Source organism: Armatimonadota bacterium (genome assembly GCA_028871815.1).
Lineage (GTDB): Bacteria > Armatimonadota > Chthonomonadetes > Chthonomonadales > Chthonomonadaceae > REEB205.
This window is the reverse complement of sequence record JAGWMJ010000001.1, coordinates 57030-172372: the sequence shown is the minus strand read 5'-3', so window position 1 is coordinate 172372 and position 115343 is coordinate 57030. Positions and strand designations below refer to the sequence as shown.

At 62.3% G+C, this 115343-nt stretch carries 84 protein-coding genes and 3 tRNA genes (1 of these 87 only partly in view); 52 read left to right on the top strand and 35 right to left on the bottom strand.

What is annotated here, in order from left to right; translation table 11 throughout:
• A protein-coding gene (locus tag KGJ62_00690; protein MDE2125090.1) for a hypothetical protein crosses the window boundary here: on the top strand, positions 1-925 show its 3' portion. The gene continues 548 nt to the left of window position 1, outside the view; only the last 925 of its 1473 coding nucleotides appear in the window; its start codon lies beyond the left edge, outside the window; its stop codon occupies positions 923-925.
• A 168-nt stretch (positions 926-1093) separates the two neighbouring features.
• Here KGJ62_00690 and KGJ62_00685 read toward each other — a convergent pair whose 3' ends face one another.
• A complete protein-coding gene (locus KGJ62_00685) occupies positions 1094-1261 on the bottom strand; it encodes a hypothetical protein (protein ID MDE2125089.1) in 168 nt (55 codons plus the stop codon).
• A 1068-nt stretch (positions 1262-2329) separates the two neighbouring features.
• Positions 2330-3391, bottom strand: coding sequence for an Mrp/NBP35 family ATP-binding protein (locus tag KGJ62_00680; protein MDE2125088.1), 1062 nt, complete (start codon positions 3389-3391; stop codon positions 2330-2332).
• A gap of 173 nt (positions 3392-3564) precedes the next feature.
• Between KGJ62_00680 and KGJ62_00675 the strand changes: the two genes are divergently transcribed.
• The 3 genes from KGJ62_00675 to KGJ62_00665 are packed head-to-tail and all read left to right on the top strand — an operon-like array spanning position 3565 to position 6717.
• Complete coding sequence (locus tag KGJ62_00675) at positions 3565-4638, top strand: Gfo/Idh/MocA family oxidoreductase (GenBank protein ID MDE2125087.1); 1074 nt, start codon at positions 3565-3567, stop codon at positions 4636-4638.
• Positions 4635-5870 (top strand): hypothetical protein, encoded by a 1236-nt coding sequence (locus tag KGJ62_00670; GenBank protein ID MDE2125086.1) that lies wholly within the window; start codon positions 4635-4637, stop codon positions 5868-5870. The genes KGJ62_00675 and KGJ62_00670 overlap by 4 nt, the downstream gene beginning before the upstream one ends.
• A gap of 19 nt (positions 5871-5889) precedes the next feature.
• Positions 5890-6717, top strand: a complete 828-nt coding sequence (locus tag KGJ62_00665; GenBank protein ID MDE2125085.1) for a hypothetical protein — start codon at positions 5890-5892, stop codon at positions 6715-6717.
• 7 nt (positions 6718-6724) lie between these two features.
• Here KGJ62_00665 and KGJ62_00660 read toward each other — a convergent pair whose 3' ends face one another.
• Positions 6725-7630 carry a LysR family transcriptional regulator gene (locus KGJ62_00660; GenBank protein ID MDE2125084.1) on the bottom strand — a complete coding sequence of 302 codons (906 nt, stop codon included), beginning with the start codon at positions 7628-7630 and terminating at the stop codon, positions 6725-6727.
• A 113-nt stretch (positions 7631-7743) separates the two neighbouring features.
• Between KGJ62_00660 and KGJ62_00655 the strand changes: the two genes are divergently transcribed.
• From KGJ62_00655 to KGJ62_00645, 3 genes are read left to right on the top strand one after another with little or no spacing between them, the layout of a single operon-like run.
• Positions 7744-8616, top strand: coding sequence for a succinate dehydrogenase (locus KGJ62_00655; GenBank protein ID MDE2125083.1), 873 nt, complete (start codon positions 7744-7746; stop codon positions 8614-8616).
• Between the two features lie 5 nt (positions 8617-8621).
• Positions 8622-10436 (top strand): fumarate reductase/succinate dehydrogenase flavoprotein subunit, encoded by a 1815-nt coding sequence (locus KGJ62_00650; protein ID MDE2125082.1) that lies wholly within the window; start codon positions 8622-8624, stop codon positions 10434-10436.
• Positions 10437-10464: 28 nt separating this feature from the next.
• A complete protein-coding gene (locus KGJ62_00645) occupies positions 10465-11280 on the top strand; it encodes a succinate dehydrogenase/fumarate reductase iron-sulfur subunit (GenBank protein MDE2125081.1) in 816 nt (271 codons plus the stop codon).
• Positions 11281-11543: 263 nt separating this feature from the next.
• Here the strand turns inward: KGJ62_00645 and KGJ62_00640 are convergent, their stop codons facing one another.
• Both KGJ62_00640 and KGJ62_00635 read right to left on the bottom strand, forming a co-directional pair.
• On the bottom strand, positions 11544-12524 hold the full coding sequence (locus KGJ62_00640; GenBank protein ID MDE2125080.1) for a zf-HC2 domain-containing protein: 981 nt from the start codon (positions 12522-12524) through the stop codon (positions 11544-11546).
• Positions 12521-13114 (bottom strand): sigma-70 family RNA polymerase sigma factor, encoded by a 594-nt coding sequence (locus KGJ62_00635; GenBank protein MDE2125079.1) that lies wholly within the window; start codon positions 13112-13114, stop codon positions 12521-12523. Before KGJ62_00635 ends, KGJ62_00640 begins: the two co-directional genes overlap by 4 nt.
• A gap of 407 nt (positions 13115-13521) precedes the next feature.
• Between KGJ62_00635 and KGJ62_00630 the strand changes: the two genes are divergently transcribed.
• Complete coding sequence (locus KGJ62_00630; GenBank protein ID MDE2125078.1) at positions 13522-14034, top strand: hypothetical protein; 513 nt, start codon at positions 13522-13524, stop codon at positions 14032-14034.
• Positions 14035-14041: 7 nt separating this feature from the next.
• The gene (locus tag KGJ62_00625; protein MDE2125077.1) at positions 14042-14899 is read left to right on the top strand and encodes a histidinol-phosphatase; all 858 of its coding nucleotides are present in this window, start codon (positions 14042-14044) and stop codon (positions 14897-14899) included.
• Between the two features lie 54 nt (positions 14900-14953).
• Here the strand turns inward: KGJ62_00625 and KGJ62_00620 are convergent, their stop codons facing one another.
• From KGJ62_00620 to KGJ62_00600, 5 genes are all read right to left on the bottom strand, one after another.
• Complete coding sequence (locus KGJ62_00620) at positions 14954-15829, bottom strand: metallophosphoesterase (protein ID MDE2125076.1); 876 nt, start codon at positions 15827-15829, stop codon at positions 14954-14956.
• 198 nt (positions 15830-16027) lie between these two features.
• Positions 16028-18565 (bottom strand): hypothetical protein, encoded by a 2538-nt coding sequence (locus KGJ62_00615; protein MDE2125075.1) that lies wholly within the window; start codon positions 18563-18565, stop codon positions 16028-16030.
• A gap of 136 nt (positions 18566-18701) precedes the next feature.
• A complete protein-coding gene (locus KGJ62_00610) occupies positions 18702-20483 on the bottom strand; it encodes a M1 family metallopeptidase (protein ID MDE2125074.1) in 1782 nt (593 codons plus the stop codon).
• 7 nt (positions 20484-20490) lie between these two features.
• Positions 20491-21648 (bottom strand): TlpA family protein disulfide reductase, encoded by a 1158-nt coding sequence (locus KGJ62_00605; protein ID MDE2125073.1) that lies wholly within the window; start codon positions 21646-21648, stop codon positions 20491-20493.
• A 23-nt stretch (positions 21649-21671) separates the two neighbouring features.
• The gene (locus KGJ62_00600) at positions 21672-22769 is read right to left on the bottom strand and encodes a redoxin family protein (protein MDE2125072.1); all 1098 of its coding nucleotides are present in this window, start codon (positions 22767-22769) and stop codon (positions 21672-21674) included.
• A 207-nt stretch (positions 22770-22976) separates the two neighbouring features.
• Here KGJ62_00600 and pgl point away from each other — a divergent pair, with 207 nt between their 5' ends.
• From pgl to KGJ62_00585, 3 genes are all read left to right on the top strand, one after another.
• Complete coding sequence (gene pgl, locus KGJ62_00595) at positions 22977-23726, top strand: 6-phosphogluconolactonase (GenBank protein ID MDE2125071.1); 750 nt, start codon at positions 22977-22979, stop codon at positions 23724-23726.
• Positions 23727-23783: 57 nt separating this feature from the next.
• Positions 23784-23857: transfer RNA gene (locus KGJ62_00590), tRNA-Asp, on the top strand.
• A 405-nt stretch (positions 23858-24262) separates the two neighbouring features.
• Positions 24263-25102, top strand: coding sequence for a prepilin-type N-terminal cleavage/methylation domain-containing protein (locus tag KGJ62_00585; GenBank protein MDE2125070.1), 840 nt, complete (start codon positions 24263-24265; stop codon positions 25100-25102).
• Between the two features lie 239 nt (positions 25103-25341).
• On the opposite strand, the gene KGJ62_00580 is transcribed toward KGJ62_00585, so the two are convergent.
• On the bottom strand, positions 25342-26517 hold the full coding sequence (locus KGJ62_00580) for an exo-alpha-sialidase (GenBank protein ID MDE2125069.1): 1176 nt from the start codon (positions 26515-26517) through the stop codon (positions 25342-25344).
• Between the two features lie 61 nt (positions 26518-26578).
• Here KGJ62_00580 and KGJ62_00575 point away from each other — a divergent pair, with 61 nt between their 5' ends.
• The 3 genes from KGJ62_00575 to KGJ62_00565 are packed head-to-tail and all read left to right on the top strand — an operon-like array spanning position 26579 to position 29949.
• The gene (locus tag KGJ62_00575) at positions 26579-26953 is read left to right on the top strand and encodes a DUF1801 domain-containing protein (GenBank protein MDE2125068.1); all 375 of its coding nucleotides are present in this window, start codon (positions 26579-26581) and stop codon (positions 26951-26953) included.
• Entirely contained in the window at positions 26950-29724 is a 2775-nt protein-coding gene (locus KGJ62_00570; GenBank protein MDE2125067.1) for a family 78 glycoside hydrolase catalytic domain, read from the top strand. The genes KGJ62_00575 and KGJ62_00570 overlap by 4 nt, the downstream gene beginning before the upstream one ends.
• Before the next feature lie 48 nt (positions 29725-29772).
• Complete coding sequence (locus KGJ62_00565) at positions 29773-29949, top strand: hypothetical protein (GenBank protein ID MDE2125066.1); 177 nt, start codon at positions 29773-29775, stop codon at positions 29947-29949.
• Positions 29950-30392: 443 nt separating this feature from the next.
• Here the strand turns inward: KGJ62_00565 and metF are convergent, their stop codons facing one another.
• Positions 30393-31319: a methylenetetrahydrofolate reductase [NAD(P)H] gene (gene metF, locus KGJ62_00560; protein MDE2125065.1), complete on the bottom strand. Its 927-nt coding sequence runs from the start codon at positions 31317-31319 to the stop codon at positions 30393-30395.
• Between the two features lie 103 nt (positions 31320-31422).
• Between metF and KGJ62_00555 the strand changes: the two genes are divergently transcribed.
• The 9 genes from KGJ62_00555 to KGJ62_00515 all read left to right on the top strand — a co-directional run bounded on the left by KGJ62_00555 (position 31423) and on the right by KGJ62_00515 (position 44050).
• Positions 31423-32829, top strand: coding sequence for an MFS transporter (locus KGJ62_00555; protein ID MDE2125064.1), 1407 nt, complete (start codon positions 31423-31425; stop codon positions 32827-32829).
• A gap of 29 nt (positions 32830-32858) precedes the next feature.
• Entirely contained in the window at positions 32859-34109 is a 1251-nt protein-coding gene (locus KGJ62_00550; GenBank protein MDE2125063.1) for a competence/damage-inducible protein A, read from the top strand.
• Positions 34110-34228: 119 nt separating this feature from the next.
• Positions 34229-35269: a recombinase RecA gene (gene recA / locus KGJ62_00545; protein ID MDE2125062.1), complete on the top strand. Its 1041-nt coding sequence runs from the start codon at positions 34229-34231 to the stop codon at positions 35267-35269.
• Positions 35266-36471, top strand: coding sequence for a cofactor-independent phosphoglycerate mutase (locus tag KGJ62_00540; protein MDE2125061.1), 1206 nt, complete (start codon positions 35266-35268; stop codon positions 36469-36471). The genes recA and KGJ62_00540 overlap by 4 nt, the downstream gene beginning before the upstream one ends.
• Entirely contained in the window at positions 36471-37637 is a 1167-nt protein-coding gene (hisC, locus tag KGJ62_00535; GenBank protein ID MDE2125060.1) for a histidinol-phosphate transaminase, read from the top strand. The genes KGJ62_00540 and hisC overlap by 1 nt, the downstream gene beginning before the upstream one ends.
• Before the next feature lie 24 nt (positions 37638-37661).
• Entirely contained in the window at positions 37662-38063 is a 402-nt protein-coding gene (locus KGJ62_00530; protein MDE2125059.1) for a hypothetical protein, read from the top strand.
• Positions 38064-38227: 164 nt separating this feature from the next.
• A complete protein-coding gene (locus KGJ62_00525) occupies positions 38228-39355 on the top strand; it encodes a trypsin-like peptidase domain-containing protein (protein MDE2125058.1) in 1128 nt (375 codons plus the stop codon).
• Positions 39356-39504: 149 nt separating this feature from the next.
• Positions 39505-40944, top strand: a complete 1440-nt coding sequence (locus KGJ62_00520) for an efflux RND transporter periplasmic adaptor subunit (GenBank protein MDE2125057.1) — start codon at positions 39505-39507, stop codon at positions 40942-40944.
• 34 nt (positions 40945-40978) lie between these two features.
• Positions 40979-44050 (top strand): efflux RND transporter permease subunit, encoded by a 3072-nt coding sequence (locus tag KGJ62_00515; protein MDE2125056.1) that lies wholly within the window; start codon positions 40979-40981, stop codon positions 44048-44050.
• 28 nt (positions 44051-44078) lie between these two features.
• On the opposite strand, the gene KGJ62_00510 is transcribed toward KGJ62_00515, so the two are convergent.
• Entirely contained in the window at positions 44079-44627 is a 549-nt protein-coding gene (locus tag KGJ62_00510; protein ID MDE2125055.1) for a peroxiredoxin, read from the bottom strand.
• 46 nt (positions 44628-44673) lie between these two features.
• On the bottom strand, positions 44674-45159 hold the full coding sequence (moaC, locus tag KGJ62_00505) for a cyclic pyranopterin monophosphate synthase MoaC (protein MDE2125054.1): 486 nt from the start codon (positions 45157-45159) through the stop codon (positions 44674-44676).
• Positions 45160-45380: 221 nt separating this feature from the next.
• Between moaC and KGJ62_00500 the strand changes: the two genes are divergently transcribed.
• The 14 genes from KGJ62_00500 to KGJ62_00435 all read left to right on the top strand — a co-directional run bounded on the left by KGJ62_00500 (position 45381) and on the right by KGJ62_00435 (position 69635).
• On the top strand, positions 45381-48338 hold the full coding sequence (locus tag KGJ62_00500; protein MDE2125053.1) for a hypothetical protein: 2958 nt from the start codon (positions 45381-45383) through the stop codon (positions 48336-48338).
• Between the two features lie 52 nt (positions 48339-48390).
• A complete protein-coding gene (locus tag KGJ62_00495; GenBank protein ID MDE2125052.1) occupies positions 48391-51363 on the top strand; it encodes a VCBS repeat-containing protein in 2973 nt (990 codons plus the stop codon).
• On the top strand, positions 51360-53576 hold the full coding sequence (locus KGJ62_00490) for a DNA polymerase (protein ID MDE2125051.1): 2217 nt from the start codon (positions 51360-51362) through the stop codon (positions 53574-53576). Before KGJ62_00495 ends, KGJ62_00490 begins: the two co-directional genes overlap by 4 nt.
• Before the next feature lie 241 nt (positions 53577-53817).
• On the top strand, positions 53818-57279 hold the full coding sequence (locus KGJ62_00485) for a hypothetical protein (protein ID MDE2125050.1): 3462 nt from the start codon (positions 53818-53820) through the stop codon (positions 57277-57279).
• An 18-nt stretch (positions 57280-57297) separates the two neighbouring features.
• The gene (locus KGJ62_00480) at positions 57298-60408 is read left to right on the top strand and encodes a hypothetical protein (GenBank protein MDE2125049.1); all 3111 of its coding nucleotides are present in this window, start codon (positions 57298-57300) and stop codon (positions 60406-60408) included.
• A 148-nt stretch (positions 60409-60556) separates the two neighbouring features.
• Positions 60557-61072 carry an HIT domain-containing protein gene (locus tag KGJ62_00475; protein MDE2125048.1) on the top strand — a complete coding sequence of 172 codons (516 nt, stop codon included), beginning with the start codon at positions 60557-60559 and terminating at the stop codon, positions 61070-61072.
• Between the two features lie 65 nt (positions 61073-61137).
• A complete protein-coding gene (locus KGJ62_00470) occupies positions 61138-61845 on the top strand; it encodes a uracil-DNA glycosylase (protein MDE2125047.1) in 708 nt (235 codons plus the stop codon).
• A 95-nt stretch (positions 61846-61940) separates the two neighbouring features.
• Positions 61941-63614, top strand: a complete 1674-nt coding sequence (locus KGJ62_00465) for a peptide ABC transporter substrate-binding protein (protein ID MDE2125046.1) — start codon at positions 61941-61943, stop codon at positions 63612-63614.
• Positions 63615-63617: 3 nt separating this feature from the next.
• Positions 63618-65246, top strand: coding sequence for a peptide ABC transporter substrate-binding protein (locus KGJ62_00460; GenBank protein MDE2125045.1), 1629 nt, complete (start codon positions 63618-63620; stop codon positions 65244-65246).
• Positions 65247-65313: 67 nt separating this feature from the next.
• Positions 65314-65574: a hypothetical protein gene (locus KGJ62_00455; GenBank protein ID MDE2125044.1), complete on the top strand. Its 261-nt coding sequence runs from the start codon at positions 65314-65316 to the stop codon at positions 65572-65574.
• Positions 65575-65615: 41 nt separating this feature from the next.
• Complete coding sequence (locus tag KGJ62_00450; protein MDE2125043.1) at positions 65616-66113, top strand: hypothetical protein; 498 nt, start codon at positions 65616-65618, stop codon at positions 66111-66113.
• 141 nt (positions 66114-66254) lie between these two features.
• Complete coding sequence (locus tag KGJ62_00445) at positions 66255-67742, top strand: peptide ABC transporter substrate-binding protein (GenBank protein ID MDE2125042.1); 1488 nt, start codon at positions 66255-66257, stop codon at positions 67740-67742.
• A 12-nt stretch (positions 67743-67754) separates the two neighbouring features.
• A complete protein-coding gene (locus tag KGJ62_00440) occupies positions 67755-68684 on the top strand; it encodes an ABC transporter permease (GenBank protein MDE2125041.1) in 930 nt (309 codons plus the stop codon).
• Positions 68685-68690: 6 nt separating this feature from the next.
• Entirely contained in the window at positions 68691-69635 is a 945-nt protein-coding gene (locus KGJ62_00435; protein ID MDE2125040.1) for an ABC transporter permease, read from the top strand.
• A 300-nt stretch (positions 69636-69935) separates the two neighbouring features.
• On the opposite strand, the gene KGJ62_00430 is transcribed toward KGJ62_00435, so the two are convergent.
• The 10 genes from KGJ62_00430 to KGJ62_00385 form a co-directional block, all read right to left on the bottom strand.
• Positions 69936-70796, bottom strand: coding sequence for a type II secretion system F family protein (locus tag KGJ62_00430; GenBank protein ID MDE2125039.1), 861 nt, complete (start codon positions 70794-70796; stop codon positions 69936-69938).
• An 837-nt stretch (positions 70797-71633) separates the two neighbouring features.
• Positions 71634-72764 carry an RHS repeat-associated core domain-containing protein gene (locus KGJ62_00425; GenBank protein ID MDE2125038.1) on the bottom strand — a complete coding sequence of 377 codons (1131 nt, stop codon included), beginning with the start codon at positions 72762-72764 and terminating at the stop codon, positions 71634-71636.
• Between the two features lie 435 nt (positions 72765-73199).
• Positions 73200-74561, bottom strand: a complete 1362-nt coding sequence (locus KGJ62_00420; GenBank protein ID MDE2125037.1) for an RHS repeat-associated core domain-containing protein — start codon at positions 74559-74561, stop codon at positions 73200-73202.
• 68 nt (positions 74562-74629) lie between these two features.
• Complete coding sequence (locus KGJ62_00415; protein MDE2125036.1) at positions 74630-75235, bottom strand: SIS domain-containing protein; 606 nt, start codon at positions 75233-75235, stop codon at positions 74630-74632.
• 6 nt (positions 75236-75241) lie between these two features.
• Entirely contained in the window at positions 75242-76390 is a 1149-nt protein-coding gene (locus tag KGJ62_00410) for a glycosyltransferase family 9 protein (protein MDE2125035.1), read from the bottom strand.
• A gap of 3 nt (positions 76391-76393) precedes the next feature.
• A complete protein-coding gene (locus KGJ62_00405; GenBank protein ID MDE2125034.1) occupies positions 76394-77386 on the bottom strand; it encodes a D-glycero-beta-D-manno-heptose-7-phosphate kinase in 993 nt (330 codons plus the stop codon).
• Between the two features lie 49 nt (positions 77387-77435).
• Positions 77436-79454, bottom strand: a complete 2019-nt coding sequence (locus KGJ62_00400; GenBank protein MDE2125033.1) for a S9 family peptidase — start codon at positions 79452-79454, stop codon at positions 77436-77438.
• A gap of 49 nt (positions 79455-79503) precedes the next feature.
• Positions 79504-80130 (bottom strand): Holliday junction branch migration protein RuvA, encoded by a 627-nt coding sequence (ruvA, locus tag KGJ62_00395; GenBank protein MDE2125032.1) that lies wholly within the window; start codon positions 80128-80130, stop codon positions 79504-79506.
• Between the two features lie 26 nt (positions 80131-80156).
• Positions 80157-81107: an ATP phosphoribosyltransferase gene (locus KGJ62_00390; protein MDE2125031.1), complete on the bottom strand. Its 951-nt coding sequence runs from the start codon at positions 81105-81107 to the stop codon at positions 80157-80159.
• Between the two features lie 158 nt (positions 81108-81265).
• A complete protein-coding gene (locus KGJ62_00385) occupies positions 81266-82234 on the bottom strand; it encodes a sigma-70 family RNA polymerase sigma factor (protein ID MDE2125030.1) in 969 nt (322 codons plus the stop codon).
• Positions 82235-82946: 712 nt separating this feature from the next.
• On the opposite strand from KGJ62_00385, the gene KGJ62_00380 reads away from it, so the two are divergent.
• Genes KGJ62_00380 through KGJ62_00365 form a run of 4 tightly spaced genes read left to right on the top strand, consistent with a single transcriptional unit; the run spans position 82947 to position 87539 of the window.
• Positions 82947-84779, top strand: coding sequence for a glutamate mutase L (locus KGJ62_00380; protein ID MDE2125029.1), 1833 nt, complete (start codon positions 82947-82949; stop codon positions 84777-84779).
• Positions 84776-85648: a methyltransferase domain-containing protein gene (locus tag KGJ62_00375; protein ID MDE2125028.1), complete on the top strand. Its 873-nt coding sequence runs from the start codon at positions 84776-84778 to the stop codon at positions 85646-85648. The genes KGJ62_00380 and KGJ62_00375 overlap by 4 nt, the downstream gene beginning before the upstream one ends.
• Before the next feature lie 41 nt (positions 85649-85689).
• Positions 85690-86361 carry a hypothetical protein gene (locus tag KGJ62_00370; protein ID MDE2125027.1) on the top strand — a complete coding sequence of 224 codons (672 nt, stop codon included), beginning with the start codon at positions 85690-85692 and terminating at the stop codon, positions 86359-86361.
• Between the two features lie 23 nt (positions 86362-86384).
• Complete coding sequence (locus tag KGJ62_00365) at positions 86385-87539, top strand: hypothetical protein (GenBank protein ID MDE2125026.1); 1155 nt, start codon at positions 86385-86387, stop codon at positions 87537-87539.
• Here KGJ62_00365 and KGJ62_00360 read toward each other — a convergent pair.
• The 7 genes from KGJ62_00360 to KGJ62_00330 form a co-directional block, all read right to left on the bottom strand.
• Positions 87536-88834, bottom strand: coding sequence for an alpha-L-fucosidase (locus KGJ62_00360; protein MDE2125025.1), 1299 nt, complete (start codon positions 88832-88834; stop codon positions 87536-87538). The two genes, KGJ62_00365 and KGJ62_00360, sit on opposite strands and share 4 nt — an antisense overlap.
• 62 nt (positions 88835-88896) lie before the next feature.
• A complete protein-coding gene (locus tag KGJ62_00355) occupies positions 88897-90702 on the bottom strand; it encodes an L-fucose isomerase (protein ID MDE2125024.1) in 1806 nt (601 codons plus the stop codon).
• Positions 90703-90845: 143 nt separating this feature from the next.
• Positions 90846-93248, bottom strand: a complete 2403-nt coding sequence (locus tag KGJ62_00350; protein ID MDE2125023.1) for a hypothetical protein — start codon at positions 93246-93248, stop codon at positions 90846-90848.
• Positions 93249-94145 carry a phytanoyl-CoA dioxygenase family protein gene (locus KGJ62_00345; GenBank protein ID MDE2125022.1) on the bottom strand — a complete coding sequence of 299 codons (897 nt, stop codon included), beginning with the start codon at positions 94143-94145 and terminating at the stop codon, positions 93249-93251.
• 67 nt (positions 94146-94212) lie between these two features.
• Positions 94213-95007 (bottom strand): phytanoyl-CoA dioxygenase family protein, encoded by a 795-nt coding sequence (locus KGJ62_00340; protein MDE2125021.1) that lies wholly within the window; start codon positions 95005-95007, stop codon positions 94213-94215.
• Positions 95004-97061, bottom strand: coding sequence for a right-handed parallel beta-helix repeat-containing protein (locus KGJ62_00335; protein MDE2125020.1), 2058 nt, complete (start codon positions 97059-97061; stop codon positions 95004-95006). The genes KGJ62_00340 and KGJ62_00335 overlap by 4 nt, the downstream gene beginning before the upstream one ends.
• Positions 97062-97114: 53 nt before the next feature.
• The gene (locus KGJ62_00330; GenBank protein ID MDE2125019.1) at positions 97115-97999 is read right to left on the bottom strand and encodes a sigma-70 family RNA polymerase sigma factor; all 885 of its coding nucleotides are present in this window, start codon (positions 97997-97999) and stop codon (positions 97115-97117) included.
• Positions 98000-98628: 629 nt separating this feature from the next.
• On the opposite strand from KGJ62_00330, the gene KGJ62_00325 reads away from it, so the two are divergent.
• The 3 genes from KGJ62_00325 (at position 98629) to KGJ62_00315 (ending at position 100035) form a co-directional block, all read left to right on the top strand.
• Positions 98629-99771 carry a hypothetical protein gene (locus tag KGJ62_00325; protein ID MDE2125018.1) on the top strand — a complete coding sequence of 381 codons (1143 nt, stop codon included), beginning with the start codon at positions 98629-98631 and terminating at the stop codon, positions 99769-99771.
• A gap of 88 nt (positions 99772-99859) precedes the next feature.
• A tRNA-Leu gene (locus KGJ62_00320) sits at positions 99860-99940 on the top strand.
• 23 nt (positions 99941-99963) lie between these two features.
• Positions 99964-100035, top strand: a tRNA-Gly gene (locus tag KGJ62_00315).
• Positions 100036-100039: 4 nt separating this feature from the next.
• Here the strand turns inward: KGJ62_00315 and KGJ62_00310 are convergent.
• Positions 100040-100990: a S1/P1 nuclease gene (locus tag KGJ62_00310; protein MDE2125017.1), complete on the bottom strand. Its 951-nt coding sequence runs from the start codon at positions 100988-100990 to the stop codon at positions 100040-100042.
• Positions 100991-101342: 352 nt separating this feature from the next.
• Here KGJ62_00310 and KGJ62_00305 point away from each other — a divergent pair, with 352 nt between their 5' ends.
• Genes KGJ62_00305 through KGJ62_00290 form a run of 4 tightly spaced genes read left to right on the top strand, consistent with a single transcriptional unit; the run spans position 101343 to position 106128 of the window.
• The gene (locus tag KGJ62_00305; protein MDE2125016.1) at positions 101343-103052 is read left to right on the top strand and encodes an AAA family ATPase; all 1710 of its coding nucleotides are present in this window, start codon (positions 101343-101345) and stop codon (positions 103050-103052) included.
• 35 nt (positions 103053-103087) lie between these two features.
• Positions 103088-103747: a dTMP kinase gene (locus tag KGJ62_00300; protein ID MDE2125015.1), complete on the top strand. Its 660-nt coding sequence runs from the start codon at positions 103088-103090 to the stop codon at positions 103745-103747.
• Complete coding sequence (locus KGJ62_00295; GenBank protein ID MDE2125014.1) at positions 103744-104073, top strand: cyclic-di-AMP receptor; 330 nt, start codon at positions 103744-103746, stop codon at positions 104071-104073. The genes KGJ62_00300 and KGJ62_00295 overlap by 4 nt, the downstream gene beginning before the upstream one ends.
• A 3-nt stretch (positions 104074-104076) precedes the next feature.
• The gene (locus KGJ62_00290; protein MDE2125013.1) at positions 104077-106128 is read left to right on the top strand and encodes a hypothetical protein; all 2052 of its coding nucleotides are present in this window, start codon (positions 104077-104079) and stop codon (positions 106126-106128) included.
• A 329-nt stretch (positions 106129-106457) separates the two neighbouring features.
• Here the strand turns inward: KGJ62_00290 and KGJ62_00285 are convergent, their stop codons facing one another.
• The 3 genes from KGJ62_00285 to KGJ62_00275 form a co-directional block, all read right to left on the bottom strand.
• Entirely contained in the window at positions 106458-107552 is a 1095-nt protein-coding gene (locus KGJ62_00285) for a dipeptide epimerase (GenBank protein ID MDE2125012.1), read from the bottom strand.
• A gap of 27 nt (positions 107553-107579) precedes the next feature.
• A complete protein-coding gene (topA, locus tag KGJ62_00280) occupies positions 107580-109769 on the bottom strand; it encodes a type I DNA topoisomerase (protein ID MDE2125011.1) in 2190 nt (729 codons plus the stop codon).
• Between the two features lie 380 nt (positions 109770-110149).
• Positions 110150-111628, bottom strand: a complete 1479-nt coding sequence (locus tag KGJ62_00275; protein ID MDE2125010.1) for an FAD-binding protein — start codon at positions 111626-111628, stop codon at positions 110150-110152.
• Positions 111629-111794: 166 nt separating this feature from the next.
• Between KGJ62_00275 and KGJ62_00270 the strand changes: the two genes are divergently transcribed.
• The 3 genes from KGJ62_00270 (at position 111795) to KGJ62_00260 (ending at position 115256) form a co-directional block, all read left to right on the top strand.
• Positions 111795-112982: a hypothetical protein gene (locus KGJ62_00270; GenBank protein MDE2125009.1), complete on the top strand. Its 1188-nt coding sequence runs from the start codon at positions 111795-111797 to the stop codon at positions 112980-112982.
• 205 nt (positions 112983-113187) lie between these two features.
• The gene (locus tag KGJ62_00265; GenBank protein MDE2125008.1) at positions 113188-114078 is read left to right on the top strand and encodes a hypothetical protein; all 891 of its coding nucleotides are present in this window, start codon (positions 113188-113190) and stop codon (positions 114076-114078) included.
• Positions 114075-115256, top strand: coding sequence for a hypothetical protein (locus KGJ62_00260; protein MDE2125007.1), 1182 nt, complete (start codon positions 114075-114077; stop codon positions 115254-115256). Before KGJ62_00265 ends, KGJ62_00260 begins: the two co-directional genes overlap by 4 nt.
• Positions 115257-115343 lie beyond the last annotated feature (87 nt).

Sequence of the window (115343 nt, the reverse complement as noted above, 5' to 3'; positions counted from 1 at the left end):
CGTGCTTGCTGGCGCCACCCTGGCGCATCAGCGGCGGCTGCCGCTGAAGGGCCTCGCACTCTTCGCTGTGTGTGTGCTGCCATGGACGCTGTATGCCACCGCGTTTTTCGGTTCGCCGATGCCGGTTTCGGTGCATGCAAAACTTACCGTCTACGCATGGCATGCGGCATCCAGATTTCCATGGCTGGGTCGGTTTCTCTTCGAGATGCTTCACAACCCGCTCGATCTCGCAGTCGCGGCCGGCGTGGTCGCATGGGCCCTATTTGGTACAGGAGCCGTTATTCGCAGCCGGAGCTTCCGGGCCGAGCCGGAACTGTGGCCCGGCGTATGGCTGCTGCTCTACTACGGCGCCATGGCGCTCTCCAAGGTGTTCCTGTTCGGCTGGTACTTTGTGCCGCCCAGCCCGGTCTGGTACTGCCTGTCGGCGCTGGGCTATGCGCGGATGATCCAGCGGTTCAAGCCACCGGTGCGGATCCCAACCTGGGCGCCGGCGCCGCTATGCGCGCTGCTGCTTGGCGTAACCCTGCCGCGCGCAGCCGCCACGCTGATCGTGGCGCAGCGCGCCGAGCGCCAGGTGCGGATACCGATCGGCATCTGGCTGCGTGCGCACGCAGCGCCCGCCGATACCGTGATGCTGGAGCCGATCGGCTATATCGGCTGGTACAGCCACCTGCGCGTGCTGGACACCGTGGGAATCGTCTCGCCACAGGTACTTCCGTTCTACTCCGCGGCAAACCCCTCACCGTACCATTCGATCTGGCAGGCGTTCCATCCGGAGTGGATTCTGCTCCGGGCCGGCGAGCGCGCGCAACTCACGCGATACGAACTGGGTTTGCCGGCTTCGCAACGCCTTGCCTCGGCATACGTACGCGCGGCGCGGTTTCCCAGCCTGAGTCCACAGTTCTGGCTCTACCGGAGACGGTAAGCATCGCGCCGGGTTGCACGGCTGGCGGCCCGCAAACTGCGCCACCCGCACGGATCCACAGCCACCAACGTTAAGGAGCGGCGGTGAAATCTCACCGTCGCTCCTTTCAAATGGTCCGTGTGGGCATGGACCGCCTTTATCGTGAGGCCGGAGCCCCAATACCGCCGGTTATCGCAGGCTCACAAGCTCCGGTTCGTGCCGTTGCTCATAGCCCATCTCCGTCAGAATATCCTCCGGATCCATCTCCAGAAGTTCGGCCACAGCGGTTATGAAATCCCTCGAAGGCGCCGGGCCCTCCGGCTCCTCGATCCTCCGCTCGGGCTCTTTCAGCTCCATGGCAGCGTTCCTCTTATGGCACGGTGGCAGCGGCACATCAGTGTGCCGATACCGATTCTACGTCTGCCAGTGTACACCCGGTGCCTGGTGAAGTCAAGGCGCCGCGCTGCCGCCAGCCGGAACCATTCCACTGAGATTCTTCCACGATGCGCGGCGCGCCCCCGCTACTCCGCTTGCCCGCCACGTGTGCGCGAACCTATATGTCCTAGTTGTCACATTGGTCCCATGTGGTGAGCGCGCACCCCAACGCGGGACGCCTGCTGAATGCGATAAACAAGGCATATGCGAAAGCCGGAATCTGCGCCTGGCGCACAGCCGGAGGCCGCTACTCCGCTTACTAGCCACGTGTGCGCGAACCTATATGTCCTAGTTGTCGCATTGGTCCCATTTGGTGAGCGCGCACGCCACCGCGGGACGCTTGCTGAAATGCGACCAATGGGACGTATGAGACATATGCGGAAGCGGGAGCCTAGGCCTGGCGCACAGCCGGATGCCGCTGCTCCGCTTACTAGCCACGTGTGCGCGAACCTATATGTCCTAGTTGTCACATTGGTCCCATGTGGTGAGCGCGCACCCCACCGCGGGACGCCTGCTGAAATGCGATAAACAAGGCATATGCGGAAGCCGGAATCTGCGCCTGGCGCACAGCCGGAACCATCTCGCTCAGATTCATCCGCGGCGCGCGCCCGCTACTCCGCTTGCCGGCCACGTGTGCGCGAGCCTATATGTCCTAGTTGTCGCATTGGTCCCATGTGGTGAGCGCGCACCCTACCGCGGGACGCTTGCTGAAATGCGACCAATGGGACATATGAGACCTATGCGGCACCGGAATCTGCGCCTGGCGCACAGCCGGAACCATCCCGCTGAGATTCATCCGCGGCGCGCGCCCGCTACTCCGCTTACTAGCCACGTGTGCGCGAACCTATATGTCCTATCTGGTAGGCGCGTACCCAAGCGCCGATCGCGATGGCAGCGAGGGACACATGCTGAAATGCGACCAATGGGGCGTATGAGACATATGCGGAAGCGGGAGCCTAGGTCTGGCGCACACCTTGTGCGGCATTCCAGCTACTTCTCGCCGGCTTCAAACTGCACCATGCTCACGCGCGCCGCGAGCGCGCTGGCCACGTGCCGGTACGCGGCAGCAGCCGCCGAGTCGGGGCGCCGCAGTACAATCGGTTCACCGCTGTCGCTGGCTTCGCTGATCTCGGCATCCAGCGGAATCGCGCCAAGAAATGGCACTTCCAGCTGCTCTCCGGCTGCAGCGCCACCGCCTTCGCCAAACACTCCACCGCTCATATTCTCAATGATGCCGAGTATCGGTATCGGCCGGTTCAACGACTTCTCAAGCGTGCGAAACATGCGGACGCTCTTGTTCGCGATCTCAATCGCTACGCGCTGCGGCGTCATCACAATCGCCACGCCGCTCACGGGCGCCAGTTGCGCCAACGTCAGTGGCGCGTCGCCGGTGCCGGGCGGCAGATCGACAATCAGATAGTCGCGGTCGCCCCAGAGCACATCTCCAAGCAGTTGGCGAATCGCGCTGGCTACCATCGGGCCTCGCCAGATCACCGCCTTCTCATCCTCCAGTAAAAAGCCCAGCGACATCATCAGCACACCGTGCGCCATTATCGGCACAATCTTGGGTCCGGTGGGCGATTCCTGCATCAGAGGTCGCTTGCGTGTCCCCATCATCGTGGGCTGTGAGGGGCCGTAGATGTCGGCATCCAGCAGCCCCACAGTCGCTCCGGTCGCCGCCAGCTGTACGGCCAGGTTTGCGGCTACCGTGCTCTTGCCAACGCCTCCCTTGCCGCTGGCCACCGCGATCACGGTCCTCACGCCCGGCATCAGGTCGGCCACATCTGGGGGCCGCTCGCGCACGCGCGCCGTCATCTCGATTGTTACGGCCTCCACGCCTTCCAGCGCCGCGATCAGGTCGTGCGCCTGCTGCTTCATCTGGTCCCGAACGGGACATGCGGGCGTGGTGAGCTCAATGGTTACGGCAACCGCGCCACCACAGATTCGGGTCTCCTTGAGGAAGCCCAGCGTGATGATATCGCGCTGCAAATCGGGATCCACAACACCGCGGAGTGCGCTCTTTACCGCCTCCTCCGTCACTTCAACCGCCATGTTCGCGTCGCTCCCGGCTGCCGGCTTCGTGGCTCAGCATGCACCGCACGTCATTGTACCCAGCGCCTGGCCGCCGCGCCCTTGCGCCGTACCGCGGCCGGAGGGTATGCGGCGCGAATAGAAACCGCTGCGCGCCGCATTCTCCAACTGCGGTGTACACTGAAACGCCCATTATGTCCAGACCAATAAACATCGGAATCGTAGGAGGCGGATTCGCCCGTGAGTTCTCGTTTCACGAGCATCCCGATTGCGTCGTGGCGGCAATCGCCGAGCAGCGGGAGGACCGTCTCGCCCTCCTGCAGGCGCAGTTTCCCGGCGCCCGGCCGTTCCGGTCCATGGAAGCGCTGCTTGCAGATCGCGGCGTAGACGCCGTGGCAATCTTCACGCCCGCGCCGATGCATGGGCCGCACGCGGTTCAGGCGCTCAAGGCGGGCAAGCACGTGATGTGCGCTGTGCCGGCGGCCTTCAGTCTGGAGGAGTGCGAGGAGCTGGTAGACACCGTGCGCGAGACCGGCCTCACATACATGATGGCCGAGACGAGCTGCTATCGTCGTGAGGTGATTCTGGCCCGCGACTGGTACCGGGAGGGGAAGTTCGGCGAGATCTTCTACGTGGAAGGCGAGTACTGGCACGAAGGGCTGGAGCAGCAGTACATGTGGTCGCAAGGCGAACGCAGCTGGCGATATGGTCTCCCGCCGATGCACTATCCAACGCACTCAACAGCATTCCTGGTGTGCGTCACGGGTGAACGCCTGTCGCGCGTGCAGTGCATCGGTTGGGGCGATGACAGCCCAATACTGGCCGATAACGCCTACAACAACCCATTCTGGAATGAGGTGGCGCTGTTTGAAACCGATCGTGGACATGCCGCGCGGATGATCGTCGGCTGGCACCTGGGTCACCCGGAAGTGGAGCGCGCCACATGGTTTGGAGACCAGTTGTCGTTGTTAATGGCCTCACCAACCGGCCAGCCATCAACCTGCTGCGTTGGACGCGAGGCCTCTGCGGTGACGGTGCCGGATTTCTATGACCGGCTGCCGGCGCCGCTGCGACACGACAGCGGGCATGGCGGATCGCATCCACACCTCACGCACGAGTTCATCAGCGCGCTCATCGAGGGCCGCCGCCCACTGATCGACGTGTATGAGGCGGTGGCCTGCACGGCTCCCGGCATCGTGGCGCACCAATCGGCGCTGCGCGGAGGCGAATCGATGCCCGTTCCAGATTTCGGTTCGGCCGCGACGTGAACCCACGTCTGGCGACTACAGCCCTACTGCTGGCCGCTGCGCTTGCCATGCCATCTGCCGTTGTGGCGCAGCTCCCCGGCTCGGTGTCCCACTCGGACCTTGCTGGATTCGGCGCGGCAGCCCACGTGATTTCCGGCGCTTTCGGCGGGCTGCTGATCACCGATACGGGCTCGCCGCCGGCCTCGGATGCGCGGTACAGCCAGGTGTATCATGTTGCAATAGGCGTCTACGCTCCGCAGCCGGATTCGGGCGGTGGCGCGACTCAATCCTGGTCACGGCGGTTCGTGGTGCACGCACCCGATGCCTCCGGCGCCGCTATTGCCGACAGCGTCGCGCGGATGCTGCTGCTGCTCCACGCCGAGATTTACCGCCGCCTGCACATGGATCATCCAGATGACCAGCCGACGGTGAGCGTCTGGCTCACGGCCGCCGACGAGGTTGGCCTGGCTCAGGATACCGGTGGCGAGCAGTTCAAGGACCAGATCTACCTGTTCAACCTCTTCGCCCAGCGCTCGCCTACCGAGTGGGCGCGAGAGACCGCGCATGAGTACGGCCACTTTGCGCTGCCGGGCATTACCGGCTTCACATCGCCCGAGGCGTGGGCAAACGGATACCTCGGCCAGCGTCTGTTGCTGATGTGGGTAGCCCAGGACGCTGCAAGCGGAGCGCTGCCGGCTGACCAGATTCCGTTTGTTACTCCGGCACAACTGAACGGCTATCTCGAAAAGCAGGTGACGCCACTTTTGCGCGATGAAATGCGCACCGGACCGGACGAGCACACGCTGCAGCGGCGCGACGCGGCAGGGATGGATGCCTACACCGGGCTGGTCTGTTACATCGATGCGGTGTATGGCAGCCGGGTGCTGTTGAACGCTCTCGCCCTGACCGCGCCAACGCGAGAAGAAGCAGAGCCGCATGCCATCGACTTCCTGCGTGGCGCCAAACTCGCCGTTGCCGGCGCCAATGTGCTGCGCATCACGCCGCCCGCCACCATCGCGCCCGGCGCCCGGCTCAAGTTCAGTGTCTACGTGCCGGCCGGTCAGTTTGCGGTGCGTGAAGGGCCGGGTATCCGCCATTGGCAGCTGCCGGATGGCGTGAAGGGCCTCTACGTCAACAGCCAGACGTCGCTTGCCGTCGCAGTACCAGGCTGGCAGATGATCACCCTGGATGCCGGTAAGCACGCAGGGGGAGAGTGGCTGCAGCTCAACCGTGCCGGCTCGACGCCGCCATGAACGGCTATTCGGGCGGATCATGACGCAGCCGGAGAGGCGCAGCGGGCCGGCACAGCGGCATCACCTGGAAACCCGCGTTCTCAGCAACAGCGGCGAGCGCGGACACCACACGCTCTGGCTGGATGCGCCGGCGATAGCCGCAACCGCGCTGCCGGGTCAGTTTCTCGTCCTGCACCGCTTCGAACCTGACGGCAGCGCATACCGGCGGCCATTCAGTATTTTTGACAGCGACATATCGCGTGGATCGGTTGCCATTCGCTACGCGCCGCGAGGACCCTTTACAACGGCGCTGTCCACGGTGGAACAGGGCGCTTTGCTCACTGTGACCGGTCCACTTGGCCGCGCGTTCCAGATGCCGCCTGACGCCACGACGCGACTGATTCTTGTGGCCGGCGGCGCCGGCGCCGCGCCTCTACACTTTCTGGCTGCGCGTTCGGACCGCGCTGCGGACCGCATCGTCGTCATCAATGCGGCACGCTCGCTGGAAGCGCTGGTGGCAATGGAGGAATTCGGCAGCATGCCGGTGACGCTGCGTTCGGCAACCGACGACCTGTCGCAGAACGATCCGGCCCCGTGGCGGCGCGTGCTGGAAGAGGTGCTCGATGAGGGCTCGCCGGCTTCTGCCAGGATTGCCGCTTGTGGGCCTAACCGGATGCTGGCCGCCGTGGCGGAAGTAGCGGCGCGGCGCGCGGTTCCCTGCCAGGTCTCCGTAAGCGCGCCGATGCCGTGCGGCATCGGTTATTGCAACGCCTGTTCGGTGGCTTCCAGTTCCGGCGTGGCGCTCCGCGCCTGCTGGGATGGCCCGGTGATGGATGCCAAACAGGTCGATTGGCCGCGACTTCTGTAGGGCCGGGTCAATCCGGTAGAGCCGGCTGCTGCGAACAGACCTCCTTCAGAAAGGCCTGTACTGCACGGCTGCGAAAACGGGAGGCCAGCAGCAGCGCACCGGTCGGACGGGCAAAGCGATCGGTTTCCGCCAGCGGTACCAGGCACAGATCACCTGCGCGAACCTCGCGCCGCACCGTAACTTCCGGCAGGAGCGCCACTCCCGCGCCGATCTCAATGAGGTTCTTGATCGTCTCCACATTCTCCAGCTCCGCCACAACCTTCACAAGAACCCCCGCGGCGGCAAGCCGCTCATCCACCAGGCGCCTCGTGGGAATATCGGCGGCAAAGGCCACATAGGCCCGACCCCCGAGGTCCGAGAGCCCAACGTGGTGGCGATGCGAAAGCTCATGCTCCGGCGGGCAGACCAGCGCCATCTCTTCGAGGCCGAACGAGCGGATTTCCACGCCTTGTCGTGCCGACGGACACGCTACGATTCCCACGTCGGTGCTGCCGGCCAACACCGCTTCGTAAACCCGGTCCGTCCGGCTGTACTCCAGATGCAGCTTCAGATCGGGATTGCGCAGCAGAAACGGCTTGATGCGTGGAGGCAGAGCGTGCAGCCCAACGGAATAGACCGTGGCGACGCGAATCTGTGATGATCCCAGCGAGTCGCTCGACCTGAACCGTTCGAGAATCTGCTCGGCGCCGGCTACCACGTGCGATGCATCATCGTACAGCGCCTGCCCGGCGTCGGTGATGCCGACCGCCCCACGTCCACGACGCCGTATGAGCAGAGCCTGCTTCAGCTCCTCTTCCAACGCCTGGATTCGCTGGCTGACCGCCGACTGCGTGACGCAGCTGGCAGCGGCCGTTTTAGTAAACGACCGCGTCTCCACCAGCTTGCAAAAAAGTTTGAGATCGCGTAATTCCATTAGGCGCACTAATAACTGATATGACGAAATAGAATAGCATACCGCGCGTGCATAGAGTATTATGAGGCGCGCCCAAGCGCGCTGCGGCCGTGTTTGCTCGGCGAGGAGATGCTATGAGCGACGTTTCCGTACCGGATACCGCCTCCGCGGGCCCTGTCGATGCGCTCCAGCGGAAAGACAATTGGTGGGGCGGCACACTCTGGTTCTTCTGTGCATTCAGCTTATTCGGCGTGTGGACCACGTTCCGCGCCTTTCAGAATAATTTTTACGCCACCGGAACCCAGCCCTCGGATGGCCAGATGCAGGTGGCCTCTTACTCGCTCCGCCATGTGTTCGCCGGCTTTAGCCACTACCTTTCGCCGTTCTATTCGCCCACGATCCACCTGCCGTGGCACCTTGCCGGATTCGGCATCTCGCCCGCGCTGCTCATCCTCATCTTCCCGCTGTCGTTCCGGTTGAGCTGCTACTACTACCGGCGCTCGATCTACCGCGCCTACCTGCTCGATCCCGCCGGTTGCGCGATCTCCGAGCCCGAGCCGCTGAGAAAGCGCAGGTTCAAGCGGTACACCGGCGAGCGGTTCTTCCCGCTGATCGCCCAGAACTTTCACCGCTTCGCCTTCTACGCAGCCGTTGTTTTCATTGTGATCCTGTGGAAGGACGCCCTGGACGGCTTTATCTTCGCCGGCCCAAACGGCGGCCTGCACTTCGGCGTCGGGGTTGGCTCGCTGGTGCTCCTCGCCAACATCGTCCTCCTGAGCGGCTACACTTTCGGCTGCCACTCCTGGCGGCACCTCATCGGCGGAAACATCAACTGCTTCTCGTGCCAGCTCACCAACCACACACGGCACGGGCTGTGGAAGAAGGTGACTTTTCTCAATGAGCGCCACGGCCGATTTGCCATGTGGAGCCTGGTATCCGTAGGCGTGGCAGACCTGTACATCTGGCTGGTGTGCACGGGCCACATTATCGACATAAGGTTCTTCTAGCCAATATGGAACCATGCGAAGCGTTTGATTACGACATTCTGGTGGTGGGCGCCGGTGGCGCCGGGCTGCGAGCCGTCATCGCCGCGCGCGAGGCCGGTTGCCGGGTTGGTGTGGTTTGCAAATCGCTTTTGGGAAAAGCGCACACCGTGATGGCCGAAGGCGGAGTTGCCGCGGCGCTGGGCAACATGGTTTCCAGCGACGGGGAGTTGGAACCCGATGGATGGGAGACGCACTTCGTCGACACGATGAAGGGCGGCGCGTTCCTGAACAATTGGCGGATGGTGGAGATATTTGCCCATGAAGCCATCGACCGCGTCTTTGAGCTGGAGCAGTACGGCGCGGTATTCGATCGTACGCCGGAAGGCCGCATTGCGCAGCGTCCGTTCGGAGGACACAAGTACCGGCGCCTGAATCACGTAGGTGACCGCACCGGCCTTGAGTTGATTCGCACCGTGCAGGATAAAGCCGTCGGCGCGGGCATGGACGTCCACATGGAGGTGACGCTGGTTCGTCTGCTCACCGCCGGCGGGGTGGTTGTTGGCGCCCTCGGTTACCACCGCGAAACCGGGCGCTTTGTAACCTTTCGCGCTAAAGCAGTTGTGTTGGCTACCGGTGGATGGGGCCGGATGTTCCGCTTCACCAGTAACTCGTGGGAAGGTACCGGCGACGGAGTAACCCTGGCGTACGAGGCAGGGGCCGAACTCATCGACATGGAGATGATGCAGTTTCACCCCACCGGCATGATATGGCCGCCCGGCATGCGCGGCATCCTTGTCACCGAAGGCGTGCGGGGCGAGGGCGGCATTTTGCGCAACAGCCGCGGTGAGCGCTTTATGTTCAAGCCGGAGTATATGCCCGAGCTCTATCGCGGCCAGTTTGCCGAGAGTGAGCAGGAGGCGGCCGGGTGGCTCGACGATAAGAAACGGTTCCGTCGTCCGCCCGAGCTTCTACCCCGCGATGTGGTCTCACGCGCCATCTATCGAGAGGTGAAGGCGGGCAACGGCTGTGAACATGGTGGGGTCTTCCTGGATGTTTCGCAGCGCGGCGCCGAGTATATCAAGGCGAAGCTGCCCAGCATGTACGACCAGTTTCACGCGTTGGGTGACGTGGATATCACCGTGGAACCTATGGAAGTATATCCAACGGTCCACTACACCATGGGAGGCATTCGGGTCGATCCGGAAACCGCCGCTGCCACCGTTCCCGGGCTCTTCGCTGCCGGTGAGGTAGCCGGCGGCCTTCACGGCGCCAACCGCCTGGGCGGGAACTCGCTCTCCGACATACTGGTCTTTGGCCGGCGCGCGGGCGATGGAGCGGCTGCATGGGCCGCCGGAAAGAGTCTGGCGGAACTGGATCCCGCCCAGATCGCCGATGGACAGGAGCAGATGCTGAAGCCGCTCGGTAAGTCTGGAGGCGAAAGCCCGTACGCACTGCACGCGGAACTCCAGGAGACGATGCAGCAAAACGCTATGATCGCACGGGAGGAAGCCGGATTGAAGATCGCTCTGGACAAAGTCCGCGAGCTTCAGAAAAGAGCCGAGGGACTGGCTGCCCCCGGTGGCCGTGAGTACAACCCGGGGTGGCATGCCACCAGAGATCTGGTCTCGATGCTCACCGTCTCTGAGATCATCGTGCTCTGTGCGCTGGAGCGCAAAGAGAGCCGGGGCGCACAGTGGCGAATCGACTTCCCCGAACGCGACGACGCAGGATGGGGGACCAAAAACCTGGTCGTCCACCGGCGCGATGGTCAGCCCGCCGTTGTCGAGTCGCCGCTGCCTGCAATGCCGGAGCATCTGAAGGCGCTGTTTCAGGAACATTGAAACACCGGACCGTTTGAAAGGGATATTCATGGAATCGATAACCCTCCACGTGTTTCGCGGCGCGCACGGCGTCGGCAGCCTCACAGACTACGAGGTGCCGGTAACACCCGGCATGGTGGTGTTGGATGCGATACACTACATCCAGGCGCATACGGATGGCACGCTGGCATGCCGCTGGAACTGCAAAGCGGCAAAGTGCGGAAGCTGCAGCGCTGAGATCAACGGCGTGCCTGGGCTGCTGTGTAAAACACGCGTCGATCTTTTTCCGGAAGGCGACATCGCGGTCGGGCCGATGCGCACTTTTCCTCACGTGAGGGACCTTGTTACCGATGTAAGCTGGAACTATCGGGTAAACGCCCGCATCCCTCCGCTGCGGCCCGACCCGGCGCGAGGCGGTGCGCCGTTCGATCTGCAGCAGGAAGATGTGGAGCGCGTTCAGGAGTTTCGCAAGTGTATTGAGTGCTTCCTATGCCAGGATGTCTGCCATGTGCTGCGTGAACATCAGCGCACCGACGCCTTCTTTGGCCCTCGGCAGATGTGTCGTATCGCAGGGCTTGAAATGCACCCGATGGATACACTGGACCGCCGGCAGCAGCTGCACAACGAGGCGGGCGTGGCCTACTGCAACATCACAAAGTGCTGCACGGAGGTATGTCCCGAACATATCCACATTACCGACAACGCGATTATCCCGATGAAGGAGCGCGTGGTGGATAGCTATTTCGACCCGGTCGCCGGCATCCTGCGCAAAATCGGTGTGCTCCAGCGGCAGCCGCGGCAGAAAGCCGCCGGCGATGCCGCGCCGGCGACCACCATCCACAGTCCGCCCAAATCGGCGGACTGACGACTCACCGCACTTTGTTTTGCCGGCGCATCCGGTTCGCCTCAGCGCCGGCAGCTTTGCCTTAGGTCCCCTGCCCGCGGTCTCAACGCGATCGCGCTGCGTAGCCTTTCTACTTCCGCGCCGGTGAGGAGCTCGGTACATCGGCGCTGCGCAAGCAACAGAGCCAGGCTGCTACCTATGTACCCGGTCTGAAATGTTGCCGTGGCGGCCCGCATGCACCGGCCGCCTCCAATCGCGTGCCGGGATGCTCCATCCTGGCGCCGTTATTTGCCCGGCGCGACCGGCAAGCGAAGGATTACCAGGACCCGTATCGGCGGGCCCCCGCCCGCTCGCGGTGCAGCGGCTACAGCGGCCGCCTTTACGCTGTGTGGCGGCGGAATCTCCACGACGGCCGTGGGGGCCGGTCCCGGCGAAACCGGCGGACGGGATGCGCTGTCGGGCGCGGCCGCCGGTAACGTAAGCTGCCCCAGCAACTTCCGGAGTTGCGGCAGTCGCCGCGTGCTTGTGCGCATTAGAACCCGAATATCGGCCGGAGCACCAATGCCTCCGCTGTTCAATGCCGCCGGACGTGCCGGCTGGAAGTGGATGCTCTCAAGCCGCGCCCCACTTTGCGCTGCCCAGCCCAAGAGCGCGGCGCGAGCGTCGGAGCCGCTGGAGACCGGTACAGAAAAAGCGTAACGGTGAGGCGCGGGGCGACTTGCGGAGTTTGCCGCTTGCGCGGCTGCCTGCATACGCGCTCGGTACAGGCGCTCGGCTTCGCGGTTGACGGCGACCTCATCCGGACTGAGGGCCGTTGGCGTCTGCGGAACACGCGACGGGAGCGCAACCCGCACCGGCGGCAGCGGCGAGGTCGGCGCTGCGGTGCGGTGCGCAGGCAGGGTTCGCTGCGCCAGCCGATGGATTAAACCAGGCGCAGCGACAGCAGCGGCCGCTGCCAGCACAAGGCCGGCGCCCGCAAGCAGCGCGCGACGGCGCGGCTGCACGGCAAGCCGCTCAGCCGGGTGCGAGCGGGCGGCCGCAATAATGCGGGCTCGGAGCGCGGCGGAAGCGGTTTCGGTATCCGTACGGCGAAGCTCCACGGCAGCCATGCGCAACCACTGGTCCCAGCTGCGGCACGCCTCACATCGCTCAAGGTGCGCCTCGGCGCGGCGCTGCCGCCTGCCGTGCAGCTCTCCATCCGCAAGCGCCTTGATCTCAGCCGCCATTCCGTTCGGACAGCTGTCGCCAACCTGCGTGCGTGTCATCTTGACTCGTCTCCGTCGTCCGCGCAGTCCGCCAGAAGCGGGCGGAGCTTTTGAAAGGCATTCGCCAGGCGTGACTTTACGGTCCCTACCGGTATACCGAGCATCGCGGCCACCTCCTGGTATGTCAGCTCGTGCAGTTCATGCAGCAGGATCACCTGCTGGTGAAGCGGCGAAAGGTGCGTCAGCGCACGCTCGATACGCCTGCGCAGTTCCGATTTCTCCGCCAGTTGTTCCGGTCCCGCTTCGGTAGCCGCGGCTGAGAGCGCTACCTCCTCGAACAGCGGGAGCGTTTCGATTCGCCGCTTGCGGCGATACTCCAAACACTGGTTCATCGCAATCCGATAGATCCACGTTCCGGGTGTACTTCGGCCAAGGAACCGCGGGATACCGGTGTAAACAGCTATGAAAATGTCTTGCGACAGGTCTTCCGCCTCGGTCGCGTTCTGTGTGAACCGCCGGGTCAGGCGATAGATCTTGTCGGCATACCGATCCACCAACTCGCCGAACGCCCGCTGCTCGCCCTTCCGGATGCGATGGAAAAGCTGCTCGTCGGTAGCCGCCTGGCTCGGCGGCGCGGGCATGTCGGTCATACGCGAAGCATACCATCCGGCGTTTCCAGGCGTCACGCCGGCGCTGTCCGCTGATGGAAGCCGATTCGCACGCTGAACTTCCTGCGGCGCCGGTTGTCGCGCCGTCAGGCTAGGCAAATTCATGGTCCGCTTCTGCTCGATCCGGAGTTTACGTCGCTCTTTTGATGCGCTGTGCGCTCGCGATGTTCATTGCGCGATGACCGGGCAGGTGCTTCCGAAGCGTCGCGCGTGCCGCGCTGCCTGCCGTCAGACCGCAAAACCGTTTTGGCGCAAGGTCAGGTTCTTACATGGTGCAACGATTGCAGTTCGGTCACGTTTTGGCTGAGGCAACGCGTGCGCTTGACGCCCTGTGTCGCGGCGTGTAGAATCGCTGGCGATCCGTCCGGCTCGATCTTGAAGGGTAAGCGATGCGACGAAACTCCTGGCTCCTGTTGGCAGCCGCCGGCGTCATCTCGGTCATCCTTGGCGTGGGTTATAGCATTGCCGGCGCCGGCTCCGGCGGTACGCCGCAGCAGCAGGTCAGCGCTTTGCTGAGCCGCCTCAAAACCGCAGCCGAGCACAAGGATACCGGCGGCGTGATGAACGCCTTCGCAACGCAGTCGAACATGCGGGTAACCAGCATGAACCGCGATCAATTCGAGAGGCTGGTAGATCGCGGGATGAATGATGCCGGAACGCTGCAGATTGAAATGAACCACATCTCGATTGTGCCCAGCGGCCCGGAGATGATCGCAGAGTTTGACCTCGGCATCAACGAAAGCCGGAAGGAGTATCAGGCGCAGGACTATACCGGCCATATCGTGCTTCGGCTGCGCCGCGTCTCGGTTGCCACATGGTTTGGCCTGGTGCGGGTGCGAAGGTGGCGTATCGTGAGCGCCGATACCACCGGACCCGATCCGGCGAATTTCGGCGACTACTAACGGAAGGATGATAGGTAACTACACCGCTGTCGATTATCAGGTGCACAGCCGGTTCTCGCACGACGGCCGCGCCACCATCGATCAGCACTGCCGACGAGCTATCGAAATAGGCCTGGATGAGATCGGCTTTTCCGAGCATAAGGACTTCGATCCGCAAGATCCTGTTGTGGATTACTTCCAGTACCAGCTGTGGATGAAAGCGATCCAGAAGGCCAGGGAGAGATATGAGGGCCGGTTGACGATCCGGGCCGGTATCGAGATCGACTACCAACGCTGGTTTGAAGATGAGATCGGGATCTGGCTGCAGCAGCACGCGTTTGACTTTGTGATTGGCAGCGTGCACTACGTCGATCGAAAGATGCTGATGACGCCGGAGTACAACGCCGGCCGAACAGCCTACACGGCATGGCGCGACTATCTCGCCGCGGTGCGCGATTCGGTGGCGGCCGGCCTGTTCGATATCATTGGCCACATGGAGTATGCAAACCGTCGCGGAGTGGCCGTTTGGGGCCTGCCGGAAGCGGGCAGCCTGGAGGACGAAACCAACGACGTGCTGCGCCTCGCCGTGAAGAAGCGCTGCGCCCTCGAGATCAACTCTGCCGGCCTGCACCAGGGTATCGGCGTCACCTATCCGTGCGCCGATACGGTGCGCCGCTATGCGGACCTGGGCGGCACTCTGCTCTCAATCGGCTCCGACGCCCACCATCCCGACCAGCTCGGCTGGAAATACCAGACCGTGGCAGAGCTCGCCATAGATTGTGGCTTGACTACGGTGACCACCTGGTCGAACCGCAAGCGGCTTATCCGTCCACTGAGGCCATCGGGAGCGCGAGACTCACGCAAGGCGCCACCGGCGCCCGAGTGATTGCCGGCAGCGCACGTCCAACTCTCCGGTTTACGATTCGGCCGCCGCGGAGTGTCAGTAGCCGATGGTTCCGGGAGCGTGCAGCGTGAAGTCGTCGAGGACCGATCCGTCGAGCCGGTACGCTGTAACCACAATCACGTTTCCGCGCACCTTGCAGACCACGTAGTTGTGAACGCTCTCAGCCACGTCGCCCGTTATCTCTCCCTTGCCCGCATCCACCGGGTAAAGCGGCGCGCCGCCACCACCGGTGACCACATAGGTGATGCCGTTACGCACCGTGCGGTAGTAGATGTGGTCATGCCCCGAAAACACCGCCCGCACGTGGTACTTCTCAAAAAGAGGATCCAACCACTTCTGTGCGGGCAGGCTGTCGCCGTGGAGGCCAACCGACCAGGATGAGACGTGGAAGAAGACGAAGATGTGCTGCGAAGCCTTGTCGGCCGCAGCGAGATCGCTCTCCAGCCATTTGTATTGCGGACTGCCGGCGCCGTACTTTTCAAAACTGTCGAGCGATACAAAGTGGCAGTTGCCGTAGTCCAGCGAGTAGTGCAGCTTCGTGCCGGATGTAAACGGATCGGTGACGTGCTCTTCGTACCCATTGCCGCCCAGGTCGTGATTGCCCCTGGCTGGGTAGACGAGGATGTGGTTTTGATGCAGTGGCGCCACAATCTGATCGTAGATCCTCCAGAGCCGGGCGCTGCGGCCATCGGCAACCAGGTCGCCGGTCTGCAGTACCAGCACCGGGTGCAGCTTCACGATATCGGCAACAATTGCCCGATGCACGGCGTATCCGCCCCGAGTATCTCCGTAGACAACGAACGTAAAGTTGGTCTTGAGCTTCGCCTGCGGCCGCGGCGCGGCCGCGCCACGAGCCAAACCCACCGGCGCGCAGCAAGCAAGCAGCGCCAAAAAGCTCCATCCCCTGTTCATTTTGCGACCTCCCCGGCAAAGCAACGGTCCTGCGTCTCGCGGCAGAACGACTTCTATCTTATCACACCGCATGACCGACTCTGGCGTGGCTGCTGCGCTGCCCACGCAGCAGGCGCCGGGAACCGGTTGGCGAGTTGGCATGACGCCGGCTGGGCACAACTGCGCGCATCGGCGGGTGGGCAAACAGCCCAGCAGCCGCTACCGGGAAAGCGTGTCCAGAGCGGTCCGGGCCGAGTCCTTGACCGCTTGTACTGTGGTCTTCGCCGCTAAAGCACGAATCGCCGGCATTGCAGAACGCGCGCGCCGGATGCGCAGCGCGTCAATCACATTCACCTCGATATCGGGCGGCTCCGACCTCTTCAGCATCGAGACCAGCGCGGAGTTGATGCGCGTGTCGGTTTTGGGCAGGTGCGCCAGCGCGCTGATGGCGTTGGATCGCACGCTCACCGAGTGGAAGGCGCCCACGGCAGCGGGTATCAATATCGGAGCCTCGCGGTCGCTGTTGCTGTTCGAAAGAATGTTGACCACCGTGTTTGCCAGGGCATCGTACGGTGAGCGGACATTCACTTGATGCTGGAACACGTCCAGGTTGTTCAGCGCATCCCAGTTTCCCAGAGCATTGATGCCGGCCTCAACCACACCGTACGTTGCCGTATCGCTCATCGCTGCGGCGCGCTCTAACTTGATATCCTCCGGCGTTGGGCTCATCTTGCCTAGCGCCGCCAGCGCGGTCGCCTCCGTTTGAGGAGCACCGGTCTTGAGGGCTTCGGCGCGAAATACGGGCCGCATCCATGGCTGGACATTGTCTCCCAAGGTTACCAGGTAGATCGCCGCGGCGTGATCGCTCGTCTCGGTCTTAAGAGCCTCGGCCAACAGGTGCGCTACCGAATCTGGCAGTTTCGCTGATGCCGTGCCATCCTGGCTCGGGTTGGTGAGCTGCGTCTCGGCTTCGATGCGATCCACCACGCACGGCGCATGCAGCAGAATCGGCGCCAGTTCGTCGGCGCTCCAGCCATCCGACTTCATCTCCTTGAGCAGGTGGTGGTCCGGGTCCAGGAGCACAGCCGCCGGGCGCGTCGCCGTTGAGAATTCAAACGTCTGCCGCTTCCGATCCAGTGTCACGGTCTTGCGCAGGCATGTGGCGCCATCCAGCAGGCCAATGGTGAGGGGTACGTTGTAGATTGGTGTACCGTCATCGGTGTTTTGCAGTTGCTGTACATCAACCGACACGGTGTGCGCCGAATCGTCGTACGACCAATCGAACTGCAGCACCGGATGCCCCGGCTTAAAAACCCACTGGTCGAAAAACGGCGATACGTTGATGCCGCTGCTTACGGTAAGCGCCTTCTCCAGATCATGCGTATCCACGGGAGTGAACTGATTGGTACGCAGGTAGTAGCCAAGCCCGCGCCAGAATGGTCCGTTACCCATCCACAGCCGCAGCATGTTGAGAATGACACCGCCCTTGGGATAGGTGAACCCATCGAACATCATGTTCTTGTCGGAGTACATCAGATCGCGCAGCGGTCGCTGGTAGCGATGCGCAACCGCCAGATACTCGTTCACGTTGTTGTTGAGGTCGATATCGAAGGCGTCCTTGCCATCCAGGTGCCGGGTGTACGAGATTTGCATAAATGTGGCAAAGCTCTCGTTCAGCCAGATGTCGCCCCAGTCCTTGCACGTAACGGTATCGCCGAACCACTGATGCGCGATCTCGTGCGATGTCAGGCTCGACATTGCGTAGTGGCCGGAGCGCATGCCGCTGAGCGCGTTCGCTTCAAAAGTGATCGCGCTGACATTCTCCATGCCGCCGCCAAAATCGAGCATTGCATCGCAGGCGAGCTTCGGCCAGGGATACTTATATCCCAACGTGTCGCTGTAGAAGCTGAGAATATCGGGCACATTGCCAAAGCTGCCCGGAATCATCCAGCCCATTCCCTTCGGCACAACGTAGTAGAGCGGCACGCCACGCCAGACCGCATGCTGAATATCGAACTCGCCGCCAACCAGCGAAAGCAGATAGGTGGCATGCGGCAGCTTCATCTGCCAATGTACCGTGCGCGTGTGCGCGGCGGCGTTTACCGTATCACTGACGAGAGCTCCGTTTCCGATGCACTCGTAGTTCGCCGGTGTCGTCACAATCTCGTCGGAAGTCAATTTGTCGTTGGGATAGTCGTAAAGCGGAACCCACAGATGGTTGCCGTCGGTTTCACCCTGCGTCCAGAAGCCCGGAACGCGTGTGGGCTGCGAGGGATCCCGATCGATCCAATACCATCCAAAAAAGCCGCTCGGCCCGCCACGAACGCCCATTTTCGTCATGGTGTAGCGCACGCCTACCGTCACATACTGCGCACGCTGAAGAGCCGAGCCGTTGTCGATGATCAGCTGATTGTCTTGATGAACAAATGGCTTTGAAGCGCCGTTGATGGAGCACTTGAGGATATTCAGATCGTCGCCCGCGTCAATCTCCACCTTGCTTAGCCCGCCGCGCAGCGGCGCCAGCGTGTGCGTTACAACACCTGAGATGGAGTGCGAGGCCGGGTTCACCGTGAGAACGAGTTTCAGATGCTTGTCATGGTAATCACGGTTGCGAGCGTAGTGCAGATGCGCCAACGGCGGCTCCCATGGCTTCTGGCCACTTGGACCCATAAACTGGGCGGAAGCCGGCGCCGCCATGCCGGCAGCAAGCCACACGGCCCCAACACACAAGGCAGCTCTGGAAATGCGGTTGAACATAGCGGTACTTCCTTGAAGCAAGCAACCCTCAAGCCGGTTGCGGTTAACGAATGCGGCGGTACAAAGACGCGCGCTGATGCCACCGAGTTCGGCAAACGCGCGCCTATATCCTCCAACCGAGCCGCCCGAACCGGCATCAGCCGGCGGCGCCTTCTTTCGGCTGCTCCACTTCGCCCGGCAGGATGTGGTCCGGGTCCAGCCGTACCGCGGTTGGGTGCGCGCCTACCGGTAGCGACCAACTCTGGTTGTCCTGGTCAAAGGTCTCCGTGAATTCGGCGGTTTTGCCGCCAGCGGTATCGACGGCGATCTTCAGAGGCACGTTCCAGACTGCCGGACCGGATGCAATGCTGGTGCGCTGCTCCGCCGTTACAACCACGTGGCCGGTGGCAGCGTTCCATGTCCATTCGCCGGAAATGATTGGATGACCGGGCAGAAACACCCATTGGCGGAAGAATGTGCTGAGATCCATGCCCCCGCCCTGTGCCATTGCACGCTCGAAATCGCGCGAATTGGCATTGCCGAACCGGTAACGGGTCAAGTACAGTCGTATGGCGTGCCAGAATCTGGTGTCACCCATTGTGCGCCGCAGCAAGTCCAGAACCAGCGCGCCCTTCTGGTAGGAGCACGAGTCAAAGAGCATATCTCGCTGTCTGTAGGTCAGGCAGCTCAGCGGTCTCTCGTACCGGGTGGCTTCCGCGAGCACCGTCCTGAGGTCGTTTTCGCGTGCACCGTCAAATGCGGCCTTACCAAACGCGTGCCGGAAGTACTGCAGCTGCATAAAGGTGGCAAAACCCTCGTTCAGCCAGATATCGCCCCAATCCTTGCAGGTGACCAGGTCGCCAAACCACTGATGCGCGATTTCGTGCGACGTGAAGTACGAGGACGGGTAGTTGGCCGCGCCCGGCCTCGAGAGTATGGACGTGCCGTACGTGATGGCGCTTGCGTTTTCCATGCCGCCGTTGAACCCGGGGACAGCCGTCTGAGCCAGTTTTGGCCACGGAAACGCCACATGCAGCACGCCGGTGTAGAACGAGAGAATGTCGGGCGTGTTGCCGAAGGAGGCATCCAGCGCCGCGCCCTGGCCGGCCGGAACGGCGTAGGTCAACGGGATGCCATGCCACTCGGTGTGCTTCTCGTCCATCGCGCCGCCTGCCAGCGAGATCAAATATGTTGCGATAGGCTCCTTCAACTGCCAGTGGATGGTGTGCGTGCCCGCTCCGCGATGCGACACGTCGCTGACCAGACTGCCGTTCCCGATGCACGCCCAGCCGGCCGGCACGGTAACGATCTCATCCACGGTGGTCTTCACATTGGGATGGTCGACCATCGGCGCCCACAGGTGATTCCCGTTCGTTTCACCCTGAGTCCAGAACCCAACCGCGGCTACCCCCGATCGCAGCCCCGGCTCAACCCACTTCCAGCCGAGCGTACCGTTTGGCCCGGCGTTCGCAGGTCCGCCGGTGAGCGTCCACGCGATATGGAGCGTTACAGAGTGGCCGGCCGGAATCGGCCGTACCGGCTTGACAACGAGGCTCTCCTGCTGGTGAACAAACGGTACGGGGCGTCCATCAATCGCGCAGGATCGGATCTGTAGTTCGGCGCCGGCATCCAGCTGGATCCGCGAAAGCGGCGTCGCCAGCGCAGTAATGGTATGGCTGGCCGCGCCGGTGATCGTCTCGCCCGCTGGGTCGACGTCAATGCGAAGTGCGATGTGCTCGTCGTGGAACGTCGGGACGAATGGCGGGTGCAAGGTCGCGATTGGGGGCAGCCATTGCGACTCTCCGGGCGGTACGGTCTGCCGCGTTCCGGCCGACGCCGGTGCGCCACAGCCCTGAAGCGTCAACCCACAAGCCGGGGCGAGCAGTAGTGCGGCGAGGAGGCGCAGCCAGGCAGAGCCTCGATGGACGGGAGAAGTCATCGTTTCTTCACTTTCGCGATCGTGCGGCGGCAAGATAGAAGTTGAGCCGGTTGGTGAAGTGCTGCCGAATCTGTATGGCAAGGTCCTCAGCCTCAGACTTGCCGCTACCGCCGGACGGCTGGCCGACCACCTGGATGGCCCCGGCCCGATCCAGCGCCTCGCGCTCCGCCGCGGCTGCGCCTGCTGCGTCGCCGGCCTTGAACCGTGCCGCCGCCAGGTCATCCAGCATTACGCAGCTGGTGCGCCCACTCAACTGGTTCGCCTGGTCCTCAATCTCCACCGCAATCTTGTAGTTGGCATTCTTTACTCGCCGGCTTTTTACAATCGCGGTGCCAATCTGGTCCAGCGTGTTGGCGTCGGCCGCGTATTGGCTTTCCGCCAGCTTCAGGCCAAAGTTGCAGGCGTTCGGATCGCCTGCCATCAGCATCAGATGAAACTTCAGGAGGCCGAAACCAGGCGCCAGTGCGGGGTGCGCTGTGATTCCACGGTTCAGCGTCGCCAGCGCCGGACCGGGTTTGTTTGCACGTACCAGTACGGCTACAGCCGTCAGTACGCTCTGCTTTGCGGCGTCCTCTGCGTTCGCCGCGTTGCGCTGCCGGGCAAACGCCGCCAGGTTCCAGGTACCTGCGGCCATTGCCTGCACAACGGGCCCTACATTCATCGGAAAGCCGACCCATGCCAGCCTCCCACGCCCATCCACAACGAACGCCACCGGAATGGCGGTCTCACCGGAGCGCAGCAGCCACTGCCGCGCCATCGTGCGTTCTGGGCCATCGATCGCGATGGGGTATGGCATGCCGCCCGAAATGCCGGAGGCAAATCGCTTGACCAGCGCGGGCGCCGAAGCGCCGCCCGGCGTGACGCGCTCGAAGGAGTCGACGGCGACCACGGTGAGCTTGCCGTGGTACCGGGAAGCAAGAGCGGCGAGATAGGGAAACGTCTGCCTGCATGGCTCGCACCAGGTTGCCCAGAACTCGAGCACGTAGATGTGACCCGGCACATAACGCGTTACCGGCCCGCCATGCAGCCACGTAACGCCGCTGATCGCGGGCGCCTGCGAACCGATGTTCAGCGTGGGTGGCGCGGCAATGCGCGAGTGGGCGAGACCCATGCAAAGGGCGGGCGCCGATAGCAAAAGTGCCGCTGGCCCCGCCCTTCGCATCATTCTCATGCCACGTACCAGAGCCGTTACTTCGTGTGCGTCTTGGACGCGGCGTCCTGATACTGCTTCAGAGTTGCGGCGAACTGAGCCTTGTCATCCGCAGTCGCCTGTCCGGAAGCATCGAGCGCTTTGATTGCGTCCTGCTGCGCCGTTACGGCCTTGTCGTTCTGGCCCAGCTTGGAGTAGGTGGCAGCCAGCGTCATCAATACTCCCGGATTGCTGTGCGTGGTTAACCCATCCGCCTTTTGGATCAACTCCAGCGCCAGGTTGTAGTCTGGAGTCTTGAGCGAGGGGTCGGCAACGATGTTGGCCGCCAGCATATTCAATCCGCCGGCGCTATCCTTGTAAGTGCCCGCTTCCAGCTGGCGCGCAAATGCGTAGGCGCCTGCCTCGTTGGTGTGGAGCAGCAGCGAGTACTTGAATGGCGCCACCCGGTCGGCGTAGTCCGGGTGCTCCGCCAGCACCTTGTTCAGCGCGTCCAGCGCCTGCTGTGGCTGATTTGAACCCGCGAACTGGCCAACCGGCTTCATCGCGTCGGTAAACTCCTGCTCCTTCTGGTGCTCGGCCGTGCGCTGCGCGGCGAATGCCTTTGAATCGAACGTGCCGTCCAGGATCTTCGGCAGTACCGGGCCGAGATTCATCGGATGGCCGATCCAGGCAATCTTGCCGGTGCGTCCCACAACAAATGCTGTGGGTATGCCGTTCTCGCCGGCAGCTACCATCCAGTTCTTCCCCATGTAGCCATCCATGCCGTCTACGGCTACGTTGTAGTTCATCTTGGCGCCCATGCTGTCCACAAACTTGGTGACGGTGCTCAGCGTGGTTGCCTGATCCTTCAGGTGCTCAAACGAATCCACACCGGTGAAGGTCACCTTTCCCTTGTACTGTGCAGCCAGCTGCGTGATGTGCGGAATCGATTCCTTGCACGGCCCGCACCACGTGGCCCAAAACTCCACCACGTATACTTTGCCCGGCTGGAAACTGGTGAACGGAGTGCCCTTCACCCACTTGATCACCTTGAGCGGTGGGGCGATGTCGCCTACATTGAGCGTGTTGCTTGCCAGCGCTGCGGCCGAAGCGGCCAGCGCGGCGCAGGCAAACAGCGGGAAAAGCTTGAGTCGCATAAAAACGGTCCTTTCGACGTGTCACATCGCTGCCGTGCCCGCAGGCGTCGCCAGCCGAGATACAGACTGGCGCCGAGTGTACCCGGTATCGCGAATTGCGTTCGGAAATGCCGCACACGCGCGCCGTCACGCGCCCTGCAGGTAGTTTGGATGTTCGCGCACACCGATGGGTTCGCTCTCTGAGCGCCTCCGGGTATAGTCGCATTCATGAAACGGGTCGTTGTTTCGCCCACATTGCAAGAGGTCGCCGACTCCGCCGTCGAGCTGGTTGCCGAACTGGCTGCGGAAGCGATCGCCGCGCGTGGTAGCTTCCGCCTCGCACTATCCGGTGGTAATGCCCCGCGCGCCATGTATCGCACGCTGGCCAGGCCGGAGGTCGCATCGCAAATCGATTGGTCACGCACGCACATCTTCGTCAGTGATGAGCGGTGCGTGCCCATCAGTCAGCCGGAGAGCAATTGGGGCGCAGCAGCCGCGCTGTTTGTCAATAGCCTTCAGGTCCCACCCGAAAACCTGCATCCTGCCTGGGTACCGCAGCAGTCGCCGGAGCAACTTGCCGCTCGCTACGAACGTGAAATCGGTGAGGAGTTCGGCTTGCCGCCGGGACCCGCGCCATCGTTTGACCTCATTTTTCTCGGGTTGGGAGATGACGGCCACACCGCATCGCTCTTTCCAGGCAACCCATCGCTGAATGTCACCGACCGCTGGGTTGTGGCCTCTGCACCGGGAACACTGCCGCCGCCGGTTGATCGGATCACGTTCACCTATCCGCTCATCAACGCCGCAACCTGCGTAGTACTGTTGGTGACCGGCGCCGCTAAAGCGCGTATTGTCAACCAGGTGGTCAACGGGCCCTGTAACCCCGAGCTCCATCCGGCCTGCGGCGTGATGCCACAAGCGGGCGACCTGGTGTGGCTGGTGGATGAAGCAGCGTCAGCAGCATTTCGAACGCATTAGCAGATGCAGGCGTTGACCCTGCAGAACCGCTTCGCGGTATACTATCGCTCGCACTGTGGGGGTGTAGCTCAGCGGTTTAGAGTGCCTGCCTGTCACGCAGGAAGTCGCGGGTTCAAATCCCGTCATCCCCGCTTTTGTTCTCTACGGATCGATTGAGCCTGCCGGGTTGCAAGCGAGAGTCCGTACCGTTGTCGCCCGCTGTGTTGGTAGTCGGCCTGCAAACGGTCGTCCGGGTATTGCCGTAACGCGGGACCGTATACCAACGCACATGTCCTCCTGGCTCCCCAAGCCGGTATTCCGCGATTTCAAAACGCTGCGGTAGGCGGTAGAGCCGGCGCCGCGGCAGCCGGCATACCCTCCCAATGCGCAGCCATACCCCTCAGCGAGCCGCTCCCAGCGGCCGCGATGGATCGCCACAATACTTCGTCTCTGATGAAACGCTTCGGATGTGGTATCGTCCACACGGTTGCGGCGCGTAGTGCGCGGCAACCACGCACCGTGGTCGGCAGTACTATCGGCATTGAAAGGGCAAAACTATGGCTGCAGCGCAGCAGGTCATTTCTCCCCGCCGGCGTGCCGGCTTCACACTCATCGAATTACTAGTAGTTATAGCTATTATTGCTATATTAGCGGCAATCCTGTTTCCCGTGTTTGCACAAGCCCGAGAAAAGGCCCGACAGACTGTTTGCCTCTCCAACGAGAAGGAACTTGGACTTGCGTTTGGCCTGTATGTGGAAGACTACGACGAAACGTTCCCCATGGATCAGTACGACGCGTATATGACGGGCGGCGCGCCCGACGATACATCGCTGATCTTTTGGACCGATGTTCTCTATCCGTACATCAAGAATGGTGACCGGTACGGCAACTACACCTGGGGTGTCGACGGCGTCTACGTTTGCCCCTCCTACCCACAGCCGATCTATGGCGTGCCCTATGGTGGCAACTACGCCCTGATGCCCGACGGCCTTATGAGCTGGACTTTCGGCACGGCCCTTACGCCGCCCGGCCGTCTGGCCGATCTGCAGACGCCCTCGGATACCGTAGAGCTGGACGAGCAGGGCGTGAATGACGCCCAGTGGACGTACGGCATGTTCTATCCGGAAGAGGACCTATGGACCGATACCGTGGGCAACCCGCCGGGCTCCGTGAACGGCCAGCATTACGATCTGATTTACGGTGACTGTGACGCTACGCCGGCCCAAATCGCTATCGGTAACGGCACGTATGGCGGTTGCGGTACCTACCCGCGCTACCGGCACACCAACTCTTCCAACTTCACCTTCTGCGACGGGCACACCAAGTCGATGGCGCGAGGGCAGTTGAACTGGTACAAGAACATCTACGTGGCCGGGCTGATGCCCCCGCCGTACTGAAGCCGTGATAAGAACGCGCTGCATAGCAGCCGGGCTGCTTCTCTCAATCGCCCTTGCCTCCGGTTGTGGTGGCAAGGGCGGCACGGCTACGCCATCCACCGTAAGCGCTCGCCTCCAGAACATTCAAGGCTTAACTCCGCAAGGGCGTCAGCTGACGCTCCAGGCCGCGCAGAACCGACAGGCGGGCGGTCGGATGCGCGGTCAGTTGATGCACAGGATGCACGGCGGACACTAGCCGGTCACCAGAGCAGTCGGAAGCCGGAACTGCCGTCGTACCAGCCGGTCGCGATGCCCCACACCGGAAGGCCTGCAGCACTGCCTGCCGCGCCCAATGGCGTACCATCCGGTCGGTAAAGCTGCCAGCCCACGCTCCCGCCCTGTTCCCAGCCGGAACCCTGGGCCCACGCGAGCAGTATCGTGCCATCGGGTGCCGCCGCGAGTACCGGGTGCCTGGCAGAATCGGACGCTGGGCCCACCGGTGCATACGCAGCGCGACCATTTGCGCCTATTCGCGCCATGCGTACCTGCCCGTGCGTCTCCCACGCGGCAAACAGCCTTCCGGCGGACAGTAACAGGCTGTAGGTGCTCATCGGGCACGCGCTAATTCGCCAACGGTCCAGGATGTTGGCGCTGAAAGACGCGCCGTCATCGTGCGAAACCAGGAGCATCGTATCGCGTTCCACACCGGCGCGCGCCGTGCGATACAGCACAGCCAACAGGCCGTTTCCTCCCGCCAGCATTCGCATTCCGCAGCACCCGCAGGCGCCCAATTCGCCAGGATCGATCCTGTGTTCCGGTGAAAAGGTTATGCCGTCGTCGTGCGAATGCGCCAGCCAGACTCCGGCGCGAGCTTCGCTGCGGGCGCCAGCCAGCGCATGCCAGGCAACCCAAACGTTTCCACGCCCGTCGGCCGCTACCGAGCCGCCACCATCCAGCCCGCCGGCGCGAGATACCAGGTTCCGCTGCGGCAGGAAAGAGCTGCCCCCGGCAGGTATACGCGTAAACGCCTCGTACATTTCCGGATAGCCGGCCGCCGACTTCGGCCCAAGGCCGTTGAACGCCACGTAGACGGCTCCGCCTCGCCCAACCGCAATCTGTGCAGCGCGTACCGTCCCGGTGGCAAGGGCAGTGCCCGGTACGGAATTGACCCGGATTGGGCCGACCTGCACCGCGCCATCCTGCGCAAGGCGTTCATAATAGAGGTTGCCGGCCTGTGCCGGGCCGCGGTAAAACACCACATGAACGCGCCCGCTCGAATCCACGGCTGACTGCGGCTGGATGGCGCCGGACTGAAGACGCTGGCAGATCACCCGCGGCAAAGTCTGGCCGCCGGCAGGCGCGAGAAGCAGCGCAGTCAGCGCCACAAAGCCCCAACGCCGGCCAAAGCTGCGGAACTCGGCGAGGTAGTGATCCACAACCCATTGTAACCCAGGCCGACCGGTGCAAAGAGCCGGGACGAGGAGGCAGATCGAGACCATGGCGGCAGAAGGCAAACCTGAAACGGTGGACGAGTACATCAACTCCGGCCCCGCCGAAATGCAGGCTCTGGCGCGGGCCGTGCGCGGATTCATCCAGGAAGTCGTCCCGGATTGCACCGAAAAACTGAACCCGTGGTCGGTGCCCGAATACAACGCACACGGCCCGCTGTGCGGCTTTCAGATAGCAACCCGCCACATTACATTCCTGTTCGTACGCGGTAACTTCGTGCATGACCCGGCAGCGCTCCTCGAGGGTACCGGCAAGAGCTGCCGCCACGTAAAAGTGAAGTCGCAAGCCGATCTTCAGCGACCGGAAATGCGCGAGCTGCTATTGAACGCGGTAACCTACAACCGGAGCCTGACCGCCGAGTGACACGCAAATGGCCGGCACTCTTGATCGCCATGACTGCGGCTTTTTCCGTGGTGACGGCCGCGGTAGCAGCGCCTCAGCCGTGCACCGTCCGGCCCATTCACCTGCGAACCGAGTTTCTCTCTAACCCCGCTGCGCTCAATACACGCCACCCACGCTTTAGCTGGCAGCTGGCGCCTACGCGGGCAAACGCGCATAATCTGATCCAAACCGCGTGGCGGATCGATTGCGCGGACGCAGCCGCCGGCTTCCCCCGGAGCAGGGCGAAACTGTGGAGCAGTGGCTGGATACCGTCGGCCCAGCAGAATCAGTTGGTGTATTGCGGCCGTGCCCTGCATTCCCGCGAACGAGTTTGCTGGCGCGTTCAGGTGCGCGATCGCAGCGGCACGGTATCCCGGTGGTCGCCGGTTGCCATGTTTGGCGTGGGTCTGCTGCGGCGGGACCAATGGCACGCGCATTGGATTGAGCAGAGCGCCTCGGAAACCGGACCTCTGCCGCTTTTCCGCTACGCATTCCACCTGGCCGCACAACCGGTAAGGGCTACGCTGCGCATCTGCGGCCTCGGGCAGTTCGCCGCGTGGGTGAGCGGGCACAGCGCTGGGCGGAACCTCCTGCAGCCGGGATGGACGAACTACCGCAAGACCGATCTGTACCGGACCTTTGACGTGACGCGGCTTGTGCAGAGAGGCGCGAATTCGATCGCGGTGATGCTGGGTAACGGCATGTACAACGTTCAACCGGGCCGGTACTCAAAGTTTCTCGGGAGCTTCGGTCCGCCGAAGCTGATCGCCGAGCTCACTCTCCACATGCCGGATGGCGCAACACGCTACATTGGAACCAGCAAGGGATGGTTGGCCGCCCCAGGTCCCATTACGTTCTCCAGCATCTATGGTGGCGAGGATTACGACGCGCGGCTAACGCCGTCCGGATGGAAGCATCCAGGATACAAGCCGGATCAACGTTGGCATCCTGCCGTCCGGACACATGGCCCAGGCGGACGGCTGGAGGCCGAAATGACGCCACCTGAACGCGTCTATCGGGTTCTGACTCCTGTGAAGCCTCCGCAGCCGCTGCTCGGCCAAGCATCAAACGACGCCGCGGCGGATCGGCACCTCGACGGTTGGGTTTACGACTTCGGCCAGAACAGCTCGGCTGTGCCCTGGATCGAAGTGTCGGGTGCACCCGGCAGCGTCGTAAGGCTCACGCCGTCCGAACTGCTGAAGAATGGCCGGCCCGACCAGAGCCAGACAGGCGCCCCGGTCTACTACCAGGTCACACTGCGAGGGAAGCGGCCGGAGGTCTGGCGACCGCTGTTTGGCTACGGTGGCTTCCGCTATCTGCAGGTGACCGGCGCGGCGCCCGCAGGTCTGCAGAAGGATGGCGAGCCGGTGGTTCTCGGCGTCAGGGCCGAGGTACTCACGCCCGCGGCCCCACAAACCGGCTGGTTTCGCTGTTCCAGCACGCTGCTCAATCAGGTCCACCACCTGATCGTTTGGGCAATCCGCAGCAACATGAAGAGCATTCTCACCGACTGTCCGCACCGTGAACGGCTCGGCTGGCTGGAGCAGGATTGGCTGATGGGGCCGGGCGTGATGTTCAACTTTGGCTGTGCTCCACTGTACGAGAAGATTGAGCGAGATATGGCCGCGAGCCAGACGCCAGGCGGCCTGATTCCGGATATCGCACCGGAGTACGTGAAATTCGGAGATGGGTTCCGGGATTCGCCCGAGTGGGGCAGCGCGTGTATCTGTGGACCCTGGGAGGCGTGGCGGACGTATGGAGATCGGAGGATACTGGCCCGCAGTTACACCACCATGCGTCGGTATGCCAACTACCTATGGTCGCTTTCGCGGGGACGGGTACTGCGGTATGGCCTCGGCGACTGGGCAGATTGGGCGCCGCATAATACGCCTCTTGGCCTCACGGCCACAGCAACCTTCTGCCTGGACCTGCAGCTTATGGCGGCCATCGCCAGACTGGTGGGAAGGCCGGCCGACTCTGCGCAATATGCTGCCAGGTACCGCACGCTGAGGCGCGCATTCGATGCCACGTGGCTCGATGCCGCAAGCGGGACCATTGCCGAAGACAGCGATGCCGCTAACGCAATAGCCCTCTGCTGCCACTTGATCCCGCACAATCTGCGGGCCGGCATCCTTCACAAGCTGGTGGATGCCATCCAACAGCGCGGCTGGCACACCACGGCGGGTGATGTGGGCAATCGCTTTGTGTTGCGAGCACTGGCCGAAGGTGGTCGCTCCGATGTAGTCACGAAAATGGCGCTGCAGACTGCAAGCCCGAGTTACGGCTACCAGGTGACGCACGGCGCCACTACACTCACCGAGAATTGGGATGGGCCGACCAGCGGCGCTTCTCAAAACCACTTTATGATGGGCCACATCGAGGAGTGGTATGAGCGCTTTCTGGCAGGTATCTCACAGCCTGCGGGAACGTGCGGATACTGCCGTATCGTCATACAGCCATGGATAGCCCCGCAACTTCGGTATGTTGTGGCCCGCTTCAATAGCGCCTCGGGTGCGATTCGAAGTGGTTGGAAGCGCACGGGCAGCCGCGTTCGGCTCACTGTGCAGATTCCCGCCAACTGTACGGGGGATGTGGTCGTGCCCACGCGTGGCGTTCGCAATTGCCGCGCGAGGGCGCTGCCCGTGGGTGCGCGGAGCTTGCCCCGGTATCTGGGCAATCGCGCCGGTGAACCGGTTTACCGGGTCGCATCCGGTACCTGGAGTTTTAGCTTTACCCAGCAACCGGAGGGATGATCCGCGAATGCCGCTGCCTGTGAGCTGTCGGCATCAGGAGCGAACGATTTGCATTTATTTCAAACGCGTCGCTGCAAGAGTTGCGGCCACAAATTGACGCCTATTGTGGTCAACTGTGAGCGCTGCCGCGCTGCGGTGCCGGGGCGGCACTTTCAGTACTACCTCCTGCTCGTCCTTGGTGTCACAGCCGCCACCGTGCTGCTCGTCCACATGCTCAACCATTGACGGCCGGCTTGGAGCGCCAGACCGGTGCGGAGCGAACGCTCGACCGCTATGAGCCTGTGCGTCGTGCCGGCCGGAACGTTGTCGAGATCCGGCTTTGCACCGAACTTACTGCGTTTGGAGCTTTCCGGGCCGTCGCGCCACCCAAAGTCCCGGGCGACCGGTAGTTCCGGCTGGCGACTGTGATGGGTGCTTTTCCCCGGTACCGTCCGCGTCACAAAACCGCGGAGGCGCGCCATCTCAGCAATGCAATGCACGTTGTCGTAACTCACCAGAGTCGTTTGCCGCTACGTCCGCCTGAGGGCCGAGAAGTACCGATTAGACTGCAGCCACATGGCCGCGCAGCTCCACCAGCACAAGGCGCTCAACCGGCCCATGTCCGGCCAAAAGCCGGGGGCCTTCTGGAGTCCGCCAGCCCGGTACCGCTTTCGCGAGCCGGACAAGCCTCATCCTGCACGCGGCTCCAGCAACTGGCGCGAGTTCTGCACGCCGAGGCCGGCGTAGATTTCCGTGGTTGCGTGCGAGCGGTTCAGGGTGTAGAAGTGGATACCGCGTACTCCGCCATCCAGCAGATCGCGGCACTGCTCGGTTGCCCAGTGAACCCCGGCGCGGCGAATGCCGTCATCATCGGCGCACCGGTTGAGCAATCTGATCAACCGTGCCGGAAACCGACACCCCAGCGCGAGCTCGGCCATCCGCTTCAGCCCCTGCATCGAGGTGACCGGCATCAGACCGGCGATGATCGGTACGTTGATCCCGGCAAGTTGGCACCGCTCCCGGAAGTCAAAGAAATCGCGATTGTCGAAGAACAGCTGGGTCACGATGTAATCGGCGCCGGCATCCACCTTCGCCTTCAGGTAGTCCATCTCCAGCAGACGGTTCGGTGTTGCTGGGTGCCCCTCTGGAAAGCCGGCGACTCCGATACCAAAGCCGCGACGGTCCGGATGTACGCCGCTCTCGTTGAAGCGCCGTATATACGCCACCAGATCGGTGGCATAACGAAAGGCATCCTGCCCCCGGTCGTAACCGGCACGGTCCAACGGTACATCGCCGCCCAGCGCATGGAGATTCGATATGCCGTTTTCGGCATATCGCTGCAGCATCGCGCGAATATCCGCCTCACTGTGGCAGACGCAGGTAAGGTGTGGCACGGCATCGCACGATGTTTCGCGCTTGATGCGCACCACCAGATCCTGAGTCCTGCCACGCGTTGAGCCGCCGGCGCCGTACGTCACCGAAACGAAGCTGGGCTGCAGCCGCTCCAGACGCCGGATTGCTGCGAACAGGGCTCCCGCCGCATCGTCGGTTTTGGGAGGGCTGAACTCGAAGCTGAAGGTCGTGGTTTGAGCTGCAAATATATCGTGAATATGCATGGCTTGCGCCGTATGATACCTTCCCGGCTGGGTCGCCTCGCCCTCACGGAGCGCGTTGACGCAGGAACCCGCCCGTGCCATACTGACAGACCGGCCCTCACTCATGAAACGAACGCCCCTCCTTATCCTGTGCCTCACGCTGTTCCTGGATATGTTGGGGTTCGGATTCATCATGCCGCTGCTGCCGGTGTACATCACGCACTACGGCGGCGCGCCATGGGTGGGTGGGGCGCTGATGGCCACCTTCTCCCTGATGCAGTTCGTTTTCGCGCCGATCTGGGGCCGCCGGTCCGATTTCACGGGCCGCCGACCTGTGATCCTGGTGGGCCTGGGCGGCTCCGCGGTTTCGTACTTCTTCTTCGGCGCTGCGCCAAATCTGGCCGTGCTGTTTCTGGCGCGCGCCGCCTCCGGCATCCTTACCGCAGCCAGCCTTCCCACATCTCAGGCCTACGTCGCCGACGTTACTCCACCTGAGAAGCGCTCGAGCGGAATGGCCATGCTCGGAGCCAGCTTTGGACTGGGATTCGCTTTCGGTCCGCTCCTCGGCGGCGTGCTCGGACGGTACTCCCTATTCGGACTTCCCGCGCTGGCAACACCGGCTCTCGTTGCGGCCGGCCTTGCCGTGGGCAACTGGTTTCTGGCGTGGCGACTCTTACCGGAGAGCCATACCGACCGATCCGTCACCCAGGAGAAGCGCAGCGCGCTGGATGCGTTTCCGGCAATCGCTCGTGCCTTTCGCGATCCCACCGTCTCGCGGCTGCTGACGGTAAATGTATTCATCACATTTGCTTTTACTGCCGTGGAGTCCAGCTTCAGCTGGCTGGTAATCCTCCGCTTACATCCACAAATGGTCGTCAACGCGCAGCAGTTGTGGCGGGGCTTTGCGTCCATGCCGACCGCGCGCATTCCGGCAGATATCCGTGCTTTGGCCCCGGCACATGTCGACTGGGCCCTCTTTACGCGCTCACATTTCGCGGCTCTCGCGCCGAAACTGAGGAACGACTTGATCGAGCGAGCCGAGACCGCCGTCACCAGCCGGATATTCGCTATCGTGGGCGTCGCCCTCCTCATTACTCAGGGGTTCGTGATGCGCGGCCTCGCCCAGCGCGTTGGAGAGCACATTCTGGCCTCGTTCGGCGTTCTGGTACTTACGATTACGCTGATCGTATTGGGTTACACCGGAAACCTTGCGGTGCTCTATATAGCTTCTTGTGCAATCGCGGTCGGAATGGGCGTACTCGAGCCCTCCATGAGCGCGATGATCACGCATGCGGCCGGACCGAAGCGGCGTGGTCAGATATCCGGAACGCAGCGCGGCCTCGGCAGCCTGGCCCGCATGACCGCGCCACCGCTCAATAACTGGCTCGTTGCCGTTCATACCTGGATCCCGTTTTACGCATCGGCTGCGCTGATGGGAACGGGATTCATTCTGAGCCTGGGCATCAAGCCGATGTCTGCTATCGACGCCGAGGGCCAAGCCGAGTCTGCCGGAGCGCAGGCGGCGCCTTAGGCCGCGGCGCCGGCAATGGGAGGGACGGTGTGCGCGCTGAAATCGTGTCGGTTGGTACCGAGCTGCTGCTCGGCGACATCGTAGATACCAACGCCGCCTATCTCGCGAGAGCGCTCTCCGAGATTGGAGTATCGGTCTACCGGCGCGTCACGGTGGGCGATAATATGCCTCGCCTGGTCGCGGCTCTCAAGCAGGCCTATGCCGATGCCGACGTGGTGTTGACCATAGGTGGCTTGGGCCCCACGATGGACGACATCACGCGCGACGGTCTGGCTGAGGCCTTTGGCCAAACGCTGCACCAGGACGATGCTGCAGCCGACCGCATCAAAGCGTTCTTTGCTCAGCGAAAACTCGCGCTGCTGACGGGCAATCTGCGTCAGGCCCTGGCGCCGGAACGCGGCTGGCTGATCGATAATCCGAATGGCACAGCGCCGGGCGTGGTTTTTGAAAACCCCGGTAAGCTGGCCATCGCGCTTCCGGGACCTCCGTCGGAGTTCATTCCGATGGTGGACAATCACGTTCGCCCACTGCTGCAGGCGCGCGCTGGGCCCGGGCAGGTAATCCGTTCGCGAACGCTGAGAATCGCCGGCGTGGGCGAAAGTGCGGTTGAAGAGCGTGTTCGCGACCTGATGCTGGGCGACAACCCAACGGTAGCGCCGTATGCCAAGCCCGCCGAAGTTCATCTGCGCATCACGGCACGGGCGCCGGATATTACGGTGGCAAACGCCATGCTCGACGCGATGGCGCAAAAACTTCACGAACGCCTCGGCGAGGCGCTCTACGGTGAGGATGCCACCACGCTGGAAGAAGTTGTGGTGAAACTGCTTCTGAACGCGGGTACCACGGCGGCAACCGCCGAAAGCTGTACGGGTGGGCTGCTCGCCAAGCGCCTCACCGATATTCCAGGCAGTTCCGGTGCTTTTCCGGGCGGTGTAGTGGCGTACAGCAACCGTGCCAAACACGAGTTGTTGGAAGTTCCCGAAGAAACGCTACACCGCTTCGGCGCGGTCAGCCGCCAAACTGCAGAGTTGCTGGCCACGGCCGCCCGCGATCGCTTCCACACCGACTTCGGCATTGGAATTACGGGAGTCGCCGGCCCGGATGGCGGCACCGAGGCGAAGCCCGTCGGCCTGGTCTGGATCTCACTGGCCTGGTCCGGAGGCGGTCTCATCGAGGAGTGCCGGTTTATTGGCCAGCGCGATAGTATTCGTTGGCGCTCCTCGCAGACTGCGCTGAATCTGCTCCGCCTGGAGCTGTTACGACGCAAGGCGGGCGGTTAGTCAAGCGCCAGGATCGGCACGTCGGTAACTGCCCCCGTAGCGGGAAGGCAGCGTGCCTTTGAGGTAACCTGAGGGCCGAACCGAAACCACATAATGGGTCCACGAAAGGACATCCACTCATGAGCCTTGACCAGCCGGTGACCGCGGATTCGCGGAAGCTGAAAGCGCTCGAAATAGCCGTAACATCCATCGAAAAGCAGTTCGGCAAGGGAAGCATCGTGCGTCTCGGCCAAGCCGAACGGTTGAATGTAGACGCCATCTCCACAGGCTCAATCGCCCTCGATCTGGCGCTCGGCGTCGGTGGCGTACCCCGAGGCCGGATCACCGAAATCTACGGAGCCGAATCCTCTGGAAAAACCACCATTGCATTAACGGTCATTGCTCAGGCGCAGCGCCTCGGCGGAGTGTGCGCCTACGTGGATGTGGAGCACGCCATCGACCCGGAATATGCGCGCAAGCTGGGTGTGGATGTGGATAACCTCTACATATCGCAACCGGCCACCGGTGAGGAGGCGCTGGACATAATGGATGCGCTTATCCGCTCCAGCGCGGTGGATGTGTGCGTGTTGGACAGCGTGGCGGCGCTGGTACCCAAGGCCGAGCTCGAGGGTGACATGGGCGATAGCCACGTAGGGCTGCACGCGCGCTTGATGTCGCAGGCGCTCCGAAAGGTGGCCGGCAGCATCAACCGCACCAACACGGCGTGTATCTTTATCAACCAGATTCGCCAGAAGATCGGCGTAATGTTCGGCAACCCGGAGACTACAAGTGGCGGCCTCGCGCTGAAGTACTATGCTTCCGTCCGAATGGACGTTCGCCGAATTGAGACGGTGAAGAACGGAACCGATGCAGTAGGGGCACGCGTACGGGTCAAGATCGTCAAGAACAAAGTGGCGCCGCCATTCCGACAGGCGGAGTTCGACATTATGTTCGGCAAGGGCATTTCACGCTCCGGCAGCGTTCTCGACATGGGCGTGGATACCGGCATTATTACAAAAAGCGGCGCCTACTTCTCGTACGGCGACATCCGGCTGGGTCAGGGCCGCGAGAATGCGCGTCAGTATCTGGACGAGAATCCGGCCGTTATGGACGAACTCGATGGAAAGCTGCGCGGTGCTCCCACCGCGGCTGCGGTAACTGCGCCCGACGAAGAGGCATGAAGTACATCCTGCTCGTTCCGGATGGCGCGGCCGACGAGCCGTTGGAAGTCCTGGACGGCAAAACGCCCCTCCAGGCGGCTCGTACGCCCAATCTGAGCCGCATGGCAGAGCGTGGTTTTACCGGCTCAGTCCAGGTAACCCCGCTCGAAATGTACCCGGGCAGCGATGCTGCCAATATGGCGCTGCTGGGCTACAACCCGGCCGAGTACTACACGGGTCGCGGACCGATTGAAGCCGCCGCAATGCAGATACCAATGGAGCAGCGCGATGTGGCCTTCCGCTGCTCGCTTGTCTCTACCGATTGCGAGCGCCTCACCGACTACTCGTCCGGCCACATTACCACCGAAGAGGCACGCCCGCTGGTGGAGCTGGCGGATCAAAAACTGGGCGTCAGTTGGCGCCGTCTTTTCCCGGGAGTATCGTATCGGAACATCCTGCGGTGGTCCGATGGACCTACCGAACTGGAAACCTTCGCCCCTCACGAGTCCGTCGGTACGGCCCTCGATGACATCTGGCCGCGGGGCGACCAGGAGGATAAAGTCCGGTCATGGATCGAGGATTCCATCAATCTGCTGGATGGAGTTGCCTTCAACCGGAATCGGCGGTCCGAGGGCAAGCCGCCAGCAAATATGCTGTGGCCATGGAGCCCGGGACGGATGCCGCACCTGCCACCGTTCACTTCCCTCCGCGGCGTTACCGGCGCGGCGGTTTCCGGCGTGGACGTGGCGCGCGGTTTGGCTCGGTTGACAGGTCTCGAGGTGATTGATGTTCCGGGCGCCACCGGATACTTCGACACCGATTACGCAGCAAAGGGCCGCGCCGCCGCTCAAGCGCTCCAGCGCCATGACTTTGTCTGGATTCACGTTGAGAGCCCGGACGAAGCCGGCCACGCCGGCGACGTGGATGAAAAGATCCGCGCGATCGAGAACTTCGACCGGCTCACCATAGGCCTGCTGCTTGCCGGCATATCCGAAAGCGCCGATTATCGCATTCTGTGCGTGCCGGATCATCCCACACCGATAGCCACGCGCCGCCACGCGCGCGGCCCGGTCCCGTACCTGCTCTACGATTCACGCGAGATGCTGCGCGGCGCCGGCCGGGCGCCTTTTGATGAACGGGCGCTGGATGATGTTAGCCGCCTCCAGCCTGAGGGATGGCGGCTGATGGATGAGCTGTTCTCCGCGCCGCGAGGACCAGCGTGATGGTCACCGATGCGAACCGGAAAACCAACGAGGCGACCGCCGCAGCGGAGGCGTCGGCCGTCGCCGAGCGAATCCAGAGCCTCGCGATGTACAAACCGGGCAAATCTGTGGAGCAGGCGCAGCGTGAACTGGGGCTCGGCTCGTTCATAAAGCTTGCGAGCAACGAAAACGTACTGGGGCCTTCACCGCTTGCGGTTGACGCGATCCGCCGTAGCACAGCCGAGATGCATCTTTACCCGGACCCGGACGCCTTCAATCTCTCCAGTGCTTTGAGCCGGCGCCTTGAGCTGCCACGCGAGGCGATACTTCCCGGCAATGGTTCCGACGAGCTGATACATCTCCTTGGCGTAACGCTGCTGGAACCTGGCGATGAGGTGATAGCCGGTACACCGTCATTTGCCCGGTATCAAGCCGCAGCCGTTCTGAACAGGGCTGCGTTTCACGCGGTAGACCTGCTGCCGGACGGACGCTACGATGTGCCGGCGATGGCCCGGCGTGTTACAGCCCGCACGCGCCTCGTTTTTATTGCCAATCCCAACAATCCCACCGGCAGACATATCGATTCCGATGAGATGGAGCAGCTGCTCGCGGTGATGCCGCCGCGCGCTCTTCTGATTCTGGATGAAGCGTATGGAGAGTATGCCGCGGAGGCGCCCGGCTTTCCGGACAGCCGTGCCTGGATACGCCGCGGAGCTGGTGTTGTCGCGCTGCGAACCTTCTCCAAGGCGTATGGACTGGCCGGTTTGCGCGTCGGCTACGCATTGGGTCCGCCTACCGTGCTCTCGTGGCTGCGCCGAGTTCGCGAACCATTCAGCGTCAGTTTGCCGGCTCAGTCAGGCGCAATCGCCGCTCTTGAAGACGTTGAACATCTGCGGCGGACGCTCGAGATGAACCGGCGCGGAAAGCAGATTGTGGTCCAGTTGCTTGCCGCGCTCGGGCTGGAGTGCCCACCCTCCTCTGCCAACTTCGTTTGGTTCGATTGCGGAGAGTCGGCTGATGAAGTTGCCCGCCGGCTGCTTCAGCGTGGCGTGATTGTTCGCAGCGGCGCGCACTTCGGCGCGCCCCAACACCTGCGCGTGACGATCGGCGAGGAATCCCATATGCAGGTCTTTGGCGCTGCCCTTGCCGCTGCATTGGCAGCAGGGCGTGGAGCAGGCGCCCTGTAGAGCCTGCTGTGTTGGTACCCGGGCATGCCAAAGTACCCGCATCTCCTGTTGGTGTGCAGCGCCATCATCGTAACAACGGCAGCTGCAGCCGCCCCAATAGGTGCGCTCCGCCCTGCTTTGAGCGTTGGCGCGGTAGCAGCCGGTTCCGGCGCGCTGTTCGGCGCCTCGTTGGCGGCCGTTACCCGCACCCGGCAGCCGCTCGTCATCTACCTCCTCTTGCTGCTAGCCGGCTTGTGTCTGGTCCCGGTGCTGCTCGGGCTACCGCCAGCCGGAGAGTGGCAGATCCACCCCTGGCCGCACGCGCCGGCGCTCGTTTGGAACTACTTCGACATCGCTCGGCCGCTGCAGTTCTTTCTGGCGGTACCGTGGCCGTTTGCCGCGCTGGGCCATCATGCAGCCGACGTACCGGGCAATCGCCGGCAGTGACCCTCGGCTGCACCGCCGGTTGGCAACGGCTCTGGGCAGCCATTTCGTAAGGAGTAGGAGAGCCACCGGACGAAAGAATTGGCACGGGTTAGAACAATCACAGGCGACACCAAAGGCGTCGCCATATCGCCTGAAGTATGCTTTTGGAACAGGATGAGCGTGAAATGAACTCTGATACCTCGCGACAAGTTGGAGATCGGCGCAGCTGGCGCCTGGCTTTTACCGTAATGGCGGCCGTGTGCGTCGCTGCACTCCTTTTGTTCCCGAATCTGCGCGTCACCTGGCGCGAACCGGCAAGTCGGGCCGATCCGTTCAAGCCCGGAGCTCCACAACCCCTTGGCGCCAATGAGGTTTACGCGCGTGCTGCCAGGATCGCCAGCCCGTCGGTCGTCAATATCGATGCCCAGCAGGAGTACACGCCCACCGGCGCACAGCAGTTCTTCTATGGAACCACGCCGGAATACACGCAATCGCATGGCAGTGGCGTGGTCATCGACGGCACCGGCGATATTCTCACCAACGAACACGTGGTCGGTCGATCCAATCCGGGAAAGAGCATCCGCGTTACGCTCCCCAACGGCACCACCATACCAGGCACGATTGTGGGTTCCGATCACCTCACCGATGTGGCGCTGGTGCATGTGAGCGCCGCAAACCTCCCGGTTGCGAAAATGGGCACCGTGCGTGGATTGGTTCCCGGCCAGATGTGCGTTGCCATCGGCAATCCATTTGGCCTTGGCTTTACGGTAACGCATGGTGTGGTTAGCGCGTTGGGTCGCCCGGTTCAGGCCGAAGGACGAATGTATAAAAACCTGATCCAGACCGACTGCGCCATCAATCCCGGGAATTCGGGCGGACCGCTCGTGGATCTCTCCGGCCGCATTATCGGGATCAACACCATGATCCTGAAGGCCGCTAACAACATCGGCTTTGCCATTCCTATCGACACGGCGCTCGCCGTTGCTTCCGAGCTGAAGAAGTACGGCCGCATTCGGCGGCCCTGGATGGGGATGGTGGTCTTTACGAACACCGCAGAAACAGCCGCCTATTACGAGATCCCCGACATTGCGGGTGTGGTGGTCGATTCTGCGCCGGCAAACGGGCCCGCGGACCAATCGGGCTTTCAACCCGGCGACGTGATTACGCGAATCGATGGCGTGCGGATCCATGATGCCGAAGAGTACTCCGGCGAGGAAAGCAAGCTGAAGATCGGGCAGAAGGTAACGGTACAGGTCTACAGGGCCGGCTCGGTCGGCACCGGAACGATCACCGTGGGGGAGACACCAAGCTGAAGTCAGGAAGTAACCATTCGACTCGTTCGCACCGCGGCGCGGCCCTGGCGCTTATTGCGGCCGGTCTCGGCATTGCCGGCGCAGGCTGTGTCGGTCATCCCGCGGTAGATCCGCCAGCCTCGACACCCCCAGTTTCCGTAGACACCGTAATGGCCGTGGCCCGGCCCGTGCAGGATACGGTGGCGGCCCAGGGTCTGCTTGGACCCGTACAGGGCGGTGCGGCGCGTGTGGCGCCCGTGCTCTCCGGACGCATCCAAAGCGTGAACGTGCGAGAGGGTGAGCATGTAACTGCCGGCGAGATTGTTGCGGTGATGGATCACGCTACGCTGGACGCCCAAACCGCCAGTGCGGCCGCGGCCGCACAAACCGCCAGCATCCAGGCGCAGGAAGCAGCGCTCGCCGCAAAGGCCGGTGCGGCCGACCAGGCATCGTCGGTAAGGCTGGCCGGGCTCGCGCTGGATGCTGCGCGTAAAGATCGAGCCAATTCGGTGGCCCAGGCAAGGCTGACACTGGATACCGCCCAGACCGACCTTCACAAGACGGAGGCCGGCGCGCGACCACAGGAGATAGCGCAGGCAGAGCAGGTGGTGCTCCAGAACCAGGCGACGCGCGACCGTACTGCGTCGGAAGTAGTGCGCGTGCACTCACTGCTGACCAGCGGAATCGACTCTCAACGGCAGCTGGATGATGCGAAGACGGCCGAAACCATCGCCGGCGCCAACCTTGCCGCGTCGCGACAGGCGCTTGCACTGCTCCGCGCCGGTGCACGGCCCGAAGACCTCCAGGCGGCAAAGCTGCGGGTCAAGCAGGCCGAAGCCGCGCTGGCGGCCGCACAGGCAGATGGTAGCGCGCAGGTGGCAAAGGCGGCTGCAGCCCTGGTTCAGGCGCATCAAGCCGCTCTGCAGGTGCGTGTAAAGCAGCAGGACGTCATTGCGATGACCTCCGCTGCAGCGCAGAAGCAAGCAGATATGAGGGCCGCGACTGTGGCGGACTCATATTGCCAGGTGTGCGCGCCGCTCAGCGGCATTGTGGTAAAGCGATACCTCAATCCCGGCGATATGGCCGACAGCAGCACACCGATCCTCCAGATTGGCGCCGATACGGCACTCGATCTGCAGGCGAGCCTGCCGGCCGACGAAGCGTCGGTTGTGGCGCCCGGCCAAAAGGCAAGCGTTTCGATAGACGGAATCAAAAGCGCCGTCGCAGGGCTTGTAACTACTGTGGGACAGGTGGATGCCCAGACCGGGCTGCTGAGCGTAAGGATCCGCGTGGACAACCGCTCCGGCGTGCTGCGATCCGGCCAGTTTGCAACGGCTCGGATCGTGGTGAAGATCAACCCGCACGGAGTGCTGGTGCCGCGTAATGCGATCGTCAATTCGGGCGGACAGCCCGCCGTATTTGTTGTCGGCGCAGACAATACGGCGCACCACCGGGATGTACAGCTTGGGCCCGATCAAGGCAATGGCGTGGAGGTGAGGAGCGGAGTAAGCGCCGGTGAACAGGTTGTGACCACCGGCGCATGGGAACTGGATGAGGGCGTGAAGGTGCAGCCGCACGTTATCTCCAATCCGGAGCGCGCAGCCTCTTGACGGCGCCACGGCTTGCTTTTACAGGAGCGCGCGCATGAACATCAGCACCTTCGCCACACGGCACATCAAGGCGATCGTGTTCGCCACGCTGGTGCTCTGCTTTGTCGGCGCCGCCGCGACAACCACATTTCCGATCTCGATTCTGCCGGATGTGACCTTTCCGCGGATCATGGTGTTGGTGGACGTCGGCGAACAGCCCATCAGCGTGGTGGACGTGCAGGCGGCCCGGCCGCTGGAAGAGGCGATCGCAACGGTTCCGGGCGTCCGCCACATCCGTACCCGAATGGAGCGAGGCGGCGCCGAAATATCCGTCGATTTCAACTGGGGCACCGACATGGCCTCGGCGCTGCAGCTGGTCTATAACCAGATCAACATCGTGCGCGCGCACCTCCCAGCCGGAAGCAGCGTCTCCGCGGAGCGCATGAACCCAACGGTGTTTCCGATCCTCGGCCTCTCGCTGGAATCCAGGCGGGTATCGCCGGCCGAAATGTGGACCTACGCCAACTATACGCTGCGTCCGATTCTGGCGCGTGTTCCCGGCGTGGCCAGGGCCGTTGTCCAGGGCGGTGCAGTGCCCGAAATGGCCGTGGATGTCAATCCCGCTCGGGCCGCAGCCTTCGGCCTCTCGCTTCCAGAAATTGAGCAGGCGATTGCGGCCAGTAACCAGGTTCAGGCTGTCGGCCGGGTGAACCGGCAATACCAGCAGATGGATGCCCTGGTCTCCAGCCTCTCCACCACACCGGATCAACTCGGCAGGATCGTTGTGGCACAGCGAGGCGGCATCCCGATTTCTCTCTCCATGGTCGCCCACGTCTATCCATCGGTGCAGGATGCCACAACCATCGTAACGGCGAATGGCCACCGCGCGGTACTGATGAACATCGTTCGGCAGCCGGCCGCTAACACCGTGCAGGTGGCCGACGCGGTGCGTGCACAGTTGGCGCAGATGAAGTCGACACTTCCCGCCGGCACATCCGTTGGCGTGTTCTACGACCAGTCCAAGCTGGTGAACGAGGCAATCGGCAGCGTCCGCGACGCGGTTCTGATCGGCGCCGGCCTCGCCGTGATCGTGCTGCTGATGTTCCTTGGCAATATCCGTGCGACGTTGGTAACGGCGGCCATCATTCCGTCAACCGTACTGATCACGTTCCTGCTAATGCGTCTGGTCGGCCTGACACTCAACCTGATGACGCTTGGAGCGATGGCTGTGGGTACCGGGCTGGTGATCGATGACGCGATCGTGGTGGTTGAGAACGTCTTCCGGCATCTTGCCCACAATGAGCAGCGTGTCAAGGCTGTCCAAACCGCGGCCTCCGAAATTGCACCGGCAATGATATCCTCCACGCTTACAGTGGTCGTGGTCTTTCTGCCACTCGTGCTGCTAACCGGCATCGAAGGCGCCTTCTTCTCGGCGCTGGCCATCACGCTGGTGCTGGCGCTGATCACCTCCCTCTTCCTGGCGCTGCTCGTAAGTCCCAGCCTTTGCGCTGCGTTTCTTCACAGCCGATCCGGTGGCCACGAGCATGGACCGCTGTTCGAGAGACTGTTGACGCTGTATGAGCGCGTCCTCGATTTTGCCCTGCGGCGACGCTGGGTGGTAGCCGCGTTCTGCGGCGTGCTGCTTGCCTCCACCGTGTGGCTCTCGGGCCGGATGAAGACCGGGTTTATGCCCGAGATGGACGAGGGAGCATTCATCCTGGACTACGTAACGCCTCCAGGAACTTCACTTGCCGAGAGCAACCGCGTTCTGATGCAAATCGAGGCGATCTTGCGGCAAACTCCCGATGTGCAATCCTTTTCGCGGCGGACCGGTACCGAACTAGGCTTTGCCGTCACCGAGCCCAACAGTGGTGACTTTGCCGTAACGCTCAAGCAGGGCCACCGCAGGCCGATTGACGACGTGATCGCTTCAGTCCGTAAGCGCATCGCGGCGCAGGTGCCCGGCGTGGATGTGGACTTCAGCCAGGTATTGCAGGATTTGATCGGCGACCTGGCAGGCGCGCCGGCCCCTATGCAGGTCAAACTGTATGGCCCGGATCAGCAGCAGCTTGTGGCGCTGGCAAACCAGGTCGAGACCAAAATCAGGAAGATAGACGGTATAGCCGATGTAAAAACCAGCGCGCCGGCTGCCGGGCCGCAGTTGGTTTTCCATGTTAATCCCGATCGGGCCGGCCGCGTGGGCCTCACGCCGGATGCCGTGGCAGCACAGGTGAACGCCGCCATGTTCGGCGATGTAGCCACGCAAATCCTGAGCGATGACAAGCCGATGGACGTTCGCGTGCGCTATGCCGATCGCTACCGGAATCGGTTGGATCGCATCGAGGAGCTGCCGATCCGGACCCCTGGCGGCGAATGGCTGCCGCTCGCGGACCTCGCAACGGTGCGACTGGTTCCAGGCACAACCGAGCAAACCCGCGAAGATCAGCGTCGTCTGGTCTCCGTGGATGCGCAGCTGAGCGGCCGCGACCTCGGGAGCGTCTCGCGTGACGTAACCCGAATGATGAACTCCACGCCACTTCCGAATGGCGTTCGCTGGGAGTTGGGCGGTCAGTACAAGAGCCAGCAGCGCTCATTCAAAAGTCTCGCGATGGTGCTTGGACTGGCTATCGTGCTTGTATTCGCGGTGATGCTGTTCAAATTCGGGGAGTTCACGCTGCCGATCGTGATTCTGTCGGTTATGCCGCTCTGCCTCTTCGGCGTGATGATGGCGCTGTGGCTAACCGGGACGCCTTTCAACGTCTCCTCGTTTATGGGAGCTATCATGCTGGTCGGCATCGTGGTCAAGAACGGAATCCTGCTGTTGGACCAGGCCCAGCGGGCAGAGCGTGACGGCGCCTCGCCACGGGAAGCGATTGCACGCGCGGGACAGTTGCGCCTGCGCCCCATTCTGATGACCACGCTTGCCGACATCCTCGGCCTGGCGCCGCTGGCACTGGGCATCGGCGCCGGCGCTGAGATGCAGCAGCCGTTGGCTATCGCGGTCATCGGCGGACTATCTCTTTCAATGCTGCTCAACCTCGTGGTGGCGCCTACGCTCTATACAACCATGCGCGAGGTAGCAGCCGCGCTGTCGGCGAGGAGACAACCGGTCGTCGCAGCAGACTGAAGGCACGGGAACGGCGTCGATAGCCGTCCTACATGCCGACCATCGCGCTGCCGGGCTTCCAATCGGCCGGGCACAACCCTCCGGTTTGCAGCGCCTGAAGCACGCGAAGTGTCTCATCGGTGCTCCGACCAACGTTCAAGTTCGTGACGGCGGCATACTGCAGCACGCCCTCCGGATCAACGATGAAGAGCCCCCGTAACGCCACGCATGCCTCATCGCTCAAGATTCCGTAGTTGCTCGATACGCTTCGTGTCATGTCGCTGGCAAGCGGGTATTTGAGCGGGCCAACACCGCCCTGAAGCCGCGGCGTGCTCATCCAGGCAGCATGCGCATGCACCGAATCCACGGAGACACCGAGGACCTCCGCGCCAAGCTCCGAGAACTCCTCGATCCGGTCGCTCATCGAGATCAGCTCGGTGGGGCAAACGTCGGTGAAGTCGAGCGGGTAGAAGAAGAGGATCAGCCAGCGGCCCGAGAACTCGTTCAGCGTCATACGGCGTTTGCCGGGCGCCTCGCCGAAACATGCTATCGGCATCGAGAAATCAGGCGCCGACTTGCCAACCTGGGCCAGACACATGCTTATTGCTCCTGAACTCGCGGCGGCTGCTCGCCGAAAGCCACCGTTACTCGTCCGCGTCCGCGCCGCGAATGAAGATGCCGGAGACGCCGCCAGACTTTTCGTACAGCGCAATCTCGGTGATCTCGGCGCTCCGATCGATTGCCTTCACCATGTCGTACAGTGCAAGCGCAGCCAGCGACACGGCGGTAAGCGCTTCCATCTCCACTCCGGTCTTGGCGGTTGCCGCCACCTCCGCCTCAATCTGCGCGCCGATGTCGTCGAGCGCAATATCTACGCGGATCGAACTGATCGGCAGCGGATGGCACAACGGTATCAGGTCGGAGCATCGCTTCGCGCCCTGGATTCCCGCGACGCGGGCCACAGCGAACGCGTCGCCTTTCGGCAGCGTGTTGCTGCGCAGGCACGCTATCGTTTCGGCCCGCAGGCGCACGCGTCCGCGGGCGATGGCGCGACGCTCGGTAACCGCCTTGGGTCCAACATCCACGACGCGAGCGCTGCCACGATCATCAAGATGTGAAAGTTCGTGCATTCCGTTGCCTGATCCGCTGCACTGCGAACACTCTATGGTACCCGCGTACCCGCCAGCCGGTTTGACAACCGCTAACCAGTTTGATACAATGTGTAAGTTGGCCGGCAGGCGATATTGAATGTTAAACGGATGCGCTTGCCCATTCGAATGGGTCGTCGCCGGTTGATGCGGCAATGCCCTGCCCAGGCAGGTCGGCGATTTGGGACCGAGCGGAGATGAGTATGTGGTATCGGAACGCGTTCGTTTGCTCAAAGCGACTGGTTGCGTGCGTTGGCGTGGCATCGGCAACGCTCCTCTTCGGCCCGTTACGCGCAACCGCCCAGTCCGTTCTGACGCTGCATACCTTCCGCGCCGGCGATACGGACCCCTCCGGTACGGACGCCACTTTGACGCTGGGGTCGGATGGCAACTTTTACGGTATATCGGGCCTCGGCGGCGCTTATGGCCTCGGCTGCGTCTACAAGATTACGCCGGTCGGAGCCGTTTCCATCGTGCACTCCTTTAACGGCAATGATGGATATGGCTCAAATGTACCACTGGTTCAGGCGTCCGACACATCACTCTGGGGCGTGGCTCAACGCGGGCCGACGAGCGGCGGATTGCTGTTCCGGGTGACGTTGGCGGGCAGCTTCAGCCTCGTTCACGCATTCACACCGGCGGAGGGCTCTACGCCTACCGGAATCTGTTTGGCGCGCGATGGGAACTTCTATTGCACCCTGAACTTTGCGAATCAAGCGCAGGGCTCTATCGTTAAAGTCAGCGCTACGGGAGCTGCGCAGCTCCTGCATGCCTTTCGAGGCGCCCCGGACGGAGGTCGGCCACAAGGCGCTCCCGTGCAGGCAAGCGATGGCTCGCTGTACGGCATGGCTTCAACCGGTGGCGCCAACAGCGTAGGCGCGATCTACAAAATCGACACATCGCTGAACGAGACCGTTTTCTATTCATTTACGCGCGCGCATCCCGGCTCCCAGGTGGGTCTGACCTATGGACCCGGTAATGCGCTCAGTGGCGCGTCTCGAGGTGGCGAAGAACTCTTCACGATGCCGATCGGCGGTTCGTTCACGGTTCTCCATACACTTACGGCGGCGGAGGGCAGCATCGTCCACTCGCCGCTTCTGGTCAACGGAACGAGCCTTGTTGGAACAGCGGAAGGCTCGAGCACCGGAGGCGGGCAGCTCTTTTCAGTCACTACCTCGGGAGTTTTCAGTCTGATATCAAGCTTTGCCGCCAGTGCCGGCGTGTTTCCGTTTGCCGGAGTGACGCTCGGCGCCGATGGTTCTTACAACGGCGTAACCGCTCTCGGAGGCACAGACGCCGACGGTCTGTTCTGGACGGCCAGGAACGGTGGACCGGTTGTGGCCATCACACCGTTCGGCAATGGTAATGCCGAGGGCTATCCGCCCGCTGCCGGACTGCTGTCTGCCGGTGGGGCTAGCTTCTACGCCAGCATGCTGCAGGGTGGTGTGGCAGGATATGGTTCAGTAGATAGCATCGATCACTCTGGGGCTGTCACTGTGGTGCAAAGTCTGTTACCCGGCGACGGTGCTAACCCCAGCTATCCGCTCTTCCGAGCGCAGGACGGTTCGGTCTATGGCGTAACGCAGGCAAGCACTTCCACGCTGTTTCCTGTGGTATATCGCATCAGCCCCGCAGGCGTGTACTCTGTGCTCTATACGTTTCCCGCAGGCAACCAGCTCACGTCGGGCGTGATACTGGCGTCCGATGGCAACCTCTACGGATGCGGTTCGATTGTGGTTGGTGCCGGATCCACCGTTTCTGCGCTCTACCGGCTCACAACAGCGGGTGTTCTCTCGGTGGTGCACACTTTCAATCCCGGTGATCTCACGGGATACGAGCCATCCGGACAGGTGCTGCAGGCATCCGATCACAATCTGTACGGGTCCACCTATCTCGGCGGTCTGGACAATCTGGGTGTTGTTTATCGAATAACGCTGGCCGGCGCCATCACCACCGTACACTCCTTTGACGGAACGGATGGTGCGTACCCCAGCGGTGTGGTGGCGATAAACAGCGGTTCGATCAGCGGCGCCTGCACCACGGGTGGCGCTAACTTGAACGGCGTGCTCTTCCAAACCACAATCGGCAATTCGCCGCAGTTCTCAGTACTGCATAACTTCTCCGCGTTTGAAGGTTCTCCGCTCGGCTATGCCGTTTCCGCCTCCGACGGCGCGCTCTATGGCGTGACTCAAAACGGAGGAGCGAATTCGGTCGGCGCCGTATACCGATGTGATCTTTCGGGAGACTTCCGGCTGCTCCGCTCATTTTCACTCTTCGTCGATGGCGGCTCACCCGTCGGTCCGCTCAGTGAGCTTGGCGGCGACTTGTACGGACTCACGCAGTCCGGCGGCTCACCGGCTGTCGCCGGGGCCTCCGGCACCATGTTCCGCATCAACCTCAACCTCCACGACCACGACGTTACCGGCGATGCTCATCCCGACATCCTGTTTCAGAACACCGTTACCGGCGACGTGGTCTATTGGGCAATGAACGGCCTGGTCAAGACCGGCAGCGGAGTCATAACGAGTTCACTGGATCCATCGTGGCAACTGGTATGCAGCTACGATCTCACGCTTTCCGGCCATCCGGACCTCATCTTCCACAACACCAAAACCGGCGCTGTGGTCTACTGGTTGATGAACGGAACCACGATAACTGGAAGTGGAACCTTGACGCCGGGCGTGGGATTGGCGTGGAATCCCATCACCATTGCTGATATGGACGGTAATGGCAATCCATACCTCTTGTGGCAGAACGCCAGTACCGGCTCCGTGGTCTACTGGCACCTGAATGGCACAAAGGTCACCAACACGGGAACGCTGTTTCCATCGCTTCCAACCTCGCTGCGACTGGTGGGAGCGGCCGATCTGAACGGCGATGGATATCCAGACCTGGTGTTTCAAAACACTTCCACGGGTGACGTGACCTGCCTTTTTATGCAGAACCTCTCCGTGCTGGCATCCGGTTACCTGGCCACGGGTCTCGATGCCGATTGGTCGGCATGCGGATTGGCCGATTTCAATGGCGATTACCATCCCGATCTGCTCTGGCACAACACGGTTACCGGCGCTATGGTCTACTGGCTTCTGAGCGGCACGGAAACGATCGGCAGTGGAGAAATCGCGACACTATCCACGCAGTGGGCGCCCATTGAACGGTGATGGCTTTGCACAATCGGGCAGATGTTGATTTTGAGGTTTTCGGAGAGATGAAATGGTAAACCGCAGTCGCTGGCGCCGGTCAGGGTGGGTTCGCATCGTTCTAGCAGCAGTACTGCTGATCGGCAGCCATCCATCTGCCCGCGCTCAAGCGGAGTTGATCCTGCATACATTCCTCGCGGGTTCAACAGAGCCGCTGGATGCGCAGGCGCCGTTGACACTCGGACAAGATGGAAACTTCTATGGGGCGGCCACACGTGGCGGCGCCTACGGATACGGCTGTGTCTACCAGGTTACGCCGGCCGGCGTTGTCACCGTGATGCACTCGTTTGATAACATTAGCGGCGGATCGCCATACGGCCACGTTGCGCTCGCCGCAGACGGTTCCATCTGGGGGGCTGCCACCGGCGGCCCAATTGGCGCCGGCGTCATCTACCGCGTGACACCCAGCCAGACATTTCAGATTGTGCACAGCTTTACCTCAGGCGATGGGCAGACACCCAACGGGCTGATGCTGGCAGCGGATGGGAACTTCTACGGCACAACCCAGCGGGGCGGCGCGTTCGGCCTCGGCGCTCTCTACCAGCTGACTCCGAACGGAGCGTTCCGGCTGCTCTGGTCTTTTGGCGGCGTCACTGCCGACGGAAACACGCCGGTTGGCCGCCTGGTGCAGGGGCCGGATGGCACACTATATGGTGTTACATCCTACGGTACTGCAAATGGAGCCGGGGCCATCTTCACGGTGAGTTCCAGCTTCGTCGAACATGTCCTTTACAGCTTCACAGCCGACACCGGCTATCCTGCGGCCGGCGTGACCATTGGCGGAGATGGCTCGCTGTACGGGGCGCTCATCAGCCCCGGCATCATCTACAAGGTTACGTTGCCACAAGCGCTGTTCTCAACAGTCGCGACTCTTTCGTCCAGTGAGCAGCAGGTTCAGGGGGCGCTCACAGCGAGCGGAAACCTCCTCTACGCTTGCGCCTTCAGTGATGGGTTCCTGCCGGGCGAGGTCTTCTCGTGCAGTACCTCCGGGACTTTGCACAAAGTGCACGCGTTCACCGGCTCCGATGGTTATGCCCCGCTTGCGCCGGTTACCGTAGGTCCGTCCGGCGCCCTGTATGGCGTTACCAGCGGTGGCGGCGCGGAGGCGTCTGGTACCGTCTGGACCATCAGCAGTGCGTCGGTCTACTCCGTAATTCACAACTTTCAAAACGCCAATACCGGCGGCTCCAATCCTGCTGCCGCGCCAACACTGGGGAACGACGGCAAGCTCTACCTGCCGATGGGCATGTATGGCGCGGCTAACTGCGGCGCGATCGATCAGGTGGATCACTCCGGTTTCTCAACGGCTTTCACCACCTTCAACAATCCCGGCAATAATGCGCCGCAGTTCCCGCTTTTCAAAGCGGCGGATGGCTCCTTTTACGGGGTCACGCAGGCGGCGGTCTTCACTCCGGCGGTCCTCTACCACCTGAGCGCCACCGGAGTATCGACGACAGTCTTCTCCTATGATACGGTCGCGCCGGCTGGTTCCGGAGTGACGCTTGCAGCCGACGGGAACCTCTACGGCGTCAGCGGCAACCAGGTTTATGGCGCCCCGCCCGGCCAGGGCGGCCCCAATGTTCTGTACCAGGTCACGCCGGCTGGAGTGTATAAAGTTTTATACACGTTCGGACTCACAGCAGCAGATGGCGCGAACACGCAGGGCAGCCCTGTGCAGGCCGCTGACGGCAAGCTTTATGGTGAAACGGAGGCCGGAGGCGCGAATGGCTGTGGCGCCATCTACCGCATGGATTTGAGCGGTAACGAAACCGTGGTCTTCTCATTCAATGGACTCGATGGTGAGGAACCTGTTGGCGGACTGACCCTCGCCAGTAACGGCGACCTGTACGGCGTGACCGTTCTGGGTGGTGCGAACGGCGGTGGCACCGTTTTTGAAATCACGCCGGGCGCCGCGCCAACCGTGCGGGAAGTCTACGCCTTCGACCGGATTACCGCAGGCGCTCCAACGGGTCCGCCCATGTTGGCATCGGATGGCAACCTGTACGGCGCGACTCAAGGCGGTGGAAAGGCCGGCGCCGGCGCGATGTACCGGCTCACCCTGTCGGGCGCCTTCACGCTGCTGCATAGCTCACGCCCGCTGGTTGACGGTACCGGTATTACCTCGCCACCAGCCGAAATCGGCGGTGACCTCTATTATGTGGATGCAACCGGCGGGCCCGCCTCTACAATAAACGCCGATGGAACGTTGCTCCGCCTCAATCTGAACCTGCACGATCACGATATAAATGGTGATGCGCATCCCGACATCCTCTTCCAGAACTCCACCACCGGAGATATTGTCTACTGGACGATGAATGGCGTAACAAAAACTGGCAGCGGCACCATTACAACCTCGCTGAATCCGGACTGGCAGTTGGTCTGCAGCTATGATCTGAACCTGGACGGGCATCCCGACCTGATCCTGCATAACAAAACGACGGGAGCGCTCGTCTACTGGCTGATGAACGGCGCTTCCGTCATCGGCTCGGGCGTGCTGAGCAAGGGCTCCAGCGCGGCCTGGCAGCCGATCACTATTGCCGATATGGATGGCACCGGCAACCCGTACCTACTGTGGCAAAACTCCACAACAGGGGCCGTGGTCTACTGGCACCTTGACGGGACGGTGGTCACCAACACCGGAACGCTTTTTCCCTCCATACCGCCAACGCTCAAACTGGTGGCGGCAGCCGATATAAATGGTGACGGCTATCCGGACCTTATCTTCCAGAACAGCACTACCGGCGACGTGACCTGTCTCTATATGCAGAACCTCTCCGTGCTGGCCAGCGGTTACCTGGCCACCGGGCTGCTGCCGTCGTGGCAGTTGGTGGGAGCGGTAGACCTCAACGGCGACTTCTCTCCGGATCTACTCTGGCACAGCACAACCTCCGGTGACATGGTCTACTGGCTGATGCATGGGCCGGCAACGGTTCAGACGGGTGTGATTGCAAACCTTGCCCTTTCCTGGGCGCCCGTGGAGCGGTGACCGGCAGCGGCGGCCCACTGTTTACCTCGGAACCACAGTCATCCGTCACGGATCCGCGCCTGGATCCAGGGGCGATCCTCTTCGGCGCCGATCCCCTGGAGCGCGTTGTCGCCATTGAGTCCAACGGCGACGCCGGGATCCGTATCTATCGCCGCCGACCGGAAGGCGTAACCGTTGACGTACGCCCATTTGAGCCCTGGATACTCACCACAACTCAGCCTGCCGGTGGCCTGAGTGGCGCCACCTGGACGCGCCTGGAAGGTGAGGGCTTGTGCTGGCTCGCTGCCTTTCAAACCACCACGGCCTATCGCAGTGCGCTGTTTCAGCTGCGCGATCAACACGCTGAGCTGCTTACGTACGGGGCGTTGCCCAAACTGGCCATGACGCGCCTGGGCATAACGCCATTTAAGGGAATGGCGTTCGATGAGTTGGTTCGCATGCAGGTGGATATCGAGACCACGGGCCTGAACGCCGAAACCGACCGCCTGCTGCTTGTAGCCGTCACCGATAGCCTGGGACTGCAGGAGGTGCTCTCCGGAACCGAAGGAGAGATGCTGGAGGCGCTGACGTCGCTGGTGACCTCCCGCGATCCGGACGTTATTGAAGGCCATAATGTTTTTGGCTTTGACTTGCCGTTTCTTTTGACCCGAGCGAACGCTCTGGATATACCGATTGGTTGGGGACGCGATGGATCTCCACCGGTCATCGGTCGGCCGCGCAACACGGCTATTGGGGGTAACACCCGCCCGTTCACGCCGATCTCGATCTTCGGCAGAAGCGTTATCGATACCCTGCTGGTAGTGCAGCGTTACGATTGGGCGCGTGGCGAGCTGAGCGGATATGGGCTGAAGGAGTGCGCGCGCACCTTCGGTATCGCTCACGAGGACCGTATCGAGCTGCCGCGCGACCAGATGGAGCGGCTGTACGCGGAAGATCCGGCGCGCGTGAGGAAGTACGCCCTGCAAGACGCGGTAGAGACCGCTCGCCTGGCCGAGCTGATATCACCGGTAGATTTCTACCAGACACAGATGTCGCCGGATAACTATCAGCAGGTGGCGCTCGCGGGAGCCGGCGAAAAGATCAACGCGCTGATGGTCCGGGCCTACCTTCGGGCTGGAGCTGCGGTTCCACTCGCCCAGCCGTCACGCGCCTATGCCGGCGCCTACACGGAAGTGCGCCACGTCGGTCTGTTCGAGCACGTGGTGAAGGCCGACGTCGAGAGCCTCTATCCCAGCCTGATGCTCACCCACTCCATAGCGCCCCGGTCCGACCGTCTTGGTGTTTTCCTTCCTGCGCTGAAAAGCCTTACCGAGAGGCGGCTTTCCGCCAAGCGCCAGGCGTCGGAGGCTGAGCATCGGGGAGACTCCGCCGATGCCCGATATTGGGACGGTGTGCAGGGCTCGTTCAAGGTGCTCATTAACTCGTTCTACGGGTACCTGGGCGCGCCGATGAACTTCAACGATATGGGCGCTGCTGAACGCGTAACGGCGCTGGGGCGTGAAGTCGCCTTGAGCATCTGTCGCCGGTTTGAAGAGCTGGGAGCGACGGTTATTGAGGTGGATACCGACGGCGTGTACGTTTCTCCGCCACCGGGTACGGAAGGTGAGGAAGCCGAAAGGAGGATCGTGGAGACCGTCGGCAGCGTTCTGCCAACGGGGATCCGGCTGGCATTTGACGGACGATATCGCGCCATGTTGTCGCTTAAGATAAAGAACTACGTCCTGGAAACATACGATGGCAGACGGATTCTGAAAGGCGCGGCGCTGCGGTCGCGCGCAGATGAGCCTTTCGGCAGGGATTTTCTTGCGGGCGCAATCGACTGCCTGCTCCGTCGGGACGTTGAGGGAGTCGGGAGCCTGTACCAGGCGGCGGCGCGCCGCATCCTGGACCACCAGATGACGATTGCGCAGCTAGCGCGGCGTGAACGCGTGACGGGCAAGACCTTTAGCAGCAGCCTGAAACGGCGTGAGGCCGAAGCGGCAAAGGGCCTTAAGACCGGCGACTTCATGATGGTTTACCAGCGTGCTGATGGCGACCTGGCACGAGCCGAGCAGTTCAACCGCGATGAGGATACAGCCTACTACCTTGAGAAGCTGTATCGGTTTGCGGCAAGGCTGGAACCAGTCATTGGGGAGGACTTCCGAAGGATCATCCCGCCGCTGCGCCGAAAGGGCGAGGCCGATGAGCGACAGGGCGAACTGGATCTGTTTTGAACAGACTGGACGTTTTTTGCCGGTTTACGTCGAACCAGGAAGGTTATTGGTATACTGGCGCCGAATTGACTGTGGCGAAGAGCGTGAGCCGGATTTTGCTGTACCGGCAAAGCGCCGGCGTTTTGAATACGGATGCTGGGTGCGTGCGTGCCGCCGGACCGAATCCGGCGCATGGAATCCTACCAATTAAATGACTCGTGGTAACCAGCGCGAATCGTTCGGCCACTTAGGAGATTTGACGATGCTTGCGGATACCTCTCGCAGACTGCTCCGACTCGGCCGCCTGGCAGCCGTGATCGTTGGAGCTATGGCAGTGCTCGGGAATCCCGTAGCCGCACAGCGGCCCAGCAACGCGAAGGCAGCGCATGACTACTGGATGTCGCTTCGCACCTTCGGAAGCGCGGGCGTAAACTGGAACGATTATGGTCTGGCCGTGCAAGCTGCCAATCAGATGAACCGGCCCGGCGGCACACGCGCCGGCAACAGCCTGTCCGGCGTGCTGTGGCAGTTCCTTGGCCCGATCAACTACTCCAACCACTATCAGTGGGGATTTGGCGTCGGATCCATCTGCGGGCGCGTCAATGGCGTGGCATATTCCTCGCTGGTGCCCGGAACGATGTTTGCCGCCACAGCCGGCGGCGGGGTAATGAGAACCACAGACGGTGGGCTCACCTGGACGCCGCTGAGTGATAACTGGCCGACCCTTTACACCTCGTGCGTCACCGTTGATCCCAGCAATCCGAACATCGTCTGGGTAGGTACCGGTGACTTTGACGCCTACGGCGCCTATTCGGCCGGTGTTATGAAAAGCACCGATGGCGGTGATACGTGGGAACAACTGGGCGTCGGTGAATTCGACTCCTTTCCCATCAGCAGTATCTCGATCGATCCCGAGAACCATAATGCCGTCAACGTCGAGGGCGGTCGCGGCCCATCCGCGCTGGATGGTTCCGTTTGGCGCACCACTGATGGCGGTGTAAGCTGGAACCGCTACCTGGCGCAAACCGGCGACTTTACCGACCTGCAGTACAGTCGCAAGCTCAGCACCGGCCAGCGCTGGCTCTGGACCGTCGCAACCTACACATCCGCCACGGGCGGCACTACACTCGGCGGATTGTGGCGCTCGCTCAATAACGGCGCCACATGGCAGAAGGTCTATGTACCCAATCACTACCTTGGTGGCTCCGGCCGCTTGCGTATCGCCACCTCGGTGACCGATGCGAACACGCTCTATGTGGCATCAGGCCCCGCCAACGGTGGCCTGACGCGCGTAGCCGTAACCCATGACGCCGGAACCAACTGGGCCGACATTACCGGAAACCTGAACCCCGATACCTCGCAGCAGTGGTACGACTTCTACATGACCAACGTACCGCTGGTTACGCCGACCACGGTGAGCGACTTCCTCTACATGGGCCTCATCGATGTTGTCGGCGCGCCGCCCGGCGGATCGTGGTTCTCGGTTGATCAGGCATACACCGGCAACGATCTCTTTCACGTGGATCAGCATGGCATGGCGGTGGACCCGCAGATCGCCAACGAGTTCGCGGTCGCAAATGATGGAGGCGTCTGGTCGGTCAAGCTAAATCACTCAACAGGCGTTTACACGCCGACCAGCCTCAGCGGCCTGCTGCGTGACACGCAGATCTATCACGCCGACTGGGGTCCGACGGATCCGGACGATGTGATCTTTGGCGCTCAGGATAATGGCTCCGCGCAACTGCCAAGTTCCAGCGGCAGTTGGGATCTGGTTTCGGGCGGCGACGGCGGCGGCTGCGCTATCAACTGGCAGAACCCGTCCATCGTCTATTCGACTTCCCAATTTGGCGCTGTTTATCGAAACGGAGTCAACATCGGGCCGAGCAATCCAACCGGATCGTTCGGGTTTGTCACGCCAATCACAATCGATCCGGTCGAGCCGGACCTGGTCTACACGGCCTCCACGGTTCTCTATTTGTGGAACGACGTCACGTCTACGTGGACCGCCGATGCGCAGGCGATCGGCGGCGCACCGGCCACCTGCATCGCCGTTGCCTATCCCGATGACTATGTCATCTACACCGGCTCAGCCGACGGCCAGGTCTGGGTGACCTCCGATTCGGGCCTTACCTGGCGGCAGGTAAACGGCAGCGGGACCGCGCTTCCCGTGGCCGCGATCACCGCCATCAAGATCGACCCGGCAGATCCCTTCAGCATTACAGTGGGACTCTCCGGGTTCGGCTATGCGCACGTTTGGCGGTGCCTGGATACCACGGCTGCCACCCCGCTCTTCACACCTATCAGTGGCTCCGGAGCAGGCACCACCCTGCCGGATATCCCGGTAGATTGCCTGGCGCTCGACGTGGATCAGCCCCAGCAGGTGATCTACGCCGGTACCGATATCGGCATGTTCGTAACAACCGATGGCGGAAACACCTGGCAAAACGCTACCAACTCGCTCGGCTTGCCGAACGTGCAGGTCAACGAGCTCAAAGAGGTTCCGGGTACGCGCTACCTCAACGCCGCCACCTACGGTCGAGGTATCTGGCGCATCAAGATCCCGTACCAGGACTACCTGCGATACCTCACCATCAACCCCGCCGTGATTGCGGGCGATGAAGACGCAATTGGAACGGTAACGTTGTACGGGCAGGCGCGTCCAACCGGGGCAACCATAAGTCTCACCTCGTCCGAGCCGACTGTGCTTTCGGTACCGGCCACGGTGACGGTACCCGGCGGCCAGGAATCGGTCCAGTTCCCGGTGACCACCTCGTTCGTCACATCGGAGCAGACCGTCACAGTGACCGCCACCGGTCCAAACGCGGCGCCACAAAAGGTAGTGGTGAAGGTCGAGCCGTTCGTGGTCACTTCGCTTCTGCTCGCAAGTCCCACGGTGCAGGGCGGAAACCCGACTTCGGCATCCGTCACCATCAACTATCCGGCGCCGTCCGGTGGGTTGAAGATAGGTCTGGGCAGCACCAATGTGGCAGCCTCCGTGCCCACTTCCGTAACGATACCCGTTGGAACCACCAGCGCCACATTTACCATCGGCACGCAGGCCGTGACTTCCGATCAGGTCGCCACCATCTCGGCCACCTATACGGATGGCTCGTACTCATCGTCGAAGTCGCAGACCCTGGTTGTTGAGCCGGTCCGGCTCCTCGGACTGGCGTTCGCTTCAGGAACCGTGATATCCAACACCCAGGTGAAGGGCACAGTCAGCCTGAATGGTCCGGCGCCAAATGGCGGCGCAGTCGTCGCGCTGCAGAGTGGCAACTCCGGCGCTTTCCCCGTTCCCGCTACCGTTACCGTACCTGCAGGCAAGTCGCAAGTAACCTTCACGGTCACCGCGGGCCCGGTGCCGTTGGACCTTCCGGTTACGGTTACCGCAACCTACCTCGGCGCCAGTGCCCAGGCGGTGATCAATGTGGTGCCGCCGGCGCTGCAGTCGGTTGCCGTAACACCGAGCAGCATCGTCAGCACGCTATCCGGAACGGGAACGGTTACCCTCACGGCTCCGGCGCTTGCCGGTGGTGCGCTCGTGTACGTCAAGAGCAGCAATCCCGCAGTTCTGACGGTGCCCGGAGAGTTGAAGATTCCTTTCAACTCGGCCAGTCAAACGTTTGGAGTGACCACCACCTTGGTGTCGGTTCCCACACCGGTCACCATCACGGCAACTTACCTCGGCGTGTCGGTATCGTTCGTCGTGACGGTAGAGCCGTAATCGGGGAGAGATCGTACAATGCAATCCTTTAAGGTATCAGCTGCAAAATGGGTTCTCGGCTCCGCGTTGGCGCTTGGCGTTTCCGCCATTGGCGCCGGCGCGCAAACAGCGGCCCCACACTATCAGCCGCTCACAGCCCAAATGCTGCAAAACGCCGGCATCAGCGTTCCTTACAGCATCCTGCCCTGGATGCAGGAGTTTGACGGGCCGCGGAAGTATCCGTACGCCACGATCAACTGGAACGCTTATGTTCGCGCCGAACAGCATAAGGCGCTGATGCCGAAAACGCGCCCGCAGGACTTGGTGCCGCCGGTGCCCGTCCGCGGAGCGGTCTCCAGCCTGGCCGCCGGAACGCCCAGATTCGATGGAGTTGGGGCGCCCACCGGTGGCGGAGCCGCGCCAAAGTGGACCTACATCGGACCGAACAACTACATGCCGGCCGGCCTCTTCGGCAGTGGTCCCTACGCAATGGCTGGGCGCGTCAATGCCGTGGCGTTCGATCCCGTCAATCCCAGCATCTTCTACCTTGGCTCCGCTCAAGGCGGAGTTTGGAAGTCCACGAATGCTGGACAGAGCTGGACGCCATCAACCAATCCGGTGATGGGCGGTACCTCCATCAGCAGTCTGGCGATCGACCCCACCAACGACCAGGTTATCTATGCCGGCACAGGTGACTACGACGCAACGTTCCAGCTCGGCAGCGGGCTGATGAAGTCGACCGACGGCGGCGCAACGTGGAAGCGCATCGATCTCCAGGGCGGACTTCCGCTGTTTGGTGACGCGTGCATCAAGGCGCTTATCATCGATCCCAACGACCACAACCACATCATCGTGGGCACGGGTCGTGACCAGGTGCTGCTCGATTTCCTGATCCGGGGCTTCACTCCAAACTGGAACCCGGATGGCTTTATCTACTCGTCTCACGACGGCGGCGCCACATGGACACAGGATGCGAACTTCCCGGGATGGGTGGATAGGATTGTCGCGGGTAAGACCGCATCGGGCGCAACCGATTTCTATGCCGCCGTCGACTACATGGGCATCTTCAAATCGATGAACGGCGACAGTTGGCAGCAGCTGGGCAGTATTAATGCCGGCCTGCCGAATAACCCCAACCCGTTCGTCACATTCCGCATGGACGTCGCCACCTCACAGGTGCACCCAGATACCCTCTATGTGCTCAGCGAGGATGACGAAAAGATCTACAAGAGTACCGACGGTGGCGCCACCTTCGCCGATACCACCAACGGATTCCCGGGCACTTTCGGGCTGGATACCGCCGGCAGCTTTGGTCAGGCCTTCTATGACTTCTTTATCGGAACCTCAAGCGCCACGGTACTCGATCCCACAACCAACAAATACGTGGTAGATGACGCCATCTATGTGGGCCTGTTTGACGTGTTCCAGTCTGTGGACAACGGCTCTTCCTGGAGCACCATAACGTTCACGTACACCGGCAACGACCTGATTCACACCGATCAGCACGCAATTGCCGTGGATCCCCGCTCGCCAAACGACGTTCTCGTCGGCAACGATGGAGGCGTCTACCGGCTCGCGTACTCTCCAGTCAGCCAGGCATTCAAGTGGTCCGGTCTTAATACAAACCTGGGCATCGGCCAGGTCTTCGGCGCAGCCTATAATCCCTATAAGACTACCGACGTCGTATCCGGTGAACAGGATAACGGCCAGCCCTGGGCGGATGGCGACCTGAGCAACTGGCAGGAGCTGATCGGCGGCGACGGCAGTATGGCGGCAATCTGCCCGACCTTCCCGCAGACGCAATACTGCTCAATCATCTATGCCGACATCTTCCAGGATGACTTCGACTGGCAGCAGAGCCCGATCGATATCGGTCCCGGTTCCGGATATGCCGAATGGCAGACGCCAATGACCATATCGCAGCCGGATACATTCCAGCTCTTTATGGCCGATACCGTAGTGCACAAGTATCAGCATCAGCCGTTTGGGCCTATACATCAAACCGACAGCCCGTATCCTACGGCGGGAACCTGGACCGCGGAAGGCTCACCCAAAACGCTTGCCCTCAGTACTCCCGGCTTCACCTTCCCCGACGTATGCTACTCCGTGGCCGTATCGCAAACCAATCCCAATATCTTGGCGGCCGGGACGATGTATGGCGGTTTGTGGCTCTCCAGCGATAACGGCGGCACATTCACGGAGATCGACAACCAGGGTGGTCCCGGCGGACTCCCGGCCCGATCCGTGGTGGGTATCGTCTTCAGTCCTCGCGTCAACTACCGGATGTACGTGGCGCTGGGTGGCACCGGCACCGGACACGTGTACGAATGCCAGAACATCACGGAAGTACCGCAGCAGTGGGTGGATATCAGCGGTACAGGCGCTGGACGGCTGCCCGATAATCCGGCGACCTCTCTGGTAATGGTCCCGCGGGATGATGAGCAGGGTTTCTACGTATCGGACGATCTGGGTGTGTACTATACCAACAACGGCGGCGCATCCTGGTCCGACACCGGCAGCCTGGGCAACCTCCCACAGGTGATGATCACGCAGCTAACGCTGGATGTGAGCACCGGAAATCTGGAAGCCACTACGTATGGTCGCGGTATCTGGAGGCTTCAGAACGCTGGGAATAATGTGCCGTTCGCACTCTATCCCGTCATACCCATGTATCGGGGATCGCTATCCGCACTCCAGACAACCGTGCAGCTCTACCCATACAATCAACCGGTACTCGAGGATCCGCGCCTGCTGAACGCGTTTCAGCTCGACACGGCGCCCACGGAGCAGCGTACTCAGGCGCTTACTCCGGCTGGCTGGTTTACCACCAGTCTGACCAGCGATGAAACGTCGGACGTGTACATCACCATTCCCAAATGCCTGCGCAGGCGCGTGACCCGCGCCAACATTCCGGCGCACCAGTTGATCTCCACCTCCATGATCCTCGGCGATGTAAATCCTGTGAAGGATCCCACGACGCTGCAGATCGTACGGTATGGGGATAACGTCATCGATGCAAAGGACGTGGTTGCTGTATTGCTGCGAATGGGCCAATGGTACAGTGGGCCGGAGGACGTGGATGGTGACGGGCGCGTGACCAGCCGTGACCTCGCGATTGTGGAATCCAACCTGGGTAAGGCCGGGGACTGATTCCGCCGGTCATTGGTGAACGCTCTGGAGGGCCCCGCTCGGCATGCTTGAAGCGGGGCCTTCCGTGTCTCTGGTTTACGGGAGATTCGTGAGGTACTCAGGTACGTTCCAACACGCGCGTCTGCGTTAGCACAGGAAAGGTTGTGCCATGCCCGAGCCGCTCTGGGCGCCTTGGAGGCTGCAGTACATCGAAGCGGCGAACAAACCGGAGGGATGCATCTTCTGCGATTTGCCGTCCGCGGATCCCGCCTCGGATCGGGAGCATCTGCTGCTCCATCGCGGCGCCCATGCGTTCCTGATGCTCAATGCGTTTCCGTATGCAAACGGCCACCTGATGGTAGCGCCGTACCAGCACGCCAGCTCGCTGCAGGCGTACCCGGATCCGGTGCTGACCGAAGTGATGTCGCTGACACGGCTGGCAACCAGCCTGCTCACTATCGCGTGCGCGCCTGATGGCTTCAACTGCGGCATCAACGTTGGTCGCGCCGCGGGTGCCGGTATCGAGCAGCACTTGCACTGGCACATCGTTCCTCGATGGAGCGGTGACACGAACTTCATGCCCGTTCTCGCCGACGTTCGAGTCATCCCACAGAGCCTCGACGCCGCCTGGCAGCGGCTGAACACCTTGCTTCCGCAAGCTCTGAAGGGAAACGACGCGACATGAGACGCGGCGCCGGGCGTCGCAAGGATGAGGACGGCCGGGAGATGCCGCGGTTGGACTTCAGCGCGATGCAGCCCGCGGAGGTGTCGATTCCGTCGGAGCCCGTACCGCCGGCGAGCGCGGTTCATGAGGCTTCTGAACCATCTGTACCGGCCAAAGCGGTACAGCTCGCCACACTGGCCAAACAGGTCGCGGAGTGCCGGCGGTGCGCGCTTGCCGCGATGCGAACGCAAACCGTCTTCGGCGAAGGCAATCCGGAATCTCCATTGATGCTTGTCGGTGAGGGTCCCGGGCATGAGGAAGATGCCACTGGCCGCCCGTTTGTGGGTCGCGCCGGAAAACTGCTGGATGAGTGCCTGCAGGAGTGTGGCCTAAGTCGCCGCCACGTTTACATCTGCAATGTAGTGCGATGCCGCGCGTGTATTCGGGAATCCGGCAGTATTCGAAACCGGCCGCCAACTCCCGACGAGATATCCGCCTGCACATCGTGGCTGAGGCAGACCATTGAGATTGCGGCGCCAATGGTAATCCTCTGTCTCGGTGCGCCGTCGGCCGGGGTAATCATCCACAAGAACTTCCGGATGATGCAGGAGCGCGGCCGGTTTTTTGCCACTCCTTTTGCCCGCAGCGCAATCGCGGCCATGCACCCTGCATACGTTCTGCGGCAGCATGGCGCGGCGTACGAGGCTGCCCGAGGCTCATTGATAGAGGATATTGCAGCCGCGCGAGCGAAAGTGATAGAGTTGAAACGGCAGCCGGCCAGTGCGCTGCTATAGTGCGCCCGTGTGGGAAGCAACATTGCTGTTGGCTTCACGGGGTTTTTGGGTATGATGACGCTCGCAGCAAGTCACATGGGCGTAGAGAGGTCAGATTGACAAAACCGCGCTTCCAGCCCCGATCCGCTATTCGCCTTTCGCGGCGTCAGGTGCTCGCCGCGGCCGCAGCGGGTGCCGGCGCGGCCATCACGGGCTGTACCACCGGTCGTTCGGGACCTGGCGGCCCGATCCACCTTACAAAGAACACGCTTCACTACGCGATCAACAGCGATCCCACCAGCCTGGACCCGGCGACGGTGGAAGATGGCATGACCATCGACCTGCTGCAGCAGATCTTTGAGGGATTGGTGCGGTGGGATACGCACAATCAGATCGTTCCAAACCTGGCTGCGGGCTGGACCGTCAGCAAGGATCTCACGCGGTACACGTTTCACCTTCGGCCCGATATCAAGTTCTTTAATGGCCGCACCGTCACGGCCGAAGACTTCCGCTGGAGTATGGATCGCGCCTGCGATCCTGCCATCAAGTCTCCAACCGCTCCGACCTATCTCAAGGATGTTGTTGGCGCGCAGGATCGCATCGATGGAAAAGCCGATACCGTTACGGGCATCAAGGCCATCGACGACACCACACTCGAGATAACCATCGACGGTACCAAGCCCTACTGGATGGGCAACCTCACCTATCCGACGGCGTGGGTCGTATGCCGGGAAGCGATCGAAAGGACCAACGGAGCCGTGACGCGCGACTCGATGGTCGGCACCGGCCCGTTCAAACTCGCCGAGTTCCGAAACGGCTATCGCGTTGTGCTCGCCCGCAACGCAGCGTACCACGGCGGTCCGCCGAAGCTCGATTTCATCGAGCGGCCGGTGATCATGGATGGCGATACCCGGCTCAACCAGTATATCGCCGGCGACTGTGACTACCTGGAGATATCGCCCAGTGACCTCGATCGCATCGACACTTCGGCAGGGCTGAAGGCGCAGCTGCACACCTATCCGCGCGCGGAACTCTGGTACGTTGCGCTCAACCAGGCCGCTTCGGGGTCGCCGTTCGTCAATATGCGCGTCCGCCAGGCTATCGCATTGGCCATCAACAAGCAGGAAGTAGTCCGCATCGCGCTCCGGAATACGTGCGACGTCGCCAACAGCATCGTTCCGCCGGAGGTGCCCGGCTACGCTCCGCACATCAAGCCCATGAGCTTTGATCCTGCCGCTGCTCGCTCACTGCTTGCGCAGGCCGGGTTTGCCGGCGGAAAGGGCTTCCCAGCCCTGCCGTTTGCCTTTCGGCAGGATCAACCCGAAGTCGCCGATGTGGCCCAGGTTATTGCCGCGCAGCTCAAAACCAATCTCGGGATCACGCTGCAGCTGAAGCCGATGGAGTGGACGCAGCTGCTTCAGGAGCGGCTTCAGAAAACGCTCGCCATCTACATCATCCGATGGGCGGCAGACTACCTCGATCCACAGGATTTCCTTTCGGTACTGCTGCACACCAGTCACCTGGTCAACGGGCAGGAAGACCACCCCGAAAATGGGGTGGGGTACAGCAATCCGGTATTCGACAAACTGTGTGATGAGGCCGATACCTGCATCAACCCCAGGCAGCGCTTCGCATGGTACGCGCAGGCTGAGCAGATCGCGGTCAACGAAGCGCCGTGGGTCCCGCTCTATTTTCGCCGTGCCCTCGAGCTCGACAAGCCGCGCCTGCACGGCATCCGCGACAGCGTCTTTGGTCACCTGCCGCACACCACCACCTGGGTTTCGGGCTAGCCGATGGCAAAACGCGGTACCGCGTTAACCCGCCGTCAGGCGCTCGCACTCATAACCGCAGGTCCACTTGCAGCCGCAGGGTGCTCGTTCCGTAGAAGCGGTACAGGCTCCGCTGCCAGCGCCGATGTGCTGCGCGTTGCCTTGTTGGCCGAACCGGGAACCTTCGATCCGGCCAAGGTACCCGACCTGGTCACTGCTGAGATGCTCAGCCATGTTGCCGAGCCACTCATCCGGTACACGGCGGATAACAAGCCCGGCGCCTGCCTCGCACAGGGCTGGGAGATCAGCACCGATCGGCTCGTCTACACCTTCCATTTGCGGCAGGGCGCGCGATTCTCGAACGGTGACCCGCTGACGGCCAACGATGTGAAGGCATCGTGGGAGCGCGCGCTTTCTCCCAAGACAATCGCGCCTATTGCGCCAAACTATCTTGCGGGCGTGGTGGGTGTTTCCGATATCGTGGCCGGCAGATCCGCGCACCTCGCGGGTGTGGAGGCGCTCGACTCCAGCACCCTCCGCGTCACGCTCGATCATCCGCGCTCCTACTTCCTCGGCATGGTCTCATATCCGACCAACTTCGTGCTCAGCTCACGCAGTATGGCCGAAGCCGGGAACCGGATTGACCAGCACACACTTTGCGGTACCGGTCCCTACACGCTGCAATCTTACGAGCCCGGCGTTATGGTACGCCTGAAGGCGAATGCCGACTATTGGGGCGGCCCTCCACGACTCCGCGGAATCGATATGCCGGTGATGCTGAATCCCGACACGATCATCAACAACTTCCACGCCAACTCCATCGACATGTGGAATGTACAGATACCGTTTTCGCGATACGCACAGGATGAGGCCGCGCATAGGTATCCTGGTGAGTACCATCTCGAGCCCATGGCTAGCATCGACTATTTTGTGATGCATCCAAAGCTGCAGCCGGTGTTTGCCGATCCGCGCGTCCGCCGTGCATTTGCCGGCGCAATCGACGTGGATCAGATCCTCCGGGTAGCCTATCTGGGCGTGGCGCTCCCGCCTCACGGCATGGTTCCAGATGCCCTTGCAGGTGGCGCCACGCCGCCACCCGTCATTGCGTACGATCCGGTGGCAGCACGCCGATTGCTGGCACAAGCGGGATTCGCGGGCGGCAAGGGGTTTCCCCGGGTGGCTTTGGTTACGCTGGAAGACTCTCCGCCGTTTATACAGGCATGCCAGATCGCGGCCGCCGGCCTGCAGGCAAATCTGGGAATATCGGTCGACCTCCAGGTGCGCGAAGCGGCGCAGTTCTGGGCGGATCAGGACAACCAGACGATCCCGTTCTACTTCACAGGCTGGGTTGCGGACTACCCGGATTTGCAGGACTTCCTCTCCGCGCTCTTCGTATCGCATGCACCCATCAACCGCGTTGGGTACGCCAATTCCGCCTTTGACGCTCTGTGCCGTAAGGCCGACGGTGAGCCCGACGGGCCCAATCGCGTACGCCTCTACGCGCGGGCGAACGCGGTTCTGATGCAAGATGTCGGCGTTCTACCGGTTGCGCAGGAGCCCCGGATCGTTCTCGCTCGGAGTAACGTGCATGGTTGGCAGATCAACCTCTGCAACTACCTGCCCGACACCGCTACATACAAGACGTCGTCGTAACCTGTTTCATTTATGGTCTCATTCAGCGGTGGACAGGAGTCCGTTTCGCGCATGATGCTGCGCGTGTATTCGGGAATCCGGCAGTATTCGAAACCGGCCGCCAACTCCCGACGAGATTTCCTCCTGCACATCGTGGCTAAGGAAGACCATTGAGATTTCGGCGCCTATGGTAATCCTGTGTCTGGGTGCGCCGTCGGCCGGGGTAATCATCCACAAGAACTTCCGGATGATGCAGGAGCGCGGCCAGTTCTTTGCCACTCTTGTTGCTTGCAGCGCAATCGCGGCCATGCACCCTGCGTACGTTCTGCCGCAGCATGGCACGGCGTAGGAGGCTGCCCGAGGTTCTTTGATAGAGGATATTGCAGCCGCGTGAGCGAACTAGTCCCCATCGCGCTCCGGAACACGTGCGACGTCGCCAACAGCATCGTTCCGGCGGAGGTGCCCGGCTACGCTGCGCACATCAAGCCGATGAGCCTGGATCCTGTTGCATTTCGGCAGGACCAACCCGAAGTCGCCGATGTGGCCCAGGTGATCGCCGCGCAACTCAAAACCAATCTCGGGACCACGCTTCAGCTGAAACCGATGGAGTGGACGCAGTTGCTTCAGGAGCGGCTTCAGAAAACGCTCGCGATCTACATCATCCGATGGGCGGCGGACTACCTCGATCCACAGGATTTCCTTTCGGTGCTGCTGCACACCAATCGCCTCATAAACGGTCAGGAAGACCACCCCGAAGCTGTCAACGAACTTCCGTGGGTCCCGCTCTATTTTCGCCGTGCCCTCGAGCTCGACAAGCCGCGCCTGCACGGCATCCGCGACAGCGTCTTTGGTCACCTGCCGCATACCGCCACCTGGGTTTCGGGCTAGCCGATGGCAAGACGCGGTACCACGTTAACCCGCCGCCAGGTGCTCGCACTCATAGCCGCAGGGCCAGTGGCCGCCGCAGGCTGCTCGTTCCGTAGAAGCGGTACAGGCTCCGCTGCCAGCGCCGATGTGCTGCGCGTTGCCTTGACGACCGAACCGGGAACCTTCGATCCGGCCAAGGTATCCGACCAGGACACTGCTGAGATGCTCAGCCATGTTGCCGAGCCACTCATCCGGTACACACCGGATAACAAGCCCGGCGCCTGCCTCGCACAGGGCTGGGATATCAGTACCGATCGGCTCGTCTACACCTTCCATTTGCGGCAGGGCGCGCGATTCTCGAACGGTGACCCGCTGACGGCCGACGATGTGAAGGCGTCGTGGGAGCGCGCACTTTCTCCCAAAACAATCGCCTCCATTGCGCCAAACTATCTTGCGGGTGTCGTGGGTGTTTCCGATATCGTGGCCGGTAGATCCGCGCACCTTGCGGGTGTGGAGGCGCTCGACCCCGGCACCCTCCGCGTCACGCTCGATCGTCCGCGCTCCTACTTCCTCGGTATGCTCTCATATCCCACCAACTTCGTGCTCAGCTCACGCAGTATGGCCGAAGCCAATAACCGGATTGACCAGCACACACTTTGCGGTACCGGTCCCTATACGCTGCAATCTTACGAACCCGGTGTGATGGTACGCCTGAGGGCGAATGCCGACTATTGGGGCGGCCCGCCACGACTCCGCGGAATCGATATGCCGGTGATGCTGGATTCCGACACGATCATCAATAACTTCCAGGCCAACTCCATCGACATGTGGAAGGATGCAACGGGTTCGCGATACCTACAGGATGAGGCCGCGCACAGGTATCCCGGTGAGTACCATCTGGAGCCCCAGCCTAGCATCACCTACTTTGTGATGCATCCAAAGCTGCAGCCTGTGTTTGCCGATCAGCGCGTCCGCCGTGCATTTGCCGGCGCCATCGACATCGATCAGATTCTCCGGGTCGCCTATCTGGGCATTGCGCTCCCGCCTCACGGCATGGTTCCAGATGCCCTTGCAGGTGGCGCCACGCCGCCACCTGCCGCGGTGTACGATCCGGTGGCAGCACGCCGATTGCTGGCACAAGCCGGATTCGCGGGCGGCAAGGGGTTTCCCAGGGTGGCTTTGGTCACGCTGGAACACGAAGAGGGGTATATACTCGCATGCCAGATCGCGGCCGCCGGCCTGCAGGCAAATCTGGGAATATCCGTCGACCTCCAGGTGCGCGAAGCGGCGCAGTTCTGGGCTGATACGGGCAACCAGACGATACCATTCTGCTTCACAGGTTGGGTCGCCGACTACCCGGATTTGCAGGACTTCCTCTCCACGCTCTTCGTATCGAACGCACCCCTCAACCACGTTGGGTACGCCAATGCCGCCTTTGACGCTCTGTGCCGTAAGGCCGACCGTGAGCCCGAAGGGCCCACTCGGGTACGCCTCTACGCACGGGCGAACGCTGTTCTAATGCAGGATGTGGGCGTTCTACCGGTTGCGCAGACGCGCCGGATCGTTCTCGCGCGGAATAACGTGCATGGCTGGCAGATCAACCTCTGCAACTACCTGCCCGACACCGCTACGTACAAGACGTCGTCGTAACCTGTTTCATTTATGGTCTCATTCATCCTGCGGCGACTCGGGCTGGCAATCCCCACGCTCATAGCGGTCTCGTTTCTCGTCTTCGTTGCTGCTCGAATGGCGCCTTCCGATCCCATCGAGATCATGCTGGGCGAAAAGGCGACGCCCCAGGCGGTTGCCAGATTGAAGCACGAGTATGGAATGGATCGACCGTTTCTGGTGCAATACGTCGACTATGTGTGGGGCATCGCCACGCGCGGAGATTTCGGCCGCTCATTCAGCCGTGGACAGGAGCCTGTTTCGCGCATGATGCTGCGCGACTTTCCGGTAACCGCTCAACTCGCGATCTCCGCCTTCGCGTTTGCGCTGCTGCTCGGCCTGCCTGCCGGCGTTTTGGCCGCTCTGTATCATAACTCTTGGTTCGACCGGGCAGCCATGTCGGTGGTGGTCGCACTGGTCTCGGTGCCGAGCATCGTTCTTGGACCGCTGCTCGTCTACGCGTTTGCTGTGCATTTCCGCGTGCTGCCCGTCAGCGGATGGGATTCTCCAATCTATACGATCCTCCCCACCATCACCCTCGGCGCCCGCTCCGCGGCACTGTTCGCGCGTTTTATGCGCTCATCGCTTCTAGACGTGCTGCGGCAGGAGTACATCCGCACCGCGATGGCGAAGGGCCTCTCGCGGGGACGAACCGTTTGGCGGCACGGGCTCAAAAACGCCTTCATGCCGGTGCTCACCGTGCTGGGCACCAACTTCGGCGCGCTGCTCACCGGCTCGTTCGTGGTGGAGACCATCTTTCAGGTACCCGGCATCGGGTTCGAGTCGATCAACAGCATCACGCGCCGCGACTATCCGGTGGTGCAGGGCATGGCGCTTCTGGTGGCCGTGATCTATATTGGCGTCAACCTTCTTGTGGATGTTCTGTACGGAGTATTGGATCCGCGCGTGCGGGTTGAGGCGTAGCGGCCTATGACGGGAGGCACAGCACACGAACCTCCGACCGAAGTCCAGCCGTCGGCGACGCTTGCGGGCACGCCGGTACGAAGCAGCAGCCCGACGCGCGATGCATGGCGCCGGCTGCTGCATAACCCCGTTGCGGTTCTCTGCATGCTCTACATCGTTGGACTTGTGGTGCTGGCGGCAGCGGCGCCGCTTGTGGCGCACTACCGGTACGATACACAGGATTACAGCGCGCTTCTCTCGCCACCGGGCGGCAAGCACCCGCTTGGCACCGATAATCTCGGCGAGGATGTACTGAGCCGACTCGTTTACGGCGCGCGTGTGTCGCTCGGCGTCGCATTGATCGTTATCGCGATAGAGGTATCCATCGGCCTGCCCCTCGGACTGGTCGCCGGCTACCGTGGTGGCGCCACCGACCTGATACTGATGCGCGTCACCGACGCCATGTTCGCCTTTCCCGACATCCTGCTGGCCATCCTGCTGCAGGCCATAATCATGTCGGGCAACACGGCGCTGCCTCCGGCATTCAACTTTCTGACGCTGTTCGCCGCGTTGGGAATCGTTGCGTGGCCGGCGATGGCGCGCCTGGTGCGCGGCCAGGCTATGGCGCTGCGTGACCGCGAGTTTGTCGACGCAGCTCGCGCCGCAGGTGTCCGTTCCGGCGCGATTATCTGGAGGCACATCGCGCCGAACCTCATGGGTCCCGTTATCGTCCAGATCACTCAGGACGTGGCGAGCGTGGTTCTGGCGGAGGCCACGCTCTCATTCCTCGGGCTCGGCGTGCAGCCTCCGTTTCCGAGTTGGGGCAGGATGATCAACGATGCGCTGCCTTACAAGGAGGCACATCCGCTCCTTCTTATGTTCCCAAGCCTCGCTCTGGCGCTTACCGTGATGGCGTTCAACTTCCTTGGCGACGCCATGCGGGATGCGCTGGATCCGCGATTGAGGGAGTAGCAGGGCGCGAGGGCCGGCACGGCGTATGATTGTGCTGTAATTGCAGTCGGCGGACGTGTGGCGCCTCTGTGGCGTACCGTCTAAGTTGGCCTCGCGGTAAAGCGCGATTGGCGGCGGTCGTTACACGACTGTCGGTACTCGGGCCCCAGAGGCCTCATGAGCCAGGTCGCGATGGGTGAGCCGGCTTTAAGTTCCTGAACGAACATGCTGCGGTTGCCCATAGCGTCAAAGGTGTAGCCCTGGGTTTCGCCATCGCCGCCGTCGAGGTTGGTACGACGAATGGCTGTGCAACAGTGGCAATCAGCGATGAAAGATGTGATGGTGGCGCATATAGGTCGTTGCAACCAGCGCACCGAGCAGCGGCAGGATAATCCCGGCTGCCAGGCCCAACATAATAGACACCAGGACAATGGCAACGATAATGTTACCATTGTTCTTCGCGTCACCCTCGGTTACGCGGGCGCGGCCCTCCAACAACTCGGCAAATTCGCCGCTCTCGCCCGCCGTTTCGGCAATGGCCCGTGCTTCCGGGCCGCCGGCTCCCGCCATCGTCAGGCTCTCGGCAATTGTACATCCGTTCCGGGTATTCTCCGCGGCGTTCCGCAACGCGTCTCCGTACTCGGGCAGCAATGCTCGGGACGCGGCCACCTCCAGCGCCCGCGCAACCGGCACGCCGCCGCGGTACAGCATGGCGAACTCGCGCGTGCACTCCGTCTCCTGCAGTGGCCGGGCGGCGAACGCGAACAGGCGGCGCGATGGCGCGATCCAGTGGAGATTGGCAATAATCAAATTGTAATCCCACGTATGCTGGCGCTCCACGTAGGTCCGGAACTCGTGCGCGATGTACTGCATCACTTCGCCGAGGCGCCCCTCCAGGTCCCCGACTTCGATAAGCGCGAGCACGCCCGGGTCGATTCCGGCCTGACCGGCCATTGCCTGTGAGAGCATCTCACCACGTGCCAGAGCCTCCATGCACGGTACGAAACGCGCGGCGAGATATTGCGGTGCGCTCTCGCACCCGGCGGCCAGTGCTGCATCCAGCGGCCAGCCGTTCTCATACATCGCATAGACGACCTCGAAGAGCGCCGCGTAGTCCGCACGAGGTCCCTCCCAGCCCCACATGGCCGCGGAGAGCGGATGGCCCAGCCCGATAAATGCCAAAACGCGCTGGCATTGTGTGGACGTGCCGCGCGCCCTAACTCGCTGGCAGGCTGTTGCCGTCTGCAGGCGTCGCTGCGTGGCAACTACTTCGTGCCTGGTGGCGGGAAGCAAGGCGTCAGGGGGCCGTGCGTGAGTAAGCCGCCGTCGCTGAGGGTGGAGTTCAGCGTCGACTTTTGCGGCACGCTGAGGCGGACACTGCGGAGGCCCGCGGCGCCGCGTCGGATCGTGCCCGGCAGTCAATGCCCGCCACCGTTGTTGCTCACAGCGGGCCCGCACGCGTTTGCGCCCCGGCCACCTTGCCTCATGGGATCCGAGCCGACCTAAGTCGTCTGAGGACAAGGCAATGCGTCACCGCCCCCGAGAGCCCCATTGTGTAGCAATCGAGCCGAAACAGCCCCTGGACCCAGGTGCCGTCGCCACTTAACACGGTGCCGCCGGATGATGCGGAAAGCCATATAGAGAGAGCAATCGCCGCCGCCCCGTAGACTAGACCAGCGACGGCCACCGATACCGCTCGCCCGAATACCAAAGGCAACGGGCCCCGCAAACGTCTGTCCAAGACCGTGGCCATTCCGAGCGCAAAGCCGCCAGGGCCCCCGATAGCGAGAATAATGACCGCACCCCACAGGCCCCCACCGACGGTGCCCAGCGTGTAGTGAAGGTCGGCGGCGGCCCGCGTCCATCCGAGGTGGAATCCCGCCATTACCAGGGGCGCTGCCCCAGCGAGGCCAGACCAAAGGCCGACAACCACCGCGATCCGGACGCACGGACGCAGATACGGCGCGTAGCGCGCATGCCTCTGGCCGCATTCGCGTGGCAGCAGAGGTCCCATGGCAGTTAATCCGTGTCAACCGCGTTGATGTACCATTCGAGCCTGTAGTCATACCCCAGGAACATGATAACGACGTTTGTGGCGGCGCCGATTCCGGACGCCGAGCCGAACGGAGAGCACGCGAGCCCGAACATATTGGTGGCGACGCCGATCGAGCCGAGGATATCGCTGTTCAACATGCTCGAAGGGTCACACCATCGGGCCCAATGGCCCATGAACTCGCCCCATGCAAGCTCGACGGCCAGGGAGTCCTTGGCAGCATTGATGGCATGACCGAGCGTCGCCAGCCATGAGATGTCGTAAACCGTAACGACCGACCAGTACATAATGTCGAACCACGTGAAGAGCTCCCCGGCCGCGGCGGTGCCCGGCAGCTCGTAGTCCGGCATTTCGGGACCGCCATCGCCAAATTCGTCATCCTTGCCATCGCGGTCGAAGCCGGACACGGGGTTGCCGTGACAGTAACCGAACCAATTCCCCCCATTCCGCCCCGGATCCTCGCTCACAAACCTCCCAACCGTCGGATCCATGTACCGCGCCTGCATGTATATGAGCCCGGTTTCATCTTCGCTGGGATGGCCGAGGGCACCTACGAACCGGTGCTTACTGGTTTGCGTACCGGTGAAGGACCTCACGGCGCCGTAAACATCATACTTGCGCGAGCAGGTGAGGTTGCCCGAGGGATCGACCCCTCCCAACACCGATCCCAGACCATCGTAGAGGTACCACCGAACCGTTCCGGCGGCGTCATTGCGTCTGTAATCGGGACCGCGGGGACCCATGAGGTAAGTGGCGATGGGTGAGCCGGCTCTAAGTTCCTGAACAAACATGCTGTTATCCAACACGTAATCGGTTCTTACGCCGTTCACCACGGACTGCCTGCGGATACCATCCGCTCCGTAGGTATAGGTGCAGTTGTTGCCGTTGTACGCACACGAAACCATGCGGTTTTCGCTGTCCCAAACGCAGGTGCGCGTGCCGGATGGCGCGGCCGCTGTGAGGGTGTTGCCGTTCAGATCGTTTGTATAGCTGCCCGTACCGCGGGTCAGCAGCATGTTCGCCGCATTATACGTATATCCTTCATTTCCGGTGGAGGAATCGGTTTTCTGCAGGCGGCTATCGGAAGATGCCCTCATGCCGAGGCGCTGTGCCGCGGTCGGCTTGCGCCGTGCGTTTCTTCGAACGCGCCCCGCATGTACGCCGTCGCGCGCAACGCTGGCCCGCGGCAAGGCTATTTGCCTGCGCGTCTAACGCTTGCGAAGGTACGATGCCGCGCGGTCCCAGATACAGTCGAATGCGAGCCGAAAGGGAACCAAGATGCCGAGGAACACCGGTAGTGCAACAGGCCATGGCCGGAACGGCGGCACGCGGGGAAGGAGATAATACACAACCCAGCCGCCGATCAGCGACGACAGGACGCGGAGATACAGCCTGGGGCCGGCCGGCCCCGCCGTAGAACGGCCGAGCCAAGACGCGCCGACACCGAGATGCGTGCCTAGCGCCACCATGGCTGCTCCGAAGCGAACGCGTCTCCTGCCGCTGATGAAGCGAGGCATTCGGTCGACCCCCCTTCATTGGTCGGGGTTCATGTCCAACATGTATTCCATGTATTCCACGACGTACTGAAGTATGATGCCAAGCGCGAGCCGAGAGGCACCGAACGTGGAGTCCATCGCCCCGCTGCCGAGGCTGAGCCCGGCGATACTGAACCCGGACGGCGTGAAATCCTGCTCGTTACCGATCTCGATTTCGACCGCGCCTTGGCCCATCTGCTCCCTTCCTCCGTCGATCAGCCACCGTGACATCCAGCCAAGCCAGCTCGTGAGGTTCCGGAGCCCGAGAGTGAGCGGTTTGTCAATGAGGAATTTGGCGACCAGGGTGGTGCCAAGCAATTCGAATAGCCACTGTAACGGGTTGCTGTCCCGGCCGTCCCGGTCAACGGAGCCAACCGGATTCGCATCGCAGTAAGTAAACCAGTTCTCGCCATTCCTCCCCGGATCCTCACTCACAAACCTTCCGGTCGCCGGATCCATGTACCGCGCCTGCATGTATATAAGCCCGGTTTCATCTTCGCTGGGATGGCCGAGGGCCCCTACGAACCGGTGCTTACTGGTTTGCGTACCGGTGAACGACCTCACTGCTCCGTACACGTCATACTTGCGCGAGCAGGTGAGGTTGCCCGAGGGATCGACCTCTCCCAACACCGATCCCAGTCCATCATACAAGTACCAGCGCACGGTGCCGGCGACGTCATCGCGTCGGTACTCGGGCCCGCGGGGACCCATGAGGGAAGTGGCGATCGGTGAGCCGGCTCTAAGTTCCTGAACAAACATGCTGTTATCCAACACGTAATCGGTTGTTACGCCGTTCACCACGCCGCGGCGGCGGATGCCATCCGCTCCGTAGGTGTAGGCGCAGTTGTTGCCGTTGTACACACACGAAACCATGCGGTTTTCGCTGTCCCAAACGCAGGTGCGCGTGCCGGATGGCGCGGCTGCTGTGAGGGTGTTGCCATTCAGATCGTTTGTATAGCTGCCCGTACCGCGGGTCAGCAGCATGTTCGCCGCATTATACGTATATCCTTCGTTTCCCGTTGCAGAATCGGTTTTCTGCAGGCGGTTGCCCATCGCGTCGAAGGTATAACCCTGGGTTTCGCCATCGCCGTAGTTGACGCTGGTGAGACGATTAATGTTGTCGTAGCCATACGTTTCCGTTCGGCTCGAGCCGTCTGCCGCGGTGATCTTATTCGTCAGCCGCTGACCGTTGTTATCGTAGGTGTAATCGTTCTGAACCAGAGTGCTGCTGTGCCAGGTGCCGTTTGAATCGACGTAGTTCCAGGTATTGGCGAGGGTCTGGATCCACGGCTCCTCCTCGATGTTGCCCGACGGCATCGTGGTGCTGATGTAGGTGTAGGCCGCCTGGCAGTAGCTCACCAGGCTGCCGCCGGCAACCTGGGCGAGACGGCCGGAGCATGGGTACTGCTTACCACGGTCTCGCGATACTAGGCGGAAGCCTCAGATGCAATAGCAGCATCCACAAGAGTACAGATGACATGCCAGATGGTGATGTGCGCCTCCTGGATGCGCGCGGTTACGTTGGATGGGACGCAAATGCATATGCGTGCCACGTCGCGCAGTTTGCCGCCGGGGTCACCGGTGAGGCCAAGTGTGCCACAGCCCGCGCGACCGGCGGCCTCAATGGCGCGCACCACGTTCCTGGAATTTCCGCTGGTGCTGATGCCCACCACGAGGTCTTCGGGACGGGCAAGCGCCATTACCTGCCGCTCGAATACCGCCTCGAACGAGTAATCGTTACCAATGCAGGTGCCCACGGAGCTGTCCGCGGTCAGCGCGATGGCCGGAAGCGGCCGGCGGTCGGATAAAAAACGCCCAACAAACTCGCCTGCTACGTGCTGCGCGTCTGCCGCGCTTCCGCCATTGCCGCATAGCAGCAGCTTGCCGCCCTTGTCCAGCGTCTGAATGATGGTCGCGGTCGCCGCATGTATCTGCGCGCCGCATGCGGCCACCAACTGCTGCTTCACGGCGCAGCTCTGCTCCACGGCGTCCAGAAGCGCCGCGATGGCGGCCGGTTCACCTGGCGATTTCATTGCTGGTTACCATCCATCCTGATCAACTCCACGCTGCACCCAGGCTTCAAGTTCGCTCCAGATGCGCCCAATCGGCATCCGCTGCAGACACCTTGTATCGGCGAAAATGCATGGAGGGTTACGGCCCACCGTTTTAGCCGACCAACAGGGCGAGCAGCTGGCCTCCGGATTCCGGAGGATCAGGTGTTCCAGCGGCGCCTGCGAACCCCGCGCCTGGCTGTATGGTCCGTTCCGCCGCGGATCGGTAGGTCCGAAGAATACGGCAGCGCGCCGGCCGAGCGCTGTTGCGATGTGCATTACGCCGGAGTCATTGCCAAGGTAGAAACGCGCGTTCTGAACCACAGCGGCTAGTTCGGCAAACGACTCAGACTGGATATCCAGTGTGGCTTCCGGCGCCGCAGCAGTGATGGCGGATCGGGTCTCGGTCTCCTCCGGTCCGCCCACCAGAACGCAGGCCATGCCGAACCTGCGCCACAATCGCGTGATGACGTCGGCAAAAGCCGCAGCGGGGAGGCGCTTTTCGGCCATGCCCCGTTGGGTGCTGGAGCCGGGATGACACACATAGTACCGTGTCTGCCGGAGTTCGCCCTCCCGGGCATGCGCCGGCTGTATCGGAAACTCAAGCTGGCGGTTCGCGCCACCGGGGCGCCGCAGTATCTGCTCCACGAGGTCGCAGTTTTGGTCGGTATCGTGCGCCATCAGGTTTACCGGCGCCGACCAGGTTTGCAGCCGCCGGGCAATCGGCACGTTGGCGTAGTCAAAGCCCACGCGTTCGGGCGCGCCGGCCAATCGCGTGTAGAGGGCAAATCGCGCGTCGGCAGTTGGAAACAGCGAAACCGATTGCGCGAAGTGCCGCCGGCGCATGCGGAGGGCGAGGCGCATGCCGGCAGCCAAGGACTCCCGTTCGGGACTCCACAGATAGACCTGGTCAAACAGGCCCGATGCCCTGGCTAGGTCGCTCACCGCGCCACGTACCGTAAGCAGCGAGAGGTTCTGCCTGCCAATAGCATCGCTCAGCAAACGCAGCGCCGGCAGAACCATGATGAAGTTGCCAATGCCCACCGGGCAAATGGCAAGCGTCAGCCGGCTCGGCCCATCGAGCAGATTGGGCGCGCTGCTTTCGGCTGTAGGTGGTGACGATGGCGCGGTGGCCACGAATCAGGGCTGCCAGTCTTCGATCAATTCATCCGGCGTTGTGGTGGCTACGCCCGACTTGCGTACGACGCACGCTCCGGCGTGATTCGCAATAAAGGCCGCCTCCAGGTGTGTGGCGCCACTCACCAGCGCCAGGGTCATCGCGCTGATCGTCGTGTCTCCGGCTCCGGCAACGTCGTACACCTCAACGGGATGCGCGGCAACAACGCGGTGCTCGCCGGTGCTTCGCCAGTAGGCCAGGCCGCGCGAGCCACGCGTTACCACCAGCGTATCCACATCCAGCGCCATCCGCAGAGTGGCGCCGAACTCGCGGAGCGCGGTCGGCTCTTCCGGAATCGGCTCGCGCGCCAGCTCCTCGGCCTCCACCTGGTTCAGCGACAAAACGTCGGCGCCGGCAAGCCAGGCGGCGCTGGCGGGCTTTGGATTCCCGATGACGCGCTTGTTCGCTCCCTTCGCCTGTGCGCACACGCCCAAAGCCACATCGCGCGTCACAACGCCCTTGCGGTAATCCGAAATCAATGCGGCATCCGCCTGGGGAAGGCAGGCGCCGCTGAACCGGAGCAGCTGGGATACTATGGCCTCGCCGATCGGAACCGTATGCTCCCGGTCCACGCGGAGCACCTGCTGACGCTGCGCAACAATCCGCGTCTTCCGCGTCGTCGGCCGTGCGGGGTCCACAATCAGCCCGTCTACAGCGGCGCCGTGGCTGGCCAGGTCCGATCTCAGCCGCTTACCCATTTCATCGTCGCCAATCGCACCGGCAACCGAAACCCGGGAGCCGAGAGCAAGCAGGTTGTTCACCACGTTTGCCGCGCCACCCGGCTTGAAGTCGTCGGTGTGAACATCCACGATCATGACGGGTCCCTCCGGCGAAATCCGCCGCGCGGAGCCCATCAGGTATTCGTCGATCATCACGTCGCCAACCACCAGCACATGTGCCCGGCTGAAGCCGCGCACGATCTCCTCGTACCGCCGGCGCGCAACGCGAACGCTCATCCGGCCCTTTGCCCGTCACGAATCGGCCGATGGCGGGGTGCGCCGCGCATCAGTCCCGAAGCCATCGGTCCAGCCAGCGCAGGTTCTGCCTGAGCCGGTCCAGGCGCAGGTTCGGTGGACCATTTCTGGACAGGCCGTGCGAGGTTTCGGCCGGATAGCGTATGAACTCCACCGTTTTTCGCTGGAGTCGAAGCGCTTCAAAATACTCTTCTGCCTGCCCAACCGGGCACCGCAGGTCTCCGTCGCTGTGGATGATCAGCACCGGTGTGGTGACGCTGCCGGCATAGGTCAACGGCGAACATCGCTGAAGATCCTGCGGCTCGCTCCAGCTGTTGCCGCGCCAGCTGGTGCCGTGGCTCCAGGCGAAGTCCGTCGTTCCCGACATGCTGACGAGGTTGGAGACCAGCCGGTCGGCAATCGCGCAACGGAATCGCGACGTCTGCCCGATTGCCCACGCCGTCATAAACCCACCGTAGGATCCGCCCATTATCGCCATCCGCTCTCGATCCACCCAGGGTTGAGCGGCGGCAAAGTCCGCAGCCGCCATAACGTCTTCGTAATCGGCCTCGCCCCAGTTGCCGCGAATGGCCAGCGTGTGCTTCTCGCCATAGCCCTTGCTTCCACGTGGATTGGTAAAGAGCACTCCATAACCTTCGGCCGCCAGCCACTGAAGTTCATGGAAAAGCGTGTTGCCGTACTGCAGATGCGGCCCGCCGTGAACGTACAGGATCAGCGGGTATCGTCTGCCGGCCTCCGCATCTGCCGGTGGGATGAGCCATCCATGCACAGTCACCTCGCCGCCGCCGCTGGTGATCTCGACGGCTCGCGGCTCCGGTACCTGCACCTCTGTCAGCCACGCGGCGTTGAAGTTGGAACGCCTCTGCCAGGGTGGCTGGCCCGTGCCCTCGCGAGAGGCGATGTACAACTCGTGCGGCATTGTGGATGTGCCCAGCGTTACGGCCAGCACGAGGCCGTCGGCAGAAAGGCTGAAGCCGCCCATCTCATGCTTCGGCGGTGTCAGTGTTGCAATTGTGCCGTTAGCGTCCTGTGCCGGCAGTACAGCGAGGACCGTATCACCAAACGAACTCATCGCGCCATAAATGGATCGAGAATCCGGTGACCACACGAGCCCGCTGCCCACTGCATGCACATCCGAAAGAGTCAGATGCCCCATTGCGATGTCACAGTTCGCTGTCAGGTCGGTCGCCGGCCCGCCCCGGGCATCCTGCACGTACAGGCGTTCGTTCTGTCCGCCCCATTGCTCATCGGGGTTGGAATCGGATATCCACGCGAAGCGCTCGCCATCCGGCGACCACGCCAGGCTGTTTTTCCAGCCTTCGCGACTCTCGATCCTGGTCAGCTCCCTGGTCTCAATGCTCAGCAGCCATATCTCGTCACGCCCCGGTGGAATGTCGCAATCCTCACGCCGGTCGGAGATGAATGCCAGCCTGGCGCTGTCGGGCGACCAAACCGGCGGGCCGCAGTTGAATGGACCCTCGGTCAACGCCCGCGCTTCGCCGGTTCGCGCATCGGCCGTCCAGATCTGCCAGTACGAATCGTCGTAGTAGCCAAAACCATCCTCACGGTAACTCAGGCGAGTGTGGCGCCTGACAGGCGACGGAAGCTCCTTCTCCTTACGTTCCTCAACCGCTTTTGTAGTGGAGGACGCCGGCGTGGCGCGGAACAGGAACGCGATCTGAGCGCCGTTCGGCGACCAGACCGGTTCCGTAATAGCTCCTTCGTCGACCAGCGATGTCAGTGCTCGCGCCTCGCCGCCATGGGCCGCCATGAGGTAGATCTGGCTGAGTGGTTTCGCGCGGTCCGATGTGAATGCCAACCGCGTCCCGTCCGGCGACCATCTTGGCGAAGAGGCATTCGACTCGGAATTGGTCCAGGGCTGCGGTTCATCGCCGTGCACCATCCCGACGTAGATCTGGCTGGTGTACTTGTTCTTCGGGAGGTTGACGCGCGTCACGACGCATGCATACCGGCTGCCATCCGGTGAAACCTGCGGATCACCGACCATTGCGATGCGTGCAAAATCGTCGACCTGGACGTTACGGCTCATTGGGTACCTTTCACTCTTTGCGCTGCTGCGTTATTTGCCTGGTAGTCCACTAGTGTGCTGCCGAGAGCGTAGCCAGTGCCGCCGCGACCAGTGGCCCGGCGCCTGTGCCTTCCTCGGTACTTGAAAGCGCCAGATCGGCCGCTCGCCGTGCGTCGATCCGGTTGTAACCCAAACTCACCAGGGCCTCCACCACGTCCTCCCGCATCGCATTGGATGCGGAAGCGCCTCGCAGCGGCCCTCCGGCAGACAATCGCGTCTCGATGGCCTGCTCTGCCATCTTGTCGCCAAGTTCGAGGCACATCCTCTGCGCCAGCTTGGGCCCCACACCGGGCGCCGCAGTGATCGTCCGTATATCGTTGGTATGCAGCGCGTCGGCAAGCTCATCCACCGAAAGAGCGCCGAGGATGCCCAGTGCCACTCGCGGGCCAACGCCGGACGTGGAGATGAGAAGCTTGAACGCACGCAGATCTGCGGAAGAGTTGAAGCCGTAAAGCGCGATGTCCATCGTATTCGGGCTCAGCGCCAGATGTGTGAAGAGCGTAACGGTGTCGCCTTCCGCTGGGGGCGATGCTGCCGCGCCGGATGGAACCTGAACGGCGTACCCGATACCCTGAACCTCCACGACCAGCAGGGCGCCGTCGGCATTAACCACGCGACCGGTGATCTGTGCGATCATCGCTGCGCCCGGTCTCGGCGCCTCATTCAGTAGACCACCTTGTTAAGCGGGTACTCCACGATGCCTTCGGCTCCGGCGCGCTTCAGCTGCGGCAGCAGCTCCCTCACGGTACTCTGAGCCACGATGATCTCAAGCGCAAGCCATTCGTCATCTGAGAGGTGCGCGATGGTCGGCTTCTTAAGGGCCGGTAAAAGCTGCGTGACCGCCGCCAGGTTGGTCTTGACCACATTCATCTTCAATCCGACCAGTTCGTCCGCGTTCAGCGCGCCGCGCAGCAGCATCGCCATATTCTCCAGCTTGGTACGCTTCCACGGCTCGTCCCACGCATTGCGGTTGGCAACCAGTCTCGTGGTTGAGATGAGCAGCGTATCCACGATCTTCAAGTTGTGCGCACGAAGGCTGCTCCCGGTTTCGGTGTTCACTACGATGGCGTCCACCAGCGTCGGTGTTTTGACTTCACACGCGCCCCACGAGAACTCTACGTGCGCGCTCACTCCATGCTCGTCCAGATACCGCTGCGTAAGGCGAACGTACTCGGTGGCGATACGCCGGCCCTCCAGCTCCTTCACGCTGTGGACGTCGCCATCTGCAGGCGCCGCCAGCACAATACGGATGGGATTGTGTGTGGCTTTGGAGTAGGCCAGTTCAACCACTTCATGTACGTCGGCGCCGTTGTCGTCGATCCAGTCTTTGCCTGTTATGCCGGCATCCAGAATCCCTTCCTGAACGTACCGCGGTATCTCCTGCGGGCGAATCAGCACCGGCTCCAGCTCGGGATCGTTTACCGTAGGGTGGTAACTGCGACCGCTGCTCATGCGCAGCTCGAAGCCGGCGCGCTTGAAGAGCGCGAAGGTGGCTTCCTGAAGGCTGCCTTTGGGTATACCGAGCTTGAGGATGGAACTCACGATGTGAATAGGGGCCAGGTTGAGACGTGAACCGGCGCGGACTCCCGGGGTGCAACATTCCGGGTCAGCCATGCGCGCACCGGGAATTATACCTTGCCGGTAGGCGGTTACTCTGAAGCGAACCGCCGCGCCATACGGCCGGCCGGCGCTTTGACGAGCCTCAGGAACCCCGTGTGAACGGCCTCGAAGCCGTTACAAGCGTGCCTGTGTCGCGGCGCAGCCGCGAGCGCTCAAGCCAACAATTCGTGGAGGTTGCGGCCCTTGTTTCGCCGGCGCATCTTGTTCAGGGCAAGGTGCTCAATCTGACGGACGCGCTCACGGGTAACCTCAAGCGCTTGTCCAACTTCCTCCAGAGTATGCGGACGCTCGCCACGCAGTCCGTACCGGAGCTCAATGACGTCGCGTTCCCGGTCACTCAGGTCGCTGAGTACTGCGCTTATCTCATCCTTCAGCGCCAGCGCATTGCTCGCCATAGCAGGGTTACTCGTGTCCGGGGCGGGAATCAGGTCCGCCAGACGCCCTTCGCCTTCTTCGCCGACAGGCATCTCGAGTGAGAGTGGCTGAACCGTGTTGCGCAGCAGCTCGTTCACCTTCTCCTCGGTCATGCCCAGGGCGTCGGCGATCTCTGCGCGCGACGGTGGCCGTCCAGTCCTTTCGCGGAGTTCCGTGCGTACGCGGTTCATGCGGCAAAGCGTATCGGTCACGTGAACCGGCAGACGGATCACGCGCGATTGGTCGGCGATTGCCCTCGTGATGCTTCTGCGGATCCACCAGATGGCGTACGTGCTGAACCGGTAGCCTTTGCGGTAATCAAATCTCTCCACCGCTCGCATCAGGCCGATAATGCCTTCCTGCATCAGGTCTTCGAGCGGTAGACCGTGTCCCAGGTATTTGCGGGCTACGGAAGCTACCATCCGAAGATTTGCCAGCACCATCGCGTCACGCGCCGCGGCAGCCGCGCGAGGCGTGGTTGCCGCCTCGAGTCGCGCAGCCAGGTCGATCTCCTGAGCATGCGTGAGCAGAGGAACGCGCCCGGCTCGCCGGAGCCATGCCTGCGCGCAGTCCTCGAGTTCCGCCGGCTCCGGCTCGGGCGTGGTGCGTCCGGCGTGCGCAGACGATTCAGCTGCCGGCGCTGATTTCGATTTGAGACGCGGTACGCGCCGGTCCGTTTTCGTTTTTGATTCCAATGCTGCGGGCATACTGCTCCCCAACCGCGCCGCGATCCGATGCGTCACGCGCACGCCGGTATAGTGTATGTTCCGGCACGCTGCCACCCCGTGCAACCGTGCGGCGATTGCTTGCCCGCACACCAGCGGGGATGGAGTAGTGCGACGCCGGAATGCAGGATTCCTCCTACAATCTTTGCCGGTACCGCGCCGCACGTCTTCCGACGCAGGAACTGCCCTTGAGGTTCCATAGAGATCCGGCCTGCCGGTGATGATAGGGCGCCCTGGCCGAGCGATTGGATGCGTTTCGGTTCACGTGGGAATCTGAGCGTCGAAGAGCCGGAAAGCCACAGCGGCTAAGATATCCCAGCCTTGAGCCCAGCTCCCCTTCGCTGTTTGCCGATTTCAGCAACGCCCCTTTACGACGAGTATCCGCCGCCGCGTATCTGTGGAGGCCGGCCGGTTGCGTTTCTCCTCAAGCACCTCGCCCCGCAGAATCCAGCGGGTAATTCCATGACCCTCGGTACGGTGTCGCTGCAGGCTGGCGCCGGTAGGCCTCTTTCCGAAAGCAGGCAAACTTTTGGGCCGCCGGTCACGTTGATAAGTGAGGCAGCGATTCCACGCCGGTCAGGTTTTCGGCGAGGCAACGCAAGGGTACGGACGTACGGTTGCGGCCTGTGCTAAAATATCCCGCTTAGCCTGAACCACGGCTTGCGCTTACTCCCGTTACGCACCTTTACCCCCTATGAGTCAACCTTCATCCGGCGCACCGGTCCGCTCCATTCTGGCCACCGATTGTGGCAGTACAACCACCAAGGCGATCCTTATCCTGCAGCAGCCTGACGGTGGATATCGCCTGGCGGTCCGCGGCGAGGCGCCAACGACCGTTGAAGCCCCTTTTGATGATGTGACGGTAGGCGTGGTGAATGCGGTGCGGGAAGTTGAGGAGCTCAGCGGACGCAAGCTGCTGGGCAGCGATGGCAAGCCCACAACGCCGATGGCGGCAGATGGCAGCGGCGTGGACCTCTACCTGTCCACATCCAGCGCCGGCGGCGGACTGCAGATGACCGTGGCCGGTGTGGTCAAAGCGATGAGCGCAGAGAGCGCCCAGCGGGCAGCCCTTGGCGCCGGAGCCATCATCATCGACGTGATTGCCGTTGACGATGGGCGTAAGGAGTACCAGCGCGTCGAGCGGTTACGACAGCTCCGGCCCGACATGATTCTGATGTCCGGCGGCACCGATGGCGGCACGGTCAACCACCTTGTGGAGCTGGCCGAAATGCTGGTCTCGGCCGATCCCAGACCGCGGCTCGGCATCGGGCTGAAGCTGCCGGTGATCTACGCCGGCAATCGGGATGCCTACGCGCCGGTGCACGAGCTTCTGGAGGAGCGCGTAGCGCTGCGTCAGGTTGACAACCTTCGGCCTACGCTCGATCGCGAGAATCTGCTGCCTGCGCGTGAGGCGATACACGATTTGTTTCTGGAACACGTCATGCAGCAGGCGCCCGGCTACAGCAAGCTGTCGGGCTGGACAAGCTCCGGCATCATGTCGACCCCCAACGCTGTCGGCAAGATCATGGAGACGATTGCCCGTCAGCGTGAAATGAACGTCCTCGGCGTGGATATCGGCGGCGCCACCACCGACGTCTTCTCGGTTTTCGGCGGCACATTCAACAGGACCGTGTCGGCCAACCTTGGCATGTCGTACTCCATCTGCAATGTCCTTACCGAAGCCGGCGCCGGCAATATCAATCGCTGGCTGCCGTTCGAGGTATCGCAGGCGGAACTCCGTAACCAGCTGCGCAACAAGATGATCCGGCCGACAACCATCCCACAGCAGCTCTCGGATCTGCAGATCGAACAGGCGGTAAGCCGCGAAGCGCTGCGCCTCGCGTTTGACCACCATAAGTCGCTGGCCCGGGGATTGACCGGCACGGCGACAGAGAAGAACATCGGCAACATCTTCGGCCAGGCCGGTTCGGGACAGACATTGGTACGCATGATGGAGCTGGATATGATTGTCGGCTCCGGCGGAGTTCTCTCCCACGCGCCGCGCCGCGCGCAGGCCGCCTTGATGATGATGGACGCGTACCAGCCCGAAGGCGTTACGCTGCTGACCGTCGACTCCATCTTTATGATGCCGCAGCTCGGCGTACTGACTACCGTCCAGCCCGACGCCGCAACCCAGGTTTTTGAGCGCGACTGCCTGGTGTACCTCGGCGCCTGTATCGCTCCGGTGGGCGTCGGCAAGGCAGGCGAGCACTGCATCACGGTTACCGTCGATGGTACGGCGCACGCAGTCAACTTCGGCGATATCCAGGTATTGCCACTCGGCTTCGAGAGCGGCGATGAGGGAGAGCCGGCCAGCCGTGAAGCGCTGCTCTCGCCTGCGCGTAACTTCGACGTGGGCGCCGGTAAGGGCCGCGAGCTCAAAGTGACTGTCAAGGGCGGAACGGTGGGCGTGATCATCGATGCACGCGGGCGGCCGCTGCAGCTGCCGAACGACTCGGCCGCTCGCATCGCTTCTCTGCGCGCCTGGATGACGGCCATGGGCATTCCGCTGAGCGGCAAGGCATGAGGCGATCGGCGCTGCGGCTGCTGCGATGTCCCACGGGCTGCCTGAAGAGCCTGGAGGCACGCTCCAGCCTTGAGGAGGAAGGTCGGATACAGACCGGCAGCCTCCACTGCGCAGAATGCGGCGGCGAATACCCGATCGAACAGGGGATCGCCCGAATGCTGCCGGGTGAGATGAAAACTGCGCAGGCAACCGGTGACGCCGGGCGGAAAAAGAGTGAAATGCGGGCCCGTGATGCCCAGGCGGCCGCGTATGACAGGATGCTCGGCCTCAAGCTCTTTGGCGTGTTGGAGCTTCCTGCCACGATGCGCCGGGTTCAGGTTGGCTCCGCGCATATCATGTTGGAAGCCGGCTGCGGCACCGGCCGGATGACGCGCGCGTTCGCCGCGAACTGCGCCAGCCTTGTTGCGGTCGATTTTTCATGGGAATCGCTGCTGAGCTGCCGCCGCAAACTCGACACGGCCGGCGTACAGAATGTAGACCTGATCCAGGCCGATCTTTGCCGGATGCCGCTGGCAGATGGCGCGTTCCATCGCATCGCATCGTGCCAGGTTCTGGAACACATTCCCTCGGCGACAGCGCGTGACGAGATGGTTCGCCATCTGGCGCGAGTGGCCGCGCCCGACGCCCGGATCGTTGTCTCCGCGTACCAGCATTCTGTATTTACGCGTGCATTTGACCGGAAAGAGGGTGAACACAGCGGCGGCATCTACTACTACAGGTTCGGCAGGAATGAGCTGCGGGCGCTGCTGTCTACCGCCATGCACGTAGACACCGTCTCCGGCTCGCTGGTCTACCACTTTATGGCAACGTGCCGGCCCGCGGGAGACCGCGCCGCCGCCGCCACACTGCAGCGCTCCGATTCCGTATAGGTTGTGATGCCGTTAACCATGCTTTGCAGGAAACCTTTACGATGACGACCGGAACGGATGGCCCCGAGCCGGAACCGCGATTTGAGCGTCGTGCCACGCTGCGACTCGGCCAGAGAGAGCTGTCGCGAATCACGATGGGATTTGGTGCGCTGATTCTCGTAGGCGTGCTCTTCGGCATGTACCACGTCTACCTCAACTTCAAGTCGCAGCGTGATATTGTCATCGCCAAAGAGAACCTGCTGGCGCTCTATAAGGGCATGCGCCACTACGCCGACGATTGGGATGATCATCTGCCAACCGCATCCAAATGGACCGACGACGTTGCCGGCTACCTCTCTGCACCCAGTGATACGCCGGGTGGGGCGCTGGCGGCGTTACATGGCCCGGCGGATAACGGGACGGTCAGTTACGCCTTCAACATTCGGGCGTCGCGCTACAACCTGGCGCCCGTCGGCTCAGCAGAAAACCGTCACTACGTGGATCCGGCTACGCTGCCGCTCCTGGTTGAGCGGCTCAATGCACCGGCAAATGCCACTGTAGATATTCCGCCACAGGTAAGCGCTCAGGCACAGGCGGCCTTTCTGAAGCAGCTGCAGTTTGTGCACTACGCCTCCGATCCGAAGCACGCTTCAACTGTGGTGCTGTTCGCGAGCGGCAGCATTGTGGTGTATACGCGGAAGGATCTCGAGCAGTCTGGTGCAGGTGGCCCGTAGCGGCCCATCCTGAGGAGAAACACGTGGGAAGTGCCTACACACCCGGGTTGAAAGTCAGTTCGCGGACCACAATTCACAAGCTGCGACGCCTTCCACTCAAGGGCGACGTTATGGTGAAGGTGGGCGACATTGTTGCGCCCGATACCGTGGTCGCCCGTACCGAAATACCGGGCTTGATGCAGACGGTGAAGGTGGCCGAGCGGCTGGGCATCGAGCCTACCGACCTGATGGGTGCGCTGCGTATCGCGGAAGGCGATACGGTACAGGTAGGTGACGTGCTGGCCGAAACGAAAGGCGTGTTCGGACGCTACTTCCGAAGCGCGTTCAAATCGCCTGCCGCCGGCGTGGTGGAGATGATCTCCAGCAAATCGGGTCATGTTGGAATCCGCGAAGCGCCCAAGCCGGTGGAACGCGATGCCTACATCCATGGCGTCATCACCGAAGTGCTGCCGCGGGAAGGCGCCGTAGTCAGCTGCATCGGCGCGCAGATCCAGGGCATTTTTGGTGTGGGGGGTGAGCGGCAGGGCGACATCTCGGTGGTGACCGGCGGCCCGGACGAACCCCTTACTGCCGACCGGATCACGGCGGCCCATGCCGGCCGGATTATCGTGGGCGGATCCACCATAGAGCGCGCGGCATTTGACAAAGCCGCCGAGGTCGGCGCCGTGGGCATTGTTGCCGGCGGAGTGATCGATCGTGATCTGATGGACTACCTGGCCGCCGCACTCAAAACGCCCGGCTACGACATCGGCGTTGCCATTACCGGTACCGAGGCCATACCATTCACCATGCTGGTAACGGAAGGGTTCGGCCGGATCCCGATGGCCAACCGGACTTTCTCGCTGCTGCGGTCGCTGGAAGGGAAGCGGGCATCGATCAACGGCGCTACGCAGATCCGCGCAGGCGTTATACGGCCGGAGGTGCTGGTCTCACTCGAGGATTCCAGCGTCGAGCTGGCCCAGGAAAATGCGAATGAAGGAGGCGAACTCCGCATCGGCACGCCGATTCGCATCATCCGTGAACCGTATTTTGGCCTCCTCGGCGACGTGTCGGACCTTCCCCAGGAGCTGGTGATGGTTGAGTCCGAGACGATGGTGCGCGTGCTTCGCGCCAAACTTGCAGATGGGCGAGAAGTTACGGTTCCTCGCGCGAATGTGGAGATAATCGATCTGGGTTAACCGGCCGGCTCTTTCAGAAACAGCTCGATCACAGGTACCGTGACGCCCGGCCGCTGTACCGGAAGCTCCAGCGTGAGGTGCGTGGCCTCCTTGCCGCCGTGGCCGTTCTCGTCGCCCGATGAGTTCCGGAACTGAACCTCGCTCCCATCGTTCAGCAGCTGCGCATAATCCACCCGGTTCGCGAGCCCGGGAAGGTGCAGATGCCGGAATGGCCACGCGTAAATATGCACGTAAAGGCGGCTGCCGTTTTGCGTATAGCGGCAGTCGGACGGCGCGGTGAATTCCGACTGTGTGCAGCCCTCAATGGACCGCCGATGCAGCCGCATCCAGTCGCGGTACGCGCCCAGGGCAGCCACAGCGCGATAGTCGAATGTGCCGCGAGCGGTGGGGCCCACATTCATGAGCAGGTTTCCGCCCAGGGAAACGCTGTTGATCAGCATCTGCACCAGCTGCTCCGGTGACTTCCACGTCTGTTCGTCGCGATAGTAGCCCCAGGACCCACTGAACGTCTGGCATGCCTCCCATACCACGGGTTTGCCGTCTACATGCACCCATTTGTGTGGCTGCCACTGTTCCGGAGTGTGGATGTCGGCCATCGCGTTGGGTAGATCCAGCCGGTTGTCCACGATGATGCCCGGCTGCAGCTTCCTCACAAGCGCCAGCAGCTCCTCGCTCTCCCAATCATCGTGGCCCTTGCCCTTCATGCCGCGGTATTCGCTGCCGGGATAAGAGAAATCGAACCAGAGGATATCGACCTGGCCGAACTGGGTCAGCAGCTCGGTCACCTGATTGCGCATGTACTCGGCATACTTCGTCACGTCGCGCGTCTTGTTCATCTCGATGGCATCCGGATGATCGCGAAGCGGATGGATGCCGTCGATCGGAAACTCCGGGTGGTGCCAATCGATGAGCGAGTAGTAGAACCCTACGCGCAGCCCTTCCGCGCGAAAGGCGTCCACCATCGGCGTCAGCAGGTCGCGACCAATGGGTGTGTTGGGCGCCTTGTACGCTGTGTAACGCGTATCCCACAGGCAAAAGCCCTCGTGGTGCTTGGTGGTGATCACAAAGTACTTCATGCCGGCCTCGCGTGCCGTTCTGGCCCACTCTCGCGGCTCGTACAGGTCGGGTGAGAAGTGGTCAAAGTACTTCTGATACTGCTCCATCGGCGTTTTTTCGTGGTTGCGGACCCACTCATGGCGTGCGGCGGCCGAATAGGTGCCCCAATGGATGAACATGCCAAATCGGTCGTGCACAAACCACTTCGTATCGCCCTGTGTTGGCTCCGGATGCAGCATAGCGTTGAGGCTCCTTGATCCCGTCGTTCGGTGAAAATGGTGTCGGCCACGTCAACCCGAGATCAGCGGTACAGCGGACCGTACTCCTTGCAGGCGCGGTAATCCGCGTTTTGAAGCTCCAGGCCTCCGAATAGCGTCCATGAAGCCGGCCGGAATATCCGGTCGCTCTCCAGGTTGTGAAACGCCACGGGGATGCGAAGCATCGAGGCCAGAGCCGCCAGGTCACCGCCAATGTGCCCCACCGAGATGGCGCCGTGGTTGGCGCCCCAGGCATTCATCACCGAGTAGACATCGCGGAACGGGCCCTGACCGTTCAGGTTGGGAACAAACCACGTCGTGGGCCAGGTCGGATTGGTCCGGCGATCCAGCACATCGTGAACCTCCGGTGGCAGCTCCACGGTCCAACCTTCGGCAATGTTGAGCGCCGGGCCCAAACCTTTGGCGATATTGATGCGACACATGGTCACCGGCATTCCACCGCGCGTAAGGAAATCGGTGGAGTAGCCGCTGCCGCGGAAGTACTCGAGGATGCCGGGACACCAGCGCGTCTTCTGCAGGCAGCGTTCCGCATCCTCCCGGCCGGCCTCCCAGAATGGCTTGATCGCCGGTCGTCCGTCGGTCGTCTGCTCGGCCGTCCAATCGAGCGCCGCCGGCCCGGAGTTTATGAGATGAATGACGCCGCCTTCCGCGCGGCCCTGCAGCGTGTGCCCGGTAACGCGTAGAACCGCCTCCGGGCTCCAGTAGGTGCGCACGTCGGCAAACAGCTGCGCCGTGCCGGTGAGAAGGTTGCCGAACAGCATGGAGACCGCGTTGAGCGAATCGTTTTCCGTGGCGACCATGTAGGGCTGGCGGCTTCCGTTCCAATCGAATGAGGAGGTGAGGATCGCTTCGAGAAAGTCGCCGTTTGGCCAGTGATCCGTCCACTGCCGTTGGCCCTGAAAGCCTGCGGCGATCGCGTTATGACCTCGAGACTCCTCCAGAAATCCAAGATCCGCCAGGCGCCGATTGCCCACCATCAGGTCCCGCGCAATGAGTGCCATTTTGACCGAGAATACCCAGTCATCATCCTTCTGCTGCCGGGAGCGCTGCCGTTCCGGCGGATTCGGGTCGTCGCCTTCGGTGCAGTGGCTGCGCGTCCACGCAAGAGCTCGTTCAAGCTCCTCCAGGTCGAAGATGCTCAGATCGATCCTCCGGATAAACTCCGTCATATCCACGGCTTCGCACCGCATGCCGAGAAACTCTTCAAAAAAGCTGTGATCGACGATGGTTCCCGCGATACCCATTGAAATGCCGCCCATGCTGAGATACGAGGCGCCTCGCATGGTGGCAACGGCAAGGCCGGCACGCGCAAACTGCAGAATCTTCGCCTGCACATCGGCCGGTATCGCCGGGTCACCCATATCCTGGACGTCTCGCCCATAGATACCGAACGCCGGCATGCCTTTTTGCGTGTGCCCGGCCAGGGCCGCGGCCAGGTAGACGGCGCCGGGCCGCTCGGTGCCGTTAAAGCCCCAGATGGCCTTGGGCCGGTGGGGATTCATATCGATGGTTTCGCTGCCGTAGCACCACGATGGCGTCACGCTGATACTCAGCCCGGCGCCCTCGCGCAGAAACAGCTCCTCACACGCCGCGGCTTCGGCAACGCCACCGATGCAAAACGGCGGCATTATCGTTTCCACCGGCATGCCGCACGCGTGGCGGAGATTGCTTTGCAGCATTCCGGCAACGCTCCGCGCCAGCTGAAGCACCGGCTCTTCCAGCGACTCGCGTACGCCACCGTACCGGCCATCTATCACGGGGCGGACGCCAATTCGTGGCAAACTGCCGCGCAAACGGTTCCCTACGGATGCATTGACTGCTGAACCCATGCCGTGTCATCCTCCGGTCAATCTCAGGATGGCAGGCGGTTTTTGCAACACCGGTCGCCAACCCCCATACACTTCACGCCTGGCCATTTGAACTCCTTCAGGCGACGCGTGCGGTCAGCGGCGCGTGAAGGAAGCATGGCGCCCTATGGCATTTTCAGCCTCAACACGGTGAGCGACCATGGCGGAAACGTATAGTCGAATTTGGCCGATTGAACGTGCAGCTCGGCGTGGGTCAATCCTACTCGGGTTGGGTGATCGAAGCTATTGAACGCGTCCGGCTCACCGGCGGCCCGAGAGTCGGCTAGCGTGGTTACCTGCACGGTGCCCGGATGCCCGAACGCGCTGAAATCCAGCGGCCGCGCCACGCCCCGGCCCGATTCGTTGACGGCAAACACGGTAACGGTCTTTCGATCCGCCGATATCGTTGCGCTGATGTCCGGGTCCAGTTCCACGCCGGTCTCGGAGTCGATCTTCAGGGGATAGTCTCCGGCCATTGTGGAGTAGAGCTGCTGCGCATAGTAGGTCGGCGTAACCCACAGCGCGTGGTTATTCGTCTGAACTATTCCGCTGCAGAAGCTGTTGATCAGGTTAGACCGGTTTGCAATCACAACGAGATCGGAGTTGCGCTGCAGGAGGTTCTGGTATCGCGAGCAGGCAAGCGCATTCTCCAGCGTCCAGAGCCTGGCACGATGAACGCCTTCGTCTCCACCGGTCGTGTTCCACTCGGTAACGCCAACATGAATGTTCCGCCCGCTGCCATGTTTTTGGATCAGCTCGCGGACGCTCTCCAGGCCCTCGCGTGTGCCGATCATGTCGCCGATGTTGTAGTGATGGGGACAGACGCATGAGAGGTATTGTCCGGCCCCCTCGAGAACTCCGGGCGTGGGATACGATGACATGAGGCGGATGTTGGGGTCGGCTGCCAACATGGCACGGCAGAACTCCGGCAGTTCGGTCTCATACTCCTTGCTTGCGCGCTCGTTCCCAACCTGCCACCAGGTTATCCCGTATGGCTCTGGATGACCATTCCTGGCACGCAGTGCGCCCATCGGGGTAGTTACCGCGCCGTTGAAGTACTGCACTTCCTCGGCAGCATTCTCCGGAGTATTGTTCGTGGTGCGCACGCACATCAGTACCTTGGCGCCGACGAGGCCGCAAAACTGAACGATCTCCTCTAGCCCGGCGCCGGCAGGCTGCAGCCCGCCCCAGGCGCGGAATGGCGCTCGCTTGTCGGGATCGCCGATGGTTGCCTTCCAGTTGAACTTCCCGCGGGCAGGGTCGTCGAGGGCGCTGCCACCAAATCGGATGATCCGTGGCTTCAACGCGCGCACGGCCTTCACTACATCACGCCGCCAGCCGAGAATCGCGTCCGTGGGCGTCAGCGACGCGCTATCCAGCCACAGAGTTCCCGGACCACGAAACTCAATCGAGAGGGTTGCGTCGTTGGTCGTAGCAGCTGCGCTTAAAGTTGCGGCATACCGCGCCCACTTCGTAGTGGGCGTAAAATGGCACTCCGCAAGCAGTCGTGGTCCCCTATGGAGGCGCACCATCACCGGCCCAGAGACGCCATCCGCGCGCAGCCAGATATGGAACTTGCATGGTATGCGCCGGTTCACGGCGACACCATCCTGGGCAATTCCTGCCGTGGCCGGTGTGTTTCCGGTGATCGCGATTCGCTGCGATACCGCTCCGCTTACCCGCGTGGTGGAGTCGTGGCTGTATTCGCCGCGGTTCACCTCGCCGCAGGGGTACCACGGCTTTTCCTTGTAGTCGGTCTGGCGAATAAACTCAAAGTTGTACGGATCGGCGCCATCCGGCGGGCCCAGGCCTTCAAAGCTGCCATCGTACAGCTTCTCCGCCCACATCGCCGGTATCAGCGTGCAGAGGTACTCCACGAACTGCCCATATTGAAATCGGCTGATTCGGGCATTCTTGAGTAGCTCCGAAGTGATCTTGAGTGGCGCCATACTGGGGTCCACCTTTCTGATCCTCACACTCCTGAACCACGCGGTTCCGGTTCCGCCGCCGCCCGCCGCAAAGCCTGTGAAGAAGAGGCAGATGCGCGCGATGCCGTCTGAAGGAACGCGAAAGAAAACCGATACGGTCCGCCACGGCGAAGTTCCGTAGCGATTGGCTGATGCCGCAAGAACGCCCGTGCCGTTGTGGCGCTGCACCTCAACGGCCCCGCAGATCGGCGCGCCATGCGCGTCCAGGTCATCGGTGGCGATACCGGCCTCGATGCGATAGAACGCATGCGGCTGAAGGTGCAGCTCCTGTGCGACCGCGGTATCGGATGGCGCGCCTGAGTGGATTTGCAGCGCCGGCCCCTGACGGGATCCAATCGCGATTATCGGCGCCGCGCCATAGCTGGTTACCTGCCAATAAGTGAGGTCGGCCGTTGCGTTCAGGCGGCCTCCCTGAAGCGCAGCCGGCGACTGAGCCGCTGCGGTCGCGTGCTGCCCTGCCAGCAGCAGGATGCCGCCCAGCGCTGCAAACGTGCGCGCCGCGCGGCGGCGACGACAAACCTCTCCCGCGGGATCAGCCATTCAGCTGCCCGAGCCCGCTACCAGCTCATCGCGGGTTTTGCACGTGCGAAGCCACACCGAATCGGGGGCAGGAACGTACCCCTTCCAGGCATAGGGATCCGAGCCGGCCACAGGCACCACGCACCGCCGGTCTGCGGATGCAACGCTTTCGCCCTCGGCAATGCTCCACGGCAGCAGTGACCAGGCGTTGCAGTAGTGGTTGACCAGCACGCGCCGGTAGATGGAGCTTCGGTTGCGCGCCGATCGGTGTAACAGGTAGCCGTTAAAAAAGACCACGGTTCCGGCCTTTACCTCAACCGGTGTCTCGTTGCTGGTATCGAATCCGTAACTCTGTTGGCCCGTATCGAACTCGTCCGGTTGGCCGTGGTTGTGCTGCGGGTAGAGATATCCGGTCTTGTTCGAGCCGGGTATCACCCAGAGGCAGCCGTTTTCCACAGTGGCATCGTCCAGCGCAATCCACGCACCGATCAGGGATCTGTCTCGCGTGGGAATGTAGATTTCGTCCTGGTGCCACGCCTGGCCCTGGAATTGAGGCGGCTTGACGAACAGCATCGACTGCATGCACTTTACGCTGCCGTCCCACCAGGGCAGGTGCGCCGCCGTAACCTGAGAAAGTACGCCGCACACAGCCGGGTGCCGCACATACTTCTCCATAACCGGGCTTACGAAGTGCGGCTGATGGATGCAGAGGACGGTCGAGAGTACATCGGCGTCGGTGCTGCCCGGCGGCGCTGGAGGGATCTCCTTGCACGGATATTCGCCGCGCGCCAGGCGGATTGTGTCGGCGCGCATCTCGTCGACTTCTTCCGCCGTGACCAGGTTCGGCACCGTGACGAAGCCTTGCTCCACAAAGGCGCATACCTCGCTGGCGCTCAGCGGCTTCGGAACGTCGATCATCGGCCCCGGGGTCTGTTCCCGGTCGCTCTCTGGCATGGTTCAGGTCTCCAGTTTCCGGTCGATCGTTCTAACCGTATGCTCCGGCGCCGTGCAGCCCCAGCAGTCGCTTCCTGCGGGGATTCGCACGCTCCAGAATCTCCGGCGGTAACCGGTAGTTGATGAACGGATAGTAGCGCTGCGAGATGCACCGCCGGCCATATGGGGCTTGCTGAACCCACCGAATGCGGTTTGCGCTGCGGTTGGTAGCGCCGCGGTGCCAGGTCTGGTCGTTCCACATCACGGCTGTTCCAGCAGAGCCTATGGCGCTGACCGCGCTCCGGCCGTTGTAGGCCGGCATGCCGTCGGCGCCAAAGTCGGCGGACGTAGGCTGGCGTCCGCTCCGGTGGCTCCCCGGTACCAGTTGTGTTGGGCCGAGCTCTTCATCCACATCACACAGGTAGTAGTTGAAGTTCAGCACCATGCACGGAATCGGAATCCGATCATCCAGCGGCACGCCCTCGGGCCGCGGGAACCGAACTTCCTCATCCGCGTGCCAAGTGGAGATACCGTCGCCGGGCCCGGTGCGAAGCGCGCTGTTGGCGATCAGGTGGCAGTCGGAACCCAGGATAGCTTCAACCAGATCGATGACCGCCGGGTTATCTACCAGCGCCTCGAATGGAGCGCCATGCTCAAACATACGCGGTCGCCATATCTTGCAGAGGTCGGCGCCGTACGCCGCTTCCACATCGCACGGAACTTCGAACGCCCGCCGTACGCCTTCACGCAGTTCACCCGCCTGATCCGGCGGCAGAAGGCCCGGCAGGACGAGAAAGCCGTCTCGATGAAAGTCCGCCAGCAGGTCCGGTATCGCCGTTGGGTTCAAGGTCTTGCTCCATGCGGGGTTGGCGCCTGTTCGGTTCTTCCCATTTCGTCCACCGGCAGCTGCTGAAACCCCAATTGCAGCGGCTCGGCGCCGGGCGTAAGCCGGTAGTTGCCGTGGGCGACATCCACAAACATCCCCACGCTCCCGACCACGTTCTGGGCATCGCCGACCGACGCATGTGTAATGCCGTCCTGCAGCTGCAGCCAGCTGCCGCCGACGCACACGTTGGTACGTATCTGATTACCCAATGGAGCAGCCGGATCGTCGGCCAGGTATCGCGTCAGCTGCGGATACTCCACACTCCAGGGCGGACGCTGCCAGGGAACCGCGGCCAGGCCGTTCATGATGGTCGGGTCCTTACCGTTAAACCAGAATGACGCCCATCCCTGCCCGCGCGCGTCCACGCTGATGGCAGGATTGCAATCTACGAAAATGTTGTTCTGCACCACATTGTCGCGACCACCACCAATCAGCACGCCACGCCCGGCCCGCACGAACAGATTGCCTACCACCGTGACGCCACACGAGCAGTCGTCGAGGTAGACCGACATGACGTCGCCGAACTGCCCGTTTGGACTCACCCTCGGCTGAATATCGTGAAAGAAGTTGAACTCTACAACGTTGCCGCGCATCGTGGCGTCGCGGCCCATGTAAAACGCGCCGGCATCCGACGTCTGCTGGCACACGTGGTCAATCTCGTTGTAGCTGATGGTGTGGTTGTTTCCAGAGAGCAGGATTGCCGTGTGTGGCGCATCGTGAATATGGTTGTGCGATACCACGTTCCCAACGCCGGCCAGCAGCACGCCCGGCCGGTAGGTGTAGTCCCAACGATTGAAGCGCGTCAAATCACACTCCGTCACCGTGTTGTCGGCCGCATTCAGCGTTCGGCGATCACCGCCGGATAGCTGTACGGCGCCGTCGCCCGTGTCACAGACAACGCAGCTGCTCAGGCTATTCCGATGGCCGCGGGCGATTTCCACTCCTACAGTTCCCATATTACAGATCCGGCACGCAACCATGCGGTTATCGCGGCCGCCGGTGATCGTCACGCCGGCGCCGCGACCGTACGCAATCGTCAATCCGCGGAGCGTGGTGTTGCGGGTTTTTTGCAGCTGAAGTACCGGGGCAGTCTGCACGGAAAGTACGCACGAGCCCCGGCGTAGGGCCTCGGGCGGCCAAAAGTAGATGCGGTCTCTGGCCGGATCGAGTACATATTCACCCGCAGCCTTGAGCTCCTCCAGCACGTTCACCGCATAAAACCGGTGGCCCGCACTGTAGCCATATACGCCGTACGGCTGAGCCGTGGTAATGGTATGGCTCAAGCCATCGATTTTGGTCACCTGCTCGTAACTGTCGGCCCAGTTCCATGTCCAGAACCCGTGCACCCAGATGTCCTCTCCGGCCTGCCATCTGCCCGGCTCATCACCCTTATACTGAAACGTGGCGCCTGTGGTACCTCCCGGCGCCCCGGTAACGTCGGCCCAGCCAACAGCCGGCCAGCGCGCCAGCGCCATCGGCCGCTGGTTGTAAAACAGCTCCGCCTGCCTCGGCACAATCGGCCGGCCAAAGCCGGTTGCGCCAAGATCGCCGGTCTGGGTAACGCCACATGCGGCGAGGTTGCATTCCAGCACGTGCGACCGTGCGGATTCCGGCAATGCTTCCAAAACGCGCGGATCGGTGAGCCTGCGCCAGCGATCGAGCGTTACGCCGCCCGAGAGCACCACATGCGCATGAGCGAGGGGTTCGATCGTGACTGCGGAAGGTGACAGCGCGCCAGGCCGGGTTGCCAGTATCGTTGGCGCCGTTGATCGGTACACACCGCCCGACATGAGGATTCGCACCGCGCGGCCTGCCGATCTCTGCGACAGCCGCCACGCGGTCTGGAGAGTGGCTACCGGGCCGTCAGCGCCGTGACCCGATGCGTAGCGCCCGCTATTGGCGTCGCTGCCCGATGGCGCTGTAAACAGCGTCAGCGTTTTTGCCTGCAGCGGTACAGGCACGACGGGCTGCCGGGCTGCTGCTATCGCCGCGATGGTGAGAAGCGCTGGGATCATGGGCGGGTGAACTCAGGTTCCCCGCCCGGAATCCCACTTCCTCCGCGACCCGGCTAGCGGCCCAGAACCGCCTCGCGCAAGGCACGATGATCGGGGTGGTGGCGCAGTGCGGCAAGCGCCTTCAGTTCGATCTGCCGGGCGCTCTCGCGGGTCATCTCCAGCTTTTTGCCGATCGTCTCCAACGTGTGCGGCTCTTCGCCGCCCAGCCCGTACCGAAGCCGAAGCACCTGCTGCTCGCGTTCCGAGAGACGGGAGAGGGCGTTCTTCAGCGCTACGAGCTCCTCGGTTTTCATGGCCACCTGCAGCGGGCTGGGACCGTCGTTGTCGGCGATCTGGTCGGCAAGACGCTGTGAGTCTCGTGCCGGCGGCGGTGCGTCCAGCGAAACGGGTTCGCGGACGGCCTGAAGAAGGGATTGCAGCGAATCCGCCGGCATGCCACAGGCCGAGGCTAGTTCGTTGGTAGCGGCCTCGCGACCCAGGCTCCGCTCCAGCGCTTCACGTACCTTGCCGATTCGAGCGAGCTGATCGATAACGTACGACGGCAGCCGAACCGATCTCCCCGCGTTGACGACCGCGCGGGATATTGCCTGCCGAACCCAGTGCGTGGCGTAGGTGCTGAAACGGTAGCCCCGCGCGCGGTTGTACTTTTCCGCGGCCCGCATCAGACCGATCAAGCCCTCCTGCATCAGGTCTTCCATCGGCAACCCGCGATTCTGATACCGCAGCGCGATGGAAGCCACAAGCCGGTAGTTGGAGGCGATGAGCCGTTCGCGAGCACGGTCATCACCCTGCTCAATGCGGGCAGCCAGCGCCATCTCCTCCGCTGCTGTCAAGAGCGGTAATGTAGGCGCCAGACGACTAACCGGATACGCGGGCGAATTGGACCCATATGCCTGTGTGCCGGAGGACGGCGCAATCCGTAGAACTTGCGGTTGCAAGGTATCACTCTCCCCGGGGGGAACAGGTGATAGCGCGGAGCCAGGTGTTAAGCCAGGGGCCCGACGCCGCTAATTTATTAGACGCATCGAAGTGGCCCAATGGAGCAGATGCCGGGATTCGGACGAAGGTATCAGGCCCTGCTGTGTTAAACGTTGAGAGAGACTCGTCATAAAGCTGGAGACGAACTCCGTCTCCAGGGCCAGTTCTCTTGCGATCTCTCCCGGCGCGTAATCTGCGGCGGCCAGTTCGATAATGCGGCGCTGGTCGTGTGACAGCGAAGCGGCCAGGCGCTCGGAGGCCTGGCGCTGCACCCGGCTTTGCCGGCGATAGCGGGTGATGGAACGGGTTCTCAAGGTAGTGATGCAATGCTCAATGTGGCGGATTATGGCACAGTTTCTTTTCCGCGGCCCTCGACCCGCGGCAGGAACAGCTGCCGTGGTTAATGCGTCAATACCTTGTCAGTGGCGGAAGCGCGACACCGTGTCGCCTGAACAAACCTTTGGCCCGGAGTGCATCGATGCTGTGTAAGTGGTGCGGCATGGACAGCTCGACTGCAGACCAGTGCAGCTGGTGCCATCGCTCTCTAACCACAGTAACCGCAGCTGAACCGACGCATACCAGACCGAGCGTGGCGGCTATTGCCGAACCCGACGTGCCGAGCCCGGAAATCGCCGACCAGCAGCACGAAATCCCTGCGCCTGAGCCGACGACCAGTCCCACGAAGGCGCCGCATGCCGTGCTGCCGGCGCCTGCGCCGGGTGAAACCCGCTACAACGTCATCGGGTTGAAGCGAACTCCCGGCCCGTCCGGAGCCCGCGGTCCGACTCCCGGTGCGCGCACGCCGGCGCCGGCCGTTCCCGGGCCGATTCCGCTGCGGCGGCCGGCGCCGGCGCCCCGGCATTCAGCCCCTGCGGCGCCGGTCCAGCAGCCCTCTCGCGTTCAGCCTTCGGGGGGTGCCGCGCCGGCCAGCAATCGCGCCGCACTGCCCGCAGCGCTCACTGCGGCGCCGCTGCTGGACGGTACTTCCGAGTCAGCCGAAACCGCGGTTAACGCGGCTGCGGACCTGAATGTACCGCCGATAGGAACGTTTACGCCCACCAAGTCAAAGTACTACGTTGGCCATGTGGTGGACCCGGTTTCCGGCACCGTGTACGATGCCGACTCCGGCCGACCTACAGATGCCCCGCCACGGATGCCGCCATCCGCGCCGGTGGTGCGGCAAGGCGGGCCCATGGCGGAGCCGGCCGTGGAAGCTCCGGCAGAAACACCGTACATGGTGGCCGTCTTCCGCTACGCGGTGGTCCTGCTGCTCATCGTGCTGGTTGCCGGGTTCCTGACCCGGACGGCGCCAACGGCCCAGATGTTTGCGATAACCCTCTTTGGCTGCACGTTCCTGGGCGGCGTACTGCTGCCCGTGATGGGCGTAGGGCCATGGCAGGATGAAGATGCCTCCGACTGGGTATGGTTGGTCCTTCTCACGCTGGTCTTCGGCCCATTGGTGTCGCTTGCCGCATATTGCGTCGTCTGCATGGCGCGCTGGGATTCCAATCCCAGCGTGTTTGGCTGTTTTGTGGTGGCGCTTGTGGCACGCATTGCGTGCGGAATCGGAATCTCAGCCGGCAGCACCGCGCCGGCGTGGACGTGGCAGATGATGCCGTTCGTAGCCACAGGCGGTCACTTCTCCCTCTTCTCACTCGCGCTCAATTGGGCCGGCGCCGTTGCGCTGCTCGGCTGGATCGTTGCGAATCTCTTTCACAAAATGGACGAGTAGCCATAGTAAGAGCCACCAGCCGGAGTGCCGCTTGACTCGTTTTGCGCTATCGGGTTAAATAGGAACCCGGCGCCTGTTTGCCGGCCACGGGCGAGTGGTGAAATGGTAGACACGCTGGTTTTAGGTACCAGTGCTGAAAGGCGTAGGGGTTCAAATCCCCTCTTGCCCACATTTCAGCGGTTGGCGGATCGTGCGGGAATAGCTCAGCGGTAGAGCGCCTCCTTGCCAAGGAGGAAGTCGCGAGTTCGAACCTCGTTTCCCGCTTCTTTCAAGCTCGGCGACCGGCTTTCCGGTGCGCCGGGCTTTGCGTTTTCGATCGTGCAGTCCCATGGGATGGCCATATTGCATTGAGCAGGGCCGCAAGCCGGTAACCGGCCCAGGCAATTCGACGCCGCGCTATCGCAATACTGGCCGGCGCATATCCAGCCGGAACAGGCGCCTCTTCGACCAGGCCCGCATACACCTCGGTCCGCGCAATATCGAAGCTCTCGTGTGCCCACGCGGAGTAGTTGTACGGGCCACCCGCGGCCCAGCCACCGGCAGCCGGGGGAAACTGACGGACGATTGCAGCGGCTGCGGACTGTATCGTAGAGGCCGCCGGCGCTGCGCCATGAGAACCATTGGGCGGGAAATCACCAAGCCCCTCATCCCACCAGGCATGCAGCCGGATGTGCCGAACGCGGCCGCGGTAACCCGGAATCGCAACCCAGAAGTCGTTACCACCACGGTCGCCTTCCGGATGCGCAGCGGTTACGCGCGTGGCACAGTGCAGAGGCTGGTGGATATCGCCCACAAAGTGGATCACGAAACGCAGCGCCTCGGCCTTCTCCGCGTCGCTCGTCGTGTGGCTGGATAGGATGGCGACCAGTGGCGGCAGCGCCGTTACGATATTGTGCGGCGCCGGAAGGTCCCTGGGCGTTGGAGAGCCGTCGCCGCTGAACGGATAGTCCACGAAATGTAGTGGCGCCGACCAATGGAAACCCGGCTGGCGGCGGACCTGGTCGGCCCAGTACGATGCATCCAGGAAGTTGAGGTTAGCGTTGCCGGCATAGCCCGGCGCCGCAAGCAGGTGCGCGGCTTCAGCGCGAGCGACAGCGTTCATACGAGACCACGCGATTGCCGCGATCATCATGTGACCGGCATCGCCCCACGCCCCACAAGCCATGGGTATGGTCGCGAGTACCAGCGTGGATGCCGCTGTTCCAATCAATCGTCGCATCTATGCCCCTGGTTTCTGCGCGCTCACTCCAAATCGGGACCAGCCTCCAGTGTACTCGCGGGGCGGACGAATTTCCGGAAAGTCCGGCCGGCATGTGGCGGGAGCGAGCGAGCGGCATAAAAATGGCCCCTGCCAGGCGGCAGGGGCCTTCGATTATGGTAAATCGAGAACTGAAGTGATTCAGAATTGCATAGAGACTTGCGTGACCTCTTTCGTTGCCGAAAAGGGCAAACGGGTTCACAGGTGGTGTGGTTGGATACGGCGGAATCCCAGCCACCGCCCCGAACGTATATAATATGCATGCCGGCTGAACCGCAGATGGTGCTGCGCAGCCGGCGGTTGCCACCCTAACATGATTCCACATCAGCCAAACAGCAGGCTAATAGCCGGGCGGGACGAGGTGCAGTTCGGCGACGAGCAGTTGATTACCGATAACCTGGATCAGCTTCTCGCCGTGCTTCCGGACGAGATTCGCGCACCCATTGTTGGTCACCCGGATACGGGCAGCCTGCTCGAGATCGTGATGGATCTCGGGCGTCACGCCGAGGCGCGGTTTGCCGATGAGATGTTTGAGCTGAGCACGGAGCCGGTCACCGACGAACAGATCGCCTATGTGGTTGACCGGGTCGGCTCATTCGGCAAAGACAATCGCGCCGGCATCGCCCGAACGCTGCATCGCATCTCGGCAATCCGTAACCGGCAGGGCCGCATTGTGGGCCTTACCTGTCGAATCGGGCGCGCGGTGTACGGCACCATCCGGATCATTCAGGATGTGGTGCAGAGCGGGCACAGCATCCTGATCCTGGGACGCCCGGGGCGTGGTAAAACCACGAAACTCCGTGAAACGGCCCGTGTCCTTTCCGATGACTTCCGGAAGCGTGTTGTAATTGTCGATACAAGCAACGAAATTGCAGGCGATGGCGATATACCGCATCCCGGCATTGGTCGCGCCCGCCGGATGCAGGTGGCGACTCCCGAAGAGCAGCACAGCGTGATGATTGAGGCGGTGGAAAACCACATGCCCGAAGTGATTGTTATAGACGAAATAGGTACGGAAGCCGAGGCGTTTGCGGCCCGGACGATTGCGGAGCGCGGTGTACAACTGATTGGGACGGCGCATGGCAACAGCCTCGAAAACCTGATGATGAACCCCACGCTCTCCGATCTGGTTGGCGGAATCCATGCCGTCACACTATCGGACGACGAGGCACGTCGCCGGGGCACGCAGAAGACCGTACTGGAGCGGAAGGCGCCGCCGACATTTGACATCGTTATAGAGATTATGGCGATGGACAAACTGGCCATCCACCACAACGTTGAGGGCACGGTCGATCGGCTTTTGCGTGGCGGAATGCCACAGCCCGAGATTCGTGTCCGCTCCGAGACCGGCGATATCAAGGTGATTCAAACCGCCGATGTCATCCTGCCCCGCGATCCGCCCGGTGAGCCGGTGAATCCATTCCTCTTGTCGGACGCGCCCGGCCGGCCGGTGGTCAGGCTCGAGCGCCGTCCGCCGGAGCCTCTGCGATATGAAGCTCCTCCAGGCACGGCAATGCGCATCTTTCCCTACGGCGTAAGCCGCAACAGGTTGGAGCGTGCCATCGCCGAGCTCCGAGTGCGCGGCCAGATTGTGCGTGAACTATCGGAGGCGAATGCCGTGCTGGCGTTGAAGGAGAGCGTGAGAAAACAACCGGAGCGCATGCGCGAAGCGGCCAACCGCCGGGTGCCGATCTACATCATCAAGAGCAACACCTTTGCACAGGTGGCCTCCGGAGTGCGCGATGTCTTCAAGATGGGGCCGCCATCTGAGACTGCCGGCGAAGAGGTGGATGACGCGCTTCAAGATACAAGCGACGCCATCGACTTCGTGATTGCCAATGGAACGCCTGTCGAGTTGGCCCCTGCGAACAGCTATATCCGGCGCCTGCAGCACCAGCTTGCCGACCGTCACCAGCTCCATTCTGAGAGTATCGGTGTAGAGCCCAGGCGGTACGTCCGGATCATGCCGCGTGATCCCGACTTGCCGAAAGCCGCTGGTATAGAGCGCGCTACAACGATCTAGCAGCGGCCTCTCCGCTCCACCACGGCTTCACAACCATGCAAAGCTCGATACCCGGCGTCTTTATCAGCCTCGAAGGCGTTGACGGTTCGGGCAAAACAACCCAGGCTGCACGGCTGTGCGCGGCGTTGCAGCGCGACGGGGAGCACGTTCTGGCTACGCGTGAACCAGGTGGCGATTCCGTGTCGGAGGCGGTCCGCGCATTAGTCCTGGCAACCGATGTTACCGCGCCGGCCGAGCTCCTTCTGTTTCTGGCAGCACGGGCCCAGCACGTCGCAATTCAGTTGAGACCGTTTCTGGAGGCCGGAGGGGTCCTGATATGCGACCGCTACGCCGACTCCACCGTGGCCTACCAGGGATACGGTCGCGGCCTCGATCTTGACACCATCGCAACGATCAATCGCTTTGCTACCGGAGGCCTTATGCCGCATCTGACGGTGCTGATCGACCTCGACCCAAAGGTCGGTATGGCGCGACAGCAGCAGGCCAATCGCATGGAGCGCGAGCCGCTCGCGTTTCACCAGCGTGTTCGCGATGGGTACGCTGTGATGGCCCGGGCCGAGCCCGACCGCTTTGCAGTTTTCGATGGCTCGCTGCCATCGGAACAGCTGCAAGAGTCGATCTATGAGCGCGCGGGTGCGGCCATTGCCACCATACGCGGCAGTACAGCACGCATCACGGAAGGAGTCATCCAATGAAGCTGGTAATTACAGTGGTCCACGACCGCGACAAGAACAAGATTACCGAGGCGCTGCTCCGCAATGGGTTCAAGTTTACAAAAATCGGCAGCACCGGCGGCTTTCTCCGGGAAGGCAATGTTACGCTGCTCATCGGAGTGCAGCCGGATGAAGTGAACCGCCTGGTGGACGTCATCAGCGACAGTTGTAAAACGCGAGAGCAGTTTGTCAACGTCCTCCCACCAGACGCCGCACCAGTCGGTACTTTTATGCCGAGCCCCGTAAAGGTTCTGGTGGGCGGCGCCGTCTGTTTCGTGGTGGATGTGGAGCGCTTTGAGCGATTCTAGACTATGGCCCTACCATTCAACGCCCTCTGTACGCTTACGCTCATGGTGGCACAAACCAATCCACTCACACCAAAACTTCCGCTGCCTGGATTGACAGTCCACCAGTTTCCCCAGCGCATGTCGGCTCGATATACCGCCGCCGACGGCCTGCCGGCCGGCGCCTTCACCATAGTTCGGCTTGAAGGCGCAGGCGTACAGGTCAGTGGCCCAGCCGGCTCCGCCCTCTTCACCAACGGTCGCTGGAAGTCCGGCCCGCCGGTTGCAGCAGCAGCGATCGACGTGTCGACACCCGGCCTGCCCACGGGCGTGCACGCCATCCAGGTTGCAAAAGCAGCGGACGGAACAGAATGGGTGGTCACCGATAGAGGTTTGTACCGCTCCATGGCTGGGCGGTTGCGCCCGTTTGAGTTCCCAACCAGCTACCTGACCGCGCAGGCGACGATCAATCCGGATTCCATACCCTCCTGCGTAGCGGTTGACGCCAATAACACAGTCTGGATCGGAACGCAGCTTGGGATTTATGCCACAGATGGCGCCAACTGGTGGAATCCCATAAACCGCGAGGAGGGATTGCCATTTGAGGATGTGACCTGCATGGCGTTTGGTCCGCGTGGGGAGCTTTGGGTTGGCACCAGCCAGGGCGTCTGTCGCATGACCAGCGCCGGGCGCTGGATGTACTACAACGGGCCGCGGTGGCTGCCGAACAGCCGGGTGAATGCTATCGCCGCTGCACCCGACGGTTCCGCGTGGGTGGCCACAAACGACGGCGTAGCGCACCTGTACGACCGGGAGATGACGCTTGCGCAAAAGGCCGAGCACTATCAGAAGATAACCGACGAACGGCACAACCGGTACGGGTTTGTAACCGAGAGCATTCTGAAGGTGCCCGGGCGCCCCGAAAAGGGCGTGACGTACGAAGCCAGTGACAACGACGGGCTCTGGACGGCCGTGTATGTGGGCGCTGAGTCGTTCCGCTGGGCGGCAACGCACGATCCGAAGGCGCGAGAACTGGCGCACAAGAGCATGTGGGCGATGATGGACCTCATGAATTACAGTGGCGTACCGGGTTTTCCGGCGCGGGCCATTTTTCACAAAGGCGAAACCGTTGACGGTTACGATCCGAATGAGACGGTTCGCCTGCCCGGTGAAACCGATAAGATCTGGTACCAATCTCCCGTCGATCCCAACGTGATGTGCAAGCAAGACACCTCCAGTGATGAACTGGATGGTCACTTCTTCGCCTACTCCGTCTACTACGACCTGGTCGCGGACGCTGCCGAGAAGCCGATACTGGCCGCGCACGTCCGGGCGATCATGGATAACCTGCTAAGTCATAATTACAACCTGGTTGGGCCTACGGGACGGCGCACACTCTGGGGCGTCTTTGGCCCGCAGGAACTCAACGATAACCCCACGTGGTGGGAAGAGCGCGGTCTGAACTCGCTTTCGGCGCTAACCTACCTCACCGTGACCGCCCATATCACCGGCGACCCGAAATATACCGCCGCGTTGAAGGACCTGATTGAGCATCATCACTATCTGCTCAACTCGGTGTACGAAAAGATCGCAGACCCGTGGTACATGGAGAATCACTCCGACGACCAGATGGCATTCATGTCACGATGGGCCATAACGCACACCACGACGGATCCCGCCACTCGAACGCAGCTGATTCTGGGGCTGAACCGCAGCTGGAAATCTGCCAGACCCGAGCGCAGCCCGTTTTTCAATTTTGTCTATGGCAGCGTCACCGGCGCGCCCTGCGACGTGCCGCAGGCGGTTCAATCGCTGGAAGATTGGCCGTGGGAGTTGATGAACTGGCAGTGCACCAACACGCAGCGAGCCGATGTTGGCTTCCGCTCGGTAAACATCGATGCGGATACCAAAGTCGAGACGACGCGGGTGCTGCCATATTCGGAGCGCGTTATCATGCAGTGGAACGGTAACCCGTATGAGCCGAATGGCGGCAGTGTGAACGGTAACGCCGAGGACGACGGTTCCGCGTGGCTGCTTCCATACTGGATGGGCCGATACTACGGATTTATCCGCGAGTAGCGATTTCGATACTCCTCACGGGCCCGCCTCGATGCCCTGACCCAGCGGACCGCGCTTGAGGCGCCAATTGACCGGATGTGGCGATCAGGCTCAGCCAACCTGGTTTTTGCCGCATGCCGGTTGACGGCAACCACAGACGCCGGAACTGCTGGTCTAGTTCAGCGTGCCGCAGCTTGGCAGGGCCGGTACCCGCCTCGTGCCGCCGGCGGCGGCTTATACTGTACGCGGCTGCAAATCCCTGGAGGCGGCCCGCATCAAGCCTCTTGTTCCCGCCGAATCAACGGCGCCTTAACGGGAACAATGGCACATTTCCCAAACGATACCAATTGCTACATCGGTGCGTCATTGCCACCGGCTGTCGAAAGCTCGGGGCCGCAGCCGTCGGCGAACTCCAGCCAGCCGCCGATTTGCCGGAAGCAGGGGTTTGGTCCATTCTCGTTGACGAGCATGTGACTGTCGAGATCCACATAATCAAACGCGCCGGTGCCGAGTACTATCGCCAGCGACACTGCAATGGACCGGCGCGTCTCCAGCATGCAGCCCATCATGATTTTGCGGTCGGCAGCGCGGGCAATCGGGATTATCTGCAGCAGGCCGTCGATACCGCATTTGTTAGCCTTCAGGTTCAGTCCGGCAACTTCCGTGGTTGAGACGATCCTGAGCGCCTGCTCCGGTGTTTGGCACGATTCGTCGGCGAACACGGGTATCGGGCTGTGAGCCGCCACATGCGCCAGTCCATCCAGGTCCTCCTTTGGCGTTGGTTGCTCAAAGAACTCCGTGCTGATGCCGGTCGCCGCCAACCGGTTGACAAACGCCAAAGCGCCATCGACCGAGAATGCCTGGTTGGCGTCAACACGAAGGCGGCAATCCGGCGCGGCCGAGCGGATCTCCGCCAACCGTCGCAGATCGGCATCCGCGTCGCCGCTCAGCTTCACTTTTAACCGTCGCATACCAAGCTCCGATGCGTGGCCGGCAAGCTCTCGCGACTCACCGCAGATCGGGATGGTCACGTCCGTTTCCACTCTTGTCAGCGCGCCACCAAGCAGGGTTTGCAGCGGCTCACCGCGCGCAAGGCAAAGGCCGTCCAAAACCGCCATCTCCATGCCGCATCGCGCGGATGGACTGTTCGGGGCAGCGGCGGCAATCGCGCGAAACATCTGGTTGTAGCGGCGGATATCCAGGCCAATGAGCGCGGGTGCGCACGTCTCCACCGCCAGCAGCACGCTCTCGGGCGTTTCCCCGGTCACATACTCAACCGGCGTGCTCTCTCCAACACCAGTCTGGCCGCAACGGAGCGTTATCGTCACACGTACCGCAGCAGCTGCGCTGCGCGATCCACGTGCCGTCGTAAAGGGCCGGTGAAGCGGAGTCTCGAGCGGGGCTGCCGTTATGGAGGTTACGATCGTCGCGTCGGATTGCAGCATCGGGTGTGGCGCGCCGGTCCGCGGCGCCTAGGACGCGCCGCCGGTCCGCGGACGTGCTGGAGGCTTGCCGGCGCGCGACGAGGTGCGCCTGGCAGCCTTCTGGCCCCATTTGCACTTGAACTCCTGGTCCGGCTCCAGCGACTGGTCCTCGCGAATCTTGAGCGCGGTGCGGCACTTCGGGTAGTTGCTGCACCCCAAGAACGGCCCGTAACGGCTTTGTCGCACGACCATTACGCCACGCCCGTCGGGGCACGTATGCGCGGTGGCATTCGCTGGCAGAGCCGGCGCGCTTTGATCCTTCTCCATGCCGCACGCAAAGTTAGGACCGTCCAGCGGCTCACCGGCCTCATTTATCTGCAGCAGCTTGCGGCACTTCGGGTAGTTGCTGCACCCCAAAAAGGCGCCGTAGCGCCCTTTGCGAAGGAGCATTTTCGCGCCCGTAGCCGGACAGACATAATCGGTCTCCACGGGCGGCGGTTTCTGGTTTTCCATGTTTATCTTCGCCTCGGCAATGCTTTCGGCGAAGGGCTGGTAGAAATCACGTACCAGCGTGACCCAGTTGGCCGTGCCTTCCTCAACCTCATCGAGATGAGTCTCCATCGCGGCTGTAAACCCGATGTCTACCACCGTAGGAAAGTGTTTGACCAACTGATCGATCACGGTGGTTCCGAGCTCCGTGGGGTAGAAGCGCTTCTCACGCAGCTCGGCGTACCCACGATCCTGAATAATCGAAATGGTGGCGGCGTACGTGCTTGGCCGGCCGATGCCTTTCTCTTCCATCGCGCGAACCAGAGTAGCTTCCGTGTAGCGAGGCGGCGGCTCGGTAAAGTGCTGCTTCGGCTCCAGACTCAAAAGGTCCAGCAGCTGCCCGACTGTTAGTGGTGGCAGCGGGGCCTTGTCTTCGTCGCGCTCTTCATCCGTATCTCGTCCTTCCGTGTAGACCCGCATAAAGCCATCGAATCGAACGATCGAGCCGGTAGCGCGAAAAACGTACGGATGCCCAGCGCTCGCCGCGGTGGTCGCCGCCACGTCCGCCGTCGTAACATCCAGGCGCGCAGGGTTCATCTGGCTGGCTACAAACCGCAGCCAGATGAGCCGGTAAAGCCGCTGCTGGTCGTTATCCAGCCGCCGGTCCATATCCGCCGGTGTGCGGAATGCCGAGGTTGGGCGGATAGCCTCGTGCGCGTCCTGAGCGGAAGCCCGGCTCTTGTACTGGCGAACCGCGGCAGGCACATACACGGCGCCGTAGCGCTCGGTGATGAACGCACGCGCCTCGGCCTGCGCCTCCGCGGCCACGCGCACCGAATCGGTTCGCATGTAGGTAATCAAGCCAACGTGGCCGTCCGCGCCCAGGTCAAGTCCTTCGTACAGGCTCTGCGCAACCGCCATCGTGCGCTTGTTACTGAATCCCAGCTTCCGCGCAGCCTCCTGCTGTAAGGTGCTGGTGATAAACGGCGCGGGCGCGTTGCGCTTCTGCTCGCGCACCTTCACGTCGTCAACGCGCCACACTGCTCCATCGATTGCGCCGAGTACTACGTCGATGTCACCCCGGCTTTTCGGTTCGACGCGCTCGCCGGCGCGGCTGTGCAGCTTTGCCGGAAACGGAAACGGATCGACCGGCGGTTGAGGCGTGAGATTGGCGGTGAGCGTCCAGTACTCTTGTGGCTCGAACGCCTGAATCTCACGCTCGCGGTCGCATATCAAGCGTACCGCCACCGACTGTACTCGGCCGGCAGAGAGGCCGCGCTGAATCTTGCTGGAGAGGATCGGCGAGAGTTTGTAACCGATGAGCCGGTCGAGTACGCGACGTGCCTGTTGGGCGTCCACCCGTTTCAGGTCCAGGTCACGCGGATGCTCCAGCGCCCCCAGGACGGCTGCTCGCGTGATTTCGTTGAACTGGATACGGCGGGCATCGGTGAGATGGAGCGCCTCCGCCAGGTGCCACGCTATCGCCTCGCCCTCGCGATCCGGATCGGACGCCAGGTAGACATTGGCTGCTCTGCGGGCGGCGCTCGCGAGCCGCTGGAGCAGATCACGCCGGTCTGGGATCGCCTCATAAGCCGGTACAAAGTCGTGCTCAACGTCGACGCCCAGGCGGCGCTTCGGCAGGTCGCGGACGTGGCCGTTACTCGCCATAATCTCATAACTGTCACCCAGAAAGCTGTGGAGCGTTCGGGTCTTGGCAGGCGACTCCACAATAATCAACGATTTCGGCATGCTGCAGGTTTACCTCAATGGGCGGAACGGATGTTGCGCCCGCCCAAGCTTGATCCGTGGCGGGGCGGCTTATCTTACCACTGTGCGTGTTTACGAAGTCAAGAAAGGATTCGTTGCTGCTGCGGTGCCCCGATTTCGGCCGGGCGCTTGTGTCGACCTCTGCGAACGGAGTTGCCACATCTCGTCATGATGGAACCGCAAGAGCATGTTGTATCTGGATACGATCGCCTGATGGATAGGTTGTGCCGCCTTCTCCCGTGCTGCCGTTTTCGGCCGCAGCAGCATGGAGAAGTCGTGAGGCGGGCGGGTTGTGCCGCTCAAAGCGGCGGTAGCAAACGGGCAGCACCTTAAAAGCCGGGCGTGAGCGCAGGTGCGCCCCTCTAAACGGCCGCGCCGCGCGCCGCGCCCCGTACCAGCCGGGGTCCGTGCGCCGTCTCCCAGCAGCGCTTTGCTTCGGGCAGCACCTTGCCGGGATTGCACAAATCACTGGTGCCGAACGCGGCCTTTATGGCGTGCATCAGGCTCAGGTCGTCGTCGGTAAACATCCACGGCATCGCGTCCATCTTCTCTACGCCAATGCCGTGCTCGCCTGTGAGCGAGCCACCCGCATCAACACAAAGGCGAAGGATTTCGTGCCCGGCTTTCACCACGGCCGCCACTTGCGCCGGGTCCCGCTCGTCATACATCAGGTTTGGATGCAGGTTGCCGTCGCCGGCGTGGAAAACGTTTCCGACCTGCAGTCCGTGGCGTTCCGCGATGGCGCGCACTTGCAGCAGCACCTCCGGCAAGCGTGTACGTGGAATCACACCATCGTGCGTCACCATACTTAAGCCCAGGCGCCCCAGCGCGCCGAATGACTGCTTCCTGGCCTTCCACAGACGTGCACGGTCCAGTTCCGAGGCCGCGTGGCGAACCTCGCGGGCGCCGTTACGGCGGGCGACATCGGCCGCGCGCTCCGCTTCGGCATCCAGCCCCGCCTCCAACCCGTCTACTTCGATGATCAGAACAGCCTGAGCATCCAGAGGAAACCCGAGGTGGAACGCCTCCTCGCAGGCCCGGATAATAAAGGTATCAATCATCTCGAGAGCTGCAGGCAGAACTCCCGCTGCGATGAGTTCGGAGACCGTTTGCGTCGCGCCGGCCGGGTCCTCGTAAATCGCAAGCAGCGTACGCACCGCCTGCGGCAAGGGTGTGAGCCGCACCGTCACCTCGGTCACGATGCCGGTAGTGCCCTCCGCTCCGACAACGAGGCCAACCAGGTCGAAGCCCGGCGAATCTTCCGCCTTGCCGCCCAACTCAACCACCTCACCATCGGGCAGCACCATCACCACACCGGTGACGTGATTGGTGGTCACACCATATTTCAGGGTATGTGGGCCGCCGGAGTTCTCGGCCACATTTCCGCCTACCGTGCAGGCGCCCTGGCTGGATGGGTCCGGCGCATAGTGGAATCCTTGCGACTTCACCGCCTTTGTGAGCCAGGTGTTGACGCAGCCCGCTTGTGCCCTCAGGCGGCGGTTTTCGATATCGACTTCAAGAATCGCGTTCAGCCGGACGGTGGAAATCACAACGCCGCCCTCGATGGCGGTGGCGCCGCCGGAGAGGCCCGTACCGGCGCCGCGCGGTGTAAATGGAACGTTGAACTGGTTGCAGAGGCGGACAATGGCGGCTACCTGGTCGGTACTGTGAGGGAGCGCCACGGCGTCGGGAGACATCTTTTCCGGCCCGTACGCATCACAATCGTACGCGCGCATCGATGCCTCGTCGATGAGCACCGCCCGATCTCCGAGTAGGCACCGGAGCTCCTGTCGCAAAGCGACGACGGAGGATGGTTGCGTACTGTCGGTTACGTTAGCCATGCTGCTTGGTGCGGACGCTGATAATGGATCGCGTGGGGTGAGGCCGTGAGAGTGTACCGCACGGCGCAGGCAGGCGCCGGCTGGCGGCGCTCGTGTGCGGATGCCAGCCCTTGTGAATCGCTGCCCCAGGCCGCCGGCGCAGTATAATCGATACAGTGGCTGTGGTTTGGCAGCTACGCTGCGTAACGCCGGCAAGACGCAGTCGGTGCAGCGCTCGAATTGGGTACCAACCGTTTCGGTCAAGCGCATGTTCAGCTTCAAGATGGCGGGTGAAAGGGCCCAGCAGCGCGACTTTGGCGCCGCGGCGATCGCGGCTGCAGAGTTCACTCAAGGCGAAACCGCTGCCGGGGCGTGTGCGCGTCTCGCCGCTTTGGTCCCCCGTATTGGCGATCGGAGGTCGCTGCGCCCACTGGCAGTCGACGCCGCTGAAAACGGGGTGTGCCGGCTACCGGACATCTCTCCGCTCATCCGTGCGCTGGTGAACGCGCGGCGCGGCGCCGATGTGGAGGCTGCGGCGCTGCTGTGTCGCATGTTGGATACCGCGCCGTCCGAGCGGGAGCGACTGGCATCCGCGATCTCCAGTTCGCTCAAGGCGGAGATGGTTGAGTGGCGCGTCCGCGCCGGCGTGCGGGCCTGGGTTCGAACGTTGGCCGTCGCCTTCCCTGTAGTCGCGAGCTGGCAACTTGTCGCCGGGCCTGTCAGCCTCAATGATGGCATCCTTTTGGCAGTACTTCGCATACTTGGGGTTGCTGCGGTTGTTGCCCTCGCGACTACCATAGTGGCTTTTCCGTTGTGGCCGCTGTTCCTGGGAATTTCGGCCAGGATGGACGCGCCCCGGAGGCGGAGGGTTGGGTACCGCGTGAGGGCTCTGACGAACCTTGGCGCGCCCGCAGCCAGCTGCGTATGCGCCCGGCTGATTCCGTCAGCGATGCTGCGCCCCGTAGCCGTAGGCGGCGTCGCTGCATCTTTGGCTCTGTTGACCGAGGATGTCGCCACATCGGTGACCGCCGAGGACCTTTTCGCGCTGCTTCGCGTGGTGCACATCTTGCCTCGCCGATATGCTGCCGAACTGGTGCAGGCAGTGGGCCGGGTTGGTAGCAGCCAGGTAGTGCCCACCTTGCGCAAACTCAGTTCACGTTGGCCGGATGGCACTCCAGTGCGTGATGACATCACCCGCGTTTGCCGCAGAGCCATTCAGGAGATCGAACGCCGCGCGGCGCCGTTGGAAGCCAGACGCACGCTGCTGCGTGCCGCTACACCGGGCCCGCCAGCCGAATCGCTTCTGCGCGCCGCATTGGAGGATACTTCTGCCGTCGCGGAGCAGATGCTGCGTCCATCGGAGAACGGCACGTGAGCGGCATTTCGATCAAACTGAATTGCCTCGAACGGCGCGCAAGCCACCGCTCTGCGAAACCGGCTGCCGGCCCCGTTCGTCCCGCTGATCAGACGAACGGCTTACAAATGATGCTGCATCACGGCAATATGCACACTGAATCTCAGGCAGTTCGCGCCACGTCCCGGCGAGATTGCGCGTCGAGAGGCAATACGGCGACGTGAACGTGGATTGCAACTCTGCGCTGCAGCCGCTCTTGCGGGGATTCAGCAGCAATCGCGTGCGGCGTCGCGCCGTGCTGTGGCTGCGTGACGCGGACCTGGATGTCGAGGCGCGTGATGCGGTGCGAGTGCGCCTGATTCGCGCTCTGTCGATAGAGTTGACCGCACCGCATTCGCGCGCAGCGTTGCGCGCCTTTGCGCGATTCGGTCTCGCTGTGCTTGCTTGTGTACTGGTAGGGAGTTTGATCGCAACTGGCCACTCCGGCAGCTTCACATCGGCGCAGCTCCGCCGGACTCTGTGGGAGATTCCCGGCATCTCCGGCGGTGTGCTGCTCGTGGCCTTTCCGATCTGGCCGGCGGCGCTCTGGGCATCATATCGCCTGGATGGCCGCCGGCGTGTTCGTGCCCGAAGCCTCGTGCAGGCTCTCGGTGTGCTGCACGACCCGCGGAGCGCCGGCGCCCTTGCCAGGGCGTTTCGCGTGGTGGGTCTACGCGATTCGGCTGGCGAGGCGCTTCGCCGGACGCTGCCGCTCATTGGAGCCGCGGAAGTTGGTTGCTATGCATGGCAGGAGCAGGAGGCGATGGCCCGAGCTGTTCGCCGGGCTGACCCCGAGCTTGCCGCCATGCTGCTCAATGCGCTCGCCGAAGTCGGCAGCGCCGATGCGCTTATGGTGCTGCGCCAGCTTGCCGATTCGGCGCGCGCCTGTCTGGACCCGGCCGTGCTGACGCAGTTGAAGGCTGCCGCGGCTGCGATCGAAGTGCGCCTGCTGGAGGGAGCGCAGCAGCAGAGTTTGCTGCGGTCGTCCGACAGTGCGGCGCCGGATAGAGAGACGCTGGCGCGCGTGTTGGGAGCGGCGAGAGTTGAGCCTGGCATCGACGCGAAGGTAAGCCGATGAACATGCGTCTTCGCAAGCTCCGCGTCGACCCGCCCCCAACCATTCAGACGCAAGCGCCGCCTCCGTTGCCTGTGGCAAGGCACGGCTCGGAGCCGGTGCCGATTGAGTTACCCAGGTTTGTGAGATGGCTGCGCAGACGCAGCCGGCTGAGGCGCATCGCCGAAGCGGTAGTGACGGGAAGGCAGCTCGCGCCCGGGGAGACGGTCACGGTTGGCCGGACGCTCCTCAGCAAGTGCGCCAATCGCTGGCAGCAGAAGACAGCCGTATGGATCTGTGCCACCGGCACTATCGATGCCGCCGACGCCGCAGAGCTCGGCCAGCAGCTATCTGGTTCGATCAAAAAGCAGCGCCGCTGGGTGGTCCCGCGGACCGTTGGCCGGGCGTGGTCACGGGCGACCAACTTCGCGGCGTTGGTGGCAATCGTTGTTCAGTTGACGACAAAAACCCTGTTGGCGCCGGGTGTGCTCGTTGGCGACCGCAATGTCGTTACCCTGGTTCACATGTTTGGAGCCGTGCCGAAATCCTTGAGCGCGTGGCCGCCATGGCTCGTATGGCTTGGGCTGACGCTGACCGTGTGGCTGTTTGATTTCCTCGCTGCCGCAGTCCTGGTACCGCTCATCTACCCGCTATGGCCGCTCTGGTACGGCATCTCGCACACGGTTGACTTCAGGCTGCGGATCAGGACACGGAACCAGATTACCGCTCTGTCGCATCTGCGACTGCCGGCGACAGCGCCCCAGCTTGCCGCCATGGCCGCAATAAGAAGCTATCGTGGCGCCGCCATTCCGGGCCTCGCCCGCGTTGTGCCACTGCTGGGTGATGAGTACTATGGCCGCCTCACGGGCAGTGAAGTGGGCATGATGTGCAAGGTGCTGTACTACACGCAGGGAGCGGAGCGCACTGCGCTGTTGAGGGCGATCCAGGCCGTCGGCGATTCTTCCGCCCTGGATGCATTGAGAGTCTATGTGCGCCATAAGGATGTCGTAAACTCGCCGGAACTGCTGCGGCAATGCTATGAGACTATTGAGACGATTGGAGCGAGAATGGAGCGCCAGACCGCGCCCGGCATGCTCCTGCGTCCGGCCGATATCGCCGGGTCGGGAATGCTGCTCCGGGCATCGGATCGGCTCACGGACGACCAGGGTTCGCTGCTGCAGGCGTCGACGGGACCCGAGTAGCGCGTCCTCGGCAGGCGCGGCGATAGGAAAGGTACCCGCCGCCGGGTATTCTCGATGGTGGCGCCGCCTGCGGCCGGCGGTTGCCTT

Coding starts and splice junctions, on each gene's coding strand:
- KGJ62_00600 (MDE2125072.1), bottom strand. CDS start 22,769: ATGCGACTCAAGCTTTTCCCGCTGTTTGCCTGCGCCGCGCTGGCCGCT.
- KGJ62_00400 (MDE2125033.1), bottom strand. CDS start 79,454: ATGAGCCGTAACGTCCAGGTCGACGATTTTGCACGCATCGCAATGGTC.
- KGJ62_00470 (MDE2125047.1), top strand. CDS start 61,138: ATGCAGCCCGCGGAGGTGTCGATTCCGTCGGAGCCCGTACCGCCGGCG.
- KGJ62_00555 (MDE2125064.1), top strand. CDS start 31,423: ATGAAACGAACGCCCCTCCTTATCCTGTGCCTCACGCTGTTCCTGGAT.
- KGJ62_00585 (MDE2125070.1), top strand. CDS start 24,263: ATGGCTGCAGCGCAGCAGGTCATTTCTCCCCGCCGGCGTGCCGGCTTC.
- KGJ62_00495 (MDE2125052.1), top strand. CDS start 48,391: ATGGTAAACCGCAGTCGCTGGCGCCGGTCAGGGTGGGTTCGCATCGTT.
- KGJ62_00660 (MDE2125084.1), bottom strand. CDS start 7,630: ATGGAATTACGCGATCTCAAACTTTTTTGCAAGCTGGTGGAGACGCGG.
- KGJ62_00415 (MDE2125036.1), bottom strand. CDS start 75,235: ATGAAATCGCCAGGTGAACCGGCCGCCATCGCGGCGCTTCTGGACGCC.
- KGJ62_00675 (MDE2125087.1), top strand. CDS start 3,565: ATGTCCAGACCAATAAACATCGGAATCGTAGGAGGCGGATTCGCCCGT.
- KGJ62_00375 (MDE2125028.1), top strand. CDS start 84,776: ATGAGGCGATCGGCGCTGCGGCTGCTGCGATGTCCCACGGGCTGCCTG.
- pgl (MDE2125071.1), top strand. CDS start 22,977: ATGAAACGGGTCGTTGTTTCGCCCACATTGCAAGAGGTCGCCGACTCC.
- KGJ62_00285 (MDE2125012.1), bottom strand. CDS start 107,552: ATGCTGCAATCCGACGCGACGATCGTAACCTCCATAACGGCAGCCCCG.
- KGJ62_00520 (MDE2125057.1), top strand. CDS start 39,505: ATGGCCGTGGCCCGGCCCGTGCAGGATACGGTGGCGGCCCAGGGTCTG.
- KGJ62_00615 (MDE2125075.1), bottom strand. CDS start 18,565: ATGTTCAACCGCATTTCCAGAGCTGCCTTGTGTGTTGGGGCCGTGTGG.
- KGJ62_00425 (MDE2125038.1), bottom strand. CDS start 72,764: ATGAGGGCATCTTCCGATAGCCGCCTGCAGAAAACCGATTCCTCCACC.
- topA (MDE2125011.1), bottom strand. CDS start 109,769: ATGCCGAAATCGTTGATTATTGTGGAGTCGCCTGCCAAGACCCGAACG.
- KGJ62_00360 (MDE2125025.1), bottom strand. CDS start 88,834: ATGCTGCATCCGGAGCCAACACAGGGCGATACGAAGTGGTTTGTGCAC.
- recA (MDE2125062.1), top strand. CDS start 34,229: ATGAGCCTTGACCAGCCGGTGACCGCGGATTCGCGGAAGCTGAAAGCG.
- KGJ62_00635 (MDE2125079.1), bottom strand. CDS start 13,114: ATGACCGACATGCCCGCGCCGCCGAGCCAGGCGGCTACCGACGAGCAG.
- KGJ62_00525 (MDE2125058.1), top strand. CDS start 38,228: ATGAACTCTGATACCTCGCGACAAGTTGGAGATCGGCGCAGCTGGCGC.
- KGJ62_00300 (MDE2125015.1), top strand. CDS start 103,088: ATGCAAAGCTCGATACCCGGCGTCTTTATCAGCCTCGAAGGCGTTGAC.
- KGJ62_00460 (MDE2125045.1), top strand. CDS start 63,618: ATGGCAAAACGCGGTACCGCGTTAACCCGCCGTCAGGCGCTCGCACTC.
- KGJ62_00390 (MDE2125031.1), bottom strand. CDS start 81,107: ATGGCTGACCCGGAATGTTGCACCCCGGGAGTCCGCGCCGGTTCACGT.
- KGJ62_00480 (MDE2125049.1), top strand. CDS start 57,298: ATGCAATCCTTTAAGGTATCAGCTGCAAAATGGGTTCTCGGCTCCGCG.
- KGJ62_00385 (MDE2125030.1), bottom strand. CDS start 82,234: ATGCCCGCAGCATTGGAATCAAAAACGAAAACGGACCGGCGCGTACCG.
- KGJ62_00370 (MDE2125027.1), top strand. CDS start 85,690: ATGACGACCGGAACGGATGGCCCCGAGCCGGAACCGCGATTTGAGCGT.
- KGJ62_00290 (MDE2125013.1), top strand. CDS start 104,077: ATGGCCCTACCATTCAACGCCCTCTGTACGCTTACGCTCATGGTGGCA.
- KGJ62_00475 (MDE2125048.1), top strand. CDS start 60,557: ATGCCCGAGCCGCTCTGGGCGCCTTGGAGGCTGCAGTACATCGAAGCG.
- KGJ62_00510 (MDE2125055.1), bottom strand. CDS start 44,627: ATGTGTCTGGCCCAGGTTGGCAAGTCGGCGCCTGATTTCTCGATGCCG.
- moaC (MDE2125054.1), bottom strand. CDS start 45,159: ATGCACGAACTTTCACATCTTGATGATCGTGGCAGCGCTCGCGTCGTG.
- KGJ62_00620 (MDE2125076.1), bottom strand. CDS start 15,829: ATGAACAGGGGATGGAGCTTTTTGGCGCTGCTTGCTTGCTGCGCGCCG.
- KGJ62_00515 (MDE2125056.1), top strand. CDS start 40,979: ATGAACATCAGCACCTTCGCCACACGGCACATCAAGGCGATCGTGTTC.
- KGJ62_00485 (MDE2125050.1), top strand. CDS start 53,818: ATGCTTGCGGATACCTCTCGCAGACTGCTCCGACTCGGCCGCCTGGCA.
- KGJ62_00540 (MDE2125061.1), top strand. CDS start 35,266: ATGAAGTACATCCTGCTCGTTCCGGATGGCGCGGCCGACGAGCCGTTG.
- KGJ62_00575 (MDE2125068.1), top strand. CDS start 26,579: ATGGCGGCAGAAGGCAAACCTGAAACGGTGGACGAGTACATCAACTCC.
- KGJ62_00260 (MDE2125007.1), top strand. CDS start 114,075: ATGAACATGCGTCTTCGCAAGCTCCGCGTCGACCCGCCCCCAACCATT.
- KGJ62_00650 (MDE2125082.1), top strand. CDS start 8,622: ATGGAACCATGCGAAGCGTTTGATTACGACATTCTGGTGGTGGGCGCC.
- KGJ62_00530 (MDE2125059.1), top strand. CDS start 37,662: ATGCCAAAGTACCCGCATCTCCTGTTGGTGTGCAGCGCCATCATCGTA.
- KGJ62_00355 (MDE2125024.1), bottom strand. CDS start 90,702: ATGGGTTCAGCAGTCAATGCATCCGTAGGGAACCGTTTGCGCGGCAGT.
- KGJ62_00500 (MDE2125053.1), top strand. CDS start 45,381: ATGTGGTATCGGAACGCGTTCGTTTGCTCAAAGCGACTGGTTGCGTGC.
- KGJ62_00405 (MDE2125034.1), bottom strand. CDS start 77,386: ATGAGCGTTCGCGTTGCGCGCCGGCGGTACGAGGAGATCGTGCGCGGC.
- KGJ62_00630 (MDE2125078.1), top strand. CDS start 13,522: ATGCGACGAAACTCCTGGCTCCTGTTGGCAGCCGCCGGCGTCATCTCG.
- KGJ62_00605 (MDE2125073.1), bottom strand. CDS start 21,648: ATGATGCGAAGGGCGGGGCCAGCGGCACTTTTGCTATCGGCGCCCGCC.
- KGJ62_00345 (MDE2125022.1), bottom strand. CDS start 94,145: ATGATCGACGTTCCGAAGCCGCTGAGCGCCAGCGAGGTATGCGCCTTT.
- KGJ62_00625 (MDE2125077.1), top strand. CDS start 14,042: ATGATAGGTAACTACACCGCTGTCGATTATCAGGTGCACAGCCGGTTC.
- KGJ62_00440 (MDE2125041.1), top strand. CDS start 67,755: ATGGTCTCATTCATCCTGCGGCGACTCGGGCTGGCAATCCCCACGCTC.
- KGJ62_00335 (MDE2125020.1), bottom strand. CDS start 97,061: ATGATCCCAGCGCTTCTCACCATCGCGGCGATAGCAGCAGCCCGGCAG.
- KGJ62_00310 (MDE2125017.1), bottom strand. CDS start 100,990: ATGCGACGATTGATTGGAACAGCGGCATCCACGCTGGTACTCGCGACC.
- KGJ62_00350 (MDE2125023.1), bottom strand. CDS start 93,248: ATGGCTGATCCCGCGGGAGAGGTTTGTCGTCGCCGCCGCGCGGCGCGC.
- hisC (MDE2125060.1), top strand. CDS start 36,471: ATGGTCACCGATGCGAACCGGAAAACCAACGAGGCGACCGCCGCAGCG.
- ruvA (MDE2125032.1), bottom strand. CDS start 80,130: ATGATCGCACAGATCACCGGTCGCGTGGTTAATGCCGACGGCGCCCTG.
- KGJ62_00645 (MDE2125081.1), top strand. CDS start 10,465: ATGGAATCGATAACCCTCCACGTGTTTCGCGGCGCGCACGGCGTCGGC.
- KGJ62_00295 (MDE2125014.1), top strand. CDS start 103,744: ATGAAGCTGGTAATTACAGTGGTCCACGACCGCGACAAGAACAAGATT.
- KGJ62_00665 (MDE2125085.1), top strand. CDS start 5,890: ATGACGCAGCCGGAGAGGCGCAGCGGGCCGGCACAGCGGCATCACCTG.
- metF (MDE2125065.1), bottom strand. CDS start 31,319: ATGCATATTCACGATATATTTGCAGCTCAAACCACGACCTTCAGCTTC.
- KGJ62_00380 (MDE2125029.1), top strand. CDS start 82,947: ATGAGTCAACCTTCATCCGGCGCACCGGTCCGCTCCATTCTGGCCACC.
- KGJ62_00435 (MDE2125040.1), top strand. CDS start 68,691: ATGACGGGAGGCACAGCACACGAACCTCCGACCGAAGTCCAGCCGTCG.
- KGJ62_00610 (MDE2125074.1), bottom strand. CDS start 20,483: ATGACTTCTCCCGTCCATCGAGGCTCTGCCTGGCTGCGCCTCCTCGCC.
- KGJ62_00640 (MDE2125080.1), bottom strand. CDS start 12,524: ATGACACGCACGCAGGTTGGCGACAGCTGTCCGAACGGAATGGCGGCT.
- KGJ62_00685 (MDE2125089.1), bottom strand. CDS start 1,261: ATGGAGCTGAAAGAGCCCGAGCGGAGGATCGAGGAGCCGGAGGGCCCG.
- KGJ62_00305 (MDE2125016.1), top strand. CDS start 101,343: ATGATTCCACATCAGCCAAACAGCAGGCTAATAGCCGGGCGGGACGAG.
- KGJ62_00275 (MDE2125010.1), bottom strand. CDS start 111,628: ATGGCTAACGTAACCGACAGTACGCAACCATCCTCCGTCGTCGCTTTG.
- KGJ62_00655 (MDE2125083.1), top strand. CDS start 7,744: ATGAGCGACGTTTCCGTACCGGATACCGCCTCCGCGGGCCCTGTCGAT.
- KGJ62_00680 (MDE2125088.1), bottom strand. CDS start 3,391: ATGGCGGTTGAAGTGACGGAGGAGGCGGTAAAGAGCGCACTCCGCGGT.